The sequence below is a fragment of the Actibacterium sp. D185-2 genome (assembly GCF_054954595.1).
This window is the reverse complement of record NZ_JBPWNX010000003.1, coordinates 1-115343: the sequence shown is the minus strand read 5'-3', so window position 1 is coordinate 115343 and position 115343 is coordinate 1. Positions and strand designations below refer to the sequence as shown.

Sequence of the window (115343 nt, the reverse complement as noted above, 5' to 3'; positions counted from 1 at the left end):
CCCGGACGAATGGAGTACGTTCGTTTCCGCCCTTGATATCGAGGACAGCCTGCCCGGCATTGCCGCCATCGGCCTGATCGTTCCGGTTCAGCGCGATCAATTGCCGGACTTCACCGCCGAAATGATAGAACTGGCGGGGCCCGATTTCGCGATCCACCCCGAGACCAGTGGCAGCGAGTTGTTCATCATCAAGTTTGCCGGCCCCCCGAGCCCGCAGAACAAGGCGGCAATCGGTCTGGACCTCACGTTCGAGCCGATCCGGTATTCCGCCGCCGTCAAAGCGCGCGACACCGGGCGGCCGGTGATTTCATCCCCCATCCCCTTTGTGCATGACGAAGGGCAGCGCATGGGGTTTGTGTTGCTGAGGCCCGTCTTCGCCGAAGGGTCCATCCCCGCGACGGTCGAAGCGCGGCGCCAGGCCCTGTTGGGCTGGGTCTTCGCGCCTTTCGTGTCCGAAGTGTTCTTTGACGGGCTGACCGAAGGCCAGAACGACCGGTTCCATTTCTCGATCAGCACCGGCGGCGCCACGCCCGGAACCCTGATTTATTCCAACGCCCCCGCCGACGGCTCTGTGGCCGCGTCGGACTATCACATCACCAAAACCCTGTCGGTCTTCGGCCAGAACTGGACTGCCACCTGGGCCAGCACCCCGGCCTTCGATACGAATACCGGCCGGAACGAGCCGTTTCTGGTGCTGCTGGTCGGTCTTTCCCTAACCCTGCTGATCGGGATTTTGCTGACCGCGCTGGTGCGGCGCACCGAAATCGTGCACGGGCTTGTCGCCCAGAAAACCCGCCAGCTGCGCACCAACGAGGAACAGACCCGCTCGATCATCGACACCGCCGTGGTCGGCATCATGCTGCTGGACAAAGAAGGCCGGATCCTCTCTCTCAACCGGGCGGCGGCGCCGATCTTCGGCTATAGCTCGTCCCAACTTGTAGGGATGCCGCTTCAGGAATTGCTTCCGACCCTGCCCGCCGACAGCCTGTACTCCGAAAAGCAGCCGGACAAGGCAAGCGTCGCCAGCCTGCGACTGGAAACGAAGAACAGCAGCGGCAAGAAGCTGTTCGTCGAGATTCAGTTGAACCCCTGGGAAACCGAAGAGGGCGAGCGCCGCCTGACCGCCATCATCCGCGATGTCACCAAGCACCAGGAAAACGAACTGCGCCTGCGCGATACCGAGCAACGCTGGAACCTGGCGCTGACCGCCGCCAAGATCGCCGTGTTCGATGTCGACCTGAAGGCGCAAACCATGCTCGTCTCCGGCACCTGGATGGATCAGATGGGCTTTGCCCGCGATGCGGATATCGACACGCGGGCGGAATGGCTGGCCCGGGTGCATCCCGGCGACAAGCCCATGGTCGATCTTGCCGACAAGGCGTGTATCGACGGGCACAGCGAACGGTCTATTTCCGAATACCGGGTGCGGGTGGCCGACGGGTCCTGGCGCTGGATCCGGTCCGAAGCGATCGTGCCCGAGCGCACGCCCGACGGAAAGGCGCTGCGGCTGTTGGGGGCGCAAACCGATATCACCGAACTGCGCAACGCGCTTGAGGCGCTGCGGATCAGCGAACGGCAGTTCCGCTCGTTGATCGAACACGCGCCGGTCGGCATGGCCCTGGTGAACAAGGATGAAGAGCTAATCAGCGTCAACAAGGCGCTGTGCAATTTCGTGGGGTATTCCGAAGCGTACCTGCGCGGGAAAAAACAGTACGAAATCACGGGCAAGGACAACGGCGCAGCGAACCACGCGCAGCTACGCCGTCTGCAGAAGGGCGAAGTCCCGTCCTGCCAGTACGAGCAACCCTTCATTCGCAAGGATGGCAAGCAGGTCTGGGGGCTGATCAACCTGTCACTGGCAGAGCAGCAATATGGCGAAGATGTGCGTTACATCGTTCAGGTTCAGGACATCACCGATCGCAAGGAAGTCGATCAGATCAAGACCAACTTCGTGGCCACCGTCAGCCACGAATTGCGCACGCCGCTGACCTCGATCAAGGGGGCGATGGGGCTGGTTCTTGGCTCGATGTCTACCGACATACCCGACGCCGCGCATCGGCTGTTGAAGATCGCGCAGAACAACACCGACCGGCTGATCCTTCTGGTCAACGACATTCTGGACATGGAGAAAATCTCGGCGGGCAAATCCCGGTTCACGATGGTGGATCACGACATCATCGCCCTGCTTGAGCAAAGCGCGCGCACAAACCAACCCTACGCCGCCGAACATGGCGTCAGATTGGTGACCAGGTTCGCTTCGCGCGAGGCCCACGCGGTGATCGACGCGGACAGGTTCCAGCAGGTCATGTCCAATCTGCTGTCGAACGCGGCCAAATTTTCGCCCAAGGGGGCGGATGTCCGCATCGGGTGCGATGTCACCGGCAAGCATCTGCGCATCACTGTCACCGACAATGGCAGCGGCATCCCCGAGCATTTTCGCGACCGGATTTTCAAGCCGTTCTCGCAGGCGGACTCTTCGTCCACCCGCGAAAAGGGCGGAACCGGCCTTGGCCTCAACATCTCCAAACAAATCGTCGAGCGGATGGGCGGCACGCTCGGCTTCGACAGCATTCCCGGCGTTGAAACGACATTCTGGATCAAGCTGCCGCTCAGCCGCAGCGACGCCCAGGCCGGGCCGGGGCCGAACGGCAAGCCCCAGCCGGGCGCGCGCGCGAACAAGGCCCCGGAAATCCTGCATGTCGAAGACGACCTGGACTTTGCCGAGGTGCTGAAAACCGCATTCGGCGATCAGGCCAACGTCACCATCGCCACCAGCATCAAAGAGGCGCAAGACTGTCTGGAAAGTCAGGCTTTCGATCTGGTCATCATCGATTGGGAACTGCCGGACGGCCACGGCGCAAACCTGCTTCAGACAACGACAAACCGGCAGCCCGGCGTACCGATCATCGGCCTGACCGCGCAGGATACCTCTGTCTCGGATCCGCGGGTGCAGGAAAACATCATCAAGTCCCGCTCGCAAATGGAAACAATCGTAAGGAACTGCCTGGAACTGATCCCCAGCACCTGACCGCCGTACAACCGGCGAAACAGAGTGAACATAATCTTTACGGAAACCGGCCCCAATTTTGCCCGACCGGCCTGCGAATGTACAGCCGGGGCAGGAGAGCTTTGGCGCGATAGATGTATTAGCACCCACGCCAGGAAATTGTTCATGCGGTTACGTACGAGGAATCAAGATGTTTCGAGGGGATGAGACCGCCATATTTTTTGGCGGCGCGCTACAGGTGAATATTGCATTACTGGTGACATTTTTCAGCGCGGCACTGCTAATGGTTTTTGTCGGTCATGTCGGCCGGTCTTTGGTATTCAACAAGCGCCTGAATAAACTATATAGTGAACTTGTGTTGTACAAACGCGCACTTGACGACCATTGCATTGTCACGCTCAGCGACGAACGGGCGCGGATCCTGTCGGTGAATGACAAATTCCTGGAAACAAGCCGATTTGAACCTGAGCAGGTCATCGGCCGCACCATTTTCCAGCTGTATCCCGATACCCAGCTGCAGGACCGCGCCAGCGCCATCCATGCCGTGTTGCATCGCGGCGAGTCCTGGTCCGGCGAAACCGAATGGAAACGCTCGGACGGCAGCAGCTATTGGACGCATTCTACGATCGTGCCGTTCTTCAACAAAAAGGGCGCTTTCACCCACAGCATCGCGGTGGGAACCGATATCACCGAAAGCAAGATCGCCCAGGCAGAGTCGCAACTGCGCGAGGCCCTCGATCTGCTGCAGGACCAAGTCTATATGTTCTCGCCCGACGATATGCGGTTCATCTATCTGAACCAGCGCGCGCTGGAGCAGTTGGGCTGGGATCCCGAGGATTACACCAACAAGTCGATCCACGACATCGAAGAGTTGATCGACGTGCAACAGATTCAGCGTAAAACCCGCAGATTGCTGCGCGGCGCTGAAACCTCGATCACCTTCGAGGCCGTTTCGGACGCCAGCACGCGCGAAATCAATCTTCAGCTCATGGACCCCACCGGCAGCGAGCCCCGCTTTGTCGCCGTCATCCGTGACACCACGGAACGGACCGCCGCGGCCCGGGCCAAGTCGGAATTCATCGCGACCGTCAGCCACGAACTGCGCACGCCGCTGACCTCGATCAAGGGGGCTTTGGGTCTGATCTCGATGTCCAGCGACACCGAACTGCCCGAGCGCGTCCAATCCATCGTCAACATCGCACAACGCAATACCGATCGCCTGATCTTTCTCATCAACGACATTCTCGATCTGGAAAAGCTGGATGCCGGAAAGATGGATTTCCGCATGGAAGCGATGGACCTGTCAGAACTGATCCACGAAGCAATTGAGGTGAACAGGGGCTATGCGGTGCAGTTCAACGTCAGCTTTGTCGGCGTCGGCATCGACCAGCCCTATCTGGTCGATGGCAACCGTGACCGGCTGATGCAGGTGATGGCGAACCTGATGTCCAATGCCGCCAAGTTTTCCAACCCCGGCGACGAGATCGAAGTGTCGCTTAACGATCTCGGGACGTTTGTGCGCGTTTCGGTCAAGGATCACGGCTCGGGCATTCCGCTGGCGGCCCAGGCCCATATTCTGGAACGGTTCGCACAGGCGGATTCGTCCGATCGGCGCAAGGTCGGGGGCTCTGGACTGGGTCTGAGCATCGTCAAAGCCATCGTCGAAAAGCACGGGGCCCAGATCCAGTTCGACAGCGAACCGGGCAAGGGCAGCGTGTTTTATTTCGATCTGCAAAAATATGCGCCACACCAGGTGGCGTAACTGGGGCGCTGGCAACAGTTTCATGAATTAGAGCGTTGCGCAGAGCTACAAATCATCCGAGCATGATACAGAGTAAATGTGCTATAATTTCCGCATGCCGCGAACGAAGGTGAGAAGATGAAGGAACTACGCAAAATCCTGCATGTCGAGGATGATCTCGACATTCAGGAAATCGCCAAAATCGCGCTTGAGGTGATCGGTGGGTTCGAGGTGACGCAGTTCGCCTCCGGGGCGGATGCGATCGAGAATGCCAAACAGATCGACCCCGATCTCTTTCTTCTGGATGTGATGATGCCAGGCCTGAGCGGCGAGCAGACGCTCGAAGCGCTGCGCAAGATCGAAGGGCTGGAATCGAAGCCGGCGATCTTCATGACTGCGAAAGCCCAGGAGGCCGACGTGACCGCCCTGCGCGATTTCGGCGCGGTGGAGGTCATCACCAAACCCTTCGACCCGATGGAACTGGCCAATCAGATTCAGATGGTCTGGCAAAAGGCGCAGTAACGCTGGCGCGGGCGGTCTTGGCTATGTTCCGGGCCGCGCCGTTTCGGCGACAAGCGCCATTTCCCCGAGCATATCGTCGGTCGCGTCCAGAATGTCCTGATAGGATTGGGCGTCGGGGGCACCGGCCAGATAATCGGCAATCATGACCTCGGCCCGCTGGCTCAGGTCACCCAGATCGGCAAAGCCGAGAGTGGCCGCCACGCCGACCGTCTTGTGCGCGCCAAACTGGATGGCTTCAAGCGCGGTTTTCTTCGGCCCGCTGTCCAGGCCATCTCGGATCGCCTCCATGTCGTCCAGCCGCTCTGAAAGCGCGCTCAGGAACCGCAGGCGTATCGCATCGAGGTTAGCGTTGAAACTTGGGTCACTATTCATCTGCGCCCTCCCTAGGACGCCACCAACTTAGCCCGAGCCTTGTGTCCGTTCAAGCAGAGCGCGTCTTGCCCCCCCAATGGGGCCGCCACTGTTCGCGCACCTGGGAATGGGCGGCGGCGTGCTCTGCATTCTCTGCGGCCACCGCCAGCGCCTGAACCGCACCGCGACCGGCCCGCAGCAGACCGACGCGAACCGGCTTGCCAACCTGCACGACCACGTTCAGCGCGACACCGTTGCTGTCGGTCAGTTCCATTTCCTCGATATTGAGATTGACCGCCCTTTCGACGGTATCAAGCTCGGGGATGCCCTTGCCATGGGCGACGCACAGATAGATCCCGTTGCCCGCATAGGTCAGGAAAATGTCATTGGACCGCAGCGCGTTCGATATCGCCTCGGCGACATCGGTCAACAGATAGCGGAAATCGGTCGGCGGGGTGGAGGCAAAGATTCGCTCGACCCCGACCACCTTGAACGCGAAGATCGTCGTGGCGAACAACCCGCCGCGCGACAACTGCAACAGATAGTTCTCAAGCGCGGTCAGTGAAATGAACCCGTCGATATCGGAAATTGTGATCACTTCGTTCAGATCGATGAAGCGGTCGCGCTCCAGCTCCGAACGCAGCGATTCCACCGCGGACACGTTTTCCTCGACCTTGCGGGAGGATTGGACCAGACGCTCGGCCATGCGGATCCGCGCGCCAAGTTCGGTCGGGTCGAACGGCTTAGTCACATAATCGGTGGCACCGGCGGCAAAGGCCCGATCGATATAGGATTTCTGCGACATCGCGGTGATCATCAGGATCGGCGTCGACTGATATTCGCGCGTGTTGCGGATGGCACTGCACAGCTCGATCCCGTCGATATCCGGCATCTGGATATCCAGCAGAAAACAGTCGAACGGAACGTCGGCATCCCGGATGATCCGGGCCGCCTGCTGTGCCGATGTGGCAAGCGTCAGGTCAGTATACCCTGTCGCACTCAGCGTCGCTGAAAGAAGCTCCAGGATGATTTCATCATCATCGACTGCGAGAATACGCATCTATTTCTTCCTTCTACCGCCAGCCCCCGCGGTCAATTTCGGGCCTCATAAGATTTCGCAAACCCTAAGATTGCGCAAAATTACCTACTCGTTCCCTCGAAGGTTGCACTTAATTCGGGCAAAAATATGTCTGGGAAACAATCTGTAGACCTACGGGAACCAACCCGGAGCACACCGTTGCCCAACAGGCGCAACCCTGTGGCCGGTCACCCTGATGCTACAAATAGTCGCAGGTCTAGTCCAGTGCGCTATGCACCGTGCGGGCGATGACCCGCTCTTCGTCGGTGGGAATCACCAGAACGCGCACCGCGCCGCTGCCGATCTCGACCGTGCCGCCGGCATTGGCCTTTGCATCCAGCGACAGGCCCAGCCAACCCATCCCGTCGCAGACCCGCGCGCGGATTTCGGCTGCGTTCTCGCCCACGCCGCCGGTAAAGACCAGCGCATCCAGACCGCCCAGATCGGCGGCCATTCCGCCGATCTCGTGCCGGATGCGGCTGACATAATAGCTGACCGCCTGCGCCGCCTCGGGCGCGTCAGAGGCCAGCAGCGTGCGCATGTCGTGGCTGATGCCCGACAGGCCCTTCAGCCCGCTTTCCTTGTACAAAAGCGTGGTCAGATCGGCCGCCCCCATGCCTTCGGTCTCGATCAGGTACAGCAACACGCCGGGGTCGATCTGCCCGGTACGGGTGCCCATCGGCAACCCTTCGAGCGCTGAAAAGCCCATGGTCGATGTCAGGCTGCGCCCTTCTTTCAGCGCGCACATCGAGGCCCCGTTGCCCAGATGCGCGACAATCACCCGCGCCTGCGCCAGTTCGGGAAAAAGCCGCGCCACCCGCCCGGAAACATAATCATAGGACAGCCCGTGAAACCCGTAGCGCCGCACCCCCTGATCATAATAGGTACGCGGCAGGGCAAATGTGTCGTATTCCCACGGATGACCGCGGTGAAAGGCGGTATCAAAACAGCCCACCTGCACCGCATCGGGGAACGCCGCCTGCGCCGCCCGCACGGCGGCCAGGTTATAGGGCTGATGCAGCGGCGCCAGTTTCGCGAACGCGGCCAGCCGGTCCAGCACGGTATCGTCCAGTACCTGTGGCGCTGCGTAATCGGGTCCGCCATGCACGATGCGATGGCCCACGCCCACCACAGTGCGACCGTGCAGGATCGGCCCCAGATGGTTCAGAATCTCGCGCAGCGCCGTGGCGTGATCGGCCGCACCGATCGCCTCGCGCTCGGCCGAGGCCCCCTCGGCGTGAACCTCAAGCTGCGCCGCCGGGCCCAGCTTTTCGACTTGCCCCCGGCCCAGCTCGTGCGGCTCGTCGCCGCGTTCATAGATCGAGAACTTGATCGAGGAGGAGCCCGCGTTAATCGTTAGTATCGCCTGATCGCTCATCGGCCGCGCGCCCATTCCCGCACCATCACCGCCACCGCGCACGAAGCCAGCCGTGCCCGTTCGTCATCGGCCCGGCTGGTCAGAATGATCGGGCAGGTCGCGCCCAGAACGATGCCGCCGGCCTGGGCATGGGCGATGAAGGTCAGCTCCTTGGCCAGCATGTTCGCGGCCTCCAGGTTCGGGGCCACCAGAATTTGGGCATGGCCCGCCACCGCCGAGAAAATGCCCTTGGTCCGCGCGGCCTCCAGGTCGATGGCGTTGTCCATTGCCAGCGGCCCGTCCACCAGCCCGCCCTTGATCTGGCCGCGCTCGGCCATTTTCGACAGCACGGCGGCGTCGATCGTCGAGGGGATGCGCGGGTTCACCGTTTCCACCGCCGACAGGATGCCGACCTTGGGCTGCTCGATGCCCAGCGCATGGGCCAGATAGATCGCGTTCTGGACGATATCGACCTTTTCATCCAGCGTCGGCGCGATGTTAATCGCCGCATCGGTGACCATCAGCAAATGGTCCAGTCCCGGCACATCCATCACGAAGACATGGCTCAGGCGGCGGTTGGTGCGCAGCCCGCCCTCTTTCTTGACCACCTGCCGCAGCAGATCGTCGGTATGCAGGTTGCCCTTCATCAGCGCCTTGGCATGACCTTCATGCACCATCTGAACCGCCCGCGCGGCAGCGGCGCTGTGGCTGGGGATATCGACGATTTCGATCCCGGTCAGATTGGCGCCGATCTGTTCCGCCGCCGCGGCGATCTTTTTCGCGTCGCCGATCAGGATCGGCTTCAGCAGCGTATGTTCATAGCCCAGCAGCGCGCCCCCAAGCGAGGCGTCATCCTCGGGCGCGACCACCGCCGTCGGCATCGGTTCAAACGGTTCGGCCAGAAGAAGCATCCGGTCGAAATGCTCATGCGTCTGCACGGTCAGGCCGGGCACGTCGCGCAGATCGACGGTGATCTGCTTTTCGGGGGCGACCACGACCGCCTCGCCCTCGGTGATCCGGGTGCCGTCGGCCAGTTCGACCCAGGTATCGAAGATCGCCAGATTGCCCGCCTCTTTCGATTTCAGCTGCACCTTGACGGTGATCTCTTCGCCCGCATGGACGCGGCCCAGGAATCGCAGCGTCTGACTTTTGTAAAGCGTGCCCGGGCCGGGCAGAAAATTGCCCAGAACGCCCGAAATCAGCGCGCCCATCCACATCGACGGCGCGATCGCCTCTGGTTTACCGTCGCCGTCGCCATCCTCTTTGGGCAGATGCATCGGGTTCATGTTGCCCGACGAATTGGCGAAGACATAGAAATCCTCGGCCCGGCACATGTGGGTGGTCTTTGCCTCCATGCCGATCTTGAGCTGGGTCCAGGGAATGTTGGTATGTAACGTCATCGCTGCGGCCTCCTTGGCGGGTCCTGCCCAACCTGTAAGGCGACCGTAACCCTATCATGACAGAGACAAAAGAACGGATTGGCCGCATCCTTAAACCTGCGGGCAGCGCCCGGCCACGCGCCTGCTGTGCCACCCGATTGTGCACAGCCCGTCTTCCGGTTTCCGCGCGAACCCCGTATCAAGGCGCCATGCCCATCACCCTGACCTCCCTTGCCGCGCTGGCCGATCTGCCCTTCGACGAGGTGATCGACGTCCGCTCGCCCGCCGAATTCGCCGAGGATCACCTGCCCGGCGCGGTCAACCTGCCGGTGCTCGACAATGCCGAACGCGCCCGCATCGGCACGATTTACACCCAGGAAAGCCCGTTTCTGGCCCGCAGGCTGGGTGCCGCACTGGTCGCACGCAACGCGGCGATGCATCTGGAAACCGCGCTGGCAGACAAGCCCCGGGGCTATCGCCCGCTGGTCTATTGCTGGCGCGGCGGCCAGCGGTCGGGCGCGTTCACCCTGATCCTGCGTCAGGTGGGCTGGCAGGCCGAAACGATCGAGGGCGGCTATCGCAGCTTCCGCCGCCTTGTGCAGAACGCGCTATATGCCGCACCCTGGCCCGCGCCGGTGATCGTGCTGGATGGCAATACCGGCACCGCCAAGACCGAGCTGTTGCCGCTGCTGGCCGCACAGGGCCTTCAGGTCATCGATCTGGAAGGGCTGGCCAACCATCGCGGCTCGTTGTTCGGGGCGATGGCCGGCGGGCAGCCCGCGCAAAAGGGGTTCGAGACACAGCTGGCCCTGGCCGCCGCCGGGCTGGATCCCGCCCGCCCCGTGTTGGTCGAGGGGGAGTCGAGCAAGATTGGCCGGATCAACCTGCCGCCGGGCCTGTGGGAGGCGATGAAAACCGCGCCCCGGTTGGTGCTGCGGGCGCCGCTGACGGCCCGCGCCACCTATCTGGCGCGCGCGTATGGCGATGTCACCGAGAACGGCGCGCGGCTGCGCGACACGCTGCAATTGCTGACCCCGCTGCATCCACGCGACCGGATCGAGGCCTGGCTGGCAATGGCCGACGCGGGCGACTTCGCGCCGCTGGCCGCCGCGCTGATGCGTGAACATTACGACGCGCGCTATGAAAAACAGCGCGCGCGGTTCGATGAATTGCCCACCCGCGTGGTCGATCTGCCGTCGCTTGATCCGGCGGCGCTGGCCGCGGCGGCCCCCGATCTGGCCCGCGCCGCTCTGGCGCTTAACGCAGCACGATAAGCGGCGCGCCCTCGGTAATCGTACCGATCCGCGCGGCCCCGGTCCCGACGGCGCGCAAATCGGCCAGCACCGCCGCTGCCCGGTCGCCCGGCACCGCCGCCAGCAACCCGCCCGCCGTCTGCGGATCAAGCAGCAGCGCGGTGCGCGCGCCCTGCGCATCGGCGCCCAACATCTCGGCCAGCATCGCCGCGTTTTCGGGATAGAGGGTCGAGCGCACACCGTCCTCGGCCAGCGCCAGCGCGCCGGGCATCAGCGGCACATCGGCCAGCGTCAGTTCGGCCGATACGCCCGAGGCGCGCAGGATCGTCAGCAAATGCCCCGCCAGACCATAGCCCGTCACATCGGTCATCGCGTGGGCCACCGGGGCCAGAACGCCCGCCGCCGCCCCCTGCGGCGTAGCCATCTGCGCCAGCGCGGCGGCCACGTCCGCACCCCGCGCGCGGCCCTGCATCTCGGCCGCAAAAATCGTGCCGCTGCCGGTCGGCTTGGTCAGGATCAGCGCGTCGCCCGGCCGCGCCCCCGCCAGCCCCACCGGCGCGCCATCATGCAATCCGGTCACGGTGAACCCCACCGTCAGCTCGGCCCCGACCGAGCTGTGCCCGCCCACCAGATCGGCCCCCGCCGCCGCGAAGACCTGAACCGCGCCGGCCATGATCTCGCGCAGCATGTGTTCCTGCATCCGGTCGCGCATCCGGGGCAGGATCAGCGTGGCCAGCGCCGCCTGCGGCTGCGCACCCATCGCCCAGATATCGCCCAGCGCATGCACCGCCGCGATCCGCGCCAGCATATAGGGATCGTCGATAAAGCCCCGGAAATGATCCGAGGTGATGACCTGCATCCCCGCCCCGTGGCGCAGCACCGCGGCGTCGTCGCCCGCCCCCTGCATCACGTCGCCGCGCACGGGCGCGGGCAGCCCGGCCAACCCGGCCTTCAGCACATCCGCCCCCGGTTTCGCGGCACAGCCGCCGCAGGGCGGCTTGGCCCCGGCCAGTACCTCGCGCACCCCAAGGGCGGCCGCGGCGGGGATATCTGGAACAGCGTTCATTTCCGGCAGGTCATGAAACTTACGCATGAATTTCACATCGATCCGGTCTTTCCAGCGCCACAGCCAGTCGCCCTCCAGCCGCAGGCCCAGCTTGTCGGCCACCGCATGTTTGCGCCCTGTCGAAATCAGCTTGAGGTAATCCTTTTGCGGGTGATAATCGCGCCGCCGCCCGCCGATCAGATCGGCGCGCAGGTTGTGGCCCAGCACCGGCGCCTGACGCACCGCAAAGACCCCGGCCTTGGGGCGCGGTGCATGGGTCATGTGGGCGCAATCGCCCACCGCATAGATCAGCGGGTCGTTCAGCGACCGCAGGTCGGGGCCGACGTCGATGAAGCCATCGCTCAGTTGCAACCCTGTCCCCGCCAGCCAGCCCTGTGGCCGTGCCCCCGCCGCACCGATGACGATGCCGCCGGGCAATTGCGCACCGCCGTCCAGCACCACGCCCCCGGCAGTCACCCGCGCGATCCGCGCCCCGGTGCGCAACGCGACCCCCTGTGCCTGCATCTGCGCCAGCAGCGCCCGGCGCGCACCTGCGCCGAGGTCGCGCAGGGCGCTCTCGCCCGCCTCCAGCAAGGTCACCTGCCCCGCGACCCCCGTCAGGCGCAACCGATGCGCGCAGGCCAGCGACAGCTCGACCCCCGCCACCCCGGCGCCGATCACCAGAACCTGCGGCACGGCCTGCCCCGCCGCCGCGCGGGCGACATACCCTTCCCACGCTTCGGCGAAGGGGCCCAGCGGCTTGGCCGGTACCGCGTGTTCCGCAAACCCCGCCAGCGCGGGCAGGTCCGAGCTGATCCCGATATCGACCGAGGCCAGATCGTAGAACACCGGCGCGCGCCCCTCGACCTCGATCAGCCGGGCGTCGCGGTCGATCCCCACCGCGCGCCCCAGCACCAGCCGCGCCCCGGCGAAACGGGCCAGCCGCACCAGGTCAATCTCCAGATCGGCAGATGTGTAGTGGCCCGCCACCAGCCCCGGCAGCATCCCCGAATAGGGCGCGGTGGGGCCGGGGTTGATCAACGTCAGCCGCGCGCCGGGCAAGGGGGCCATCCCCCATTTGCGCAGCACCAGCGCATGGGAATGCCCGCCGCCGATCAGCACAAGGTCGCGGGTCAGGGGAAGGGGCGCGTGCATCTGTCATCCTCCGTGGGGCAGCCCCCCAGACCTATCGCCAGACGCCGCGCCGGGAAAGGGGCGGCCGCGTCCCTGCGGTCAATAGCCCGTCATCTCCAGATAGCCGCGGCCGGTATGGCTGCCGGTCAGGCGCACCGGCCCTTCCCAATAGGGAAACAGCGTCGTCATCCAGGCGTCGGGGTTCAGCGCCTGCGCGGTGACGTCCAGCCCGCGCGCGGGCAGTTCCAGCCGCCAGCGGGTGGGCGCGCCGCGCCCCCGCCCCAGCGGTGTCATCCGCAACACCCCGTCGCCGAACGGCGCCACCACCCCATCGGCCCCGATCCAGGTGCCCGAGGTATAGCTGCCGCCCCCCGCCTGACGAAGCTGAAACCCCATCAGTTTGGACCCATCGTCGAAATGCAAAGACACCCAGTCCCACCCCGATTGATCCGCGTCCAGCGGTTGCGACGACCATTCGCGGTCCAGCCAGGCCTGCCCGGTCACGGCAACCGGGCCATCGGGCAAGTTCAAAACGCCGCTCGCGGTATAGAAGGGCTGCGAGTAGTAATAGCTTGCCTGCCCGCTTTGCGATTTGACCGAATAGCCGGCATCGCCCTGCAACACCAAGGGCCCCTGCGCGTGCAGCGACAGATCATAGCCGAAATCGGCACCCGTGGCGCGCAGGGTCAGCGCCGACAGGTCCGCCGCCCCGGCCATCTGCCAATCGTCGATCCAGGCGGCAAAGGGTTGCGCGGTCACCCCCGCCTGCCCGATCCCGCCACGCGCCAGCCGCTCGGCCACGAAATGGCGCGCGGGCGTGGTCAGGGCGGCATGACCCATCCAAAGTTGCGGGCTGGCCCACCCTTCGGCCATGGTCGGGGCCAGCGCGGTTCTGAACAGTGTCCATTGCACGCCATAGTCGCGCCCGTCCGCGCCGGTCAGATTGGCGGTCAGATACCACCATTCGATGCGGTAGCCGGGATGCGCGCCGTGATCGCCCGGAAATTCAAGTGCCACGCCGGGTTCGGGGTGGGCAAAGCCCTCGGCCCCGCCGCCCAATCCGGCAAAGCCCTGACCGAAGGCCGGGGCGGCAAGGCAGAGCAACAGCACCAGCAGGATCCTAACGCTCATGGGCGAATACCTTCAGCAGATCGGACGGTGCGGTGCGGGCCAGCCGCCACGCGGGCCAGGCGGCGGCCAGCCCGCCGGCCAGCAGGGCCAGCACCGCCAGCCGCAGCCAATCCAGCGGGAACAGATGCATCGGCAGCCGCCAGCCGAAGGCCGCCACATTGACCACCGCCAGCAGCGCCCAGGCCAGCAGCAGCCCCACCGGCAGCGCCAGCGCCATGGTCAGCGCCGCCAGAAGCACCGCGCGCAGCAGTTCCAGCCGCGCCAGCCGCGCCCGTGTCAGCCCCAGCGCCCAGACCGGCGCAAGCTGCGGCAACCGCATCGCGGCCAGGGTCAGCAGGCTCATCAACATGGCGAACCCCGCCACCCCCATGGTCAGCACGTTCAGCGCGGCGGTGACAGTAAAGGTGCGCTCGAACACACCCATCGAATAGGCCTTGATCGCGGCCTGGTCGGTCACATTGTCAGGCGGCAGGCCGAACTCGGCGATCAGCGCGCGGGCCAGATCGGGCGCGCGGTCGGGTGCCACCCGTACCGCATGGCGCAGGCGCGGCACATCCGGGTAAAGCGCGGTCAGCCGGTCCACCGAAATCATCACCTGCCCGCGCGGATTACCATAATCGGAATAGACCCCGGCCACGGTCATGTCCGCCCCGCCCGGCAGCGGCAGCGCATCGCCGGGGGCCAGCCCTTCGCGCCGGGCGAGCTGTTCATTGACCATCGCGCCCGTGCCCGCCGCCACGCGGTCCCACGCGCCCGGCCGCGCCGCCAGAACCGGCCAGTGCGCGCGATAGGTCGCATGATCGGCCACCCCATAGATCAGCGCGGGCGCGCCCAGCACCGTGTCTTCGACCGACCAGATCGGCAGCACCGCATCGGCCCGTCCCGCCAGCCAGACCCGCAGGCGCGCGGCCTCGTCCGCATCGCGCGCGGTGACATACAGCTCGGACGCCAGCCGCTGGTCCAGCCAGCCGGTAAAGGTCAGCCGGAAACTGGCGACCATCGTGCCCACGCCCACATTCGCCGCCAACGCCAGCAGCAGCGCCATCAGCGCCAGCGACAGACCCGGAAGCTGCTGGCGCGTATCGGCCCAGAACCACTGCGCCAGCGGGCCCTTGGCCAGCGCCCCGGCCAGCGCCAGCACCCCCGCCAGAACCACCGGCAGCAACAGCGCCGCCCCCAGCAGCAGCGCGCCCAGCAAGATGAATCCGGCCAGCACCCCGTCCCCAAAGACCGCAAACACCACCGCGATCAGCCCCAGCACCGCCGCCGCCGCGAACTGCCCGCCCAGCGACCGGGCCGAGGCGCGCGCCCAGGCCCGTGGCTGCGCCGGGGCCAGCAACGGCAGCCGCGCCAGCCGCCACAGGCTTTGCCCCGCCGCGATGCCCGCCCCCAGCACCGCAATCGCCATGCCGCCCAGCCACCATCCGGGGTTCAGCGTCAGCGTGCCCGGCACCGCGGCCCCGTAAAGCCCGCGCAACGTGGCCGCCACATCCGGCAACAGCGCCGCCGCGATCCCGTAGCCCAGCACCACGCCCAGCCCCCCGGCCAGCAGCGCGAAGATCAGCACCTCTGTCACCAGCAGCGCGATCAGGCTGCGCAGCGGCAGGCCCAGCGCGCGCAGGGTGCGAAACAGGGTGCGGCGCTGCTCGAACGCAAGGCCGATGGCGGCATGGACGATGAACATCCCCACCGCGAAGGACAACAGGCCAAAGGCGGTCAGGTTCAGATGAAAACTGTCGGTCAGCCGGGCGATATCGGCCTGCCCGCGCGGGGCGCGCGCGACAAGGCCGGGCGCGACGTCGCCCAGCGCCGCGCGGCCCAGGGGCTGATCGGGCAACATCAGCAGGCGCGACAGCCGATCCCCGGCCCCCAGCAGGCGCTGTGCGATACCGATATCCATCACCAGCACGCCCGGCACCAGCCCCCCGGCGGCCCGCAGTGGCGGCAGCCCCGCGACCCCCGCCAGCCGCGCCACCGTTTCCGGCGCGCCGAAGGCCAGCCCGGGCGGCGTGATGAACGGGGCCAGCGCGCCGGGCTCCTCTGCCTCTTGCGGGGACAGGCCGCGCGGGGCGGTCACCGGATCGATGCCCAGCACCCGCACCTGCACCGCGCCGCGCCGCCAGTGGTCCTCAACCACCGGCGACACCTGCCATCCCGCGCGCCGCAGGGCGACATAGACCTCTTGCGAAAACTGCTGACCGTCGCGCGGCACAAGCTGTTCGAACCGGTCCTGCCCCAGCAGCGCCGCCGCCCGGTCATAGCTTTCGCGCGCCTGCATGTTGATCGCCTGCACCCCCGACCACAGCGCCGTGGCCAGCGCCAGCCCCAGCAGCAGCGCAATCAGTTGCACCGGATGGCGCAGCCAATGCGACAGCAACGCCGACAGGGCCGTGCGGCGCATCAGGCCAGCCCCCCGCCGGCCAGATGCAGCCGCCGCGCCAGCCGCCCGGCCAGACGTTCCGAATGGGTGACCATCAGCAGCCCGGCACCGGTTTCGGCCACCAGATCCAGCAGCAGGTCCATCACCGCGTCGCCGGTGGCCTGATCCAGATTGCCGGTGGGTTCATCCGCCAGGATCAGCGCCGGGCGCCCGGCCAGCGCCCGACCGATCGCCACGCGCTGCTGCTGACCGCCCGACAATTGCTCGGGATAGCGCTGCTGCAGATCGGACAGGCCCAACCGCGCCGCCAGCATTTCCACCCGAGCCGGATCGTGGCACCCGGCCAGCCGGGCCTGAAACGCCAGATTGGACGCGACGTTCAGCGACGGGATCAGATTGAACTGCTGGAACACCAGCCCGATCGCGCCCCGGCGCAGGGCCGCCCGGCGCCGATCGCCGAGCGCGGTCAGATCCTGACCCTGCACCAGAACCGCGCCACTGTCGGGCGCATCAAGCCCCGCACACAGATGCAAAAGCGTACTCTTGCCGCTGCCGGACTCGCCGGTCAGCGCCACCGCCTCGCCTGCGGCAAGCTGAAACGACACATCGCCGAACACCCGTATCCGGGTGCCGCCGCTGTCGAAGGATTTCTGCACCTGCCGGACATCCAACAGCATCCGTCCCCCTTTCCGGGTCCGCCCGACCGCCGGCCCGTTTTGCCCAGACTGACACCCCGGCGCACGCGCCGCCAGCCCTGTTGCGCCGGTCGGCGGCGCGGCCCGCCGGCTGGCAGTCATATTTCCGCAACAAAAGGTTCGGCTTCCTGTCACGTCCGCTGTGTAAGGCCCCAGACGTCTGCGCATTCCTGCGCCAACGAAACCCAGGGGACATCACCATGACCTTTACCCGCCGTTCCGCACTGAAACTGACCGGGGCCGCCGTTGCCGCGCCCGCGCTGCTGAAAGCCACCGACGCGCTTGCCTCTTCCGGCGCTGTCAAGGTTCTGGCCTGGCAGGACTATATTCAGCCCAACATCGCCGAGAAATTCGAGGCCGACACCGGCATCAAGCTGGAACTGACCACTTTCGGATCGAACGACGAAGCCGAATCGACCATCCGCGCCAATGGCGGCAAGGGTTTTGACGTGGTGTTCCCGTCGATCACCAACTCGGCCAGCTATGTGGACGACAACGGCGACAGCTTCTTCGCGGCCGTGCCCGCCGACGTGAATGTCGACGCGGTGATCCCCTCGTTCGTGCGCGACAGCGCCACCCTGGGCGGCGTGCATGCCGGTCAGCAGATCCTGCTGCCCTTCGACTGGGGCACCGAGGGCATCACCCTGAACCGCGGCAAGCTGCCGATCGCCGATGCCGACATCTCGTTCGGCGACCTGTTCCTGCAGGAAGCCGCCAAGGGCGCCGCCGCCTTCCGCCAGAAATCGGCGATCATGGGTGTCGGTCTGTATCTGGACGCCGTCGGCGAAGTGCCGTCGAACCGGATGCTGGACGTCTACAAATCCGAAGACGACGCCCGCCGCGTCTGGGGTGCCGTAACCAAGTGGATCCTGGAGCACAAGGAAAACATCGGTGCCTTCTGGAACAACGCCACCGAAGCCACCGCCGCCTTCAAGGAAGCCGGCTGTGTCATCGGCCAGACCTGGGACACCACCGGCCTGCTGCTGAACCGCGAAGACAGCAACTATGTCTACCGCGCGCCGAAAGAGGGCATCATCACCTGGCTCGACAGCTTCGGCATGCTGAAGCAGGCCGAGAACCCCGAACAGGCGGTGGCCTTCATGAACTTCATGCTGCAGCCCGAAGTGGGCGGCATGTTCGCCAACAACACCGGCTACAACTCGGCCGTGGCCGGCGCCGCCGACTTTGCCAGCGCAGAGTTCAAGTCCCAGTTCAACGAGGTTTATACCGCGGACGTTCTGGGCAACATGTGGTGGTGGCAGGCGGATACCGCGTTCTTCGCGCCGATCCGCAACGAATTCGTCGAGATCATCACCAACGCCTGATCCGCGATTTTCAGCGAAAACCGGGGCCCCTGCTGGATGGGGGCCCCGGTATTGCGCCGGGCCGCCCGCCACAGGCGGGTGCCTTCCGGCAGGACTATTTGGGGAAAGATGAAAAACATGCACGGCAAGGACGTCACGCTGGACGGGGTTTCCATCACCTATCCGAACGGGTTTACCGCCGTGCACCCGACCGATCTGACCGTCGGCGCGGGCGAGTTCTTTTCCATTCTCGGGCCGTCGGGCTGCGGCAAGACGACGATCCTGCGTGCCGTGTCGGGCTTTGTCGAACCCAGCAAGGGCCGCATCCTGATCGGGGATGCGGACCAGCGCGGCCTTGCGCCCAACGCGCGCCCCACCGCCCTGATCTTTCAGAACCTTGCGCTGTTTCCGCTGATGACCGTGCGTGACAACGTGGCCTTCGGGCTGGAGGCGCGGGGCATGTCGCGCCGGGCGCGCCGGGCCAAGGCCGAGGAATTGCTGGATCTGGTCGCGCTGCACGATCAGGCCGACAAGAAGCCGACCGAACTGTCCGGCGGTCAGCGCCAGCGCGTCGCCATCGCCCGCGCCCTGGCGGTGGAGCCGTCGGTGCTGTTGCTGGACGAGCCGCTGTCGGCGCTGGACCTGAAGCTGCGCCAGCATATGCGCGCCGAGCTGCGGGCGATCCAGAAACAGACCGGCGTGACCTTCATCTATATCACCCATGACCAGGGCGAGGCGCTGACCATGTCGGACCGCATCGCCGTGATGAACGAGGGCCGGATCGAGCAGGTCGGCACCGGCGACGAGATTTATTCGCATCCCGCCACCGCCTTCGCCGCGTCCTTTGTGGGCGAGGTCAACCAGTTTCCCGGCCGCGTCGCGGCACTGGACGGCGAGATGGCCTATATTGACACGCCCGCCGGGCGGATGCTGGGCCGCAACCCGCGCGGCCTGCGCCCCGGCGACGCGGCGATCCTGTTCGTGCGGCCCGAAAATGTGGGCTTCGCACTGCCGGACCGGGAGATTCCGTATGGCAATCTTCTGAACGCGCGGCTGGAACGGCGCGATCTGGAAGGCGCGTTCATCAACCTGCAAATGCGGTCCGACGATAGCGCCCAGCCGGTGGCGATGCATCTGACCAACACCGGCGCGGTGCCGATGATTGCGCCCGACACGGAAACCCGCATCGGGTTCACCTGCGACAGTGCCCTGGTTCTGCCCGAGGGGCCGCTGGCCCGCACCGGGCGCGAAATGGCCGCGCAATGAAGGATCTGCTGCGCGGATATGGTCGGGGCCTGGTCGGGGTTTTCGTGGCGGCGATCCTGATCTGGGGGCTGTTGCTGATCATCCTGCCGCAGCTCACGATGCTGGAACGCGCGGTGACCGCGCCCAAGCGGCAGCTCGACAGTTCGATCGCCGGGGCGCTGACACGCGACGCCGAGACCTGCATCAGCGTGCTGAAGAATTACGACACCCCCGCCGCGGCACCGCAAACCGGGGGCGGCATGGCTATTCCGTCGGCCTCTGGCATGGCGGTGCCGTCCTCCGGCGGAATGAGCGTGCCGTCGATGGGCCGTGTGACGGGTGCCGCCACCCGGCCCTATATCCTGCAATGCGACCGCGCCAGCACCCATGTATCAATGGTGCGCGGCAGTGGCGACAGCGTCTGGCTGGACGAACTGTTCGGCCTGCCGCTGCTCAGCGTCCGCGACACCGACCCGATCAGCACCCAGATGGCAGACGCGCGCGAAATCGCCGGTCTGGCCGATGTCCTTTACAAACGGTTGCTGGCGGAAGAGGCACGCGGATCGAACCTGACGTTGTCGAATTTCCGGATCCTGCTGGGCGCGACGATGATCCCGCTGTCGCCCGAACAACGCGCGATCGAGGATGCGGAACTGTCCAACAAGTTTTATGCGCTGCTGGGCCTGCGGTTCGAGAAGGACGGCGAGGTGTATAAGCGGCTGGGCCTGATCACCCTGACGCGCACCCTGTCCTTTGCGGTCATGGCCACGGCGCTGGCGCTGGTGATGTGCTACCCGGTGGCCTACAAGGTGGCGCTGGCCACCGCGCCCGAACGCGCGACATGGCTGTTTCTGGGCCTTGTCATCCCCTATGCCATTGTCGAACTGATGCGGATCTATGCCTGGACCGCGATCATCGACAATCAGGGCCTGCTGAACGGTCTGCTGACATGGGCCGGCGCGATTTCCGAGCCGGTTCAGTTCAAGCGGCTGCCTGGCACGATCTTCGTGGTGATCGTCTATACCTATGTGCTGTTCATGGTGTTCCCGATCTTCAACGTGATGTCGACGCTGGACCGCAACCAGATCGAGGCGGCCAAGGATCTGGGCGCGCGCGCCTGGCGGGTGCATTGGCGGGTGATCATGCCGCATTCGAAACCCGGCATCGCGGTGGGCTGCATCGCCACCTTCATGCTGGCCGCGGGCGCGTTTTCGGTGCCGCGGATCATCAGCCGGGGCCTGCAGGCGGAATGGTTCAGCCAGACGATCTATAACAAGTTCTTCGAGAGCGAGAATTCCAACGTCGGCGCGGCCTATTCCTTTGCCTATACGCTGGTCTGTTTCGCGCTGGTGGGGCTGTTCATGTGGGCGATGCGCACGCGGCTCAAAGATTTCGCGAGGGTGCAATGACCTCCAACCGGCTGCTCAACCTGTATATGGGCGCGTTCCTGATCTTCATGTTCGCGCCGCTGCTGCTGATGATCATCACCTCGTTCAACGATATCTCGCCGCCTTCGGTCACCGACTGGCAGGGGCTGACGGGTAAGTGGTATGCGTTCTTCTGGATGGACGACACAACGATGCGCGCCGACCCGGTGCTGCGGGCGCTGGATCGCGGCCGGTTCGTGGGGTGCTTCGGCAATTCGCTGCGGGTGGCGGGGGCGGTGGTGCCGCTGGCGCTGATCCTGGGGCTGGCGGGGGCGGTGTTCCTGACCCGCTGGCGCAGCCGCGCGAACGGGTTGCTGTGGTGGGTGCTGCTGTCGCCGATGCTGGCGCCGGGGATCGTGCTGGGCCTGTCGGCGCTGGTGTTCTGGAACCGGCTGGGCGTCAATGCGGGGCTGTTCACCATCGTCATGGCGCAGGTGACCTTCATCGCGGGCTTTCCGATGCTGCTGCTGATGGCGCGACTTCAGCGACAGCCGGTCGAGTTGGAGGAAGCCGCGCTTGATCTGGGCGCCACGCCCTGGCGCGTGTTCACCCGGATCACCCTGCCGTTTCTGGTGCCGGCGCTGGCGTCGTCTGCCGTCATCGCCTTTCTGTCGTCGATGGAAAACTACAACACCACGATGTTCGCCAAGGGCGGGTCGTGCACCTTCGCGACCGAGATCGGGGCGATGGCGCGCAACCCCAACGGCCACCCGCCGATGATCAACGCGGTTGGCACGGTGATCATCCTGCTGACGGTTTCGGCCACGCTGGCGCATACTTTCCTTCTCCGCAAGGAAGAGCGCGACTAAGCTGCCGCCATGAAAATCACCGCCCGCTGTCACCCCCTGCTGGAACCGCTGCTGCCGAAACCGGTGCCTGCGGCCAAGGCCCTGCCCGACTGGCTGCGCGACATGCCGTCCGAGGTGGCCGCCGAAACCCTGGGCGGCGCGCCGGTGCGCACGCTGAAACACTGCCCGCCCTTCATCGACGCGCTGTCGCTGGGGCTGATGATTCCGCTGGCGACCGACCTGCATATCGCCGGGGGAGAGATTTCGTGGGACTGGGATCCGCCGATCATCCCCGATGCGCCGATCACCCGCGCGCCGGTCGGGCTTCATGCCCCCGAACAGGCCACGGGGATGCCGATTGCCCTGAATGGGCAGATGGTGCTCAAGTTCACCAACTTCTGGACGCTGGAGGCGCCCGAGGGCACATCGCTGCTATTCACCCATCCGTTCAACCGTGCCGATCTGCCGTTTCAGACCCTGTCGGGCGTGGTGGATTGCGATCTGTTCCGGCTGGGCTATGTGCATTTTCCTGCACTGTGGACCGATCCGGGGTTCACCGGCACGCTGCCCAGGGGCACGCCGGTGGCGCAGATCGTCCCAATCCCGCGCGCGCCCGTCACGCTTGAAACCTCTGCCCTGAAAACAGGCGAAATCGCTGAAAGCCGCGCGATTCAAGAGGCATTGCACAGCGAGACCGGCGTCTATCGCCGCAAGTTCCGGCACTAGGGCTTTACAGACGTGCCCTCTTTGTAACACTTTTGTGTCAAAGGGGGTCGCATGATCCGGGCCGTCATCATCAGCATATTTGCCATCGCCGCAGGTCAGGCATCGGCCGGTGCGGCCGATCCGCTGGCCCAGCGCCGCGCGCAATGTGTCGGCTGGATGATGAGCGCCTATCCGTCCGGGCTGGAGGAAATCGCCTGCACCGCTGAATTCGGCCTGCCCTCGCCCTTCATGTTCAAATGCGCCAGCGCCCGGCATAACGGGTTCGAGAACGAGACCCAGCAGCGCGCCTGTCAGGTGTTCTTTACCCGTGCATCGCAAGCGGCGGGCGAAGGCTATGTGCTGAACTAGAGCTTTGGAAACCGCAGCGGCACGCGGCCCCGCGCCACCCGCGTCAACGCCTTCATCGCCTCTGGCCGCAGGGCCGGATCGGCCAGCAGACCGCGCTGAAGGTCCTGCACATCCTCGCCCAGTTCGGCCGCGATGCGGTACAGTGCCGACCGCGCCTCGCCATCCGCGAAACGGGCCCAGGCGATGCGGGCCGCCGCCCATTGGCCCAGCCGCAACCGGACCCGGCCCAGATTGCGCCAGGCATCGGCGTCTTCGGGGGCCAGATCGACCGCTTTCGCAAACGCCTTTTCGGCCAGCGCCAGATCATCCGCCGCCACCGCCCAGCGCCCCAACTCGAACCACGCCAGCGCATAGGCGGGATCGCCCGCCACCGCCTTGCGATACCACGGCCCCGATTGCTGCGGCTTGCCGGCGGCCTCCAGCACCTTGCCCAGATTATAGAACACCTGCGCCGGCGCGCGCCGGTCCTGCGCGGCACGGCGCAGCAGACGCTCGGCCCCGGCCCAGTCCTGCGCGGCCAGTTTCGCCTGAAGGGTGCTCAGATCAACCATGGCGGTTTTATTGGCGATTGCGGCGGGGTGGCGCAAGACTGTCACGAACTCTTCACGATCCGCCGCCAAAAGCGGGGAAACGCAAATAAGGACCGCTTTATGCCCACCAGTTTCTTCACCGCCCCCGGCGCGTTCTATCGCGGCAACCTGCACACCCATTCCGACCGTTCCGACGGGGTGCTGCCCGCCGAGGAGGTGTGCAAACGCTATCGCGACGAAGGCTATGACTTCATCGCGCTGACCGATCATTTCATCGGCATGTATGACTATCCGATCACCGACACGACCGCGTTCCGCGACGACGACTTCACCACCATTCTGGGGGCCGAGGTTCATTCCGGCGCGATGCAGAACGGCGAGCTGTGGCATATCGTGGCCGTGGGTCTGCCCGCGGATTTCGCCCCCGGCCACGCGCCGCATTTCCTGCCCGTCGCAGGCCAGGAGAGCGGCCCCGAGATCGCGCGCCGATGTGCCGAGGCCGGCGCCTATGTCGCCATCGCCCATCCGCAGTGGTCCGGCCTGACGCTGGACGACGCACGCAGCATCGATGCGGCCCACGCGGTCGAGGTTTATAACCACGGCTGCGCCATCGGCTGTGATCGGCCCGACGGATTTCACACGCTGGACCTGCTGCTGTCCGAGGGCCGGCCGCTGAACCTGATCGCCACCGACGACGCGCATTTTTCAGAGCCCGACCATTTCGGCGGCTGGGTCATGGTCAAGGCCGCGGCGAACGCGCCCGACGCGCTGGTCGAGGCGCTGAAAGCCGGGCATTTCTATTCCAGCCAGGGCCCAGAGCTGCGCGATATCCGCCTGTCGGGCCGCAATATCGAGGTGGAGTGTTCCGCCGCCGCCGCCGTGATCGTGCAGGGCCAGGGATCGGCGGCGCAGGCGCTGCATGGTAATTCGATGACCAAGGCGCGCATCCCGCTGGACCGCTTCGCCAATTCGCCCTGGGTCCGGGTCACCGTGACCGACCGCGCCGGGCGGCGGGCCTGGTCGAACCCGATCTGGCGCGATTGACGGGCGCCCGAACTTTCGCAAAAATGCGCAGCCACGGGCGGCATTGACTTTTCTGCGCTGCGGCGGATGCTGGGCAGGTTCCACGGGCAAAAGGCGCGTTCGCGCATGTTGATCACCCTGCGCACCCTTGCAATCGGCGCGGCCGGAGCGGCACTGGCCGTCTGGCTGGGCATTCCGGCCCCGTTCCTGACCGGGCCGGCCTTTTGCGTCACCCTCAGCGCGCTGCTGGGGTTTCAGGCCCCCATCCCCGACCGGCTGCGCGATGGAGTTTTCCTGCTGATCGGCCTGAACATGGGCACCGCCGTCACCCCCGAGGCCGTGGCCACCGCCGCGAAATGGCCGGGCAGCCTGACGATGCTGGCGCTGTCGGTTCTGGTGATCTTTCTGGGCGGGGCCGCGCTGTTGCGCGCACTGTTCGGGATGGACAGAATGTCGGCGCTGCTGGCCGCCACACCGGGCCATCTGAGCTTTGTCATGAGCCTGTCGGCCGAGGTGAAGGCCGATCTGGCCAGCGTGTCGATGATTCAGACCATGCGGGTGCTGGCCCTGACCCTGCTGGTGCCGTTCATCGCGCCGCTTCTGTCCGATCACCCGATGCCCGCGATGCGCCCGATCACGCATGTCATGCCCCTGTCCGCACTCGGCGCGCTGGCGGTGCTGGCGGTGCTGCTGGGGCTGGCCTTTCAGCGCCTGAAGGTGCCTGCCGCACTGTTGCTGGCGGGCATGACCGTTTCCGCGATCGCGCATGGTGCGTCGATCACCGACGGGGCCATGCCGCGGGTGCTGTCGATACCGGCCTTCGTGATCATGGGGGCGCTGATCGGAACACGGTTCACCGGGATCAGTTTCCGCATGGTGCTGCGCTCGCTCGGGGCGACATCGGTTCTGACGGGGTTTTCCGCCCTGATCGCGCTGGCCGCCGCGATGCTGGTCGCGCGCGTGTTCGGTCTGCCGATCGTCACCGCACTGATCGCTTTCGCGCCGGGCGGGCTGGAAACGATGATGGCGATGTCGGCGCTGCTGGATGCCAACCCGGCCTATGTGGCCGCGCATCATGTATTCCGCCTGCTGTTCCTGAGCCTGATCCTGCCCCTGATCGTGGCCCGCACCCGCGCCCGGGGCTGAACTGTCATTCCCGTGCGCGCAGCACCCGCGCCGGGCGCGACGACAGAGGCCGCCAGGCAAAGCCCAGCCCGGCCAGTAACGTCGCCAGCACTCCGCCAAGGACGATCAGCGCCGCCGAGACCGGCTCGAACACATAGTCGCCCTCCATCACGAAGCGCATCACCGCCCAGCCCGCCACGCCGCCCGCGAACACCGCCACCACCCCCGCCGCCGCCCCCAGCATGGCCGAGCGCAGCGCGAAATAGGCCAGCACCTGCCCGCGCACCGCGCCGACGGTTTTCAGCACCGCCGCCTCGAACACCCGCGCGCGTTCCCCTGCCGCCGCCGCGCCGATCAGCACGAACAGGCCGGTGACCAGCGTCGCCATCGCGCCGTATGTGATCGCGGCGGCCAGCCCGCCCAACACCGCGGCCACCCGGTCGATCGCATCGCGCACCCGGATTGCGGTGATATTGGGATAGGCCGCCGCCAGATCGCGCAGCAGCGGCGCCTCGGCCGCCTCGTCGGCATAGATCGTGGCGATCGAGGTATAAGGCGCGCCTTGCAGCGCGGCGGGATCCATCGACATCACAAAGCCGATCCCGGCGGTGGAAAAATCCACCACCCGGAAACTGGTGATGGTGGCCGCAATGTCGCGGCCCAGGATATTCACGGTGATCTCGTCGCCCAGCACCAGCCCCATCTCGCGCGCCTCTTCATCGGCAAAGCTGACCTGCGGCGGACCTGCGTAATCCTCGGGCCACCACTGGCCTTCGGTGATCACCGTATCGGCGGGCGGTGTGGCCGAGGCGGTCACGCCCCGGTCGCTGCTCAGTACCCAGTGATCGCCCGCCACCTCGCGCGCGGGGCGGCCATTGATCCGGGTGATGATGCCGCGCAGCATCGGTGCGGTCTGCACCCGGCTGACGCCCGGATCGTTTTGCACCCGGTCCAGAAAACCCGACAACTGGTCGGGCTGGATATCGACCACGAAATACGACGGCGCGACCTGCGGCAGCTCATCCGCAATCGCGTTTTTCAGATTGGCGTCGATCTGACCGACCGCCGCCAGCACCGACAGGCCCAGCCCCAGCGACAGCACGACCGACCGCGCCTCGCCCCCCGGCCCGCCGACCGCGCCCAGCGACAGCCGCAGCGCGGTGTGCCCGCGCACCCAGCGCGCCCGCGCGCCGCGCCGCGCCAGCCAGCGCACCGCCTGCGCCGCCAACGCCAGAACCAGCAGCGCCGCGATGATGCCTGCCGCCGCCCACAGCGCCAGCTTCGGCACCCCCGACAACAGCGCCGCCGCCCCGATCAGCGCCGCCGCCAGCCCCCCGGTGGCCAGCACCACGCGCCAGCCCGGCCAGACCCGTTGCGCCCCGGCGACATCGCGAAACAGCGCGGCTGCGCGCACATGGCCGGTGCGCGCCAGCGGCCAGAGCGTGAACAAAAGCGCGGTCAACGCGCCATAAAGCGCGGCCTCGGCCAGCGGACCCGCGCGCAGGCCCAGTTCGGCCGGAAGCGGCAGTTTCGCCTGGATCAGCGGTGCCAGAACCAGCGGCGCCAGCGCGCCCAGCACCAGCCCGATCGCGATGCCCAGCGCGGCCAGCGCCCCGATCTGGATCAGATAGGCGGCAAAGATGGTCCGCCCCTCGGCACCCAATGTCTTCAGCGTGGCGATGACCCCGGTCTTGCCGTCCAGATAGGCCCGCACCGCCGATGACACGCCGATGCCGCCCACCGCCAGCCCGGCCAGCCCGACCAGCACCAGAAACGCCCCGATCCGGTCCACGAACCGGGTCATGCCGGGGGCCGCATTGCGGCTGTCCAGCCAGCGCATCCCGCTGTCGCGGAACATCTGTTCGGCCTCGCGCTCCAGCGCGGCCAGATCGGCACCGGCGGGCAGGGCCATGCGGTATTGGGTGTCGAACAGTGTGCCCGGCGCCAGCAGCCCCGCCCCCGCCAGCGCGGCGGTGCGCACGATGCTGGGCGGGCCAAGGCCAAAGCCCCCCGCCGCATCGTCGGGCGCGCGGATCAGCAGGGCCGACAAGATGAAATCCTTGGTGCCCAGCCGCACCGCATCGCCGGGCGCAAGGCCCAGCCGGTCGGCCAGCACCCGCGCCATCACGATGCCGTCCCCGGCCAGCGCCCGGTCCAGCGGCATCGCCGGGTCCAGCTCGACCCTGCCGTAAAGCGGGTAAAGGTCATCCACCCCCTTGACCTGGGTCAGCGCGCGCTCGACCCCGCCGTCGCGGGGCACCACCGCCATCGAGCGGAAATCGACCAGTTCGGACACCTGTGTGGCCCGCTGCGCCATCCACGCCTTTTCACCGGCGCTGGCATAGCGATAGGTAAAGGACATCTGCGCATCGCCGCCCAGCAGCACCGCGCCATTGGCGCGCAGCCCCTCTTCGATTCCGACGCGCACCGACCCCACCGCCGCAATCGCCGCCACGCCCAGCGCCAGACAGGCCAGAAAGACGCGGAACCCGCGCAGGCCGCCGCGCAACTCGCGCCGGGCGATGCGGGCGGCAATGGGCAGGCTCATTCCGCCGCCCATTGCGCGCGGTCCACACGTCCGTCGCGCAGCCGCACCACCCGGTCGCAGCGCGCCGCCAGATCGGCGGCATGGGTGACCAGAACCAGCGTCGCGCCATGGCGGTCGCGCAGCCCGAACAGCAGATCCATGATCGCCGCGCCATTGGCTCCGTCCAGATTGCCTGTGGGTTCGTCGGCCAGCAGGATATCCGGGCGCGGCGCGGCGGCGCGGGCCAGGGCCACACGCTGCTGCTCGCCGCCCGACATCTGGCTGGGATAGTGATCCATCCGCGCGCCCAGCCCGACCGCCCGCAATTCATCGGCGGCGCGGTCGAACGCATCGCGCGCCCCGGCCAGTTCCAGCGGCGTGGCGACATTTTCCAGCGCGGTCATGGTCGGGATCAGGTGGAAAGACTGAAACACCACACCCATATGATTTCTGCGGAACCTTGCCAGCGCATCTTCGTTCATATCAGTAAGGTCATGGCCCAGCGCCAGCACCTTGCCGGAACTTGCGCGCTCCAGCCCGCCCATGAGCATGAGGAGAGAAGACTTGCCCGACCCGGACGGCCCGATCAGCCCCAGCGTTTCCCCCCGCGCCACATTCAGCGTGACCCCGTGCAGGATTTCAACCGCACCGGCATTGCCGCGCAAGGTCAGGCTCACGTCACTCAGGGAAAGGATCGGCGCATCCATGGCGGGCTTTCTGTCTGTGGGCACGTCCTTTGGATATGGGGCACGGGCCGGGCTGTGCAAGCTTGCACAGGCCTTTGCCGCAGTGATTTTGCTGTCTTCCCCGGCCCTTGCCGATCCGGTGACCATCGCCGCGCTGGGCGACAGCCTGACCCAGGGCTATGGCCTGCCGCAGGAGGACGGCTTCGTCCCGCAGCTGGAGACCTGGCTGACCGACCACGGCGCCGATGCGGTGCTGGTCAACGCGGGCGTGTCGGGTGACACCACGGCGGGCGGGCTGTCGCGCATCGGCTGGACCCTGACCGACGATGTGGACGCGCTGATCGTGGCGCTGGGCGGCAATGACGTGCTGCGCGGCATCGACCCCGCGGTCAGCCGCGCCAACCTGGAAGGGATCCTGCGCGCGGCACAGGACAAGGGCGTGCCGATATTGCTGGTCGGTATCGCCGCGCCGGGCAATTACGGGCCGGATTATCAGCAGGCATTCGACGCGATCTTCCCGGAACTGGCACAGGAATATGGCACACTGCATTATATCAGCTTCCTGTCGGCAATCACTGACAAGGCCGAACGTGAGGGCACGATGCAGACCTATATGCAGCCCGACGGCATCCACCCCAGCGCCCGCGGCGTTTCGCTGATTGTCGCGGATATGGGCCCCTTCGTGCTGGACCTGATCGACCGCGCCGACTGACGCCCCGGACGCGCTACCAGCGCATTCCGAACCGCAGCGCGTCATAAATCCCCGCATGGATATTGCGCGAGGCCACCGCGTCACCGATCCGGTACAGGGTGAACGCCCCGGCCGGATTGACCTGCGGAAACAGGGGCCCGTCGCCGACCAGTGCCCCGTAAGACACCGCACCAAGATTGCGGCTGTGCGGCTTGAGCGCGTGATACAGCTCGTCCAGCGCAAGGGTGCCATGTTCGACCACCAGCTGGTCCACCCGCCGCTCGTCCGACCAGCCCGGTGCGAAATCCGATCCAAGGGTCACCACCAGCGCGTTGCCCGCGCGCCGCACGGCGGTGACCCGGGTGTTGATGGTGATCCGCGCGCCCGCCTCCTGAAGCGCTTTCATATAGGGCGCATGGTTCATGCCGCCCATTTCGGGGGCCAGAAAACGTTCCGGGCTGATCAGTTCCAGCCCGGCCCCGGCGCGGGCGATCACCTCGGCCGCACTCATCCCGGGATGGCCGCCATTGTCGTCATAGACCAGAACCCGCCCCGCCGGTTTCACCGCGCCCGACAGGATGTCCCAACTTGATACGGTCAGGTCATGCCCGGCCATCTCGGGCGGCTGCGGCAGCCCGCCTGTGGCGATCACCACCATATCGGGATTTTCGGCCAGTACGTCCCCCTCTTCGGCATAAAGGTTATAACGGACCCCGACGCCCAGCCGCGCCAGTTCGGCCAGGCGCCAGTCGACGATGCCGATCATCTCGCGCCGCCGGGTGTTGGCGGCCAGCAGCGTCACCTGCCCGCCGGCGCGGTCGGCCGCTTCCATCACCAGCACCTCATGCCCGCGCTCGGCGGCGACGCGCGCCGCCTCCAGCCCCGCCGGCCCGGCCCCCACCACAACCACCTTTTTCGATGCGTCGCTGCGCGGGATCTCATGGGGCAACCGGGCCTCGCGCCCGGTGGCGGCGTTGTGGATGCACAGCGCCTCGCCGCCCTCATAGATGCGGTCCAGACAATAGGTGGCACCGACACAGGGGCGAATGCGGTCCTCGTGACCCGCCGCAACCTTTCGCACGATATGCGGATCGGCGATATGGGCCCGGGTCATGCCGACCATGTCCAGCTTGCCCGCGGCCACCGCATGGCGTGCCGTCGCCACATCCGGGATTTTGGCCGCATGGAACATCGGCAGCCCCGTGGCCGCCCGCACCTGCCCCGCGAAATCCAGATGCGGCGCGCTGGCCATGCCCTGTACCGGGATCACGCCGGTCAGTTCGGCATCCGTGGCAATGCGCCCCCGGATCAGGTTGATGAAATCGACCTTGCCGCTGTCCGCGATGCGCCTGGCGATCTCGACGCCCTCGTCCCGGCTGATCCCCTTGTCGAACTGCTCGTCCGCAACCATCCGCAAGCCGACGATGAAATCGGGACCCACCGCCGCGCGCACCGCATCGATCACCGCCCAGGTAAAGCGCAGCCGGTTGTCCAGCGATCCGCCCCAGACATCGTCGCGCCGGTTCTGATAGGGCGACCAGAACGCATCCAGCAGATGGCCGTAGGCCTCCAACTCGATCCCGTCCAGCCCGGCGGCCTGCATCCGCTGCGCGGCGGCGGCGAAATCGGCGACGATGCGGGTGAAATCCCACGCCTCCATCTCCTTGGCAAAGGCGCGGTGGGCGGGCTCGCGCATCGCCGAGGGCGCCAGAACCGGCAGCCAGTCGCCCTTGTTCCAGTTTGTGCGCCATCCCAGATGGGTCAGCTGAATCATCACCGCCGTGTCGTATTCGTGGCACTCGTCGCTCAGCGCGCGCAGCCAGGGCACGATTTCGTCCTTATAGGCCAGAAGATTGCCGAAGGCCTCGGGGCTGTCGGGCGACACCACCGCAGAGCCCGCCGTCATGGTCAGCGCAATGCCGCCCCTGGCCTTTTCGACATGATAGCGGCGATACCGGTCCGTCGGCATCCCGTTTTCGGAATAGGCGGGCTCATGCGCCGTCGACATGACCCGGTTCTTCAGGGTCAGGTGCTTCAACTGATACGGCTGCAACAGCGGGTCGTTCGACATCGGCCATACTCCTGTTTCCGGTGTTTCCGGCCAGCTTAGGGCAGACCTGCGCCCGCTCTGGCCCAAAAGCGGCATTTGCCCGATGGTGCGCCGACAAACCGGTGATTTCAATCGCTCCGACACGATCGATCGAACAGGCGTCCGCTCATCCCGGAACGCTGCGGCCCCGCTGAGGTCGCGCAATTTTGAGTATTTGGACCGAGAAGAAGATCAGGGCTTCTTTTTCGCGAAAATATCCCCGCCGGAGGCCGCGCCCGTCAGGGCGCCAACCAAAGGAATGGCCCGGAACGGGCCGCTATTTGGAAACGGTTACCAGTCGAAAAAACCGGCACCCGCCCGCGCCTTCAGCGCCTCGGCCAAGGCGCGACCCATCTCGGCGCCGTCCGCGATTGCGCCGGTCGCACTATCGGCCAGCCGCTCGCTGCCATCCGGGCGCAGGATTTCGCCGCGCAGGCGCAAGCTGCCGCCGTCCAGTTCGGCCAGCCCGCCGATGGGCGTCTCGCACGATCCGTCCAGTGCCGCCAGGAACGCCCGCTCGGCGGCCAGCCGCTGTCCGGTGGCGGTGTCGTGGATTGCCTCCAGCATCGCCGCGGCGCGGTTGTCATCCGCCCGGCGCTCGATCCCGATGGCGCCCTGGGCCACTGCGGGCAGCATCTCTTCGGGCTCGATCGCCGATTGCGCCACATCCGCCCGGCCCAACCGGTTCAGCCCGGCCATCGCCAGAAAGGTGGCCACGGCAACGCCGTCGGCCAGCTTTTTCAGCCTTGTCTGCACATTGCCGCGAAACTCGACCACCTGCAGATCGGGGCGATAGGTCAGCAGCTGCGCACGGCGGCGCAGGCTGGAGGTGCCGACCACCGCGCCCGGTGCCAGATCGGCCAGCTTCGCCACCGAGGGCGACACGAACGCATCGCGCACATCCTCGCGCGGCAGGTAGCAGTCCAGCAGCAGCCCGGCCGGCTGGTCGACCGGCATGTCCTTCATCGAATGCACCGCGATGTCGATGGCGCCCGACAGCATGTCCTCCTCGATCTCTTTCGTGAACAGGCCCTTGCCGCCGATCTCTTTCAGCGCGCGGTCCTGCACCTTGTCGCCGGTGGTCTTGATCACCACGATCTCGAACGCAGCCTCCGGCAGATCAAACGCGGCGGCCAGCCGGTCGCGCGTCTCGTGGGCCTGGGCCAGCGCCAGCGGCGAGCCGCGGGTGCCGATCTTCAGCGGCGAAGCGGGGGAAGGGAGTTGAACTGCCATGGGCCTACCTTTAATCGCGTCACGTCGTCCTGACAACGTGCGCCGCCCTTGACATGAGCGCGCAGGCGGGGGACGACCGCGGGCACCAATAAACGGGGAAGACGATGGCGGAAACCAAAAAACTGATGCGCGCGCTGGCTGGGGAAACGCAGGCGGTGCCGCCGGTCTGGATGATGCGGCAGGCGGGGCGCTATCTGCCCGAGTATCGCGCCACCCGGGCGCAGGCCGGGGATTTCCTGTCGCTGTGCTACAATCCCGAGCTGGCGGCCGAGGTCACGCTGCAGCCGATCCGCCGCTACGGCTTCGACGCCGCGATCCTGTTTGCTGATATCCTGCTGGTGCCGCAGGCCCTTGGCGCCGATCTGTGGTTCGTCACCGGCGAGGGGCCGCGCCTGTCCACCATCACCAGCGCCGCCGATCTGGCCGCGCTGAAGCCGGTCGAGGGCATCCACGAAACCCTGTCGCCGATCTATGAAACCCTGCGCATCCTGACCGGCGCGCTGCCGCCCGAGACCGCGCTGATCGGCTTTGCCGGCGCGCCCTGGACCGTGGCCACCTATATGATCGCCGGGCGCGGCACCCCCGATCAGGGCCCCGCGCATAAACTGATGCAAGAGGACCGCGCCACGTTCGAGGGGCTGCTGGCGCGGATCACGGCGGCGACCATCGAGTATCTGTCCGCCCAGATCACAGCCGGGGCCGAGGTGGTCAAGCTGTTCGACAGCTGGGCCGGGTCGCTGAAAGGCGATGCCTTTCACCGCTATGCGCTGGAACCGGCAAAGGAAATCATCGCCGCGCTGAAGGCCCGCCACCCCGGCATTCCGGTCATCGCCTTCCCGCGCGAGGCGGGCGAGAATTACATCGGGTTCGCCCGCGCGACCGGGGCTGATTGCGTGGCGCTGGACAATTCAGTTTCGGCGGACTGGGCGGCCGAGCATGTGCAGGTGGATGGCTGCGTACAGGGCAATCTGGCGCCCGGCCACATGGTGACCGGCGGCCCGGCGCTGGTCGCCGAAACCAAGCGGATCGTGCGGGCGTTTTCCGGGGAGCCGCATATCTTCAACCTCGGTCACGGGATCACGCCGGATGCGGATCCCGACAATGTGCATGTGATGCTGGAGGCGATCCGGGGCTGACCCCGGTCTGCAAATTCGAAAAACGGCTTGCAGAACACTGGCACACCTCTAGCATCGGGGCGGCGGCAGCGGGCCGGAATATCAACCCTTCGGAGGTCATCATGGGTGTCGAGAGCATGGGTATCGAAAGCGTCATAGCAATGCTGTTCGTCGGCGCGATTGCCGGCTGGCTGGCCGGGCTGATCGTCAAGGGCTATGGCTTTGGCCTGCTGGGCAACATCGCCATCGGCATCGTCGGCGCGGTCGTCGCAGGGTTCCTGTTCCCCCGGATCGGACTGAAACTGGAGGGCGGGATTTTCGACGCGATCGTGCATTCCACAATCGGGGCGGTGATCCTGCTGGTGCTGATCAAGCTGGTGAAGAAGGTCTGAGAAGGGCGTCAGCCCCCCGGGCGCGCGCGTGACCACGGGCGGATGAATTCCGCAATGCTGCGGTGCGTACCGCCCTGACCAGCGGGCTGAAAGGCCGAGTTGATTTCGCACAGATCGTGGGAAACACGCAGACAGGCTGAGATAGCGATCTTCGAATACATACACGGAAGATCGGGCGCTCTCGACCGGTGCCGTGATATCCTGGCCGGTGCCGGGATCAAGGCGGTCCTCCGACCCAAAGGCAACCGCCGCTTCCCGGCTGAATTCGATCATGCCATTTGCAAATGGCGACAGTGGCCAAATGGACCGTGCCGGTACAGGCGTTTTCCTGTCGTGGCGCCGCGTCGAATACCAAATAGTTCCCAAACAGACAGTTTTTCGTGCATTCGCACAACCTCAGGGGTAAGCTGATCTTCAACGTAACGCGGAGACGATCCGCAAAGGCGCTGTCGTTTTTACCAGTTACCCTGAAACAACCACGGTATATCTTCACTTTGGGACATACGTCTGAGCATAGCACAGCAGCCAGACCGCCTCGGAAGGGTCTGCAATATCTGCTGTTCCTGATCCTTGCGATTGTGGTGTGTTTCACTGCCGCTATCATCTTTCGCCTGAACACCAATCAGTTTGTCGCCCAGTCGCGCGTTTCACTGACCGAAAAAACCAACACCCTGCGCGCCAAGATCGAAGGCGAGGTGGTCAACAAATCCCTTCTGGCCCGCGGATTGGCCGCATCGATCGCCGCAGATCCGCAAATTTCCGAAAAACGCTTTGCCGCTCTTGCGGAACGGCTGGCCGGGGACGATCCGACAATCCTGAACGTTGCGGCGGCACCCGACCTCGTTGTGCAGTTCGTCTACCCGTATGAAGCGAACATAGGCGTTCTGGGCCTGGACTACCGCAGCAATCCGGGCCAGCTTCGTGGGGTGCAGAACGCGGTTCTGGCCGGGACGACGATCCTGACGGGCCCTATCGACCTAGTGCAGGGCGGCAAGGGGTTCATCAGCAGAACACCGATCTACGCGTCGGTCGATGGGTCCGATCAGGACGAATTCTGGGGGATCGTCTCCATCGTGTTCGGGCTGGAAGAATTCCTGAAAAATACCGGCGTATATGACGCACAGCAAATCATGGATGTCGCGATCCGGCGCATTGACCAGTGGGGTATTCCGCGCAACACGATCTTCGGCGATCCGCAAATCTTCGAAAGCAACCCGGTATTGGCCGAGATTCAGTTGCCCTATGGCGCGTGGGAGCTGGCAACCGGGCCGAAGGGCGGGGTGCCCGAAAAACCCGACAACATCATAGAGTTGGGCATTCTGCTTTTGGTGTCCGGCGGTTTCATCATGTTTCTTGCCGTTTACGGCGCCCACGTTCTGGAAGAGCGGCGCCGCGCCGAAGAACGGCTGACCAGCGCGATCGAGGCGATCGACGACGGTTTCGCAATCTACGACGCCGACGATAACTTCGTAACCAGCAACAAGACCTACAGAGAACTTTACAGTCTTTCGACCGATCTCTTCGAACCGAACAACAGCTTCGAATACATTATCCGCGAAGGCGTCCGGCGCGGGCAGTATCCCGATGCCGTCGGCCACGAACAGGAATGGATCGAGAATCGCCTCGCCACGCATCGTGCAGGCGATTCGGTCAATATCCAGAAACTGGCCGATGGCACATGGCTGAAAGTATCCGAGCGCAAGATGCGCGACGGCAGCACCGTCGGATTCCGCGTCGATATCACCGAGTTGAAGCAGGCCCAGGAAGCCGCCGAAGAGGCCAGCAGGGCCAAGTCCGAATTCGTGAATGTCCTGAGCCACGAACTCCGGACCCCGCTGACGATCATTCTGGGCTATGCCCGTTTGCTGGCTGGGATGGAGGCCTTGCCCTCGGCCAAGGCACTGCGGGCCGAACTGTCTGCGCACCACCTTGAAGACAGCGAAATCACCACCCGTGTGAACGAGTTGATCACGGATCTGACCGGCCTGTCGCGGAAAATGACCATGTCAGGCGATCATCTTCTGACGCTCATCAACGACATGCTGGATTTTTCCAAGATCGAAGCCCAGAAAATGGATCTGGATCTGGAACCGGTCGAGGTAGAGGGGTTCGTGTCCGCGACGCTTGAACAGTTCGCCGAAGCCGCCGCGGACAAGGGTCTCGAACTGCAGCTTGGGCCATGCGACGGCACCGCGCTGGCCGATCCCACCCGGCTGCGCCAGATTCTGACTAATATCATCGGCAATGCGATCAAGTTCACCGATAGCGGCCATATCCGCGTCTGGGCAGAGGAGAGGGGCGGCTTCATCCATATGCATGTCGCGGATACCGGCTGCGGGATTCCGAGCGAAAAGCACGGCACGGTGTTCGAGGATTTCCGTCAGGTCGACAGTAGTTCGACCCGCAAGGCCGGGGGAACCGGGCTGGGCCTGGCAATCACCAAGCGGCTTGTGGAACTGCATGGCGGTAAGGTGTCGCTGAACAGCGAGATGGGCAAGGGCACGCAGTTCACGTTCACGATCCCCGCCGCCGTCGCGGCAGAGCAGGCCATGGTCAGCCACGCCTGATCCCGGTGCCTGTGATCCGGGCATTGCGCCCTTGGCGGGCCCGACCCGGTTGCGTACCATGCAGGCGACTCGGCCACACGGGGGATCGGTATGCTGAAATTTCTTGTTCTGTCCGATCTGCATCTCGTGCCCGAAGGCAGGCTGAGCCATGGCATGGATACCGCCGCCCGGCTGGATCAGGCGATCACGCATATCGCGGCCCGCCATAGCGATGCGGCGTTCTGCATCTTCGCCGGCGATCTGGCCGACCATGGCGAACGCGGCGCCTATGACCGGCTGGCGGCGATGCTGACCGGATTCCCCCTGCCCTGTTACATGACACTTGGCAATCACGATGACCGCACCGCGTTTCTGGATGTATTCGGCACGGATCTGGCCACGCCCACCGGATTTCTGGACTGCGTGGTGGACGCCGGGGACTACCGCATCCTCATCCTCGACACCTTGCTGGACGGCGCGACCGAGGGCGCACTGGCCGACAGCCAGCATGACTGGCTGGCCGCGCAACTGGCCGATGCGGCGGAACGCCCGGTGATCGTGGTGCTGCACCACGCCATCGCCGATCTGGGTGTGCCCACCGATTTCATCAACCTGACCGACAAGCCACGCCTTGCCGCGGCCCTGACCGCGCATGGCGACGTGCGGATGGTGATTTCGGGCCATGTGCACATGTCCACGGCGGGCAGCTATCGCGGCATCCCCTTCACCACGATCGCCGGCAGCCACTACAACATCTTCCCACAGTTGCACGGGCCCCTCGACAGTATTCCGCGGCTCGAAGGGCCGGGGCAGATGGGCGTGGTGCTGGCCGGCCCGGACGGGGTGGTGGTGCATCACGAAAACTTCTTCGACCGCCACCCGCAGCAACCGCCCGAACGCTTTGCCTGGAACCGCGCGGCGGACTGACGTTCAGGTCTTGAACAGCCGATAGATCGCCGGAATCACCAGCACCGTCAGCGCGGTCGAAGACGCCAGCCCGAACAGCAGCGAAATCGCCAGCCCCTGAAAGATCGGGTCGGTCAGGATCACCCCTGCCCCGATCATCGCCGCGATCGCGGTCAGCAGGATCGGCTTGAACCGCGTGGCGCCGGCCTCGATCAGGATGTCCACGGTCACCTTGCCCTCGGGGTCCGCGTGGCGAATGAAATCCACCAGCAGGATCGAATTGCGCACGATGATCCCCGCCAACGCGATGAAGCCGATCATCGACGTGGCCGAGAACGGCGCGTGAAACAGCCAGTGGCCCAGCATGATTCCGAGAAAGGTCAGCGGCACCGGCGTCAGGATCACCAGCGGCAGGCGGAACGACCCGAACTGCGCCACCACCAGAATATAAATCCCGATCAGCGCCACGCCGAAGGCCGCGCCCATGTCGCGGAAGGTGACCCAGGTCACCTCCCATTCGCCATCCCACAGCAGCGTTACCTGCGCCTCGCTCATGGGTTGGCCATGCAGGCTGATTTCGGGCTTGGGCAGATCGCCCCAATCCATCGCGTCCAACCGTTCCTGCACCGCGATCATGCCGTAAAGCGGGGCCTCGAATTCCCCGGCCAGCTCGGCCGTGACCATTTCGGCATAGCGGCCGTTATGGCGAAAGATCGGGAACGAGGCGCGCTCTGCGCGCAAGGTGACCACATCGCCCAATTCGACCACGCCGTGCCCGCCCGGCAGGGCATTGGCCGGCACCGGCGTGGCCAGCGCGCGTTCGTCCATCACCCGGTCGGCGCGATCGCGCGCCACCACGATCGGGATCGGCGCGCGCCCCATCGCCGCGATGCGAATAGCCCACCGTGGTTTCGCCGTTCAGCAATTGCAGCGTTTGCAGCGCGTCGGCCTCCTGCACCAGATAGAAGTCCAGATCGCCGGGGCTGAGCTGTGCGCGCAGGCGCCGGGGCTGGGTGCCGAAACTGTCATCGACATCGACGATGAAGGGCACCTCTTCGAACACCTGCCGCACCCGTGTCGCCACCGCGCGCCGCGTGTCCGGGTCGGGGCCATAGATTTCGGCCAGAAGGGTGGAAATGACCGGCGGGCCGGGGGGCGGTTCGATCACTTTCACCCGCGTGCCCGGCGGCAAATCCAGATCGGCCAGCATCCCGCGCAGCACCAGCGCGATCTGGTGGCTGGCACGCTCGCGATCGCCCTTGGGGGTCAGGTTCAGCTGCACTTCGCCCAGTTCGGGCGTCTGGCGCTGAAAGTAATGCCGCACCAGCCCGTTGAAGTTGAACGCCGCCGCCGTGCCGGCATGGGTCTGGGCCGATACGACCTCGGGCAGTTGCAGGGCGATGCGGGCGGCGTCCTGCGCCACGGCATCGGTCGCCTCGACCGACGCGCCTTCGGGCAGGTCGATCATGATCGCCAGTTCCGACTTGTTGTCGAAGGGCAGCAGCTTGACCGTCACATGCTTGGTATAAAGCGCGCCAAGCGACCCGAACGAGGCCACGACCACCGCCAGCAGGAACAGCCCGCTGATGGATTTGCGCCGCAAAACCGGGCGCGCGACGGCGGCATAGAACCGGCCCAGCCGGCCGCCGGGCATCGCGGAGTCGTCGTGGTGCGCCGGGGCGCGGCCCGCGACCTTCAGCATCAGCCAGGGTGTGATGATCACCGCCACGAAGAAGGAAAAGATCATCGCGGCCGAGGCATTGGCCGGAATCGGACTCATGTAGGGGCCCATCATGCCCGACACGAACAGCATCGGCAGCAGTGCCACCACCACGGTCAGCGTGGCGACGATGGTCGGGTTCCCGACCTCGGCCACGGCCTCGACCGCGGCGGTCAGGCGTGGTTTGGCCGCGTCCATGGCCCAGTGGCGCGCGATATTCTCGATCACCACGATGGCGTCGTCCACCAGAATGCCGATGGAGAAGATCAGCGCGAACAGCGACACCCGGTTCAGCGTATAGCCCATGACATAGGCCGCAAACAGCGTCAGCAGGATCGTCACCGGGATCACCACCGCCACCACGACCGCCTCGCGCCAGCCGATGGTCAGCAGCACCAGCGCCACGATGGAAACGGTCGCCAAACCCAGATGGAACAGCAGCTCGTTGGCCTTTTCATTGGCGGTTTCGCCGTAATCGCGGGTCACCTCGACATGGATGCTGTCGGGGATCAGACCGCCCTCCAGCGCGTGCACCCGGTGCAGGATCTGCTCGGCCACCAGAACGGCGTTCGACCCGGCCCGCTTGGCCAGGGCCAGGGTCACAGCGGGGGCGCGGTGAATATGGCCCTGATCGTCGCGGTGCAGGCTGGCCACGTGCCGCTCGTCCAGATCGGACACGAACGCCACCTCGGCCAGATCGCGGACATAGACGGTGCGCCCGTCGCGGGTGGTGATTTCCAGATTGCCGATCTCTTCGGGGGTTTTCAGCGTGCCGCCCAGCACCAGCCCGATCTGCTGGCCCGCATCGCGCACCATTCCGGCGGGGGCGGCGAAATTCGCGCCTTCGACCTTGCCGGCCAGCGCCTGCAGCGTCACCCCGTACAGCGCCAGCTTTTCGGGGTCGGGGGCGATGCGCAGCGCCTGTTCGGTCCCGCCTACCAGATAGGTCAGGCCGACATCGTCAATCTTGACCAGCTCGACCTCGACCTCGCGCGCGATGCGGGTCAGATCGGCCGCCGACACGCCCACCTGCCCCGGCGCGGGCGAAAACGTCAGCGCGACGATGGCCACGTCGTTGATCCCGCGCCCGACCACCAAAGGTTCGGGAATGCCGGTGGGGATCCGGTCCAGGTTCGACAGGATCTTGTCACGCACCCGCAGGATGGCGGTGTCCGAGGACAGGCCGACCGTAAATCGCGCGGTCACCATCACCCGGTCATCGGCGGTCGAGGAATAGACATGCTCCACATCGTCGATGCCACGCACGATGGTTTCCAGCGGCTCGGTGATCAGCTTGACCGCATCCTCGGCCCGCAGCCCGGCGGCCTCGACATGGATATCCACCAGCGGGACAGAGATTTGCGGCTCTTCCTCGCGCGGCAGCGCCATCAGTGCGATCAGCCCTACCGCAAGTGCGGCCAACAGAAACAGTGGCGTCAGCGGCGACGCGATGAAGCCCCGCGTCAACCGCCCGGCGATGCCCAACGGGCCAGCGTTCGGTGCGTCACGCATCGGGCGTCACCACCATGTCGCCCGCGCGCAGACCGCTGAGGATTTCGACCCAAAGCTGGCCGTCGCGCATCACGTCGCGGCCCGGCACGACGGTGCGCCGCACCGCGCCCGCATCGGTCTGCACCGTAACGAAATCCAGCCCGTCCAGCCGGGCCACGGCACCGCTGGGCACCAGCAGCGCGTCATGCGCGCCCACCGGCAGGCGCACCGGCACCCGGCGCCCGATAAAGCGGTCGTCCAGGCCCGCCACCTCGACATCGGCCAGCACGCGGCCGCCCTCGATCAGCGGATAAACCTTGACCAAGGTGCCGGTCCCGCCATCGCCGTCGGTGCCGATGGCGATCGCATCCCCCACCACCAGCCGTTCGGCATGCCGCTCCGGCAGCGCCAGCCGCAGGAACACGCCGCCGCCGCCGATCTGCGCCACCTGATCGCCCGGCGTGATCACCGACCCGCGCGCCACCGGCACGTTCAGCACGACACCGCTGACCGGCGACAGCACAGCACCCTCGGCCACCTGCTGTTGCACCCCCAGGCGGTCCGCCTGCGCGCTTTTGATCTGGTTTTGCAGGACATCCACCGCGGTGCGCAGCTGATCGAGGTTCTGAACGGTGATCACGCCACGCTCGCGCAGCGATTCCCCCCGGGTCAGATCGGTCTGCGCCGTGGCAAGCTGGGTTTGCAGCGCGCCCAGCTGCGCGTCGATCGCATCCAGCCGGAAGGCCAGCTTGTCATCCTCGGCCAACGCGATACGCGCGCCCGCTTCGATCCTGTCGCCCTCGGCCACGTCCAGCACCATCAGGGTGCCGCCGATCCGGGCGCGGGCGGGGACCAGATCGCGCGGCTCCACCTCGCCGTAGACCGCTTTCCAGTCGGTCACGGGGGTCGGCTGCAACTCGATCACCTCGGCATGGGCGGCGATGCCGGCCAGAAAGGCGGCGATGGGAAGAACGGTTTTCAGCATCTGTGACCTCCTCCGGGTCCGGGACTTGCCCTTGGGTCAGATCATGCGGCGGGATCCCTGTGTCAGACAAGCCAAACCCGCACGCACGCATCGCGCGCTTATATATTCAATAGTGGGAATGTGTCTAGCCGGCTGAAACCGCTCAGGGCGCCGCGCGCATGAAGCGGCGCAGAACCTCGGCCTGTTGCTGCGTCATCAGCGATTGGGCGGTGTCCATATGCGCGGTCATGATCGCCCGCGCCGCCGCCGCATCCCCCCGGCCCAGTGCTGCCAGCAGATCCTTCTGAAAACCGATCCCCTTGGCCCAAAGTTCGTGATTGGGGGGATCGTACAGGCGGCGATAGACCGTCAGATCGCTAAGGGTCGTGGCAATGAAGCCGATCAAAAATCCCAGCAGGGGATTTTCCGACATCTCGGCCAGCAATGCGTGAAACCCAAGCGACGCGATATGCTGTTCGCGCTCTTCCTCGGGCGAGGTGGCCGGTTCGGCATAGGCCGTCATCGTCGCTTCTAGCCGCGCCAGATCATCGGCGGACAGCTTGCCGGCCAGCGACGCCGCCATTTCAGGCTCCAGCACCCGGCGCAACTGATAAATGTCGGCGATGGTCAGATTGCGAAAGTAGAAATAATTCGACAACAGCGCCTGTGCCCGCTCGACCGACATCTCATGCAGGAATGTGCCGCCGCCGGGGCCGGTGCGGGTGCGCACCAACCCCTGCGCCTCCAGGATGCGGGTGGCTTCGCGGATCGTGCCCTTGGACATGCCGAAGCGTTCGATCAGTTCGGCCTCGCCGGGCAGGCGGTCGCCGCTTTGCAGCCCCTCCTCCATCACCCAGGCCTTGATTGCCTCGGCCACCTGAACGGGGCGGCTTTGGCGTGGGCCGGGCTCAGACGTCAAGCGGGTGATGACAGGCGGCAAACTGGTCTTCTCCCTGTTGGGTCAGCGCGGGCGTTTCGCGCCGGCACAGATCGGTGACACGCGGGCACCGCGCGGCAAAGGCGCAACCCGGCGGCGGGTTCAGCGGGTCGGGCAATTCGGTTTCCCGGCCCTCGGGTGCGCTCAGCGGGCGGCCCACCACCGGGGCCGACCCCGCCAGCAGTTGGGTATAGGGATGTTTGGGCGCGTTGAAAATACGCTCGGCCCGGCCAAGTTCGACCACCGATCCGAAATACAGCACCGCGATCCGGTCGCTGACCGCCTCGACCACGGCCAGATCGTGGCTGATGAACAGATAGGTCAGACCAAGCTGCGCCTTCAGATCAGCCAGCAGGTTCAGCACCTGTGCCTGCACCGACACATCCAACGCCGACACCGGTTCGTCCAAAATCAGGATACGCGCATTCGCGGCCAGGGCGCGGGCAATGCCGATACGCTGTGCCTGCCCGCCGGAAAACTCATGCGGATAGCGGGTCAGAAACTCTTCACGCAGGTTCACGGCGGCGAAGATTTCACTGATACGTGCCGCCCGCGCGGCCCGGTCCATGCCGTGCAGCCGCCTCAGCGGCACTTCGACGATCTGGCGGATGGTCTTGCGCGGGTTCAGCGACGAAATCGGATCCTGAAACACATACTGGATGCGCCTGCCAAAGGCCGCCGGGTCGGTCGTATCCAGCGCGGCCCCCTCGATCTCGATCGACCCGGTCGAGGGCGGAATCAGCCCCACCAGCATCCGCGCCAGGGTGGACTTGCCGCAGCCGGATTCGCCGACAATGCCCAGCGTCTCGCCGGTTTGCACCACCAGATCGACCGGCCGCACCGCGCGCACCAGCGCCTTTGGCTTGCCAAACAGCGGCTTGCCCGCCGGAAACGACTTGGACAGGTTGGTCAGTTTCAGCGCGATGCTCATGACAGCGCCTCCTCGGGAAACAGGCAGCGCACGGCGCGGGGACCGGTGCCGTGCAACGCGATCTCGCCCAGGCGGCAGGCATCCTGCGCCTTGTCGCAGCGCGGCGCAAAGGCGCAGCCCGTCGGCAGCATGTCCATCGCCGGCGGCAGGCCGGGGATCGACGCCAGCCGGCGGCGGCCCTGCCCCAGCTCGGGCACACAGGCGATCAGGCGTCGGGTATAGGGATGCGCGGGCGCGGCCAGCACCGCCGCTGTTGGCCCCTGTTCGACGATCCGGCCCGCATACATCACCGCCACCCGGTCGCACAGCTGTCCCACCACCCCGAAGTCATGGGTGATGAAGATGATCGCCAGCCCCCGTTCACGCCGCAGATCGTCCAGCAGCGACAGGATTTGCGCCTGCACGGTCACGTCCAGCGCGGTGGTGGGCTCGTCCGCGATGATCACGTCGGGGTCATTGGCCAGCGCCATGGCGATGCCGACCCGTTGCCGCATCCCGCCGGACATCTCATGCGGATAGGATTTCGCGCGGCTTTCGGCGTTGGGGATCCGGACGGCGGCCAACAGCGCCACCGCCCGTGCCCAGGCCTCTCGCTTCGGGACCGGGTGATGCACCCGGATCGCCTCGGCCAGTTGATCGCCGACGCGGTACAGGGGGTGCAGCGTGGCCAGCGGATCCTGAAAGATATAAGCGATGCGGTCGCCGCGCAGATGCCGCAGGCGTTCATAAGGCGCGCCGATCAGATCCGCACCCCGGTAATCCGCCACACCGCCGGTGATCACGCCGGGGGGTGACGCGACCAGCCCCATGATCGACAACGCGGTGACGGATTTACCCGACCCGCTTTCGCCGATCACGCCCAGACATTCGCCCGGCGCCACGCTCAGGCTGACCTTGTTCACCGCGCGGTAAATGCGCTGCCCGATATGAAACTGCGTCTCCAGCCCGGTCAGGTTCAGAATGCCGTCGCCTTCGGCCTGCGGAACCTGTGCGCGCCGCACCGTGGTGGCGGGCATCGGCCGGGTCAACGCGCCCGAGCGCAGCCGCGGATCCAGCGCATCGCGCACCCCGTCGCCCAGCAGGTTGATCCCCATGACGATCAGCAGGATCATCGCCCCCGGCACGACCGAGGTATGCGGCGACGCGATCAGCGCCGACCGCGCCTCGCCCAGCATCGACCCCAGATCGGCCTGCGGCGGCTGGCTGCCCAGACCAAGAAAGGACAGACCGGCAGTTTCCAGAATCATCCAGCCAATGGTGGTGGACATGGCAATCACGATCACCGGCAGGACATTGGGCAGGATTTCAGACCAGATGATGCGCCAGTGCCCCATCCCCGCCAGCCGTGCCGCATCGACGAATTCCTTGTTGGCGATGCCCACGGTGATGCCGCGGATGTTGCGCGCAAAAAACGGTACATTCACCGCCGCCACCGCGATCAGCGCATTCATCAACCCGGGGCCCAGTGCCGCAACAATCGCCAGCGCCAGCAGGATATACGGAAACGCCATCAGCACATCGACGCCGCGCATGATGATATTGTCGGTGCGCCCGCCGAAATAGCCGGCAATCACCCCGATCGCAGCCCCGATCGTCGCCGCGATGATCGCCGCCGACACCCCCACCGCCAGCGACAGCCGCGTGCCCCACAGCAGCCGCGACAGCAGATCGCGGCCCAGATGGTCGGTGCCCAGCAGATGCCCCTCGGACAGGGGCGCAAGAAAGCGGTGGCCAAGATCGGTCACATTGGGCGGCTGCATCGGCAATACCGGCGCCAGCAATGCCAGCATCCCGACGATCAGCAGCAGCACACCGCCCAAAGCGGCCAGCCGATTGCGCAGCAGCAGGACGAAAAACGCCTTCATGTCCTGATCCTCGGGTCCAGCAGGCTCTGCGCCACATCGACCGCGATATTGAACAACACATAACAGGTGGCAACGAAAACCACGCCGCCCTGCACCAGCAGGATATCGCGTTTCAGGATCGCGTCGACCAGCATCCGCCCCACGCCCGGCCACTGGAAGACCATCTCGATATAAACCGCACCCGACAGCACGAACCCGGCCTGAATACCCAGAACCGGGATGATGCCGACCATCGCCGCGCGCAGCGCATGCCCCCAGATCACGCGACGTTCCGGCACGCCCTTGGCCCGCGCGGTGCGGATGAAATCCTGGCGCAACACCTCCAGCATGGCCGACCGCGACAGCCGCGCGATCACGCCGGTGGCCACCACCGCCAGCGCGCTGGCCGGCATGATCAGATGGCGGATCAGGTCCGGCAGGTCGCCGCCGCCATAGATCGCATACATGCCCGACACCGGCAGCCATTTCAGCCGCACCGCGAAGATCAGGATCATCATCATGCCCAAAAAGAAGGACGGCACCGAAATACCCAGCAGCACCGCCAGTGTGATCGCCTTGTCGGCCCAGCCATATTGCCGCGCCGCCGACACCACCCCGGCCAGAATGCCCAGAAACGCACATAGAACAAAGGCCGTTCCGGCCAGAACCAGCGTGGCGCTGAACCTGTCCAGCACCTCGTCGATCACCGGGCGGTTCAACGCAAAGGAGCGTCCGAAATCGCCCTGCATCATATTGCCCAGCCAGATGAAATAGCGCAGCACCGCCGGCTTATCGAGGCCCAGATCGCGGTTCAGCTTTTCCACATTCTCGGGCGTGGCATAGCTGCCCAGAATGGCGGTGGCCGGATCACCCGGGATCAGCGCCATGATCGCGAACACGATCACCGTGATCCCCAGCAAAACCGGAATCGCGGAAATCAGCCGTTTCAGGATATAGCCGCCCATGCCGCCCCTTCTTCTCGGTGAAAATACTCCCGCCGGAGGCACTCAAAGTGCCGCGCAGCGGCGGATCGGGCCGGGCATCGCCCGGCCCGAAACCCGGGATCAGTTCTTGACCACGTCTTTCAGCAGCAAGAAGAACGAGGGCTCCAGCGCGAACCCGTCCACCTTGTCGCTGGTCACCGCGTTCTGCTTCCAGTTGGCGACGAACACCCAAGGCGCATCCTCCTGCACGATCTGCTGCATTTCCTTATACAGCTTCGCACGCTCGTGCTGATCGGTGGACACCCGCGCCGCGTCCAGCAAGGTGTCCACCTTCGGGTTGGAATAATAGCCCGAATTGAACCCGCCCTTGTCGGGCCAGGCCTCGGTCCGCAGCGCCAGATAGGGCAGCGTATCGGGGTCGTTGGTCATCCAGGCCATTTCGGCCATGTCGGCCTTGCCTTCCAGACCGGGGTTCACCTGTCCCAGGAACGTGTTCCACTCATAGGTTTCGATCTTCACCTTCAGCCCCACGGCCTCCAGATCGGCCTGAATCGCGGTGCCCATGGCAATCGGGTCCAGCATGCCCGAGCCACCCTCGGTCACATAGAACGTCAGCTCGGCCCCTTCGGCGCCCGCCTCGGCCAGCAGCGCCTTGGCTTTTTCGGGATCATACGGATAGGGTGCCAGCGCCTCGTTATAGGCCCAGGCAAAGGCTGGCGGCGTCGGCCCGGCGGCGACGGCGGCGGTGCCCTCCAGAACATCGTTCACCAACGCGGTCTTGTTGATCGCGTAATTGGCGGCCTGGCGCACGCGCTTGTCGGCAAAGGGGCCTTCCTTGGCATTCAGGATCAGGAACCAGACATGCGGACCGGCCTGTTCGACCACGCTGAACACATCGCCCTGAAACTGCGACAGTGCCACCGGGGGCACCTCGACCATCAGGTCGATGCCACCGGCCAGCATTTCGGCGGTGCGGGTGTTGGCGTCGGTAATCGGGCGAAAGACCACGGCCTGAAGCGACGGCGCGCCGTCCCAGTACCCGGCGTTCGCCTCGACGACCACCGCCTCGTTGCTGCGCCATTCGGCAAATTTGAACGGGCCGGTGCCCGACGGGTTACGCCCGAAATCCGCGCCATGTTGCGCCACGGCGGTGGGCGAGACGATCAGCCCGGTCGGATAGGCCAGGTTCGACAGGAACGGCGCATAGGGTGCGCCAAGCTTGAACCTGACGGTCAGCGGGTCCAGCACCGTGACCTCCTCGACCGCCGAAAAGAAGAAAGCCAGCGGGAACGGCCCGGTGCTGTGATAGGGGTGATCCTCTTTCAGCATCCGGTCGAAATTGAACTTCACCGCCTCGGCGTCGAAGGCGGACCCGTCATGGAAGGTCACGCCGTCGCGCAGGGCAAAGGTGTATTCGGTGCCGTCCGCGCTGATCGTCCAGCTTGTGGCCAGCGCCGGTTCCACCTCTAGCGTACCGGATTTGTAGCGCACCAGCCCGTCATAGACATTCATCAGAATGCGGAAATCGTTGACGGCCGTGACGGCGGCGGGGTCCAGCGCCTTGGGTTCGGCGATCTGGCCCACGACCAGCACGCCGGGCGGGGTCTGCGCGGCGGCGGGGTGGGCCATACTCAGCGCCAGTGCGGCCCCGGCGGCGGCCCCCAGCACAGACCGGCGGGTCCATTGCATCAGTTTCATGGTCAAACCTCTCTGTTGGACGGATTATGTTTTTGTGAGTCCCGGAAAAATTATCATGATAAATTGGCTCGGTCGAATTTTTCATGATAAATGGGATGCAAACCCCGACCCGGAAGGTGAAATGACCTACTCAATCCTCGCAATTGATCAAGAAACAGGCAGATTGGGCGGCGCGGCCGCCACCGGCAGCCTGTGTGTGGGCGGCTGGGTGCTGCGCGGCGACGCGCGCGCGGGTATGTCCGCCTCGCAGGGCACGTCGCCCTCGACCCTGTGGGGCGAGGCGGTGCTGGAGCGGATGCAGCGCGGGCACAGCGCGCCGGAGGCGGTCGCGGCCACGGTGCGTCCCGATACCGGCCGCGACTTCCGCCAACTTGCCGCCCTGGACCCGGCCGGGGGCACCGCCGCCTTTACCGGCGCGCAAAGCCTGCCCGCCTGCGGCGAACACCGGGCGCCAGGGGTAATCGTGACCGGCAATATGCTGACATCAGCGTCGGTGCTGGATGCGGTACTGGCGGGCTATCTGTCGGCCAGCGGCGATTTCGCCGAACGCCTGTTATGCGCGCTTGACGCAGGCGAGGCCGCCGGCTCGGACAGCCGCGGCCTGCTGTCGGCGGCGCTGCTGATCGTCGGCACCGACATCGCGCCGCTGACCCTGCGCATTGATCACAGCGAAACCCCGCTGACACAACTGCGCGCCCTTCTTGGGCAGGTCCGCAAAGATCCCTATTGCGGCTGGCTGGACTGGGTTCCCACACTCGACGCGCCGCACCGCAGCGGTGTATAGCTGCCGGGTAAGCCAGCCTTTTCGCTGGACGTTGCCAAAGTGCCTTGTTGTTTATGCCCGATTCCATTTCCGACCAGCTGACCAGATTCGCGCTTGAAACCATGCTGGCCTCTTCGGATGGCTGGCGCCGGGTGGTACGCGACATGACCTGCGAATCCCCGCAGGCCAGCCCACTGGAACTGATCTTCGCGCTGGTGTCCGCGGCCTCGACGATCGAGGGGTTCTTTACCCCCGGCAGCCCCTCGCGCCCCGCCGCGGATCGCGCCATGCGGCTGGCCGCCCTGATCGGCACCGATCTTTACGCAATGGAGGCGCTGGCCCTGCCCCGCACCACCGCCGCCGATCTGCGGGCCTATTGGTACACGCATGACGATTACTTCCTGATGCTCTGACGCGGCGGCCCCGCTTGCCAATCCCGCCCCCCCGTGCCAGTTTCACACCGCAACGGAGGGGAGGCCCGATACCCGTGCAGACCGATCAGACAACATCCCAGGACATCCCGGCAGATTCCGGTGCCGCGTCGCTGCCACAGGTCAGCCATGGACGTAATCCCGGTATGGCCCTGGACATGGACTGGGTCAAAAGCGTTCAGGCCAATACCTCGGCGATCGAACGCCGCACCGCCAGCCTGCCCGGCCGCCGATCGGTCAAGAAGGACTATCAGGCCGCCTGGCTGCTGAAGGCGGTCACGCTGATCGACCTCACCACCCTAGCCGGCGACGACACCCCCGGCCGCGTGCGGCGTCTGTGCGCCAAGGCGCGTCAGCCGGTGCGCGCCGACATTCTGGACGCGCTTGGCATGGACGGGATCCATACCGGCGCGGTCTGCGTCTATCACGACATGGTCGAAACCGCCGTCGCAGCACTTCGGGGCACCGACATACCGGTCGCCGCGGTTTCCACCGGCTTTCCCGCCGGCCTGTCGCCGTTCCACCTGCGGGTGCAGGAAATCCACGAAAGCGTGAAGGCCGGCGCCGCCGAGATCGACATCGTGATTTCACGCCGCCACGTCCTGACCGGCAACTGGCAGGCGCTGTATGACGAAATGCGTATTTTCCGCGAAGCCTGCGGCGCGGCCCATATCAAGGCCATTCTGGCCACAGGCGAGTTGGGCACCCTGCGCAACGTCGCCCGCGCCAGCCTGGTCTGCATGATGGCGGGCGCCGATTTCATCAAGACCTCGACCGGGAAAGAGGCCGTCAACGCCACCCTGCCGGTCAGCCTGGTGATGATGCGCGCGATCCGCGACTATCACAGCCGCACCGGCCACCGGGTGGGCTATAAACCCGCCGGGGGAATTTCCAGGGCCAAGGACGCGCTGGTCTATCTGGCGCTGCTGAAAGACGAGTTGGGCACCCGCTGGCTTCAGCCCGATCTGTTCCGCTTTGGCGCCTCGTCCCTGCTGGGCGATATCGAGCGCCAGTTGGAGCATCATGTGACTGGCCGATACTCGGCCGCCTACCGCCATCCGATGGGATAACGCCATGACCGTTTCCGAAATCTTCGACAGCATGGACTACGGCCCCGCCCCCGAAAGTGCCGCCGAGGCGCTGGCCTGGCTGGTGGATGGCGGCGATCGCTTCGGCCATTTCATCGACGGTAAATTCACCGCACCCGGCGACGGATTCGAAAGCAAAAACCCCGCAACCGGCGAGGTGCTGGCCACCCTGACACAAGCCACCCGGGCCGATATAGACGCCGCCGTTGACGCGGCCCGCCGCGCGCAGGCCAAATGGGGCAAGCTGCCCGGCCATGCCCGTGCCAAATATCTCTATGCCCTTGCCCGTCTGATCCAGAAACACGCGCGCCTGTTTGCCGTGCTGGAAACCCTGGACAACGGCAAACCGATCCGCGAAAGCCGCGATATCGACGTGCCGCTGGTGCACCGTCACTTCTATTACCACGCGGGACTGGCCCAGTTGATGGACAGTGAACTGCCCGATCAGGCCCCGCTGGGTGTCTGCGGTCAGATCATCCCGTGGAACTTTCCGCTGCTGATGCTGGCGTGGAAGGTGGCCCCGGCGCTGGCCGCGGGCAATACGGTGGTGCTGAAACCGGCCGAATACACCTCGCTCACCGCGCTTCTGTTCGCCGATATCTGCCGCGAGGCTGGCCTGCCCAAGGGCGTGGTCAATATCGTTACCGGCGACGGCGCCGTGGGCGAGATGATCGTGGCCCATCCCGGCATCGACAAGATCGCCTTCACCGGCTCGACCGAGGTCGGCCGCAAAATCCGCGAAGCCACGGCAGGCAGCGGCAAGGCCCTGACGCTGGAGCTGGGCGGCAAGTCGCCCTATATCGTGTTCGAGGATGCCGATCTCGACAGCGCGGTCGAAGGGCTGGTCGATGCGATCTGGTTCAATCAGGGTCAGGTCTGCTGCGCGGGTTCGCGCCTTTTGGTGCAGGAAGGCATCGCCGAGCGGTTCTATGACAAGCTCAAGGCCCGGATGGACGGGCTTCGCATCGGTGATCCGCTGGACAAATGCATCGACGTGGGCGCGCTGGTCGATCCGGTGCAGTTGGACACGGTCACCCGTCTGGTCAACGAAGGCGGGGCCGAGGGCGAGGTCTATCAGGCCAGATGCGCCCTGCCCGAACAGGGCTGTTTCTATCCGCCGACGCTGATCACCGGCCTGTCGCCCGCCGCCCGGCTGATGCAGGAGGAAATCTTCGGCCCCGTCCTTGTCGGCTGCACCTTCCGCACCCCGGCCGAAGCGGTGGAGTTGGCCAACAACACCCGCTACGGGCTGGCCGCGTCAGTCTGGACCGAAAACGTGAACCTCGCCCTCGATATCGCACCGAAACTGGTGGCGGGCGTGATCTGGGTGAATGCCACCAACCTGTTCGACGCCGCCGCCGGCTTTGGCGGGATGCGTGAAAGCGGGTTCGGCCGCGAAGGCGGCTGGGAAGGCATCCACGCCTATCTCAAACCCGCCCATGCCACCAGGCCCCTGAAACAGATCGCCCCCGAAGCCCGCCCCGAGGAGCCAGAGGTCGCCGATCCGCTCGACCGTACTGCCAAGCTTTATGTCGGCGGCAAACAGAGCCGCCCCGACAGCGGCTATTCGCGCGTCGTCCACAGCCCGCGCGGCCGGCTTCTGGGCCATATCGGCCTGGGCAGCGGCAAGGATATCCGCAACGCGGTCGAGGCCGCCCACAGCGCCAAAAGCTGGGCCAGGACCACCGGCCATCTGCGTGCGCAGATCCTTTATTACATCGCCGAAAACCTGTCGGCCCGCGACGGTGAATTCACCGAACGGCTACGCGGCCTGACCGGCCAGCACGAAAAAACTGCACGGGCCGAGGTGGACGCGGCCATCGCGCGCCTGTTCACCTACGCCGCCTGGGCCGACAAATACGACGGCGCGGTACATTCGGTGCCGATCCGCGGCGTGGCGCTGGCGATGAACAGCCCCGTGGGCGTGATCGGCGCGCTGTGCCCCGACGAGGCGCCGCTGCTCGGGCTCATATCCCTCATGGCGCCCGCCATCGCCATGGGCAATACCTGCGTGCTGGTCCCGTCCGAGCCCTACCCGCTGGCCGCCACCGATTTCTATCAGGTCCTCGATACCTCCGATCTGCCCGGCGGCGTGGTCAATATCGTCACCGGCAGCCACGCCACCCTGGCCCCCGCGCTGGCGGGCCACATGGATGTGGATGCGGTCTGGTGCTTTTCATCGTCGGACCTGTCCGGCGCGGTCGAACGCGCCGCCGCCGGCAACCTGAAACGCACCTGGGTCAACAATGCCCGCGCCCGCGACTGGCTGGCGCCCGAAGGCGAAGGCCGCGACTTCCTGCGCGCCGCCACCGAGGTGAAAAACATCTGGGTCCCCTATGGCGAATAGAACCGCAGACTTCTTTTTCGTGCAAATATCCCCGCCGGAGGCATGAAATCTCCGACGCGCCCGCCGCTTTTCAGCCCTCTCAGGCTTCATCGCCCCCCGCGAAGAGGACCGTCAGGCCGGATGAACAGCCCCTAACGCAGCAATAATTCCGCCAGGGTCAGCGCCATCACCTTGGCGCTGTCCGCCATGTCGTCGATGCCGACCCATTCATCGGGCTGATGCGCCAAATCCAGTATGCCGGGGCCGTAAGCGATGCAATTCTTCAGCCGGCCGATCCGGTCGATATGTTTCTGGTCATAGGTGCCGGGCGACACCACGAAATCGGGCGCCTTCGCCAGCACCTTTTCGATCGCCTGCGCCACGGTCTTGACCACCGGCGCGTCCCGATCGGTCATCGTGGGCTGCACTTCGAACAAATCGCGGATCTCATACTCAAAGCTCGGGCGCCGCGCCTTCACACGCTCCATCATCGCGCGCACCTCGCGCTTGACCTCGGCCAGATCCTCTTCGATCAGAAAGCGGCGGTCCAGCACGATGCGGCAGCGGTCAGGCACACAGGGCGCTGGCAGACCGGTATAATCGGGCTCCTGCTCCGCCTCGCCGCCATGGATGGAATTGATGTTCAGCGTCGATTGCTTCGCGCCCTCGGGCACCACCGGCATGGCCGTGCGCTTGGTGGCCAGCAGCGGGAACAGCGTGGCCTCCATCTCGTCCAGAACCGCCCCCATGTGCCGCACCGCGCAATCGCCCAGAAACGGCATCGAACCATGGGCGATGCGGCCCTGGGTCTCGATTTCGGCCCACCAGACGCCGCGATGGCCCAGACAGATGCGATCCTTGTTCAACGGTTCGGGGATGATGACATGCTGCACGCGCTCGGGGCTGAAATACCCTTTTTCGGCCAGATAGGCGACACCGCCATAGCCACCCGATTCCTCATCCGCCGTGGCCGAGATTTCGATTGCGCCGGCGTAACCGGGGCAGGTTGCAATGAACGCCTCGGCCGCGACGATGCTTGCCGCCAGCCCACCTTTCATGTCGCAGGCCCCGCGTCCGTAAACGCGCCCGTCCCGCACCACACCACCGAAGGGATCGACGGTCCAGCCATGGCCGACCTCGACCACGTCGTGATGGCTGTTGAAATGCACACAGTCGCCCGGTTTCGCGCCTTCGTGCCGGGCAACGATATTCCAGCGCGGATGCTTGACGCTGTCTGCGGGCGCCCCCTCGGCGCGCACCAGTTCCACCGCAAAGCCCGATTTCGCCAGCCGCTCGGCCAGATAGCCGCAAATCTCGCGATAATTCAGGCCGGGCGGGTTCAGCGTGGGGATCCGGATCAGATCCTGACACAGCGCGATCAGGTCGTCGCGGCGGCTGTCGACCTGCTGGCACAATCGGGTTTCGGTGGCATCTTTCATCCCCTGACCCTAGCCCCCGCCCTTGGCCCGGGCAATCCGTCAATCGACCCGAAAATCGGATGACGCGGTGATGCAAATCGCGTTAACATTGCCCATATAAGTCTCAATTCAATCTCAGACGAGGGACACAGATGGCCGATTTCGACGCGCAAATCCGCGAATCCCAAGAGCAGGTGGCGCAGGCGCAGGCCAAGATCTCCGATCTGACCGGCCGCATTGAAACCGCCCGCTCCAAGCTGGCCGCCGGCGACGATATCGGCATCGACATCGAAAACGCCACGCTGGACGATGTGCATGCCCATACGGACGCGATGAACGCCAATATCGCCGAGCTGATCATGGGGCTTGATGACGTCACCGCCGCATTTTCGAAAGATTTCGACGCGATGCGAACCAAATCGGGCTGGGAAAGCTTTGTCGGCGTGTTTGCCCGCGGCAAATCCGAAGCGATGCGTCAGGAACGGCTGCGCAGCGCCTCGATCGACGACAAGCTGCAGGATCTGATCGGCAAGTCGGACGTGATCGTGCAATTGCTGCAAGGCCAGCTCGATATGCTCAACCAGCAAAAGGACAGGGTCGAGGTCAACCTGACCGAAACCCTGGACGAGCGCGAGGCGACAGTGGGCACACTGGAGCAGGTCCGCGCCGAGATTTCCGGCATGGATCCGCAGATCATCACGTTGGAGAACAAGATCAGCGTCGAACAGGACGCCGCCGCCCGCACACGGCTGGAAACCGAACTGGCCGGGCTGAACAGCCGCTATAACGAATTGGTGCAGGACGAGCAGGTCAAGCTGGCCAAGTCCCAGACGCTGGAGCGGTACATCGAAAAGGGCAAGACCTGGGTCGACAGCCTGCAAAATCAGGCCGCCACGCAGATGGTGCTGATCAACAAGCTGCAGACGGACACCAAGCAGCGTGTGGTGCTGTATGACGCGCTGACCAAATCGCTGAAAACCGCACAGCAGCAGGACGTGGCCCACCGGATCAACGAGATCGGCGTGCAGACCGACAAGGAAGCCCAGACCGCCATGGCCGCGATCGGCAGCGCCACCAACAGCCGCATGGCCGAGATGATGGAAGCGCACGAAGACCACATGGTCTTTGCCCGCAAGGTGCTGGAACAGAAGGCCAAGTCGGACGAACGCTTCGCCCGCCGGTTTCAGGCCATTGTCGAGAAGCACGACAAGAACCTTTATGGGGCCTGAGCCCCGCGAAAGGCGGATTGTGTGAGCGATATCAACCTGACCCGCGACCACGCCGCGTTGAAAGACACCTTCGCCGCGCGGCGCTATTTCGCCAAGTTCGATGGCATTATCCGGCATCTGGCCCGCGTCGCGCTGGAAATGGAGGCCGACGGCGCGCTGGACCGCACCGACATGGCGGTGCTGGGCCGCTATATCACCGGCATCGCCGGCACGTTCCGTGCGCTGTCGCTGAAATATCTGATGACCGGGCGCGATACCGGGCAATTCTTCGGCTCCTTGTCCTTCGACAGCCACGAAAGCGGCTTTCCGGTGTTTCGCGAGTTGCTGACCATGGCCAATGACGCAGCTCAGGCGCGGCGGCATCTGAACGAGTTGCCCACGCCGGGCGAGCTGAAGGACCAAATGATCCGCCAGATCATGGGCGAGCAGACGATCCCGACCCGGCTGCAATTCGCCCTGTCGCAGCGGCTGTATTATGAGGCACTTCAGGGCGGCGCGCTGTTCTGGGCGCAAAACGACCCCGAGGCGCTGTTCCTGTCGGACCTCGAAAACGGCAAGCGGCGCCGGTTCCTGCTGCATTGGGCGATCTATGACAGCCAGATCAACCTGCCCACGATCTATCTGATGGAACTCGAAGATACCGGCCGCCGCGCCCTGCCGCAGGATGAACGCCGCTGGCCCGAGGTGCAGACCCATCTGATGGCGCAATCGCTGGGCGCGCTGAAGCTGGTGACCATCGCCAAGGGGTTCGACACCGATTTCGGCGATCTGCACCCCAAACGGCTGCGCCGCATCCATGTCGGGCCGATGTATTCGTCGGCCTATACCCGCCAGTCCGGCCCGCTGCACGATGTGCTGGATCAGGCGAATGCGCCGCAGGGCGAAGACTGGGCGCTGGCCTGGACCCTGGAAGAACTGCAAAGCGCGCGCGTGACTTCGGAGCGCCAGGGCTGGTTCGGCACGGTAGAGCGCGAGGTTTTCGCGCTGGACCCGTTCACGGGGCGCGGGGTGGATACTGGCGCCACCCGGACCGAACGCAGCATCATCCTGCCCCAGCGTCCGTTTCAGGTACTGGCCGAGCGCAACCCGCCGGGCTTTCACGATGTGCGCAAATTCGTGGTCAGCCCGGGCGGGCGCGTGTTGAGCTACAGGTAGGGGGATGTCGATGTCTCTTCCCTCCGCGCGCCGCTTATCGGGCCTGTCAGCCCACTTCGCTGATCGGGGCGACACATGTTTCCATGCCTTCGGCGGGGATATTTTGGGAAAGAGGAAAGGGACACTGGCATGAGCCTTCCCACCGACGCGATGGAGCTGCGCGAAGACGAGATCGTCAAGCACTATCCCGCCGCCGTGGCGATGCTGGAAGGTGTCGATCACACACCGCGCATCGCCCGTGGCAAGGAGGCCGCGCCGGTGGAACGTTCGCCGGGCGTGGCGCGGACACGGCGGTTCCGGTCCACCACGCCCGGCCTTGTCACCCGCCCGACCGCGCGGCCCGAAGGGGTGCGGCTGATCGAACGGGTCGAGGCCGCCGATGGCGATGATCCGCTGGTATCGCCGATGCAGGCCACGGTGCTGCATGCGCTGCGCCGGGCGCTGGCGATCGCGCTGGCCATGGGCGACACCTATGCCGGGCAGACCGGTCTGACCGAGCTGAAGAAACAGAACCTGGCCGGCAGTCTGCCCGCCGCCCGCCGCACCGGGTTTTCCGAGCTTCTGAGCGCCGAGGCGCTGGTGACGCTGGGCACCTTTGCCAATGCCGCCGCATTCCTTCTGGCGCCACATCTGAGCGAAGCGACGGTCGAGATCGGCAGCGTCGAGGAGGTGCTGACCGACAACGCGCAACTGGCCCTGCACGGCGCGCTGTGGGAACTGGATCAGAACCTTGCCGCCTTCGCCAGCGACGAGGCCCGGCTGGTGGCCACCGTCGCCGCCTTTGCCGAGCAGTTGATGGAACAGGTCGGCCTGCGCGCCCAGACCGCACCGCATCTGGGGCCGTTCACCGGGGCCTCCTACCGGGTCGAGGCGGATGATTTCACCATCCGCGGCTTTACCCCGGCGCGCGCGGCCGGGGGCGCCCCCGTGACCATGGCGTTCAAGACGCCGCATCAGGTGGTCGGCAACCACATCGCCAAGTATCAGGCGCTGCGGCTGGCCAAGATGCTGATGGCCTATGATTTCGGGCGCAAGCTGAACCCGTTTGCCGAACTGGGCGGCTTCATCTTCACCTTCATGGGCGACGGCGCGCCGGGCACCGGCAAGACCACGCTGATCCAGATGATGGCCGGGCTGATCCACGACTATTGCCGGAACGCGGGCTATCCGTTCCGCTATCAGAATTTCGGCATCGACCAGATCGACAGTTATCAGGGCAAGTCGGGGCAAAATGCCAAGGCGTTTGTGAACAACGTTCTTGATCCCAATGTGATCGGCTTCGGCACCATCGACGATATAGACCAGATCGCGGGCAAGCGCGGCGACCGGCAGTCCAGCGCAGGTCAGCAGGAGGTCACCGCCGTGTTCATGGCGGCGTTTGCCGGCGCGAATACCGTGGTGCGCGGCAACTGCACCTTCGGGATGTTCTCGAACTTCCCCGAAAACGTCGACGACGCCCTGCGCCAGCGTGCGGGCGCACGGTTTCTGGTGGACGGCCCGCAAACGCGCGAGGATTACATCGACATCCTGCATCTGCTGATGGGAAAGAACCATTCCATCCCGCTGGGCGATCACGACCTTTATGCCGCGCAGGAAATCAAGCGGGCGGTGGCGGCCAGCTTCGAATCCCACGGCCGCCCGCAGGAAGAAGGCTTGCTGCGGGTGTGGGAAGGAATGGCACGCGACCTTGGCCCGCTGGATACGATCGCCAAGCTGGGCAGCTATCTGAAGGCGATCCAGCAGGCCGACCCGCGCTTCACCGGACGGGCGATCAAGAACATTACCGACGCGGTGAAGGTGCGTGCGATGGATTTCGAGTTGCCCGACGAATGGATGGAAGAGCCCGAACTGTTCCTGTTCAAACCCTATGACGAAAAGCTGGGCATGATCGGCGAAATGACCACGCCGATCACGGTGGAGATGGTGGTGCAGGAGATCAACCGCTACGCGGATAGCGAGTTCCGTTATGCCGATAAGTCCGACGAGGTGGCCATCGAGACCGCGGTGCGCGAGATGGGCCGGATGGAAGAGGCGCGCAGAAGGTATGCCGCGAAGGGGGCAAAGCCATGAAGCGCCTCATCCAAAAGGGTCTGATGTTCGGCAACCTGATCGAGGTGTCCAGCCCGGCCCTTGTCGCCCGCTACAACCGCGCGCTGCAGCATCTGACGGGTAAAACCACCGCCCTGCCCGATTTCCATATCGACATCTCGGGCTATTCCCCCGAGGTGGGCGACGAGTTGGGCGATCATCTGTACCTGAACCCCAACGGGGTGAACCGGCAGTTCATCCTGCTGACCACCGAACAGAAGACCGCGCCGCTGCTGGGGGCGAAATTTTCCACCTCGCGCGCGCTGCTACGCCGGTTCATCACGGAAAACGAGCCCCAGCTTTTCGCCCTCACCGCGCAGGATGCGGTGGCCGGCGAATTGGCGAATTCGGTTTATGAACTTGGCTCACCCGCGCGTCTGTTCGACATCCGCAAGATCACGGTCGAGGCCGACACCACCCGCAGCCATGTCGCGAATGCGGGCAAGCTGGCCGGGCTGATCACCCGCTTTCGCGAGGAAGAGGATGCCTGGTGGGATGACGTTCTGATCGCGGACATGATCGGGCTGGCCCGTGAAACCGGTGATGTGACCCGCAACCCGATCTCGCTGCGCGAGGTCAGCGTTGAACAGGGCAATTTCTGGACCGATCATTTCGGCGGGCTGTATGTGTTTCGCGATCTGAACCACCCGGCGGCGATCGCGGCGGGCGACAAGGCCACGCTGGGCCCTCTGCCGATCGAGCGGCTGTTCGATCTGACCGAACGCAACAAGATCGCCCGGTTTCTGGAGCTCAACGCGCTGGCCGAACCAATCGTGAAGGCGCGCAACGTGGATGCCGCCGCGATCCTGCGTCAGAAAATGGATTTCATCCTGGTCGAGGCCGCAGCGACCCTGGGCTATGACCTGGGCGGGGCGTCGCGCCACGATCTGCGCAAGCTGGCCCAACGGCTGGGCGCGGCACTGCCCGAGGCGTTTCAGGGGTTGGCCGATCTGTTGCGCTGGGTCGAAGGCGGCGGCGACTGGCCGCGCATCACATCCGAACACCCGGCCTATTTCTATACGCTGCGCGCCGCCCCCGGCCCCGACCGCGATCTGGTGAATCAGCTTTTGTCGGAACTGACGCCGCTGGACGTGCGGCAGGTGTTCATCTGTCACAAACAACTGTTCTACCGGCTTTATGCCACCTGGCCCGAGGACAAGAAGGAATTCGTCGCCAATTTTCTGGAACGGGAATATCAGGTGGACAAGGCCGGGGCGCGGACGGCACTGTTCGGCACAGAGCCGGGCATGGCAGAGCCCCAGCCGACCCCGGTGCGCGATCGGATCGTCGATCGCGTCGGCCCCTGGGGCGCTGTCAGGAGGGCGCGATAGATGTTGGGACTGATCCGATTGGGGGTTTTCGGGCTGATCGGCCTGATGATCCTGTATCTTCTGGTCTCGGTCTATTCGCGCTCGGTCCGCCGTGAAAAACTGGAGAACCGCGCCGACGAACTGATCGCCGGGGGCGACCTCGATGCCGCCGGGCGCGATGCCTATATCGAGGACGGGATGCGCGCCTATGAAACGTCGCTGCGCCGCAAGCTGATCGCCGGGGTCATCGTGGTGCCGGTGGTCGGGGTTGTGATACTCGTCTATGTCATGAATTTCATGTGAGGAACCGATGCGTTACGTTAAATGGACCCTTCTTTCGCTGATCGCGCTGCTGCTGTTCGGTTTCCTGCATTACACGCTGCCGCAGCGCGATATCGTGCGGATCGTGAATACCGATGTGCGGCGAATCGATTTCGGCGAAAACTCGATCTTCTGGGCCTCGCCCGATGTCGGCACGAACAGCACGGCGACGAACCGCGACGTGCGCTTCATCGAAGCGATCCGCCCCAACGGCAAGCCGATGGTCTATCGCAACGAGGATACCGGCTGGGGCTGGCCGCCCTATTTCAAGCTCGACAGCTCGAACCTTCAGGCCGAAGCGCGCGATCTGGTCTCGACCTCGGACACTCCGAAATGGGTGGCATTGCGGCATTACGGCTGGCGCAACGAGTTTCTGACGATCTATCCCAACGCGGTCGGGGTAAAGCGGGTGGATGGACCGGACATGCGGCTGATCCCGTGGACGAATATCATCATCCTGACGCTGCTGGCGTTGCTGGTGATCTTTCTGTGGCGGGTCTGGGCGCAGTTCCGTGAACGCACGATCGACCCGCTGCTGGAAGATGTCGAGGATACGCTGATCGACATCGACGAACATGCCGATGCCACCCGCAAGAAGGCGCGCAGCACCTGGGGCCGGTTCACCGCCTGGCTGGGCACGTTCGGGGGCAAGCCGCGCAAATAACCGGCGCTTACGCTGCAGGCACAACCGGGGTGTTGTCGATCAGGCGCACCCCGTCCAGCCACGCCGCTGCCAGCAACCGCGCCGGGGCGTTCAGCGCCGCCATCGGGGCCAGCCCGTCCTCGGCCCGCAGTTCCAGATACTCGACCTCGGTATAGCCGGCGGCAAGGATCGCCGCGCGCGCCTGGGCTAGGCTTTCCCCCACATGCGCCCCGGCCACGATCCGGCCCGCCGCCGCCTGCATCGCGGCATAAAGCGCGGGGGCCGCGGCCCGTACCTGCGGCGACAGGCGCACGTTGCGCGACGACAGCGCCAGCCCGTCCGCCTCGCGCACGGTGGGGCAGCCGGTGATTTCAACCGGAATGTTGAGATCGGTCACCAGGCGTTTCACCACCTGCAACTGCTGAAAATCCTTCTGGCCGAAATAGGCCCGATCGGCGCCGGTTTGCAGGAACAGCTTGGCCACAACCGTGGCCACCCCATCGAAATGGCCGGGCCGGTTTGCGCCGCACAACCCCGCGCTGACCGCCGAAACCGATATGTTGGTGGCAAAGCCGTCGGGATAAATCTGATCGACATCGGGCACATACAGCGCATCCACCGCGAACGGCGTCAGCTTTGCCGCGTCGTCCTGTTCGGTGCGCGGATATTTCGCCAGATCGTCGGCATTGTTGAACTGTCTGGGATTGACGAAGATCGTCACGATCACCCGGTCGGCGCCCGCCTTGGCGGCCTTCACAAGACTCAGATGTCCCGCGTGCAACGCGCCCATCGTGGGCACCACGGCCACGGTTTCGCCCGCCTTGTGCCAGACGCCGGTGGCCGCCCGCAGCTCGGGCAGGGTGCGAATCAGCCTCATGGTTTGGGGGCCGGCGCGGTGTCGCCGAACACATGCTCGGGCGCGGGAAAGGCGCGCGCGCGAACCTCGGCCGCATAGGCCGCGATCGCCGCATCGGCATCGGTGCCCAGCGTGGCATAGCGCTTGGCGAATTTCGGCTTGAACGCGGTGAACAGGCCCAGCATATCGTCGACCACCAGGATCTGCCCGTCACAGGCCGCCGAGGCGCCAATGCCGATCGTCGGGATTGCCACCTGCGCGGTAATCCGGTCGGCCAGAACCTCGGGCACCTTTTCCAGCACTACGGCAAAGGCCCCGGCCGCGGCCACTGCATCGGCATCGGCCACGATCCGTGCCGCATCCGCGCCCCGGCCCTGCACCTTGTAGCCGCCCAGCGTGTTGATCGCCTGCGGGGTCAGCCCGATATGCGCCATCACCGGAATGCCGCGCGCCACCAGAAAGCGGATCGTCGGGGCCATCTCGACCCCGCCTTCCAGCTTGACCGCCGCAGCGCCGGTTTCGCCCATGATCCGGGCGGCGTTGCGGAACGCCTGTTGCGGGTTTTCCTCATACGACCCGAACGGCATGTCGACGACCATCATCGCCTGCGACATCCCACGCGCCACCGCCTGCCCGTGCAGGATCATCATCTCCATCGTCACGCCCAGGGTCGAGGGCAGCCCGTGCAGCACCATGCCGACGCTGTCGCCGACCAGAACGATATCGCAATGCGGATCGGTCAGTTGCGCCACGGGCGTGGTATAGGCGGTCAGACACACCAGCGGTGTGCCGCCCTTGCGGGCCAGAATATCCTGCGGGCTCGGGGCCCGCTGCTGTGCCGATGCGCTCAAGACTTTCCTCCCTGGGCAACAAAGATGTGGGGCGCCTTATAGCGTTACAGCGCCGGAAGGCCAGCCTTTCGCGCAAAAGCGCCGGGCAATTGGCCGCGCATCGGCCTTGCCTTGCGGCCCGTCGCGGCGTTTGATGTCCCCGACGCCGCCCCGAACCGAACAGGGAGAACGATCCATGCGCCTTTTCCGGCTGACCGCCGCCGCCCTTGCCCTTTGCACCGGGGCCGCCTTCGCCGCGCCCGACAGCATCACCATCGGCATGGTGCTGGAGCCCCCCAACCTCGACCCCACCGCCGGCGCCGCCGCCGCGATCGACGAGGTGGTCTATTCCAATATTTTCGAGGGGCTGACCCGCTTCGCGGCCGACGGTTCGGTCATCCCCGGTCTGGCCCGAAGCTGGGACATCAGCGAAGACGGGCTGACCTATACCTTTCATCTGGCCCCCGGCGTCACCTTCCATGACGGCACGACGATGGACGGCGAAGATGTGAAATTCAGCCTGGATCGCGCCCGGGCCGAGGACAGCACCAATGCGCAAAAGGCACTGTTCGCCGGCATCGGCCGCGTCGATGTGGTGGATCCCGCCACCGTCACCGTCACCCTGACCGCCCCCGATGGCAGCTTTCCGTTCAAGATGGCCTGGGGCGACGCGGTGATCTTGGCGCCCGAATCCGCCGACACCGCCGCCACCGCGCCGGTCGGCACCGGGCCATTCAAGCTGACCCGCTGGGTGCAGGGCGACCGGGTGGAAATCGCCCGCAACCCCGAATATTGGGGCCCGGCCCCGGCGCTGGCCACGGCGACGTTCAAGTTCATCTCGGACCCCAACGCCGCCTTTGCCGCGATGATGGCGGGCGATGTCGATGCCTTCCCGAACTTCCCCGCGCCCGAGACACTGGAACAGTTCAAATCCGACCCGCGCTTTGCCGTCATCGTCGGCTCGACCGAGGGCGAGACGATTCTGGCGATGAACAACAAACAGCCCCCGCTGAATGACGTGCGGGTCCGCGCCGCCGTGGCCCATGCGATCAACAAGCAGGATATCATCGACGGCGCGATGTTCGGCTACGGCACGCCCATCGGCACCCATTTCGCACCGCACAACCCCGATTATGTCGATTTGACCGGAATCTCGGCCTATGACCCCGAGGCGTCCAAGGCCCTGCTGGCCGCTGCGGGCGCGACCGGGCTGAAACTGCGGCTGGCCCTGCCGCCGCCCAGCTATGCCCGCCGCGGGGGCGAAATCATCGCGGCCCAGCTGCGCGATGTGGGCATCGAGACCGAGATCACCAATATGGAATGGGCCCAGTGGCTGGAACAGGTGTTCAAGGGCAAGGATTTCGACCTGACCATCGTCAGCCATACCGAACCCGCCGATATCAACATCTATGCCCGGCCCGCTTACTATTTCCAGTATGACGATCCGGGCTTTCAGGCGCTGATGGGGCTGCTTGACAAAACCACCGCCCCGGCGGCGCGGTCCGACCTGCTGAAGGCGGCGCAGGGCAAGATCGCGATGGATTACGTCAACGGCTATCTGTTTCAGCTGGCCAAGACCGGCGTGGCCAACGCAAAGATCAAGGGCCTGTGGAAAAACGCGCCGACCCAGGCCAATGACCTGACCGGGGTCAGCTGGGCCGAATGAACGGATTGCGCATGAACAGGAGGGCGCCGAAAACCGGCACTCTCTTATTCATGTTCAGGAAGAAAATTCACGAATTTTCTTCTGGGAAAAATCTTCGTGAAGATTTTTCACCCTGCCCTATCCCACCACGTTGAAATCCGGCCCGTAGGGATAGCCGGTGATGTCCTCGGCCCCGTTTTCGGTAATGATCAGGATGTCATGCTCGCGATAGCCACCGGCGCCGGGCCGGCCCTGCGGGATGGTCAGCATCGGTTCCATCGAGATGACCATGCCGGGTTCCAGCACGGTGTCGATATCCTCGCGCAGTTCCAGCCCCGCCTCGCGGCCATAGTAGTGCGACAGTACCCCAAAGGAATGGCCATAGCCGAAGCTGCGGTATTGCAGCAAATCGCGCTCGGCCAGGAAATCGTTGACCCCGTGGGTCACCTCGGCACAGCTGACGCCGGGCTTCAGCAGCGACATGCCGTATTCATGCGCGGCCACATTGGCCTGCCAGATTGCCAGCGAGGCCGGATCGACCTGCGCCACGAACATCGTGCGTTCCAGCGCGGTGTAATAGCCCGAAATCATCGGAAAGGTGTTGAGCGACAGAATATCGCCCCGCGCCAGCACCCGGCCCGTCACCGGATTATGCGCGCCGTCGGTGTTGAGCCCGGACTGAAACCAGACCCAGGTGTCGCGATATTCGGCATTAGGGAAACGGCGGGCGATCTCTGCCTCCATCGCGTCGCGCCCGGCCATGGCCACATCGATCTCGCGCAGGCCCGCCTTTACCGCGTCGCGGATCGCATAGCCGCCCAGATCGGCCACCGCCGCGCCCGCGCGGATCAGGGCGATCTCGGCCTCGGATTTGCGCATCCGCTGCCGCATCGTGGCCGAGGCGATATCCATCCGCCGGGCGGGTTCCAGGAACGCATCAAGCTGATCCGACTGCACCAGCGTCAGATGATCGCCCTCGTACCCCACGATGCGCCCGGTGCCGGTGACCGACGCCACCGCGCGCCAGAAATTGTCGCGCCTCCAGTCGGTATAGGTGATGTTGTCCCCGTGACAGCGCCGCCAAGGCTGGCCCGCGTCGATCCCGGCACTGATCGTCACCGCCTCGGACGCGGTCACGACAAGCCCATAAGGCCGCCCGAAGCTGCAATAGAGAAACCCGGAATAATACGCGATATTCTGCATCGAGGTCAGCACCACCACCTCGACCCCTGCGGCATCCATCGCCGTGCGCAGCCCCATCAGGCGGGTGTCGTATTCCATTGCCGAAAACGGCGGCACGCCCTTTTCCCCATTGTGAAACCGAAAGAAATCCGGGCGTTCGGTATCGGCCATTGCCTGCTCCAGCAAACAGGCCCGAAGCTTGCGCCGGGCCTTCGAGAAGGTCCCGGCGTTCAGGACGACAGGCGGGGATACCGCCAAGCGCGGGGCGCGCGGCCCCTGTGACGACGCCATCGCCACGGCTCGACGTCAGATTTCCGCATCGCGGCATCTTTGGCAAGCCCCTGTAATCGCAAAGCCTCTGGCGCGGGGGGCAAAGCGGCCTTAACCTTCGTTCATGCTTCATTATGCCGCCACGCGCCTTGCCTCTCTGACGCTCAGCCTGATCGCCGCAAGCCTTGTGATCTTCGCGGTGATCGAGGTGATTCCCGGCGACCCGGCGGCCTATATGCTGGGGCTGAACGCGCAGCCCGAAACCGTGGCCGCGCTGCGCGACGAACTGGGGCTGAACGGCACGGTCTGGGCACGCTATCTGGCCTGGGTCGGCGGGATGCTGCATGGCGATTTCGGGCACTCCTATACCTACCGCGTGCCGGTGGCCGAACTGGTGGCACAGCGGTTGTGGGTGTCGCTGCCGCTGGCGGTGTTCGCGCTGGCGCTGTCCACACTGATCGCCTTTCCCGTCGGGTTGATCGCAGCAGCGCGGCGCGGCACGCCGGTGGATTACGGCATCATGGGCGCCACGCAACTGGGCATCGCGGTGCCGAATTTCTGGTTCGCAATGCTGCTGGTGCTGGTTTTTGCGGTAAACCTGCGCTGGTTTTCCGCAGGCGGCTTTCCGGGGTGGCAGGCCGGGCCATTGCCCGCGCTCAAGGCGCTGACCCTTCCCGCCGTGGCGCTGGCGCTGCCGCAGGCGTCGATCCTGGCGCGGGTCATGCGCTCGGCCCTGATCGACACGCTGGGGCAGGATTATATCCGCACCGCGCGGGCCAAGGGGCTCAGCCAACGTCAGGCACTGACCCGCCACGCGCTGCGCAACGCGCTGATCCCGGTGCTGACGATCATCGGGCTGCAATTCTCGTTCCTGCTGGCCGGTGCGATCATCATCGAGAACGTGTACTTCCTGCCCGGTCTGGGGCGGCTGATCTTTCAGGGCATCACCCAGCGTGACCTGATCGTGGTGGAATCGGTGGTGATGCTGCTGGTCTTCGCGGTGATCCTAGTGACCTTCCTTGTCGACATGGCCTATGCGCTGGCCGACCCCCGGCTGAGGCACCGGCGATGAGGATCCCGGTGCAGCTGATCCTGGGGACAGTGCTGACGGCGGTGATCGTGCTGGCGGCGGTGCTGTCCTTTATCTGGGTGCCGCATGACGTGACCACGCTGACCATCGCGAACCGGCTAAAGCCACCCTCGGCCGCCTATCCGCTGGGCACCGATCATTTCGGGCGCGATCTGTTGTCGATGCTGATGGTCGGTGCGCGCACCTCGATTGCGGTGGCGCTGGTGGCGGTGGGCATCGGCGTGACGCTGGGGGTGCCGCTGGGCCTGATGGCGGCGGCACGCAGGGGCAGCCTGCTGGACGAGGTCATCATGCGCGGCAATGACCTGATCTTTGCCTTTCCGTCGCTGGTGATCGCGATCCTGATCACCGCCGTGTTCGGCCCCTCGGCGCTGAACGCGATCCTGGCGATCGGCATTTTCAACATCCCCGTCTTTGCCCGCGTCACCCGCGGCGGGGCGCTGTCGATCTGGACGCTGGATTACATCCTGGCGGCGCGGGTGGCAGGCAAAAAGGCGCTGCGTATCAGTGCCGAGCATATCCTGCCCAATATCGCGAACCTGTTGATCGTGCAGGGCACGATTCAGTTCAGCCTGGGTATTCTGGCCGAGGCGGGCCTGTCCTATGTCGGCCTTGGCGCACAGCCGCCGACACCCAGTTGGGGCCGGATGCTGGCCGATGCGCAAACGATGATCTACACCGCGCCGCGCCTTGCGATCCTGCCCGGGCTGGCGATCGTGCTGATGGTGCTGGGACTGAACCTGATGGGCGACGGGCTGCGCGATCTGCTGGATCCGCGACTGCGACGGGTGCGGTCATGATCGGGGTCGAAGGGCTGTCGCTGTCGATCCACGGCACACCGATCCTGCGCGATCTGTCCTTTGCCGTGCGCCGGGGCGAGGTCTTCGGCCTGGTCGGCGAAAGCGGCTCGGGCAAATCGCTGACCGCGCTGGCGCTGATGGGGCTGCTGCCGCAGGGCAGTGTGACGGCAGGCCACGCGCGGTTGGACGGCACCGATCTGCTGACCCAGCCGGAACCGGCCCTGTGCGCCATTCGCGGCAACCGTATCGGCATGATCTTTCAGGAACCGATGACCGCCCTGAACCCGGTTCAGACCATCGGCGATCAGGTCGCCGAAACCCTGCTGATCCATGGCCGCGCCAACCGGGGCGAGGCACGGCGCCTGGCGCGGCAAAAGCTGGATCGCGTCGGTCTGCCCGAGGCCCGCTTTCCGCTGTCGCGCTATCCGCATCAACTGTCGGGCGGACAGCGTCAGCGGGTCTGCATCGCCATGGCCGTCGCCCTGCGCCCCGAGCTGCTGATCGCGGATGAACCCACAACCGCGCTGGATGTCACTACCCAGACGCAAATCCTCGATCTGCTGAAAGGGCTGGTCGAGGAAGAGGAGATGGGCCTGCTGCTGATTACCCATGATCTGGCTGTGGTCGCCGGTATGGCGGACCGTCTGGCCGTGATGCGCAAGGGCGAGATCGTCGAACAGGGTGCCACCGGTGACGTGTTCCGCCACATGCGCCACCCCTATACGCGCCAGTTGTTCGAAGCCTCGACCCATCATCCCGCGCAGGCCGGCCAACCGGTGCCCGACCCGGTGCTGGCGGTCACGGACGCCGTGCGCGACTATCCCGCGCCGCGCCGCGGGGTGTTTCGCCGCCCGTCCCCCTACCGCGCCGTGAACGGGGTCAGCTTTCAGGTCGCGAAGGGCGAAAGCGTCGGGCTGGTGGGTGAATCCGGCTGCGGCAAATCCACCCTCGCCCGCGCCATTCTGGGGCTGGAACCGTTGCAGGGCGGTGAAATCCGGCTGTTCGGCCAGCCGGTCGGCCCCGACATGCCCAATGCCCTGCGCGCGGACGTTCAGGTGGTGTTTCAGGATCCCTACGGCAGTTTCAACCCGCGCTGGAAAGTGGCCCGGCTGGTGGCGGAACCGTTCCACCTGATGCCCGGGCCCCCGGCGGACCGGCGCGAACGGGTGGCGCAGGCGCTGCAAAGCGTCGGGCTGGAACCGGCGGATATGGACAAGTATATCCACGAGTTTTCCGGCGGTCAGCGCCAGCGCATCGCCATCGCCCGCGCGCTGATCACCCATCCCGACCTGATCGTGCTGGACGAGGCCGTGTCTGCCCTCGACGTTCGGGTGCGCGCCCAGATCCTTGATCTGTTGGCCGATTTACGGGCGCGGCTGGGCCTGTCCTATTTGTTCATCAGTCATGATCTGAACGTTGTTCGCAGCATCACGGACCGGGTTCTGGTGATGCGTAGGGGCGAGATCGTCGAGCAGGGCGAAACCGAGCAGGTCTTCACCCGCCCGGCGCATCCCTATACCCAAGAACTGATTGCCGCAGCCCCCGCCCTTCCGGCAGACTGGCCGGCAACGGCAGACGAAACGAGGACGCCATGAAACCCGGCCCCCGCAACCTGATCACCGACGTCCCCGGCCTGCGCGTCGGCAATGCCGAGGATCACACCATCAAGACCGGCAGCACCGTGTTGTTGGGCGACGCGCCCTTTACCGCCGCCGTACATGTGATGGGCGGCGCGCCCGGCACGCGCGAAACCGATCTTCTGCATCCCGACAGGCTGGTGCAGCAGGTGGACGCGCTGGTGCTGTCGGGTGGATCGGCCTTCGGGTTGGATGCGGCCTCGGGGGTGGCGGATGGGCTGCGCGCGCAGGGGCGCGGTTTTGTCGTGGGCGATCAGCGTGTGCCGATCGTACCCGGCGCGATCCTGTTCGATCTGATGAACGGCGGGACCAAGGACTGGGCCGAGAACCCCTATAAGGCCCTGGGGGCCGAGGCATTGGCCCAGGCCAGCGAGGTTTTCGCGCTTGGCACCAAGGGCGCTGGCACCGGGGCCACGGTGGCCGGGCTAAAGGGCGGGCTTGGATCGGCCTCGCTGATGCTGACGGGCGGGATCACCGTGGGTGCGCTGGTGGCGGTCAATGCGCTGGGATCGGTCACCATGGGCGACGGGCCCGAATTCTGGGCCGCGCCGTTCGAGATGGGCCGCGAATTCGGCGGGCGCGGCACCGGGCGGCATGACCCGCACGCCCTGCCCCGCCTCAAGGGTCATGGCGGCAACACGACCATCGCCATTATCGCCACCGATGCCGCACTGACCCAGGCCCAGGCCGCGCGGCTGGCGGTGGCCGGGCATGACGGCATGGCCCGCGCCATTCTGCCCAGCCATACGCTGCTGGATGGCGATCTGGTCTTCGCCGCCGCGACCGGGGCGAAACCGCTGGCCGATCCCGTGGCCGACGCGCTGTATCTGGGCCATGCGGCGGCTGTTTGTCTGGCCCGCGCCATCGCCCGCGGCGTCTATCACGCAAGCCCCGCACCCGGCGACACCTTGCCCTGCTGGGCCGGGAAATTCGGCTGATCCGGCTTAGTGCGCGGTGCGGGGTCCAGGCCCACTATTCCGACAGCGACCGGCACATCACGATTCCCCGCCCGCCAGCACGGCGGCGGTCAGCGGACTGTCGGCCTGTTCCAACCCGTCGATCACGTTGAAATGGTGCAGGCCGGGCGCGATGTGCAGCGCGGCCTGCGGCCAGGCGTCGGCCAGCCAGCGGGACTGATCCAGAAAGGCGGGCAATTCGGCACCGCCGACCCAGGCTGTCACCGGCACCGGCAGCACCCGGTGGCGGAAGATCGGGCTTTCCGCCTCGGCCGCGATCAGATCCATGCGAAAATTGGCGTTCATCGCGGTGTGCAGCAGCGGCCGCAGATCCGACAGCGCCGAAATCGGCACCACGCGCGCCAGCCGGGCCGCGACCGCGTCGCGCAGCCCCACATCGGCACACAGCATCCGCGCCACCAGATGTCCGCCCGCCGAATGCCCGGTCAGGCGGATCGGCCCGGCGACCAGCCCGGCCGCAGCCTCCAGCGCCGCGCGAATGTCGCAGGTGATCTGCGCGACCCGCACCTCGGGCGCCAGCCGGTAGGACGGCATCGCCACCGCCCAGCCCGCCGCCAGCGGCCCGGCGGCCAGATGCGACCAGAAGGATTTGTCGAACCGCAGCCAGTATCCGCCGTGGACGAACATCACCAACCCGCGCGGCGCGCCCCCGGGCGCGAACAGATCGAAGCGCTGGCGCGGGTGCGCGCCATACGGGATATCCAGCCGCGCCGTGGCAACGGTATCTCGGAACGCCTGCGCGCGGACCGCCCAGCGCGGCGGATAGGCGCCGGCCCCGTCGATATGGCGGCCATTGGCATAGGCGTCGTCGTAATCCATCCTACATCTCCCCAAGGCAAGGCGCCCATGGCTGGACATGGGCCGCATCCCATGATCTGCCATGGAAAACCGAACGGAGAAAGACCAATGCCCGCGACCGATCTGCGCACACTTCTGAACGACCCCGATCTGCTGGCCACGCAGGCCTATCTTGCCGGTGACTGGGTGGCGGCCGATAATGGCGCCACATTCGAAGTGACCAACCCGGCGCGCGGCGATGTGATCTGCACCGTCCCCGATCTGGGCCGCGCCGAGACCGCCCGCGCAATCGCAGCCGCGCAGGTAGCGCAAAAAGACTGGGCCGCCCGCACCGCCAAGGAGCGCGCCAATATCCTGCGCCGCTGGTATGACCTGATGATGCGGCATCAGGACGATCTGGCCACGATCCTGACCGCCGAAATGGGCAAACCGCTGGCCGAGGCGAAGGGCGAGATCGCCTATGGCGCCTCGTTCATCGAGTGGTTCGCCGAAGAGGCCAAGCGCATCTATGGCGAGACCATCCCCGGCCATCAGCCCGACAAGCGCCTGATGGTGATCAAACAGCCGATCGGCGTGGTCGGCTCGATCACGCCGTGGAACTTTCCCAACGCGATGATCACCCGAAAGGCCGCCCCGGCGCTGGCCGCGGGCTGTGCCTTCGTCGCCAGACCCGCCGCCGAAACGCCGCTGTCGGCGCTGGCGCTGGGGGTGCTGGCCGGCCGCGCGGGCCTGCCCAAGGGGCTGCTGTCGATCATCCCCTCGACCGACGCTTCGGGCATCGGTCAGGAATTCTGCGAAAACCCCACAGTGCGCAAGCTGACCTTCACCGGCTCGACCAATGTCGGGCGGATCCTGCTGCAGCAGGCCGCGCCGCAGGTGATGAAATGCAGCATGGAGCTGGGCGGCAACGCGCCCTTCATCGTATTCGACGACGCCGACCTGGACGAGGCGGTGATCGGCGCGATTGCCTGCAAGTTCCGCAATAACGGCCAGACCTGCGTCTGTGCCAACCGCATCTATGTACAGGCCGGCGTCTACGATGCCTTCGCCGCGAAACTGTCGCGCGCCGTGGCCGCCCTGAAGGTGGGCGACGGGCTGGAGGACGGCACCGATCTGGGGCCGCTGATCACGCCCAAGGCGGTCGAGAAGGTCGAGGAACACATCGCCGACGCCACCGCCCGCGGGGCCACTGTGCTGCAGGGCGGCAAGCGGCTGGGCAATGACGGCACGTTCTTTGAACCCACCATCGTCACCGGCGCCACCCCGGACATGGTGTTCGCACAGGAAGAAACCTTCGGCCCGCTGGCGCCCTTGTTCAAGTTCGAGGACGAGGACGAGGTGATCACCATGGCCAATGACACGATCTTCGGCCTCGCCTCCTATTTCTACGCAAAGGATCTGAGCCGCGTCTACAAGGTGGCCGAGGCACTGGAATACGGAATCGTGGGCGTGAACACCGGCATCATCTCGACCGAGGTGGCACCGTTCGGCGGGGTCAAACAGTCGGGCCTGGGCCGCGAAGGGTCGCGCCACGGGATCGAAGACTACCTGGAGATGAAATACATCTGCATGTCGGTCTGACGCCGGTCGTTTTTACAAAACAGACACAGGGTCGTTACCGGACGGTCATGGAAAATCGTCACTCCGAGCAGGCAAAATCCTGCATTTGGGGGACATATTCCATGACCGCACGCCTTCTGGGCCTCACCTCGGTTCTGGCGCTAACTGCTGGCGCCGCTACTGCCGAGATGAATTTCAACCGCATCGCCTCTTTCCCGACCATCGCCAACATGGCCGCGGGCGAGGACACGGGCCGCGAAACCTCGGCCGAGATCATCGCCGCCACCGATGACGGCATGATGCTGGCCTATACCGACAGCCCGCTGGGCGTTCTGGGCCTGGTCGACATCACCGACCCCAAGGCGCCGAAGCCGCTGGGCAATATCGATCTGGGCGGCGAGCCGACCTCGGTCGCGATCATCGGCAAGGTGGCTTTCGTCGGCGTGAACACCTCGGAAAGCTATGTGGCCCCGTCGGGCGTGCTGAAAGCCATCGACCTGACCACCAAGACCGAACTGGGTGCCTGCGATCTGGGCGGCCAGCCGGATTCGGTGGCCAAGGCCAAGGACGGCAGCTTTATTACCGTTGCGATTGAAAACGAGCGTGACGAAGACCTGAACGATGGCGTCATTCCGCAGATGCCTGCCGGCACGCTGGTGATGGTCGGTGTCAAGGACGGCGCGCTGGACTGCGGCACGCTGAAAGTCGCCGACATGACCGGCCTGGCCGAGATCGCCCCATCGGACCCCGAGCCCGAATTCGTGGACGTCAACAGCCTGGGCGAAACCGTCGTCACGATGCAGGAAAACAACCATCTGGCGGTTGTCGCGAAAGACGGCACCGTCATCGCGCATTTCCCGGCCGGCACGGTCGATCTGGAAGGCATCGACGCCACCGACGAGCGCGGCGCGCTGATCTTCACCGAAAGCCAGCCGGGCCGCAAACGCGAACCCGACGCGGTAAAGTGGATCGACGATAACCATTTCGCCATCGCGAACGAAGGCGATTACGAAGGCGGCTCGCGCGGCTGGACGATCTTCGCCAAGGACGGCACCGTGGTTTACGAATCCGGCACCTCGTTCGAGCAGGCCGTGATCCAGATCGGCCACTACCCCGACAAGCGGTCGGACGCGAAAGGCATCGAGCCTGAATCGATCGAGGTGGGTACATTCGGCGGCACCCCGCTGGTCTTTGTGGGGGCCGAGCGCGCCTCGGTCGTCGGTGTCTATGACGTGACCGATCCCGCCGCCCCGGTTCTGAAGCAACTCCTGCCCTCGGGCATTGCGCCCGAAGGCTATGTGGCGATCCCGTCGCGCAACCTGATGGTGTCCGCCAACGAGGCCGACCTGATCGAAGACGGCGGCGTACGCAGCCACGTCATGCTTTATGAATATCAGAATGCACCGGCGGCCTATCCGCAGCTGACCTCGGCCGGCGCCGACAGGCTGATCGGCTGGGGCGCGATTTCGAGCATGGTCGCCGATGGCGACAGCACGGTCTGGGCGGTGAACGACAGCTTCTATGGCTATCAGCCGACGATCTTCAAGATCGACGTCAGCGCCACCCCGGCCCGCATCACCGACGCCATCTATGTTACCCGCGCCGGCATGCCCGCGCAGAAGCTGGACATGGAAGGCATCACGCTGGACGGCAACGGCGGCTTCTGGGTCGCCTCGGAAGGGCGCACCGACCGGGTTGTGCCGCACGCCCTTTATAACGTGAACGCCAAGGGCGAGATCAAGAAAGAGATCGGCCTGCCGGCCGAGTTGATGGCGGTCGAGAAACGCTTTGGCTTCGAAGGTGTCACCATGGTCGGCGACACACTGTGGATGGCGGTTCAGCGCGAATGGAAAGACGACCCGGCGAACCACGTGAAGCTGGTCGCCTACAACACCGACACCAAGGAATGGGGCGCTGTCCTTTACCCCAAGGCCGAGCCCGCCAAGGGCTGGACCGGCCTGTCGGAAATCGTGGCACATGGCGACTGGTTCTATGTCATCGAGCGTGACAACCAGATCGGCGAGGCTGCGGTGACCAAGAAGGTGTACCGCATCCCCGCCGCAGATATGGTGCCCGCCGCGCTGGGTGGCGAACTTCCGGTGGTCAGCAAGGAAGAGGTTCACGACCTGATCCCCGATCTGGCGTCGTATGGCGGCTATGTGGTGGACAAGGTCGAAGGCATGGCAATCATGCCCGATGGCACGATCTGGATGTCCACCGACAATGACGGCGTCGACGACAGCTCGGGCGAGACCTTCTTCTGGTCGATCGGAAAAGCCGAGTAACACCGGATCCCACGCGAAACGGAAAGGGAGGGGCCGGGCCCCTCCCTTTGCAATGAATGAAGCAGTCCCACGTCTGCTTCGCTGGCGGCGGTCAAGAACCGCTTCGAGCCCTTTGCAGACCCGTCCACCCCCGCCGAGTGCGGCGCGAAACCGGCCATTCGGGGCGTTTGCAGCGTAGCACAGTGGCGCAACAGCGAGTTGCCCGAAAAGCCGCACTTCGTTCGGGTCAAAAAGACACGCCTTGCTACAAGCGGCCGATAGCCAACATTCCACATTTGACCTGAGACCCGTTTCTTCCTCCATTTTGAGGTAGAGTCCGCTCCAACCAGGAGACGGACAATGAAGCGATCAAGGTTCACGGAAGAGCAGATCATCGGGATGCTGAAGGAGCAGGAGGCCGGAATGACGACGGCCAATGTCTGCCGCAAGCATGGGGTCAGCACGGCGACGTTCTACAAATACAAGGCTCGGTTCGGCGGGCTTGAGGTGTCTGATGCCCGACGTCTTAAGGCGCTCGAGGACGAGAATGCCAAGCTGAAGAAGCTGCTTGCCGAAGCCATGCTGGACAACGCGATCCTGAAGGATGTCGCGTCGCGAAAGTGGTAGCGCCCGGCGTAAGGCGGGAAGCGGTGGCACATGTCGTGGCGATCCACGGCGTGAGCCAGCGACGGGCGTGCAAGGCACTGGCGGTGGATCGGTCCAGCGTGCGCTATCGCAGCGTGCGACCGGACGATGCCGACGCGAGGGCCGCGATGAAGGCTGTCGCGGCCGAGAGGCGGCGGTTCGGTTATCGCCGGATCCACGTGATGCTGGAACGGCAAGGGATCATGATGAACATGAAGAAGCTCAGGCGGCTCTATCGCGAGGAGAAGCTCCAGCAGCGCCGCCGGGGCGGCCGGAAGCGGGCTCTGGGGGCACGGAGACCGATGCTGGTGCCGGATGCCACCAACCAGCGCCGGAGCCTGGACTTCGTGAGCGACGCTCTGACGGATGGCCGCCGTTTCCGGGTTCTGGCCGTGGTCGATGACTACAGCCGGGAATGCCTGGCGCTGGTGGCAGACACGTCACTCTCCGGCCTGCGTGTCGTGCGCGAGCTTGATGCTCTGCTCGCTCGACGCGGCCGGCCTGCGATGGTGGTCTCGGACAACGGGACGGAACTGACCTCAATGGCTGCCTTGAGCTGGTGCCAGCGCACCGGCATCGAGTGGCACTACATAGCCCCCGGCAAGCCGATGCAGAACGGCTTCGTCGAAAGCTTCAACGGACGCTTCCGGGACGAGCTTCTAAACGAGACGCTGTTCTCGTCTCTGGCCGATGCCCGCGAGCAAATCCGGGCATGGCAGCACGACTACAATCACCACCGGCCTCACTCAGGTCTGGGGAACATCCCGCCCGTCGAGGTCGTGGCAAAGAAAGGCCTGGCAATGCGCGCAGCGTAGCCTCAGAAATCAAACTGCGGACTCTCCCAAAATCTGGAGGAGAGTCGGGTCTCAGGTCACCCCCTCTTCCGAATTGTGCTGAAACCCTCGTATTCCAACACCGCCACCTCGACGTGACTTTGCGGCAGCGCCGCATGCTTGGCGGCCTGTGGCGCGCATGAAAAAGGCGCGCGACCATACAGGCCGCGCGCCGTATTCGTCTGACGGTTTCCCGGCTCAGACCTCGGCGGTTTCCACCGCTTTCGCCTCGACCTGATCGCCACGGGCGATCTCGATCCGGCGGGGCTTCAGCGCCTCGGGCATTTCGCGCACAAGATCGATGTGCAGCATCCCGTCGGCATGGGTGGCGCCCGTCACCTTGACATGGTCGGCCAGCTGGAACCGGCGCTCGAAGGCGCGGGTGGCGATGCCACGATGCAGATAGGTGCGCTCGGTCTCATCCGCGGCCTTGCGGGCCGAAATCACCAGCGCGTTTTCCTTCACATCGACCGACAGCTCGTCGGCGGTGAACCCGGCCACGGCCACCGAGATACGATAGCCGTTCTCCGAGGTCTTCTCGATATTATAAGGCGGATAGGTGGGTTGGGCGACCTCACTGGTCAAAGCCCGATCCATCAGATCGGCCACGCGGTCGAAACCCACGGTGGCCCGGTAAAGCGGCGAAAGATCAAAGTTTCGCATGTCATCCTCCATTGAGCGATGTCTGTGTTCAGCCCTCCCGAAGGACGGGCATCTGTTGACCGCAGGCCCGTCGTGGCGCCCGCGTTCGTTGGATGTGGGGTGGAAAAATGCGGGTTTCAAGCCTTTTACGGCCGGAGGAACTTTGCCCCGCCGCTGCCTCTCGCGCCTTCCAGGCCGAACCGCCGCACAGCCGGCTGTGTATTGCTGAAAACCGTCTCTCCGGCATCCAGACGCCCCTGAAGCAGTTCCAGCGAGTGCCCCAGCGACACGCCCAGCGAGACCGGCTTGCCCTCGACATCCGCTTTCGACGACACGACCGATACAATTTCCGGCACGCCATCGCGAAAGGTGAAGACAGGCGCGCCGGACGATCCGAAATCGACACTGCACGACAACATCAGGATGCCCGGCCGCCCGGCCAGCACATGACATACCTCTTGCAGCGACGGCGCCTCGGACCGGTCCTGCGCATAGGACACCACGCCCACCTCTTCGCCCTTGCGCGGGCGCGTGGCGGTGGCGAAGGGCTGCACCCCCGGCAGGCGGATCGAGCGGTCCAGTTTCAGCAGCGCCAGATCATAGGCCACGCGGCTGACCCGGTCGGAATCGACATAGTTATAGCGCGGGTGCACCACGCCGCGGCGGATGCCGCGATAGGCCTCGGCGCGGCCATTGCGCCAACCTGCCAGAAACTCGATCTCGCCCATGTCATAGGGGCGCCCGGTGTCCTTGTCATACATGCAATGGGCGGCGGTCAGAACCATATCGGGGGCAATCAGCGCCCCGGTACAAAACCCGTGGATGCCCAGGTTCAGCCGCCCCACCCCCTGCCAGCCCTTGCCGTCATCGGTGGAGGACAGGGCGCGCAGCGGCGATTCGGCGCGCACGGCGGCCAAAGGGCCGCACAGCAGCGCAACTGCCATACAAAGTGTCTGAAACCGCCGCATCCCGTCTCCTGCATCGCTAAGGTCTGATAGCAGCGGGATAGGGCAGGATTATGACCGCAACCCTTTAATCGTACGAGGTTGCGGCCCGCCGGTGGCCCAATCGATCAGCTCGACCGTATGCACAATCGGCACCTCGGTGCCCGACCCGATCTGGATCATGCAGCCGATATTCCCGGCCGCGATCACATCGGGCTGCCTGGCCTCCAGCGCGCCGATCTTGCGCTGTTTCAACTGCGCCGAAATCTCGGGCTGCATCAGGCTGTAGGTCCCGGCCGAGCCACAGCACAGATGGCTGTCAGCGGGTTCGACCACCGTGAAACCGGCCCGTTTAAGAAGTTCCTTCGGATAGGTCTTGATCTGCTGGCCATGCTGCAACGAGCATGCGGCGTGATAGGCGACCTTCAGCCCTTTGTCGGCCCCCGGCGCCAGGTCCAGCTTCATCAGCAGTTCCGATATATCCATCGCAAGCCCCGACACCGCCGCCGCCTTCTGCGCCAGGGGACCGTTACGGAACATATGACCGTAATCCTTGACCGTGGTGCCGCAGCCAGAGGTGTTGATCACGATCGCGTCCAGCCCCCCGGCGGCCATTTCCGCCCCCCAGGCACGGATATTGCGCGCCGCCGATGCATGGCTTTCGCCAGTCTTGCCCATGTGATGGGTCAGCGCCCCGCAACAGCCCATGCCGCGCGCGATCACAACCTCGCAGCCCAGCCGCCGCAACAGGCGGATCGTGGCATCGTTGATATCGGTGTTCAGCGCCCGCTGCGCACAGCCCGTCATCAGCGCCACCCGCATCTTGCGCGCACCGATGGCCGCAAACACCTGCGGGGCGTCATTGCGGCTGACCGGCGGGATCCGCTTCGGCGCCATCGCCAGCATCGCCTTCAGCCGTGCGTCAGGCATCAGAAACGCAAAGGGCCGCCCGATCTTCGCCCCCAGCAGCGCCAGCCGGAACCGTCCCGGATAGGGCAGAACCCGCGCCAGCAACCAGCGCAGGGCGCGGTCGCGGAACGGCCGGCGATAGGTCTTTTCGATATGGTCGCGGGCGTGATCGACCAGATGCATGTAATGCACCCCCGACGGACAGGTTGTCATGCAGGCCAGACAGCTCAGGCAGCGGTCGATGTGCTTGACGGTCTTTTCGTCGGCGGGGCGGCCGCTTTCCAGCATTTCCTTGATCAGATAGATCCGGCCGCGCGGGCTGTCCAACTCGTCGCCCAGCACCTGATAGGTGGGGCAGGTCGCGGTGCAGAACCCGCAATGCACACAGGCGCGCAAAATCTCGTTGGACCGCGCGGTGGCCGGGTCGGCCAGTTGTTCGGGGGTAAAGGTGGTTTGCATGGCTCAGCCCATCAATCCGGGGTTCAGAATGCCACGCGGATCGAACTGCGCGCGCAGCCCGGCACTGATCGCGGCCAGCGGCGCGGGGTCTGGATGAAACACCGGGATCGCGGTGCGGGTCGCCGCGCTGGCACGCACCAGCGTGGCATGGCCCGGGGTTCCAGCCAAAGCCGGACGAATATCCCGCCCCGCCGCCACCCGCGCCCAGATCTGCCCGCCGCCCCAATCATAGATCAGCGCCTCGGCGGCCAGTCGCGCCCCCAGCGCAGGCCCGTCGCCGGGCTTGACCGAGATGCGCCACACATCGCCGGGCTGATCCGCAAACGCCGCCACATCGCGCACCGCGCGCCACTGATCCGCCACCTGCGCCGGATCGCGGTCCACCGCGACCGCGCCAAACCCGGCCAGCAACTTGCAGAGCGCGCCTGCGCGATAGTCCACCGATGCGCCGAACCCCTCGATCCGGATCCGCGTCGCCTCGCCCGGCAGATGCGCAGCACCCGACACCTCATAGGGCGACCCCAGCGCCATCGACAACGCCCGCACCGCGTCGGCGTCGCTCAGGCCCGCGATCCGCAGGCTGGCCGCGGTTTCGGGCACCGGAAGCACCTTGAACGCCACCTCGGTCAGCACCCCCAACGTACCGTGGCTGCCCGCCAGCAGCTTCACCAGATCATAGCCGGTGACGTTCTTCATGACCCGCCCGCCATTCTTGATCACCGCGCCGCGCCCGTCGACGAACCGCACCCCGATCAGGCTGTCGCGACAGGCCCCGGCCTGAATCCGGCGCGGTCCCGACACATTGGCCGCCACCGTCCCGCCGATCGTCGGCTCGCCCGCGGTGCCCAGCAACGCGCGGTGGTCCATCGGCTCGAACGGCAGGCGCTGGCCCTCTCCCGCCAGCGCGGCCTCGACCTCGGCCAGCGGCGTGCCCGCCCGTACCACGATGGTCAGCGCGCCGGGCTCATACAGCTCGATACCGCTCAACCCCGCCACCGACAGATCCTCACCCGCCACCGGCGCGCCCGCCGGCCGTGTTCCGCCGCCAATGATGCGCAAGGGCCCATCAGCCCCCGCCACGGCCTCGGCCAGTTCGGTCTCTGTCATAGGATGCATCATTCTTCTCGGTCCAACTACTCTCGGGGGTGAATTGCCGCAGGCAAGAGGGGGCAGACAGCCCCCTTACGCCGCCCGCCGCCCTTCGGTCACATGCAGGGGGAACACCTTGGCCGGGTTCAACAGCCAGGCCGGATCGAACACGTCCTTCACCCGCAGCTGCGCCTCCAGATCGGTATCGCTGAACTGCACCCCCATCAGGTCGCGCTTTTCGACCCCCACGCCATGCTCGCCGGTCAGGCAGCCGCCCACCTCGACGCAAAGCTTCAGGATATCGGCGCCGAATGCCTCGCACCGTTCCAGATCGCCCGGCCTGTTGGCATCGAACAGGATCAGCGGGTGCATGTTGCCGTCGCCCGCATGAAACACATTGCCCACGCCCAGCCCGTATTCGGCGGACATCTCGCCGATCCGCTTCAGCACATGGGGCAGCGACGACACCGGGATCGTGCCGTCCAGACACATGTAATCGTTGATCTGGCCCATGGCGCCAAAGGCCGACTTGCGGCCCAGCCAGATCCGCGCGCTTTCCTCGGCCGATTTGCTTTCGCGCAGCTCCACCGGGTTGTGGCCCCGCGCGATTGCGGTGATCAGCCCAAGCTGGGCGTCGATCTCGGCGTCGGACCCCTCAACCTCGACGATCAACAATGCCTCGCAATCGGGATAGCCCGCCTTGGCAAACGCCTCGGTCGCGCGGATGCAGGGGCGGTCCATGAACTCGATCGCCACGGGCAACACACCGGCCTTGATGATGTCGGACACGCATTCGCCCGCCACCTCGGAACTGTCGAAGCCGATCAGCACCGGGCGCGCGCCTTCGGGCTTGCGCAGGATGCGCAGGGTCGCCTCTGTCACCACGCCCAGCTGGCCCTCGGATCCGCAGATGACGCCCAACAGGTCCAGCCCGCCCGCATCCAGATGCGCGCCGCCGATCTCGACCACGGTGCCATCCATCAATACCATCGTGACCCCCAGCAGGTTGTTGGTGGTCACCCCGTATTTCAGGCAATGCGCACCGCCCGAATTCATCGCGATATTGCCGGCGATGGCGCAGGCCAGTTGCGACGACGGGTCAGGGGCATAAAAGAAATCCGCCGCCTCCACCGCACCCGAGACCGACAGGTTGGTGCGGCCCGATTGCACCCGGATGACGCGGTTGTCGTAATCGGTTTCCAGCACATCGTTCAGACGCGCCACCCCCAGGATCACACTATCGGCGGTCGGCAGCGCGCCCCCGGCCAGCGAGGTGCCCGAGCCGCGCGGAACGACCGGCACGCCCTCTTCGTGGCAGATGCGCAAAACGGCGGCGACCTGTTCGGTCGAGCCGGGCAACACCGCGCACAGCGGCGGGCACCGATAGGCGGTCAGCGCATCGCATTCATAGGCGCGCGTCTCAGCCGGGTCATGAATCACCGCGTCCCGGGGCAGGACCGCCGACAGCCGCGCCACGATCCGCGCCTTTCTCGACAGAATCCCGGGATCGGGAACTGGCATGTCCATCGCGTCCTCCCATGCAGTATTGGTAACTTTTTATAACCAATTTTTATGGCTGGCAAGACGGTTTCCCCGCTGTAGTCTTTGCCACATGGAAATACTCAACCGGATCACCCTGTTCGGGCCGCTGGACGCGGTCGCGCTGACGCTGTGGATCGTGGCCTGGGTCAGCATCGACATCGCGATCGAGCGGGCACCGGGCAAGCGCCCCTCGGTTTCGGCGCTGATGATCCAGTACCGGCGCGACTGGATGCACGAAATGCTTACCCGCCAGCCACGCCTGTTCGATTCAAGCATCCTGTCGACGCTGCGCCAGGGCACGACCTTCTTCGCCTCGGCGGCAATGCTGTCGATCGGCGGCGGTCTGGCGCTGATCGGCAATACCGAACGCCTGCTGGGCGTTGCCCACGACCTGACGCTGGACATCGCCCCGGCGGTGGTGTGGGAGTTGAAAATCCTTGTCGTGCTGCTGTTCGTGACCAATGCATTTCTGAAATTCGTATGGGCGCACCGCCTGTTCGGATATTGCGCCGTGGTGATGGCCGCCGTGCCGAACGACCCCGAACACCCGAACGCCGCGAAACGGGCCGCCCAGGCGGCCGAGATCAACATCAGCGCCGCGCGCAGCTTCAACCGCGGGATGCGGTCGCTTTACTTCGCCCTTGGCGGGCTGAGTTGGCTGTTGGGGGCGGTGCCGCTGATGGTCGCCAGCCTGATCACCCTGCTGGTGCTGGCCCGGCGCGAATTCGGATCAAAAGCCCGCGCAGCGCTGCGCGACCTCCCGCCATCGTGACCCTGCGCCCCCCCGACACCGGCTGGGACCATTCCGCCGATGGCTGACCGGATCAGGGTTTTGCCCTGCCCTTGCCGGATTAACGTCGGCCTTCGCGCAGCCAGGCGCCAATGCTCAAACCCGCCGCGATCAGCAGGAACAGCCAGGCCGGGGCCAGCGGCGTGATCGTGACATCGGCGGTCAGATAGGCCGCGCGCGGGATGATCCCGATCCAGCCGCGCCCGGCGGCGGCGCGACCCGGCCGGATCTGGCGGATATCGGGCATCCCGCGTTCCAGCGCCAGAATGCCGCCGCGGGTGGCCCCTACCACCGGGGCCAGCTTGTCGCCGCTGGCGATGGTTTCCTCGAACTCGCGCGGGGCGGCGGGGCCAAGGGCGACGACCGCGTCCAGTTCGCCGTCGCTCAGCCGGTAAAGCCCGATCTCGGGGCCCTCGAAACTGCCGGTAAAGCGGCCCGGCGCGGTTTCCGCCAGCGGCAGCACGGTCACGGTGCCATCGGGGCCGGTGATTTCGACCTCGCGCGCGGTTTGGGACAGCGAGCGGCGGGTGATGGTGACGGTCTGGCCGTCGGCGGTGGCGGTCAGGGCCTCCTCCTCCAGCTCGGGTTCGCGCATCATCCAGTGGGCCAGTCGGCGCAGCAGTTCCAGCTGCGGGCCACCCCCCTCAAAGCCGCGGTTCCAAAGCCAGGCGTGATCCGAGGCCAGCAGCGCCACCCGCCCCTCGCCCACCCGGTCGAGGACCAGAAGCGGGCGGTCGCCCACCCCGGTCATGACCACCTGCCCGCCGGTGGCGTTCAACTCGACCAGACGGAACCAACGGCCCCAGTCCGCGCCGCCGTTCCAGCCCTGCTGCAATCCTTCGGTCACCGGATGGCGCTGGCCCATCTCGCTGACCTGCGGGCGGAACCCTTCCTCCAGCACCCGGGCGGTGGGCTCGGCGGGCAGGATTTCGGACAGGGGCGAGCGATAGATGCTGTCGGCGCTGGCGAAATCCGGCCCCGCCGCGATCAGCACCGCGCCGCCCTTTTTCACATAATCGCGGACGTTTTCCAGATAGACCGTGGGCAGGATGCCGCGCCGCTTGTAGCGGTCAAAAATGATCAGGTCAAACTCATCGACCTTTTCCAGGAACAACTCGCGCGTCGGGAAGGCGATCAGCGACAGTTCGGTCACCGGCACGCCATCCTGCTTTTCGGGCGGGCGCAGGATGGTGAAATGCACCAGATCGACCGAGCTGTCGGATTTCAGCAAATTGCGCCAGGTGCGCTCGCCCGGGTGCGGCTCGCCCGAGACCAGCAGCACCCGCAGCCGGTCGCGCACCCCGTTGATCTGCACCACGGCGGCATTGTTGCGGTCGGTCAGTTCGTCCCCGGCCAGCGGTGTGCTGAACTGGATCACGTTCATGCCGCCATGCGACAGCGTCACCGGCAGTTCCAGATCGCGGCCCACGGGCACGGTGAAAACCTCCGGCGCTTCGCCGTCGACGGCGATCGACAGTTCGGCCTCTCCGCTGTCGCCACCGGGCACCGCGCCCTGATCGTCGATCCGCAGGGTCAGCGTCACCTCTTCGTCCAGAATGGCGAAGGCCGGGGCGTTCTTGACGATCAGGCGGCGATCCCAGTCGGTGTCACGCCCGGTCAGCAGCGTGTGCAGCGGCGCAGGCAGATCGGGGGCGTGTTCGATATCGTGCAACTGCCCGTCGGTCAGCAGAATGGCCCCGGCCAGCCGGGCGCGCGGCACTTCGGCCAAAGCTTCGGACAGGGCGGTCATCAGCAGCGTGCCGCCGTCGCCTTCGGCATCGCCCAGCGGGACCACGCGCAATTCGGTATCGGCCATGGCCGCGACCTCGGCCCGGATCCGCGCGATTGCCGCCGCGGTCTGATCGGCACGGTCCGACAGCCGCTGGCTGGCGCTTTCGTCGACGATCAGCACCACGATATCGGACAGCGGCGCGCGCTCTTCGCGCTGCAGCGACGGGTTGGCGATGGCGATCAGCAGCACCAGCGCCGCCAGCGCGCGCAGCCACCAGCCCGACAGGCGCCGCCAAGTCGCCAATACAACGAACGCCGCCGCCAGCGCCACCGCGCCCCAGATCACCGGCCAGGGCAGCAGCGGATCGAAGATCACCGCCCCGTTCATTGGCCCAGCCTGTCCAGCAACGCCGGCACATGCACCTGATCGGACTTATAGTTGCCGGTCAGCACATGCATGATCAGGTTGATGCCGAAGCGATAGGAAATCTCGCGCTGACGCTCGCCGGCATAGCCGCGCCCGACCGGAAACATCTGCCCGCCGCGCGTCTCCACCGCCCAGGCCGCGGCCCAGTCATTGCCGCCGATCACCACCGGAGTCACGCCATCGTTGAGGTTGCGAAACGGCATACCCTCGGCCAGTTCGGCGTCGGGGGGGGCGGCCTCGACCCAGACATCGCGGCTGTCGAAGCGGCCCGGAAACGCCTGCAGCAGATAGAAGGTGCGGGTCAGCACATGATCCTGCGGGATCGGCTCCAGCGGCGGAATGTCCAGCGGCCGGGCCAGCGCCTGCAACTTGCGGCCGGTGGGCGAGCCGCCGCCGAACCGGGCCACATCGGCATCGCGCGTGTCGAACAGGATCATGCCGCCGGTGCGCAGATAGCGGTTCAGCTTGGCATAGGCCGCATCCGACGGCTGCGGCTGGTCCACCGTGACCGGCCAATAGAGGAACGGAAAGAACGACAGCGCGTCGGTTTCCAGATTGACCGAGATTGGCGCGGCGGGTTCCACCGATGTGCGCTGGAACAGCTTGTTCGACAGGCCCTGCATCCCCGCCAGCGCGATCCGGTCCACCTGCGCATCGCCGGTCACCACATGGGCCAGCACCACCTCGGAGGTCGCGGCCAGCGCCAGCGCGTCGTCGGCGCCCTGCGCACGGGCCTGCGGCACCGGAAGCCCCAGCAGCGCCAGCGCCAGCGCCGCCGCCAGCCCGGCACGCGGGCCGCGCAAACGGCCCGACAACCAGAGCGAGGCCAGAATATCCAGCCCCAGCAGCGCCAGCGCCGCCGCCAGAAACGCACCTTTCAGCAGGGTTTCACGGAGCACGGTCATACCTTCCAGCGGGATGCGCGCGGGCCACAGCGTGGCCGCAAGCGGCGTGTCATCGCTGAACACATTCAGCGCGATGCGCCGATCCGCGCCCGCATACAGCCCCGGCGGCTGTGTGGCCGAAGGCCGACCGCGCGCCAGCGCCGCGCCCGGAACGCCCGGCATGGTGCCGGCGCTTCGCACCTCGCCAAAGGCGTCCAGCACGTCCTCGGGCACCCAGGTCGTGCCGGTCAGATCCTCGGCCGAGGGCTGCGCCGGGCGGGTCGAGATCGCCAGCCGTTCCAGCATCTGCACAAAAAGGCCCGACAGCGGCAGGGTGGACCATTCGGCATTGGCGGTGACGTGAAACAGCACCACCTGCCCCTGCCCGATCCGCTTGCGCGTGACCAGCGGCGTGCCATCGGCCAGCGCCGCGATGGTGCGTTCGGCAAGGTCGGGATCGGGCTGCGCCATCACCTGGGCGCTGACCCGCACATCGGCGGGGATCGGCAGCCCGAAAAACGGCGAACCGTCGGGGAAGGGGTGCAGCGCCTTGGGTTCGCCCCAGCTCATGGCACCGCCGACCGTGCGCCCACCAGCGCGCAGCCGCACCGGCATCAGCGGATCCTCGGCGTCGCGGCTGACATCGCTGGCCGCCAGGCGCGGCCCGGAAAAGCGCACCAGCAGCCCGCCCTCGATCAACCAGTCCAGCAGCGCGTCTTCTTCCAGTTCGGTCACGCGGGCGACATCGGCCAGAACGATCGCATCGGGATTGGCCAGCAGCACGTCCTGCACGGTGCCGCCGATCAGATCGGCGGTGGGTTCCAGCGCCTGATGCAGGTAATGCAACGGCGACAGCAGCTCCAGCCCTTCGCGGTCTTCACGGCCCGCCAGAAGCGCCACCTCGCGGCGTTTCAGGCTGTCATCGGTCAGGCTGACCGCACCGGCAGACCGCACACCCGCCACCGAAAACCGGGTGATCCGGTTGCGCAGCTCGGGCGGCAGGGTCAGATCGGCCCCGGCCTCGGTCGCGCCGGGCTCGAATTCCAGCGTGGCGCGGGCCAGATCGCGCTCTACCCCGACCGGGTCCAGACCGCGCGCGGTGACGGTAATCTCGTCAACCTGGCCGGTGTGGGCGCGCAGGGCGGTCAAGGCGATCCTGCCATCCTCGAACCGGGCGGGGCGCAGGGCATAGACCGGGCGCGGGCTTTCGAACACGGTGACGGCGCCGTGGCGCTCCAGCCCATCCAGCAGCGGCGCGCGCGCGTCCCGGGCCACCCCATCGGACAGCCAGAATGTATCGAACCCACCCGACAGCCCCCCGACCCAGCGCGCCAGCGCATCGGCGTCGGGCTCCCACGCCTGCGGGGTCAGACCGGGCAGCCGCGCCTGCCACAGATCGGCAGCCTGAAACGGCATCCCCGCCTCGGGCAGATCGGTGGTCAGCACCACGGCCACCGGGCGGGCGGCACGGGCGGCTTCGTCCAACAGCGCGTCAACCCGGTCAATCCGGCGCGGCCAGTCGCGGGCATCGGCCCATGTTCCGTCGATCAGCACCAGAAGCGGGCCTGACCCGGCGCGTTCCACCTGCGGGTTCAGAACCGGACCGGCAAAGCCGGTGATCACGGCGGCCACCGCCAGCATCCGCAGCAACAGCAGCCACCACGGGGTCTTGTCCGTCTGGCTTTCGTCATCGGCCAGCCCCAGCAGCAACGCCACACCGGGAAACCGCCTGCGGATCGGCGCGGGCGGCACCGCGCGCAACAGCAGCCACAGCACCGGCAGGGCGATCAGGCCCAGCAGCAGCGCGGGGGCGGTAAAGCCGATGGGTCCCAGAATGAACATCAGCGCACCCGTTCCAGCGCGCGAAACAGCCACAGCAGCGCGGCTTGCGCGCTTTCGCCGGTGTGGTGACAGGTGTAATGCCAGCCGCTGAGCCGGGCCAGATAGGCCAGCCGGTCCTTGCGTGCGGCCAGCCGGGCCAGATAGCGGTCGCGCAGATCGCCGGCCTTCAGCGTCTCGTGGCGCAGGCTGCCTGACATGCTTTCGAAAATCGTGCGCCCGTCGAAGGGAAACGCCTCTTCCTGCGGGTCGAGCACCTGCAGCAGCGCACCTTTCACGCCGCGATCGGCGGCCTTGGCAAGTGCCGCCTCGACCGGGGCCATGTCGCCCAGAAAATCGGAGATGAACAGCGCGCGCGAATAGGGCAGCATCCCGCGCGCTTCGGGCACACCGTAATCGGGTGCTGCACCTTCGGCGGCAAACGCCTCGGCCAGACGCAGCAATTGCAACTCGCCCCGGCGCGGCGGCAGGGCAAAGCCCGACAGGCCCACCCGCTCGCCGCCGCGGATCAGCAGCACCGACACCGCCAGCGCCAAAAGCCGCGCGCGCGCCGCCTTGGCGCCATGACTGCCATCGCCGGCAAAGCGCATCGATTGCGCATCATCGACCCAAAGCAACACCGACTGCGCCGCCTGCCATTCCTTTTCGCGCACAAAATGCACATCCGACCGACCCGAGCGGCGCCAATCGATGCTGCGCGCCTCGTCCCCCGGCGTCGCGGGGCGGTATTGCCAGAACTCCTCGCCCATGCCCGCCCGCCGGCGCCCGTGTTCGCCCAGCAGCACCGTGGCGGCCAAATGCTCGGCCTCGGCCAGCAGCGGCGGCAATGGCGCGGCAAGGCTTTCGGCATGGGCGCGGAGGGCGGCGGGTCGGGTCACGCGGCGGCCTCGGCCCGGGTCACGCTTTCGGACACGGCGGCGATGATATCGTCCAGATCCTCGCCGCGCGCACGGGCCGCAAAGGACAGCGCCATGCGGTGTTTCAAAACCGGCCCGGCCATTGCCAGCACATCCTCGGCCGAGGGCACAAGCCGCCCGTCCAGCAGCGCCTGCGCCCGCACCGTCAGCATCAGCGCCTGCGCCGCGCGCGGGCCGGGCCCCCAGGCCACATTGTCGCGCACCATCTGCGGCGCCCCCGCATCGCCGGGGCGGCAGGCACGAACCAGATCGAGGATCAGCTCGACCACGGCCTCGCCCACCGGCATCCGGCGCACGGTGGCCTGCGCGTCGATCAACTGCTGCGCGGTGAACACCGCATGGGCGGTTTCCTCGGCCATGCCGGTGGTGGCCATCAGAATCTCGTGCTCGGTCTTGCGGTCCGGATAGGGCACGTCGATCTGCACCAGAAAGCGGTCAAGCTGCGCCTCGGGCAGCGGATAAGTGCCTTCCTGCTCAATCGGATTCTGGGTCGCCAGGACATGGAAGGGCGGCGCAAGCGCATGTTCCCGGCCCGCGATGGTCACCGATTTTTCCTGCATCGCCTGCAACAGTGCCGACTGGGTGCGCGGGCTGGCGCGGTTGATCTCGTCCGCCATCAGAAGCTGGCAAAAGATCGGCCCTTCGATGAAGCGGAACGCGCGGCTGCCATCGGCGGCGGTTTCCAGCACCTCCGACCCCAGAATATCCGCCGGCATCAGATCGGGGGTGAACTGAATGCGCGCCCCGTGCAGCCCCATCACCGTCGACAGCGTATCCACAAGCCGGGTCTTGCCCAGCCCCGGCAAACCGATCAGCAACCCGTGACCGCCGCATAAAAGCGCGCTCAGGGTCAGTTCGACCACCCGGGGCTGACCGATGAACCGGCGCGAGATGCTGGTCTTCGCCTCGGCCAGCCGGACGCCCAGCGCCTCGATCTGCGCCAGCAGTTGCGCGTCATCGGTCATGACATTTCTCCTGTCGGTCATATATGCTCCCATTAAAGGGAACTATTCCGCCCGGCACAAATGGCAAAAAGCAGCATGGCACAAATGATCGTGAAACCAGACGTTGAAAACCTCGCCTCCGCCGCACGCGCGGCCAGCAAGAAGGGCCCGCCGCCGGTGCATCTGTGGAACCCGCCGTTTTGCGGCGATCTGGACATGCGCATCGCGCGCGACGGTACCTGGTTCTATCTGGGCACGCCGATCGGCCGGCCCGGCCTGGTGCGGCTGTTTTCGTCGATCCTGCGCCGCGACGGCGACGACTACTTTCTGGTCACCCCGGTCGAAAAGGTCGGCATCACGGTGGATGACGCCCCCTTCGTGGCGCAGGATTTCGAGGTAGAAGGCGCTGGAAAGCAACAGATTATCACCTTTTTCACCCATGTGGGCGACAGCGCCGCCGCAGGGCCCGATCACCCGATCCGTGTGACGCGCGACCCGCAAACCGGCGAACCCGCGCCCTATGTCAACATCCGCGCCAACCTGGAGGCGCTGATCGACCGCAAAAGCTTTTACCGGCTGGTCGATCTGGGCAGCCATGCCGATCACGATGGCCAAAGCTGGTTCGGCCTGTGGTCCGGCGGACAGTTCTTTCCGCTGATCCCGTCGGCGGAACTGCGCTGAAAAATGTCCCGCTCCACCGTCTTCCTTGCCCGGGCCGGACCGGACCGCCAAGATATTGGGCAAATGCGCCTGCCCGCATGATCAGCGCCGTTGCGGGCCGACTCTCTTTGCGCTGATATGCCGCCCGGCCGCTGGCCTCATGGGCGGGTATTTCCACCGTGCCACTCGTGGCGCCACAGTCCCCGCAAACCGATCCGCCCGACTGCTAGGCCCGGGCCCGGTCGGCACAGCCCGAGCGCGTGGTCTCCAGCTCCAGCGTGACGTGGTACAGGCCGAACCGCTCGGCCAGCATTTCCTTGACCCGATCCGTCACCCCCGCGAAATCCGCATCCTCGCCAATAACAAGATGCGCTTCGAACGCGGTGCGGTGCTCATCGATCTGCCACAGATGAATGTGATGCAGGCCGTCGACCCCATCTTCGGCCCGGATGCTGTCGCTCAGCGCGTCCAGATCCGGGGCGCCGGGGCTGCCCAGCATCAGGATGCGGATCACCGGCATCACCTCGCGGCCCGCGTGCCACAGGATATAGACGGCGATCCCCAGCGTCACCAGCGGATCGACCAGCCGCCAGTCGTAAAGCAGGATCAGCGTACCGGCAAAGATCACCGCGACCGATCCCAGCGCATCGGCCACGTTATGCAAAAACGCCGCGCGAATATTCATGCTGTCCTTCGCCATCGCATAGGTCAAAATCGCCGTCACCACATCGACCAACAAGGCAACCCCGGCCACAGCGACCACGATCCAGCCCTCGACACCGGGCGGGTCCAACAGCCGGGCGATGGCCTCGGCGATCAGATAGAAGGCAATCACAAACAATGTGGTGTAATTGATCAACGCCGCCACCACCTCGGCCCGGCCATAGCCGAAGGTCATGTTCCGGTCGCGGGGACGGCGCGAAATCCGGCGCGCCACCAGCGCGACGATCAGCGATACCGCGTCCGAAAAATTGTGGATCGCATCGGCGATCAGCGCCAAAGATCCCGACAGCACCCCGCCCACGATCTGCGCTAGCGTCAGCAGCATGTTCACCGCAACCGCCCAGGCCACCCGCCGGTCGCCCGCCCCGGGATCTATGTGATGGTGGTGATGATCATGCGGCATCAGCGACACCCCGGTTCCGGTCTGCCCTCACACTAACGCCCTCCCAGCGGGGTTGCACAAGCCCCCACAGCCGCCCTCACTTCTTCTCGGCACAAATACTCCCGCCGGAGGCAAACCTGAGGCCCCACAGGGGCCGAGGCAAAAGCAATGGCCCGGAACGGGCCGCATTTTCGAACAGTTCCGCCGCTCAATGCGCCTCGGCCCAGTTGGCGCCCTGCCCCGCATCCACCGTCAGCGGCACGTCCAGCTTCACCGCAGGCATCGCCGCGCCCTCCATCACCTTGCGTACAACGGCGATGGTATCGTCCACCGCGCCCTCCGCGACCTCGAACAGCAATTCGTCATGCACCTGCAGCAACATCTTGGCGGGCAGACCGCGGGTTGCATCGGGCATCCGGATCATCGCCCGGCGGATCACATCCGCCGCCGTACCCTGGATCGGTGCGTTGATCGCCGCGCGCTTGGCAAAGCCCGCGCCGGGGCCCTTGGCGTTGATCTCGGGCGTGTGGATTTTACGTCCGAACAGGGTCTCGACATAGCCATGCTCCTTGGCGAAGGCCACGGTCTGATCCATATATTCCTTGATCCCGGGAAAGCGCTCGAAATATCGATCGATAAAGCCTTGCGCCTCGCTGCGCGGGATACGCAGATTGCGCGCCAGGCCGAAGCCCGAAATGCCGTAGATCACCCCGAAGTTGATCGCCTTGGCCTGGCGGCGGATGTCCGGCGTCATCTGATCCAGCGGCACGTCGAACATCTCGGACGCGGTCAGGGCATGAATGTCCTGCCCCTCGCGGAACGCCTGTTTCAGCGCCTCGATCCCGGCGACATGGGCCAGAATGCGCAGCTCGATCTGGCTGTAGTCGAGCGACACGATCACCTTGTCCGGCTCGGCCACAAACGCCTCGCGGATGCGGCGGCCTTCCTCCGACCGCACAGGGATGTTCTGCAGGTTCGGATCGGTCGAGGCCAGCCGCCCGGTATTCGCCCCCGACTGAATGTAGGAGGTATGCACCCGCCCCGTCTCGGGGTTGATATGATCCTGCAACGCATCGGTATAGGTCGATTTCAGCTTCGACAGCTGACGCCAGTCCAGCACCCGCGCGGGCAGGTCGTGCCCCTCGGCCGCCAGATCCTCCAGCACATCGGCGCCGGTGGCATAGGCGCCGGTCTTGCCCTTCTTGCCCCCCGGCAGACCCATCTTGTCGAACAGGATCTCGCCCAGTTGCTTGGGCGACCCCACGTTGAAGCTTTGCCCGGCCAGGTCGTGGATCTCGGCCTCCAGCCCGGCCATCTTCTGGGCAAAGGCGTTGGACATCCGGCTCAGCGTGTCACGGTCCACCTTGATGCCGGCCATTTCCATGTCGGCCAGCACCGGCACCAGCGGGCGTTCCAGCGTCTCGTAAACCGTGGTCACCCGCCGCTGATGCAACTGCGGCTTGAACAGTTGCGACAGGCGCAGGGTGATGTCTGCATCCTCGGCCGCGTATTTCACCGCATCATCAATCGGCACCCGGTCGAAGGTGATCGCCGATTTGCCGCTGCCCAGCAGCGATTTGATCGGGATCGGCACATGATCCAGATAGCGTTCCGACAGCGCATCCATGCCATGCCCGTGCAGCCCGGAATTCAGCGCATAGGACATCAGCATCGTGTCGTCGACCGGCGCGACCTGAACCCCGTAGCGCGCAAACATCTTGGCATCGTATTTCATGTTCTGGCCAATCTTCATCACCGCCGGGTCTTCCAACAGCGGTTTCAGCAGATCCAGCGCAGCGTTCAGCGGCATCTGCCCTTCGGCCAGATTGTCAGAGCCGAACAGATCGTCCGAGCCATCCTTGTGGCCCAGGGGAATGTAACACGCCTGCCCCGGCTCGACCGACAGCGAGATCCCCACCAGATCGGCGCGCATTTCGTCCAGGCTGGTGGTTTCGGTATCGACCGCCACCCAGCCGCGCGCATTGGCGCGCTCAATCCACACGTCCAGCGCCGCCGCATCGCGGACGCATTCATAGCCTTCGGGCATGAAAGGCAGGTTTTCCGGCGCGTCGGGCTCATCGCTCGGATTGGCGCCCGCCGGATTGGTGTCGGGGATCGCGGGCGGGGCGACACCCAGATTGTCGGCCACCCGTTTGCTGAGCGTGCGAAATTCCATCTGCCCCAGAAACCCCAGCAGCGTGTCGGGGTCCGGTTCCTGCACCTCAAGCGTGTCCAGCGTGAAATCAAGCGGCGTCTGCGCATCGAGCTGCACAAGCTGCCGCGACAGGCGGATCTGATCGGCCTTGTCGATCAGGGTCTGGCGCCGCTTGGGCTGTTTGACCTCTTCGGCCCGGGCCAGCAGGCTGTCCAGATCGCCATATTCGTTGATCAGCAGCGCCGCGGTCTTGATCCCGATGCCGGGCGCGCCGGGGATGTTGTCGACACTGTCGCCGGCCAGCGCCTGCACATCCACCACACGGTCGGGGCCGACGCCGAACTTCTCCTCTACCTCCTCGACGCCGATGCGCTTGTTCTTCATCGCGTCCAGCATCTCGACCCCGCCGCCGACAAGCTGCATCAGGTCCTTGTCGGAGCTGATGATCGTCACCCGCCCACCCGCATCGCGCGCCTGCACGGACAGGGTGGCGATGATATCGTCGGCCTCGTACCCTTCCTTTTCGATACAGGCGATGTTGAAGGCGCGCGTGGCTTCGCGCGTCAGTGGCATCTGCGGGCGCAGGTCCGCGGGCATGTCTTCGCGGTTGGCTTTGTAAAGATCATAAAGATCGTTGCGGAAGGTGTGGCTGCCCTTGTCGAAGATCACCGCCACATGGGTGGGCGCATCGGGGCCTTTGTTGTCCTCGACATATTTGAAGATCATGTTGCAAAATCCGGCCACGGCGCCAATCGGCAGCCCGTCGGATTTGCGCGTCAGCGGCGGCAGCGCGTGGAAGGCGCGGAAGATGAAGGCCGAACCGTCGATCAGATGCAGATGGCAGCCTTTGCCGAATGCCATTGGGGGTGCTCCCTTCCCAGGGGGCGGCTCTTCGCTCTGCTCATCGCCCGGGTCGAAGAGCGCCCGGAAGGGAGCGATGAGGCGCCCGCCTCACTTCACCGTGTCGGCGAAACTTTCATGGATGAATTTCTTGTCGCAATAACCGCATTCGACGAAGCCTTCGTCCTGCGGGATTTGCAGCCAGACCCGCGGATGGCCCAGCGCACCCTCGCCACCGTCGCAGGCCACGCGCCATTTGCTGACAATCTCGGTTTCGGGGGCTTCGATGGTCATCGGCGGGGCTCCGTTCCTTGCGGGGGCGACAGGATCGCCTTAAGTCAGCAGGCATGATAGCGATTGCCCGCGTACGGGCAAGACCGGAAGGACGGGCAACATGGGCGAAAATGCGATCGAGATCGAAGGGCTGAAAAAGACCTATGCCGCCAGCGCGGGCCAGCCGCCGAAACAGGCGCTGAAAGGGATCGATCTGGCGATCCCGGCCGGGGCGATCTTCGGCCTGCTGGGACCGAACGGCGCCGGCAAGTCCACGCTGATCAACATTCTGGCCGGGCTGGTGCTGAAAACCGAGGGCCGGGTGAATATCTGGGGCTTCGATCAGGATGTGAACCCGCGCCAGTCGCGCGCCTCGATCGGGGTGATGCCGCAGGAGCTGAACCTCGATCCGTTCTTTACCCCGCGCGGCGCGCTGGAGGTGCAGGCCGGCCTTTACGGTGTGCCCAAGGCCCAGCGCCGCACCGACGAAATTCTGCGCCTGATCGGGCTGGAAGACAAGGCCGAAGCCTATGCCCGCAGCCTGTCGGGCGGAATGCGGCGGCGATTGCTGCTGGGCAAGGCGCTGGTCCATCAGCCGCAGATCCTGGTGCTGGACGAACCCACCGCCGGTGTGGATATCGAACTGCGCCAGATGCTGTGGCAGAACGTGCGCCGCCTGAACGAGGAAGACGGGATGACCATCATCCTGACCACCCACTATCTGGAAGAGGCCCAGCAGATGTGCGACGAGATCGCCATCATCAACCACGGCGCGGTGATTGCCCGCGACAGCACCGCCAATCTGCTGGACCGGATGGATGCGAAAACGCTGGTCGTGGTGCCCGAGGGCGACGCCCCCGCCACCATCGCCGTTCCGCCGGGCGTCGAGATGCAGCGCCACAAGGATGGCACGCTGGAGTTCCGGTATCGCCGCGGGCAGACCTCTGCCGGCGCGGTACTGGAGGCAGTGCGCGATGCCGGGATCATCCTGCGCGACGTGGCCACCCGGGAACCCGACCTGGAGGATGTGTTCGTCTCGCTGACCTCCTCAAAAAACGCGGCGGCCTAACCCGCCCGTTCCACCCGCGCCTGATAACAGTTGTTGCGGGCCGAACGCACATGGATATAGGCCACGCGCGGGTCCTGAAACACCGCCGCGCAGGCGGGATCAAGCGCACCTGCGGGGACGATCTGCCCGGTGCCATAGACGATCCGGTCGGCCCCGCAATACCCCTTGATCAGATAGTCCGGCGATGTCTGCAGGATCTGCGGCCGCCCGCTGGCCGGATCATGGGCGGCGCAGGCATCCGCACACAGAAAGATCGGCCCGTTCTCGGCATAGGGCTGCAACGCCGGAAACGGGCGATAGGCCAGGATCAGCATGTCCCGGCCCGCGGGCACATCGCACAGACAGTGGCGGCACGGGGTCCCCGCGCCATCCGACACGCCCCGTTCGGGCGGCAGGCCATAGGCATCGCGCGCACCCCGTTGCAGCGCGCGCACGGATTCGGTGGGAAGGGGATGATAGCTTACAGACATGGCAGGCTCCTTTCGCGGTTCAGGCTACGGCCTTTGCCGCGCCGGACCGACCCGGAAGCTGTGCAATGCGGTGCGGCGCCGATCAGGCCGGCAACAGCATCCGGCCCAGGCCGCGCCCGGCCACGATATGCACATGCAGATGCGGGACCTCCTGCACCCCGTCGCGGCCGGCATTGGACAGCAACCTGTACCCCGCCCCGCCCTCGCCCGGCTGCACGTTCAGCATCTTGCACACCGCGCCGATGGTGCGGGTGAAATCGACAATCTCGGCCTCGGAGGCGTCCAGCGCGAAGTGGTCATAGCTGACATAGGGCCCCTTGGGGATCACCAGCACATGCTGCGGCGCCTGCGGGGCGATGTCCCGAAAGGCCAGGCAATGCTCGGTTTCCAGCACGGTGTCATTGGGGATCTCGCCGCGCAGGATTTTGGCGAAGATGTTCTGAGGGTCGTATGTGTAGGCCATGGGGTCCTCAATCAACGTAAAGATACTCGGTCGCCGCGATCTCGCGCGCCTTGTCGGGAGGGATGTTCAGGAATTCCGACAGCGGAATGGCGTTTTCATCCACGCTCGCCTGTTCCTGGATGTGATAGAAATGCGGAAAATCGGCATCCCGGATGCGGTCGCTTTCGAACACCACGTCATAGCGGATGGTCGGCAGCAGCCGGTCCAGCGTTTCCTGCGGCGTGCGCTCGCCCGCCAGCCCGACCCGCCGGGCGTGACCGATCAGGTATTCGTCGGAAAAGCTGGTCTGAATCTCCAGCAGTTTGGTGGTGCAGCGGTCCGAATAGAAATCCTGCATCAGCTCGATATTGCTGGGGTCCAGACAGATCATCAGCCGGTTAGTGTCGTAATAGTCGAACAGCATCCGCATCAGCGCGCGCCGGTGGCGGGTGCGCTTTTCCAGCGTCGACTGAATGCCGCCCAGATCGGGCAACACGGTGTCTTCCTCGTTGAACAGATATTCGATCGCGGGCACGTTGGTGACCTGGCGGGCACGTTCCAGCAGGCGCTTGGCGACATGCCATTTCTTGCAGGTCACGATCATCAGTTCACGCTCGCGCCCCAGGCTTGATTCGGCTTCCCAGAACCGCTGTGCGAACCGCCGTCCGATCCGCCCCCGCCCGGTAAGAAACTTGAACAGGCTGCGCCCCTCGTTGGAGATTTTGAATTCCACCCCCTCGCTGGCATAAAGCACGCCAAGGCGGCGCTTGAGCTCCTGCGCCTCGGGCGAGATTTTGCGCGCGAACAGGAAATCCTGACTCAGCAACAGATCGTAGTGATCGTTGTAAAAACTCGTCGGCATCCCGTAATCGGAAAAGATCAGGAAGGTCAGGGTGCGGGTGCGGATTTCATCCTCGGGCACCAGGTGGCGCACCAACGTCTGAAAGAAGGTTTCATCCGGGATCCATGTAGTGCGAAAGAACCGCAGCACATCGGGGCGTTCGCGGCAAAACGCCAGAACCGCCTCGATGGTGCGGCGGCGCAGGCACCACCACTGACTGCCGATCATGACCTGCAGATCGGCCGGGATTTTCCGTGTCAGGCCCAGCCGTTTCTGCCATTCGTAGGACGTATAAAACAGCGTCTTCTGCGTGCGTTCATTGAAGAAATGCCGGTACCGCAGGCGATCACGCTTCAACCCGGTCTTGATCCAGTCCGACGCGAAGAAATCGAAACTCTCGATATAATCCACATCGGCGGAATCGAGAAAATCATGGGCATATTCGGCCGATTTGATCGGCATGCAGTCGCCCGACAGCATATAGAAATGCGTGGCCCGCGGAAACGCGGCTTCGGCCGCTTCGACCGCATAAAGGGTGGCCTGAACCAGCGACCATGCCCCCCAGCCGCATTTGATTCGCTTCCGGGCGAATGCCACGTTGGGGTTGTCGGTCAGGGCGGTGCGAATCTTGTCGAAATGCTCCTTGGGGGCGCGTGCGTCGAAATGGATCGCCATGAAATCGCCGACCGCGGTCAGACGCTCCGCCTGCTGAATGATCGCATCGGGGTCCTTGTGACACAGCAAAATGTAGGCAATCTTCGCCATAAACCAGCCTTGCGTTCATGCATTGGCAATTCTGGGTATGTAGATACCGTGAAGACCCGTTGAATAAACAGCGTTTCTTTGCTTTTTTATCCCGGCAACAGCCGAATACACAGAACAATCGGCAACGGAGGCACGCGCAGATGGGATTTCCCGGCACCTGGATGACGGAAAGCGAAAGCATGGTTTACCGCGTGGTGCCGAAATGCGCCTGCTCGACCATCGGGCAGATCATGTATTACTCGGATCACGGGAAATTCTTCGAGGGTGACATTCACGACGCCACCGGCGGGATGCACAAATGGGCGCTGGAAGACAGCCAGAAGCTGATCGAGCGGAATGTGAAGGCGCACAAATCCTATGCCTTCACCTGCGTGCGCAACCCTTATACGCGGCTGCTGTCCTCGTTCTTCGACAAAATCTGCGGCATTCAGCGCAACGGAAAGCGCTATCGCGGCAACATGGTGCCCCTTCTGATCCAGCGCTACGGGGTCGAGGTGGGCGATCCCGAAACCGGTTTCGAATTCGACCAGATCAAAAGCTTCCGCCGTTTCCTGCTGTTCGCGCGCGACACGATCCGCTGGCGCCGCCCGATGGAGCCCGACATCCACTGGTCGGCAATGGCGGGGCATGTGTCGACCTACATCGTCAATGGCGGGCGCTACGACAACATCATCTTCACCGAGACATTCAACGAAGGGATGCAATCGGTTCTGGACGCGATCGAAACCCCGCATGCGGTAAAGTTGGCCGACATCCCCCGTTTCAACGAATCCGAAGGCCACGGACCGAAACGCGCCCACCCGGTCGAGGATTACTTCGACGATCTGTCGATGCATCTGGTCTATGAAATCTACAAGCGCGATTTCAACCTGTTCAAATACGACTTCGAAAACCCCGGCAACAAGATGCCCATCGGCGAGATCGACCTGGACGAGGTGCACGCCAAGCTTGGCGACTGAGTTTTATGAACTTTTCATGAAGTTTGGCGGAACTTGATCTGTGTCGCAGGGGCGACCCTGATTCCATATGATACACTAAGGCGATTTCCGCGATGGAGACTGCCATGCTCGATCACCTGACCCTTCCGCCAAGCGTCTATCACCCCACGCAGCGCAATTCCGATCCGCTGATACAGGTCAACAATCTGAACCTGTGGTACGGGCGCGATCAGGCGTTGTTCGATGTCAATTTCGATCTGTTCCGTTCCGAAATCCTTGCGTTCATCGGCCCATCTGGTTGCGGCAAATCCACCACGCTGAAATGCCTCAACCGGATGCATGACGACACCGAAGGCGTCCGGATCGAGGGGAAAATCCTGATGGAGGGGCATGACATCAACGCCCCCGATATCGACCCCCCGCTGCACCGCAAGCGTTTTGGCTGGGTCGCGCAGAAACCCAACCCGTTCACCACATCTATCTACGACAACGTGGCCTACGGCGCGCGGATTCATGGCCTGACCCAACACCGGGCCGAGTTGGACGCCCATGTGGAAAGCTGCCTGCGCCGTGCCCATCTGTGGGACGAGGTGAAGGATGACCTGCACGACTTGGCCGGCACCGATCTGTCGGGCGGTCAGCAGCAGCGGCTGTGCATCGCCCGCGCCCTGGCGACGGAACCCGACGTGCTGTTGATGGACGAGCCCACAGGCTCGATCGATCCGATTGCCACCGCCCGGATCGAAGAGTTGATGCTGGATCTGCGGCGCGACCATTCCATCGTGGTCGTCACCCATTCGATGAACGAAGCGCGGCGGGTGTCTGACCGGGTGGCCTATTTCCACCTCGGACGCTTGCTGGAAGTGGGACCGACCGCGACCGTGTTCGAAAACGCCACGACCGAACAGGCCCGCGCCTTCGTTCAGGGCAAGTTCGGCTGAGAGCGGCGAAGGGGGCTGTCTGCCCCCTCTTGCCCTGACGGGCAATTCACCCCCGAGGATATTTTAACGAAAAAGAAATCAGAATCACGGCCCCCTGACCCTGCGGAACAGGCGGGGACGCCGATGACCGCCGGAGAAGAAGTCGCCCCGGTCCCTTCCACAGGCCGGGGCGCATTCGCCTTATTCTTCTTTTCCGTCCAAATATCCTCGCCGAAGGCAAGAAAGTACCGCGCCCGGCACGGGCGCGCCGGGCCCAACGCCGGACAAGCACCGCAGGCGCGTAGGCCGGGGGCGGGAGGGACACCGGTTCAGATCAGCCCTTCGCGCGCGAACAGCGCCTTCAGATCGGTTTCGGGCCGGGCGCCGAAATGGCTGATCACCTCCCGCGCAGCGACATTGCCCATGCGCCCGCACCGTTCCAGCGCCTGCCCGCTGGCCAGCCCGTACAGGAACCCGGCCGCAAACTGATCGCCCGCGCCGGTGGCATCCACCGGCACCACCCGTTTGACGGGCACCACAGCCTCTTCATCGCCGCGCACCAGCACCACATCATGGCCAGAGCGGGTACAGACCACCAGCCCGCTTTCAGCTGCGGCCTGCTCCAGCGCCGCCGACAGATCGGTCTGATAAAGCGATTCCCATTCGTGCTCGTTGCCGATAACGTAATCGAGCTCTTTCACCAGGCGGCGGAAACTGTCCCGGTGGCGGTCCACACAGAACGGATCCGACAGGGTGATCCCGGCCCTGCCCCCGCGATCGCGGCAGATCCTGGCGGCGCGGTCGAAGGCCGCCTTGCCTGCGGGCTTGTCATAAAGATACCCTTCGAGGAACAGGATTTCAGCCTGGCCGGCCACGTCATCGGCCACGTCATCGGGGCTCAGCTCGGCAGAGATACCCAGATAGGTATTCATCGAGCGTTCGCCATCGGGCGATACGAAGATCATCGAACGCGAGGTCGGCAGCACCCCGCCCTCTACCGGCGGGTTCACGAAATCGGTGCCGCCCGCAGCCATTTCAGCGGCATAGAACCGGCCCAGTGCATCGTCCTGCACCCGGCCGATGAACCCGGTTGACAGCCCCAGATTGCCCAGCCCCGCCAGCGTGTTGGCCACCGACCCGCCCGGTGCCTGGGTGCGGTTCTTCATCGCGCCATACAGCATCTCGCCGCGCTCGCGCTCGACCAGTTGCATGATGCCTTTCTGGATCCCCATGAGGTCCAGAAAACTGTCGTCGCATTGGGTCAGCACATCGACGATGGCGTTGCCGATGCCGACAACCTGATAGGTCTTGGTCACAGGGTTTTCTCCTCGAAGGGGCAGAGGTCGCGGATGATGCAGTTGGCGCAAACCGGCTTGCGCGCCTTGCAGGTATAACGGCCATGCAGGATCAGCCAGTGATGGGCGTGCTGCTGAAACTCGACCGGGATATTATCCTCGATCGCGCGTTCCACCGCATCCACGTCCTTGCCCGGCGCGATGCCGGTGCGGTTGCCGACGCGGAAGATATGGGTATCGACCGCCTGCGCGGGATAGTGGAACCACATGTTCAGCACCACATTGGCGGTCTTACGCCCGACACCGGGCAGCGATTGCAGTGCCGCACGTGACGATGGCACCTGACCGCCGTAGTCATCGGCCAGGATGCGGCTCATTTTCATGACATTCTTGGCCTTGTTGCGGTACAGGCCGATCGTCTTGATATGCTCGATCAGCCCCTCTTCGCCCAGGTCCAGCATCTTTTGCGGCGTATCGGCGATCTTGAACAGCGCGCGTGTGGCCTTGTTCACGCCCGCATCGGTGGCCTGGGCCGACAGGGCGACGGCAACCACCAGCGTATAGGCGTTCACATGCTCCAGCTCGCCCTTGGGTTCGGGCTCGTGGTCGTGAAACCGGGTAAAGATCGCGTGGATCGTGTGATAATCAAGCTGCTTTGCCATGATCGGGGTATGCCCCGCCCGGACGATCTGAGCAAGGCTTGGCGCAAAAAGCGCAAAATTCGGGTCGCTGCGGGGCGTGTTACATCCTATCTTGCAAGCCAGAGCAGGAGGCCGCCATGGACAGCCAGGAACAGGGCTATCATTACCAGATCATGCGCCGCGCCATCGACCGCATCGATGCGGCGGGGGGCGAGGTTCTGACGCTGGATCAGCTTGCCGCCGAGATGAACATGAGCCCTGCGCATTTCCAGCGCCTGTTCAGCAAATGGGCCGGGGTATCGCCCAAACGTTTTCAGCAATATCTGGCGCTGGGTCATGCCAAGACCCTGCTGCGCGAGCGGTTCACCACGCTGGAGGCCGCGGCAGAGGTCGGGCTTTCAGGATCGGGCCGCCTGCATGATCTGTTCGTGCGCTGGGAAGCGATGAGCCCCGGCGATTATGCCAGAGGCGGCGAAGGGCTGAGGATTTTCTGGGGCTGGTTCGAAAGCCCCTTTGGTCCCGCGCTTGTCATCGGCACCGAAAAGGGCATCTGCGGGATCGGGTTCGCCGGCGAGACGGGTGCAGAAGCGACGATGGCCGATCTGCTGTCGCGCTGGCCCAAGGCGAGTTTTGTCGAGGATCCGATCAAGCTTCGCCCCTGGGCGCTTGCCGCCTTCGGCGCGACCGGCGACCGGCTTGATCCGCCGCCGCTGCACCTGATCGGAGCGCCGTTCCAGATCAAGGTGTGGGAGGCGCTGCTGTCGATTCCGTCGGGCGAGGTCACCACCTATTCCGAAATCGCGCAGGCCATCGGCCACCCCAAGGCGATGCGCGCCGTGGGCACGGCGGTCGGGCGCAACCCGATCAGTTTTCTGATCCCCTGCCACCGGGCCTTGCGCAAATCGGGCGGCCTGGGCGGCTATCACTGGGGGCTGCCGGTCAAACGTGCGATGCTGGCTTGGGAAGCGGCGCGCGCGGATGCGAACGCCCCGTAACCCTGCCCCGCCATTGGCGGATTACCGCCCGGCCTGCCTCTAAATGCACGGGACCCTTAGCCCCGCGCCATTCGATGCTTATATTGCGCGGCGATGCCCCAAGGCGGGGCCAAAAAACCGATGAGGCGATAATGATCCGCGCGACCCTTCCCCTGAGCCTGGCCACGGCCGGGGTTCTGGCCCTGACGGCCTGCACCGACACCTATACCCAGACCAACGACCCCTATCAGCGCACCAAGGAAGGCGCCGCCATCGGCGCCGTTACCGGCGCTGTGGCCGGCGCGCTGACCGGCGATAATTCGGATGACCGCAACAAGGGCGCGCTGATCGGCGCCATCGCCGGTGCCGCCGTCGGCGGGCTGGTCGGCCAGAATCTGGACAAACAGGCGCAGGAACTGGAGGCCAGCTTTGACAACAACGCCATCCGCGTGGTCAACACCGGCTCGCAGTTGATCGTGACCATGCCGCAGGACATCCTGTTCGCCACCGACAGCGCCACGGTCGCCCCCGCGCTGCAAAGCGATCTGCGGGTGCTGGCGAGCAGCCTGAACCACTATTCCAATACCACGGTGCAGGTCATCGGCCACACCGACAACACCGGCTCGGCCAGCTATAATCAGTCGCTGTCGGAACGGCGCGCAAACGCGGTCGCGGCGGAACTGCGCGTGGCGGGCGTGGCGTCCAGCCGGATCGTGGCCGTCGGCCGCGGTGAGGATCAGCCGGTTGCCTCGAACCTGACCCCGGAAGGCCGGGCCCAGAACCGGCGGGTGCAATTCGTCATCACGCCGACAAGCTGACCCTGATGGCCGGGCGCGTGCCCGCCCGGCCATTGCCTGTTGCTGCCCCGGCGAGGCGGTCATATGATCTGACCAATTGCCGGAGGGACCATGCCGTTTCAGAAAGTGCAGTCCGAAAAGCTGTCGCATGCGGTGCAGCGCCAGATCGAGCTTTTGATCCTGCGCGGGATTCTGCGGCCGGGTGACCGCCTGCCTTCCGAGCGCGAATTGTCGGAGCAGCTTGGGGTATCGCGCCCCTCGCTGCGCGAGGCGGTGGCCGAGCTTCAGGCGCGCGGGTTGCTGATCAGCCGCGCCGGGGCGGGAATATTCGTGGCGGATGTGCTGGGCTCGGCCTTTTCCGAGGCGCTGATCAGGCTGTTTGCCGAGCATGACGAGGCGGTGTTCGACTATATCGCCTTTCGCCGCGATCTGGAGGGGCTGGCGGCCGAACGGGCCGCCCGGCGGGCCTCGGACACCGATCTGCAGGTGATCGATACCATCTTTCGCAAGATGGAAGCCGCCCATTCCAAGCGCAACCCCGAGGATGAGGCGCGGCTGGACGCGGAATTCCACATGTCGATCATCGAGGCGTCGCATAACGTCGTGATGCTGCACATGATGCGCTCGATGTTCGATCTGTTGCGCGAGGGCGTGTTCTATAATCGTCAGGTGATGTTCAAGCAGCGTACCACGCGCGGCGCCCTGCTGGATCAGCACCGCGCCATCAACGACGCGCTTCAGGCCCGCGACGGGCCAGGCGCCCGCGCCGCGGTCGAGGCGCATCTGAATTATGTGCAAGGCGCGCTGAGCGATCAGCAGTCCGCCGACCGCCACGAGGCAATCGCCCGCCAGCGGTTAGAGCACGAACAGGCGCGCGGCTGATCTTTGCCAAAATGCGGCCCGTGCCGGGCCATTCCTTTCCATGCGCCCTTGCGGGCGCGGCCTCCGGCGGGAGTATTTGCACCGAGAAGAAGCCGGCAAAAGAAAAAAACCCGGCACGAGGCCGGGTTTTTGATCTTGTCGGTTATGGCGCAGCTTAGTGCAGTTTGGCCTGAACCTGTGCGATCGCGTCGTCGATCAGCGCGCTGCCGTTTGCCGCATTCATCTGCGTACCAATGACATCGGCGGCTGCGGCAATCGCCACGGAAACGGCCCGATCACGCACGTTGCGCACGGCCGCAGCTTCGGCCGAGGCGATCTGATCTTCGGCAGCCTTGAGCCGGCGCGCGATCGAGGCGGCCAGTTCGTCCCTGGCCTGGGCCGCGGCGATCTCGGCCTCTTCGCGGGCATGGGCCACGATCCGCGCGGACTGTTCCTGCACTTCCTTTTGCTTGCGCTCGTAGGAGGCAAGGATCGTCTGCGCCTCTTCGCGCAGGGCGCGGGCCTTGTTCAGATCGTCGCGGATGCCTTCGGCCCGTTTGTCCAGAAGGGTGCCGATCATGCCCGGAACCTTGAAATAGATCAGGGCCGCGATGAACAGCAGGAAGGCCAGCAGCACCACGAAGTTGGTGTTGTGCAGCGAGAAGAACGGGCCAGAGGCGGCCAGCGTGGGGCTGGCGGCAAGAGTGAAAAGAACCGTGAGCTTTTTCATCTGCTTACCCTTTCAGCCGGGCGGCAACCGCCGCGGTTACCGCAGGCATGTCCGCCGCCTGACCCAGTTTGGCCACGATCTCCAGTGCGGTATCGTTGGCAACCTCGGTCACGCTGTCCAGCGCGCCGGCGCGGATTTCGCCGATGCGCTTTTCGGATTCTGCCGTTTTCACGGCGATCTGTGCGTCGGCGTCGGCAATGGCCACGTCCAGATCGCCCTGGATGTCGGCCTTGGCCTCGGCAATGATCTTTTGCGCCTCGACGCGGGCATCGGCCAGCGCCTGATTATAGGCGACCTCGGCCTCCTGCGCCTTCAGCTTCAGCTCTTCGGCGGCGGCGATATCATTGGTGATCGTGCCCTGACGTTCAGCCAGAACCGATCCGATCCGGGGCAGCGCGACGCGCGACAGGATCAGATAGATAACCAACAAGGTAACGACGAGCCAGAAGATCTGGTTCGGGAATGTCGAAAAATCGAGTTGCGGCATCCCGACGGATTCAGCGCCATGCGCAGCTTCGGCTGCGCCATGGGCGGCTCCGTGTGCCACTTCGTTCGCGTCTGTTGCCATGTCGTCCTCCAGGAACCTGTATTACACCGGGCGGGCCGTCAGCCCACCCGGCCGTAAGGATCGGTTCGTTGGATCAGACGGCAAACATCAGCAGAAGCGCGACGAGGAACGAGAAGATCCCCAGAGCTTCGGCAAACGCGATACCGATGAACAGCGTGGCCGTCTGCGAAGCGGCAGCCGACGGGTTGCGCAGCGCGCCCGACAGGAAGTTGCCGGCAACATTGCCCACACCGAGGGCGGCAAGGCCCATGCCGAACGCCGAGATGCCGGCGCCGATGAACTTGCCCATTTCTGCGATATCGCCTTCCATTGAAGTCTCTCCTTAGGTTGGAATGGCTGAACTTGGACCCTGACCGGTCAGTGATGCGGGTGCAGCGCGTCTTTCAGGTAGACGCAGGTCAGGATGGTGAAAACATAGGCCTGGATGAAGGACACCAGGATTTCGAGCCCGTACATGGCCGCCACACCCAGGATCGCCAGCGGCGACAGGACGGCAGCACCCGCGAAGGCCGCGAAGACTTTGATCACCGCGTGACCGGCGGTCATGTTGCCGGCAAGACGGATGGAATGGCTGACGGGGCGCACGAAGTAGGAAATGATCTCGATCACGGCCAGAACCGGCCGGATCGCCAGCGGCGCCGACGACACCCAGAACAGGCCCAGGAAACTGGGGCCGTTCAGGACGAAGCCCAGAACGGTCACCGTCAGGAACACCGCCATCGCCAGAACCGCGGTCACCGCGACATGCGAGGTGGTGGTGAACGCCATCGGGATCAGGCCCAGGAAATTGGCGAAGACGATGAACATGAACAGCGTCATGATGTAGGGGAAGTATTTCAAGCCGTCCTTGCCGGCGACATCCTCGACCATCTTGTGGACGAAGCCATAGGCCAGTTCGCCGATCGACTGAACCCGGGTCGGGATCATCGCGCGGCCACGGGTGCCCAGGACGAGCAGAACGAAGATCGCCAGCACGGTGATCCCCATCCACAGGGTGACGTTCGTGGGAGTATACCAATGCACCACGTCGCCGCCGAACAGCGGCTTGACGATGAACTGATCCATCGGGTGGAACACCAGGCCTTCGCTTGCGTCTTCGGTTGCCACGTTTCAGTCCCTCTCGTCTTTGTCGGCCTCGGCCGACATCTTTTCCTGTATCTCGGTGGCGGATCGGAGCATCGTTTTCACCCCGGCCACAAAGCCCAGCAATATGAACAGCACCAGAAAGACGGGCAGAGTACCGAACAGCGTGTCCAGCCCGTATCCGATGCCAAAGCCGATCCCCAGACCGGCCACAAGCTCTATCACCATCCGCCAGGCAAGATGCGCCTGAGAATAATGTTCGTCCTGGTGGGCCTTGGCCGGCGCATGCGCCTTTTTCAGCTCGGCAATCCGCGCTTCGAGCTGCGCAAGCCGCTCTTTTTCCGCCGGATCAACCATCTGTGAAAGCCCCCTGGACAGTCGCGGCGACACTAGAAAGAGGGTGGGTCTGAGTCAAGCAGGATCGTGGCGCCGCAGAGCCGACATATGTATTTGATATAAAATGGTTTTTGTTCAGATCAAACGTGACGCACACATGCCTGACCGGCTATTTCCGCGCTAACAGGGCACGCGCGCATATTCAACCAAATGGTTGACGATTGACGGGCAAAGGGCATAGCTGCCGGCATGGAAGCCCAGCTTGATACCGTCTTTGCCGCCCTGGCCGACCGCACCCGCCGCGCGATCCTGGCGATGCTGCTGGAGGATGACATGGCCGTGACCGACGTGGCCGAACCGTTCGAGATGTCGCTTGCCGCGATCTCTAAGCATCTGATGATCCTCAGCCGTGCGGGGCTGATCAGTCAGGAAAAGCGCGGTCGGGTGAAATGGTGCAAACTGGAACCGGACGCGCTGCGCGATGCGTCGGTCTGGATGCAGAGCTTCGGCCAGTTCGAAGCAGTCAACCTGGATGCGTTCGAGAGGTTCCTGGCCGATGAGTTTCCCCACCCTGCCGAGGAATAGGCCCTGCGCCCCGCATATATGCGGTGACGCAAGGCCCGGCAGCACCCGCAGAGTACCGCCAGACGTCTGTTGCCCACCCCCCGAAAGGGTTGGGCAATCGGATCACTTGGGTGCGCAGGCGCGGATTTTTTCGATGTCCGGACCGTTCGGGGTGCGCCCCAGATTGAACGGCGCAGAGGCATCGCGCCAGCTGCTGTAGTCTTGCAGATATTCAAGCTGGCTCAGATACACCCGGGCCGAGGTGGGGTTGGCACAAGCGGTATCCTCGATCACCTTGTTGGCCATCAACTGGACCTTTTCAAGCGTGGCGTCGTCATAGCGCGTGATCTCAACGCCGGCATCCTCGAACTGGCCATATGCCTCGGTCGCGCGCTTTTCGGTAAAGGCCAGCGACCACAGCAGCGTCGCATCGGCGGCAATCTGAAGCTTTTCCTGCGTGTCAGGCGACAGGGCGTCCCAGGCCTGCTTGTTGATCATCACGCCGAAGATCGAGGCCGACTGGTGCCAACCCGGCGTGGCCCAGTATTTCGTCACCTGCTGGAACCCGCCCGAGAAATCGACGTTCGGGGTGGAAAATTCCGCGCCGTCGATCACGCCGCGCTCCAGCGCCTGGTAAATCTCGCCGCCTGCCATGGACACCTGGCTGCCGCCCAGTTGCTCCAGAAGCCGGCCCTGCTCCAGCCCGGAAAGGCGCAGACGCTTGCCCTGCAGATCCTCAAGGGTGCGGATCGGCTCGTTGGTGCGGAAACCGGATTCGTTGTTGGTCACGCCGTAGGGCAGGTAAACCATGCCGAAACGGCCGTAGACCTCGTTATAGATTTCCGCGCCGCCCCACTGCTGAATCCAGTTCACATAGTCGACCGCGTTGAACAGGCTTGCCGTGGTCGCCAGGGGCGAAAAGGCCGGATCGCGCCCCGCCCAATATCCGGGCCAGTCGGCACCGGCCTGAATCGTACCGGACTCGACCGCGCCGAAAACCTCGCCGGCCGGAACCAGCGAACCGCCTTCATAGAAATCGATCTTCACCGCATCGCCGGCCAGTTTGTTGGCCAGCTCGACGAAATGCTGATCGGTGGCGATCAGTTCGAGCGAAGACGGCCAGGTGGTCGTCATGGTCCAGCTTTCCTGGGCCGTTGCCTCGGTGGCCAAGGCCGCGAGCATGGCCGCACCTGCGACCAGTTTGATTTGTGTCAGCATTTCAAAACTCTCCTCCGTCAGTTTGAATATAGTGTCTGCGGCAGCCAGGTTACCAAAGCCGGGAACACGGCAACCAATATGCACATCATCACAATCAGGACGATGAAAGGCAAAACCCCCACGATGATGTCCGATGTCTTGACGGAACTCGGCGCGATGGCGCGCAGATAGAACAGCGCGTAGCCGAATGGCGGGGTCAGGAACGAGGTCTGCAGCACAACCGCCATCAGCACGACGAACCACAGCAGGTCGATCTGCATTTCCTGAATGATCGGCAGGAAGATCGGAAAGGACAGCAGAACGATGCCGGTCCAGTCAAGGAACGCCCCCAGGATGAAGACGATCCCCATCATCATGGTCAGCAAAAGCCAGGGCGCCATATCGAGGCCGCGTATGATCTCCTGCACTGCGCGCAACCCGCCGGTGATGTTAAACACCCCGGTAAAGGCCGTGGCGCCGATGACAATGAACAGGATCATCGCCGAGGTGCGCCCGGTTTCGATCAGTGCACTGTAAAATGTCGAAAGCTCGAAGCGGCCGCGCAGAATGACGATCGCCAGGGCAAGCGCCGCACCGATGGCAGATGCTTCGGTCGCCGTGGCGATCCCGGCCAGAAGCGTGCCGAGAATGCCCAGGATCAGAACAAGTGGCGGCACCGCCTCCAACGCCAGCAGGCGGAACAACTGGGCGCGTCCGATCTTTTCATCGGGCTCGACCGCCGGCGCCATGTCCGGCCGGAAGATTGCCACCAGCACGACCCACGCCGCGTAAAGCAGCCCGAGCAACATACCGGGCACCATCGACCCTGCGAAAAGCTCGCCCACGGACAGGGGCGAATAGCTTGCCATCAGAATCAGCATGATGGACGGCGGGATCAGGATGCCCAGACACCCCGAGGCCGCGATCAGACCTGTGGTCAGGCGGGCGCTGTAGCCATATTGCAGCATCGGGCGCAGCGCCATCACGCCCATGACGGTGATGGACGCCCCCACGATGCCGGTCGTCGCCGCCAGCAGGATGGAGATGAAAACAACCGACAGCGCCAGCCCGCCACGCACATTCGACAACAGCAGGCGCAGCGCCTCGAACATCCTGTCGGTCACGCCGGAATCGGACAAAAACCGCGCCATGAGTACGAAGAGCGGAATCGCGATCAGGGTGTAATTGTCGAGAACATCACCGAAAATCCGGTTGATGACGATGCCGAGCACCATAGGCTTTCCGGCGATCAAGGCGCCAAGAACCGCCGCCCCACCCAGGACGAATGCCAGCGGATGCCCCATGAACAGCCCCAGCAGAAGCAGCCCGAACATCGAAAGCGCAATAAGTTCAGGCGCCATTGCGAAGATCTTCCTTGTTGAGAACCAGTTTGAGAAACTCCGACACGCCCTGGATCAGCAGCAGCCCGGCAGCGACACACATCGCGGCCTTCAACGGATAAACCGGAAGCTGGATCGACCCATATGTCGTTTCCGCCTGTGCCCAGGATCGTTGTGCGAATTCCAGCGACCGTGTGAAGAACACCCAGGCAAAGGGAAAGAAAAAGATCGGATAGCCCGCCGCCTCGACCCACCGCCGGGGTGTCGGGCGCAGCGCGGCGGTCAGGATGTCGACCCGCACATGCGCCTGATGCCGCAGTGCATAACCGCCAAGCATCACGAAGTAGAACCCATACAGCTGCTTGGTGATATCAAAGGCCCAGCGCGTCGGCGCGTTCAGCGCATAGCGCATTATGACATCGTAAATGATAATTGCGGCAAACAGGAGCGCGACAGTGCAGACGATCCGCCCTACCCACTCGTTCACAGTGTCTATGAATCGGATCAATACGCCTCTCCCCCCGAAAAGCCTCGGTCAAGGCATGGCAAATTGGCGTAGAGTAGTCAACTCAAACAGATATTTATCGCAAGCGGGCCGGGTCAGATGCCCCCCACGCCACCGGCTTTGTGCGCCGCGCATGGCCAAGCCCTGCCCGATTTACCCCTTTGCCCCCTGCCCGCGGGCATAGACGTCTTCGTAGCGAATGATATCGTCCTCGCCCAGGTAACTGCCCGTCTGCACCTCAATGAGTGTCAGGAGCACCTTGCCGGGGTTTTCCATGCGGTGGACCGCCCCCAGCGGAATGAAGACCGACTGGTTCTCTGTCACCAGCGTCACTTTGTCATCGACGGTCACTTTTGCCGTGCCCTCGACGACGATCCAGTGTTCGGCGCGGTGGTGGTGGCTTTGCAGGCTCAGCGCCGCGCCAGGCTGTACCACGATGCGCTTCACCTGAAAGCGCGGACCGACCACAAGGCTTTCATACCACCCCCAGGGCCGGAAGTCGCGCGGCAGCGTCTCGGCCTGCGAGACGCCCCTGGACTTCAGGTCCTGCACCGCAAGTTTGACGTCCTGCGCCCGGTCCTTGTGGGCAACGAGCACGGCGTCAGGCATGGCAACGGCGATGATGTCCTTCAGGCCGATGCCGACAAGCTGCTGACTTTCGGCGGTTGCCCGCAAAAGCGTATCCTCGCAGTCGATCGCCGTGGCCGCGCCGTGCGCGACGACGCCCGCCGCATCGGGGTCGCTTTCACGCCACACCGCGTCCCAGCCGCCAAGGTCCGACCATGCCCCGCCATACGGCACGACGGACAGATTGTCCGCCTTTTCCATCACCGCGTAGTCGATCGAAATATCCGCAAGCTTTGACCACGGCGCCGGGGCGAGGCGCGTAAAGCCCAGATCTTGTGCCGCCTCATCGACGGCTTCCCGGACGTGCGTCAGCGTTTCGGGGGCATGGCGCTTGAATGCCTCAAGGATCACGGTCGTCGAGAACAGGAATATGCCTGCATTCCAGAGGTGCATACCGCCAGACAGCAGGCGTTCTGCCGTCAATTGATCGGGCTTCTCGACAAAGGCTTTCAGCGGCTGCGCCGTCGGGCTGAATTCCGCATCGGGCTGGGAAGAAAGCTCTAGCCATCCATATCCCGTTTCGGCGCGGTCGGGGCGAATGCCGAAGGTGACCATCCGCCCGGAAAGCGCCGCAGGCGCCGCGGCCTGGACGGTCGCGCGAAAGCGCTCGTCGTCGGGGATTACATGATCAGACGGCGCGACGAGCATCAACGCACCCGGGGTCTGAGCCTCAAGCGCCAAGGCCGCAGCGCAGATCGCCGCCGCCGTATTGCGCGCTTCCGGTTCGATCAGGATCGACGCCGGGGCGATCTCAAGGGCGGCCAATTGCTCGATCACAATGAAGCGGAAGTCGGATCCGGTAATCACAATCGGAGCGGCAAAGCCGTCACCGCCAAGCCGGCGCGCCGACGCCTGAAACAGGCTCTCCTCCCCCGTGAGGGGCACGAACTGCTTGGGATATGACTTGCGCGACAGGGGCCACAGGCGTGTGCCAGAGCCGCCGCAAAGAAGGGTAGCGTGGATCATATGCGTCACGTCAGAACTCTTTTCTCTTAAAGGCGGGCGTTGGAATCGTTGGCAAGATACCAGCGATAAGTCTCTTGAATACCCTCTTCCAGGTCGATGCGCGCGCGCCAGCCCATTTGGGCCAGCCGGCCAACGTTCATCAGTTTGCGCATCGTCCCGTCGGGTTTTGATGTATCGGTCTTTATGCTGCCCGTGAAGCCGGTGACCCTGGCCACCAGCCGCGCCAGTTCCAGAATGGAAATGTCGGCGCCCGTGCCCACGTTGATATGGCTCAGCATCGGCTGCGTGTTGGCCTCATAGGCGTCCTTGGGCAGGTCCAGCACGAAAAGGCTGGCCGCGGCCATGTCGTCCACATGCAGGAATTCGCGCCGCGGCGTGCCGGTGCCCCAGATGACGACCTCTTCGCGCCCCTGCTGCGCCGCTTCGTGAAAACGGCGGATCAGGGCGGGCAGGACGTGGCTGTTCTGCGGGTGGAAATTGTCCCCCGGCCCATACAGGTTCGTCGGCATGACCGAGCGATAGTCGGTGCCGTGTTGCCGGTTGTAACTTTCGCAAAGTTTGATGCCCGCGATCTTGGCAATGGCATAGGGCTCGTTCGTCGGCTCCAACGTCCCTGTCAGAAGCGCATCCTCGGCCATCGGCTGCGGTGCCTCCTTCGGGTAGATGCAGGAGGAGCCGAGTTGGAGGAGTTTCATGACACCGGCGCAAAACGCCTGATGGATCACGTTGCACTCGATCATCAGGTTTTCATAGATGAACTCGGCCGGATAGGTGTTGTTGGCATGGATGCCGCCAACCTTTGCCGCCGCGAGGATGACAATGTCGGGGCGTTCACGCGCCATGAAATCGCGCACGGCCGACTGGTCCGTCAGGTCCAGTTCGGCGTGGGTGCGGGTGACGAGCTCCAGCGCCTCGCCTGCCGCCGCACGCGCCGCCAGCTGGCGCAGGATCGCGCCCCCCACCATGCCACGGTGCCCTGCCACATAGATCTTGCTCATCACCTTCACCTCACCCGTTTTCAAGGCTGACAGGAAGGTCGAGGCCGTGCGACTTCAAAAGCGCATAGCGCTTGGCGGTCATGAGGTCCTCGGCCACCATTTCCGCGCACATCTCGCGCGCGGTGATTTCGGGCACCCAGCCAAGCTTTTCGCGCGCCTTGGCCGGATCGCCCAGAAGCGTCTCCACCTCCGTCGGCCGGAAATAGCGCGGATCGATCCGCATGATCACATCGCCCGCTTTCAGGGCCGGGGCCTTGTCGCCCTCAATCGCCGTGATGGTGGCGATCTCCTCCACGCCTTCGCCCGAGAATTCCAGCGTCAGGCCCAGATCGGCAGCGGCCCAGGTGATAAACTCACGCACACTGAACTGTTTGCCCGTGGCGATGACGAAATCATCCGCTTCGTCTTGCTGCAGCATCATCCACTGCATCCGCACATAGTCCTTTGCATGGCCCCAGTCGCGCAGCGCGTCGATATTGCCCATATAGAGACAGGGCTCGATCCCTTGCGCAATATTGGCAAGCCCGCGGGTGATCTTGCGCGTCACGAAGGTTTCGCCGCGGCGCGGGCTTTCGTGGTTGAACAGGATCCCGTTGCAAGCATAGAGCCCATAGGCCTCGCGGTAGTTCACCGTTATCCAGTAGGAATACAGCTTGGCCACGGCATAGGGCGAGCGCGGATAGAACGGCGTCGTTTCCTTTTGCGGGACCTCCTGTACAAGCCCGTACAGCTCGGAGGTCGAGGCCTGGTAGAAGCGGGTCTTCTTTTCGAGCCCCAGGAAGCGGATCGCCTCCAGCAGCCGCAGCGCCCCGATCGCGTCCACATCGGCGGTGTATTCCGGCGCCTCGAAGCTGACGGCGACATGAGACTGCGCGCCCAGGTTATAAACCTCGTCGGGCTGCACCTCGGAAAGGATACGGGTAAGGTTCGACGTATCCGTCAAATCGCCATAATGCAATTTCAGCTGTGCCTGGTCGGTGTGCGGGTCCTGATAGATGTGGTCGATCCGCTGGGTATTGAAAAGCGAAGCGCGACGCTTGATGCCATGCACCTCGTAGCCCTTCGATATCAGGAACTCGGCAAGATAGGAGCCGTCCTGGCCCGTGACGCCGGTGATCAGAGCGCGTTTTGTCATTTCGCTGGGTCCTTGTATCGAAGTCAGTTTTATCGGGGATTTGAGTCGGGTTCTGGGGTTGGATGGCACAACCGGAGGAGCGGTTTAAATAGAGAAATTCAGACGGTTTTGGAGCCGGAATTATAAGGCGCTTATTGAGAAGCGGCCGAATTTACACGCATAGGTTGAGTCGCGTGGATTTTGAAACGTGGTCCAATCTCTTCCGGAATCGATCCGCTTCAGACCGATCCGGGGCCCGAGTGGATGCGTATGCCGGGCGCATCATCTGGAGTTCCAATGAATTCGATACCGGCGGCTTCATATGCCGACCCCAGCGTTTCCAAGTGTCCTTTACGCGACTTAGGCACACCACTCGAAGCCTCATACCTCTTGATCGTCGCAATTCTGGAGTTGGAGTTGGAGTTCCCCCGGTTTGATGGACACTTTTCACTTGATGAAGGAGAGTGTTTTTCATGCCGAGAACGAGGAACCCGTACCCGACGGAATTCAGGGAGCAATTGGTTGCGCTGGCGCGGTCTGGTCGCAGTGTTGAAAGTCTGGCGCGAGAGGGTAATCCCCCCATTTTTAACGGGGTTCAGCCGTAGAATTCACGCGGCCATTTTCAGTTTCTGTGCGGGTGTGATGCCGCCGATGCCCATATTCGGGCGGTCGTTATTGTAAGTCCATAGC

96 protein-coding genes and 1 pseudogene (1 of these 97 running past the window's edge) are annotated in these 115343 nt (G+C 65.0%); 44 read left to right on the top strand and 53 right to left on the bottom strand.

From position 1 onward, the window contains the following. The 3 genes from ACSR1C_RS07200 to ACSR1C_RS07190 form a co-directional block, all read left to right on the top strand. Window positions 1-3028 carry the 3' portion of a PAS domain S-box protein gene (locus ACSR1C_RS07200; RefSeq protein ID WP_460258848.1) on the top strand. 839 nt of this gene lie to the left of the window's left edge, so only the last 3028 of its 3867 coding nucleotides appear in the window; the start codon falls outside the window, past its left edge; it ends in the stop codon at window positions 3026-3028. Between the two features lie 337 nt (window positions 3029-3365). Further along, a complete protein-coding gene (locus ACSR1C_RS07195; RefSeq protein WP_460258849.1) occupies window positions 3366-4769 on the top strand; it encodes an ATP-binding protein in 1404 nt (467 codons plus the stop codon). Window positions 4770-4886: 117 nt separating this feature from the next. Beyond that, on the top strand, window positions 4887-5270 hold the full coding sequence (locus tag ACSR1C_RS07190; RefSeq protein ID WP_460258850.1) for a response regulator: 384 nt from the start codon (window positions 4887-4889) through the stop codon (window positions 5268-5270). Between the two features lie 21 nt (window positions 5271-5291). Here ACSR1C_RS07190 and ACSR1C_RS07185 read toward each other — a convergent pair whose 3' ends face one another. From ACSR1C_RS07185 to ACSR1C_RS07170, 4 genes are all read right to left on the bottom strand, one after another. Continuing rightward, window positions 5292-5642, bottom strand: a complete 351-nt coding sequence (locus ACSR1C_RS07185) for an Hpt domain-containing protein (RefSeq protein WP_460258851.1) — start codon at window positions 5640-5642, stop codon at window positions 5292-5294. A 49-nt stretch (window positions 5643-5691) separates the two neighbouring features. After that, window positions 5692-6681: a response regulator gene (locus ACSR1C_RS07180; RefSeq protein WP_460258852.1), complete on the bottom strand. Its 990-nt coding sequence runs from the start codon at window positions 6679-6681 to the stop codon at window positions 5692-5694. Between the two features lie 235 nt (window positions 6682-6916). Next, window positions 6917-8077, bottom strand: a complete 1161-nt coding sequence (locus ACSR1C_RS07175; protein WP_460258853.1) for an acetate/propionate family kinase — start codon at window positions 8075-8077, stop codon at window positions 6917-6919. After that, window positions 8074-9456: a bifunctional enoyl-CoA hydratase/phosphate acetyltransferase gene (locus ACSR1C_RS07170; protein WP_460258854.1), complete on the bottom strand. Its 1383-nt coding sequence runs from the start codon at window positions 9454-9456 to the stop codon at window positions 8074-8076. The genes ACSR1C_RS07175 and ACSR1C_RS07170 overlap by 4 nt, the downstream gene beginning before the upstream one ends. Before the next feature lie 188 nt (window positions 9457-9644). On the opposite strand from ACSR1C_RS07170, the gene mnmH reads away from it, so the two are divergent. Further along, window positions 9645-10709 carry a tRNA 2-selenouridine(34) synthase MnmH gene (mnmH, locus tag ACSR1C_RS07165; protein ID WP_460258855.1) on the top strand — a complete coding sequence of 355 codons (1065 nt, stop codon included), beginning with the start codon at window positions 9645-9647 and terminating at the stop codon, window positions 10707-10709. Here mnmH and selD read toward each other — a convergent pair. From selD to ACSR1C_RS07145, 4 genes are all read right to left on the bottom strand, one after another. Next, window positions 10693-12888: a selenide, water dikinase SelD gene (gene selD, locus ACSR1C_RS07160; protein ID WP_460258856.1), complete on the bottom strand. Its 2196-nt coding sequence runs from the start codon at window positions 12886-12888 to the stop codon at window positions 10693-10695. The two genes, mnmH and selD, sit on opposite strands and share 17 nt — an antisense overlap. A 78-nt stretch (window positions 12889-12966) precedes the next feature. Further along, entirely contained in the window at window positions 12967-13998 is a 1032-nt protein-coding gene (locus tag ACSR1C_RS07155; RefSeq protein ID WP_460258857.1) for a lipocalin-like domain-containing protein, read from the bottom strand. Continuing rightward, window positions 13988-16399 carry an FtsX-like permease family protein gene (locus tag ACSR1C_RS07150; RefSeq protein WP_460258858.1) on the bottom strand — a complete coding sequence of 804 codons (2412 nt, stop codon included), beginning with the start codon at window positions 16397-16399 and terminating at the stop codon, window positions 13988-13990. The genes ACSR1C_RS07155 and ACSR1C_RS07150 overlap by 11 nt, the downstream gene beginning before the upstream one ends. Then, window positions 16399-17055, bottom strand: a complete 657-nt coding sequence (locus ACSR1C_RS07145) for an ABC transporter ATP-binding protein (protein WP_460258859.1) — start codon at window positions 17053-17055, stop codon at window positions 16399-16401. The genes ACSR1C_RS07150 and ACSR1C_RS07145 overlap by 1 nt, the downstream gene beginning before the upstream one ends. Window positions 17056-17273: 218 nt before the next feature. Between ACSR1C_RS07145 and ACSR1C_RS07140 the strand changes: the two genes are divergently transcribed. From ACSR1C_RS07140 to ACSR1C_RS07115, 6 genes are all read left to right on the top strand, one after another. Further along, a complete protein-coding gene (locus tag ACSR1C_RS07140) occupies window positions 17274-18398 on the top strand; it encodes an extracellular solute-binding protein (protein WP_460258860.1) in 1125 nt (374 codons plus the stop codon). A 117-nt stretch (window positions 18399-18515) separates the two neighbouring features. Then, window positions 18516-19643: an ABC transporter ATP-binding protein gene (locus tag ACSR1C_RS07135; protein ID WP_460258861.1), complete on the top strand. Its 1128-nt coding sequence runs from the start codon at window positions 18516-18518 to the stop codon at window positions 19641-19643. Next, window positions 19640-21031 (top strand): ABC transporter permease, encoded by a 1392-nt coding sequence (locus tag ACSR1C_RS07130; protein ID WP_460258862.1) that lies wholly within the window; start codon window positions 19640-19642, stop codon window positions 21029-21031. The genes ACSR1C_RS07135 and ACSR1C_RS07130 overlap by 4 nt, the downstream gene beginning before the upstream one ends. After that, window positions 21028-21858: an ABC transporter permease gene (locus ACSR1C_RS07125; protein ID WP_460258863.1), complete on the top strand. Its 831-nt coding sequence runs from the start codon at window positions 21028-21030 to the stop codon at window positions 21856-21858. Before ACSR1C_RS07130 ends, ACSR1C_RS07125 begins: the two co-directional genes overlap by 4 nt. Before the next feature lie 9 nt (window positions 21859-21867). Then, window positions 21868-22563, top strand: a complete 696-nt coding sequence (locus ACSR1C_RS07120; RefSeq protein ID WP_460258864.1) for a hypothetical protein — start codon at window positions 21868-21870, stop codon at window positions 22561-22563. A 51-nt stretch (window positions 22564-22614) separates the two neighbouring features. Then, window positions 22615-22911: a hypothetical protein gene (locus tag ACSR1C_RS07115; RefSeq protein ID WP_460258865.1), complete on the top strand. Its 297-nt coding sequence runs from the start codon at window positions 22615-22617 to the stop codon at window positions 22909-22911. Here the strand turns inward: ACSR1C_RS07115 and ACSR1C_RS07110 are convergent. Further along, the gene (locus ACSR1C_RS07110) at window positions 22908-23462 is read right to left on the bottom strand and encodes a tetratricopeptide repeat protein (protein WP_460258866.1); all 555 of its coding nucleotides are present in this window, start codon (window positions 23460-23462) and stop codon (window positions 22908-22910) included. The two genes, ACSR1C_RS07115 and ACSR1C_RS07110, sit on opposite strands and share 4 nt — an antisense overlap. Window positions 23463-23561: 99 nt before the next feature. Here ACSR1C_RS07110 and ACSR1C_RS07105 point away from each other — a divergent pair, with 99 nt between their 5' ends. Then, the gene (locus ACSR1C_RS07105) at window positions 23562-24485 is read left to right on the top strand and encodes a PHP domain-containing protein (RefSeq protein ID WP_460258867.1); all 924 of its coding nucleotides are present in this window, start codon (window positions 23562-23564) and stop codon (window positions 24483-24485) included. Between the two features lie 105 nt (window positions 24486-24590). Further along, window positions 24591-25610 (top strand): AbrB family transcriptional regulator, encoded by a 1020-nt coding sequence (locus ACSR1C_RS07100; protein ID WP_460258868.1) that lies wholly within the window; start codon window positions 24591-24593, stop codon window positions 25608-25610. A 4-nt stretch (window positions 25611-25614) separates the two neighbouring features. Here the strand turns inward: ACSR1C_RS07100 and ACSR1C_RS07095 are convergent, their stop codons facing one another. Together ACSR1C_RS07095 and ACSR1C_RS07090 are read right to left on the bottom strand one after the other, a co-directional pair. Continuing rightward, window positions 25615-28137 (bottom strand): ABC transporter permease, encoded by a 2523-nt coding sequence (locus ACSR1C_RS07095; RefSeq protein ID WP_460258869.1) that lies wholly within the window; start codon window positions 28135-28137, stop codon window positions 25615-25617. Further along, entirely contained in the window at window positions 28134-28823 is a 690-nt protein-coding gene (locus ACSR1C_RS07090; RefSeq protein ID WP_460258870.1) for an ABC transporter ATP-binding protein, read from the bottom strand. The genes ACSR1C_RS07095 and ACSR1C_RS07090 overlap by 4 nt, the downstream gene beginning before the upstream one ends. Here ACSR1C_RS07090 and ACSR1C_RS07085 point away from each other — a divergent pair. Next, window positions 28822-29514 carry an arylesterase gene (locus ACSR1C_RS07085; protein ID WP_460258871.1) on the top strand — a complete coding sequence of 231 codons (693 nt, stop codon included), beginning with the start codon at window positions 28822-28824 and terminating at the stop codon, window positions 29512-29514. The two genes, ACSR1C_RS07090 and ACSR1C_RS07085, sit on opposite strands and share 2 nt — an antisense overlap. Window positions 29515-29527: 13 nt before the next feature. On the opposite strand, the gene ACSR1C_RS07080 is transcribed toward ACSR1C_RS07085, so the two are convergent. Further along, window positions 29528-31564, bottom strand: coding sequence for an FAD-dependent oxidoreductase (locus ACSR1C_RS07080; protein ID WP_460258872.1), 2037 nt, complete (start codon window positions 31562-31564; stop codon window positions 29528-29530). A 309-nt stretch (window positions 31565-31873) separates the two neighbouring features. Next, window positions 31874-32815 carry a hydroxymethylbilane synthase gene (gene hemC, locus ACSR1C_RS07075; protein ID WP_460258873.1) on the bottom strand — a complete coding sequence of 314 codons (942 nt, stop codon included), beginning with the start codon at window positions 32813-32815 and terminating at the stop codon, window positions 31874-31876. Between the two features lie 104 nt (window positions 32816-32919). Between hemC and hemE the strand changes: the two genes are divergently transcribed. From hemE to ACSR1C_RS07055, 4 genes are all read left to right on the top strand, one after another. After that, the gene (hemE, locus tag ACSR1C_RS07070) at window positions 32920-33951 is read left to right on the top strand and encodes a uroporphyrinogen decarboxylase (protein WP_460258874.1); all 1032 of its coding nucleotides are present in this window, start codon (window positions 32920-32922) and stop codon (window positions 33949-33951) included. A 101-nt stretch (window positions 33952-34052) separates the two neighbouring features. Continuing rightward, complete coding sequence (locus ACSR1C_RS07065; RefSeq protein WP_460258875.1) at window positions 34053-34322, top strand: GlsB/YeaQ/YmgE family stress response membrane protein; 270 nt, start codon at window positions 34053-34055, stop codon at window positions 34320-34322. 581 nt (window positions 34323-34903) lie between these two features. Beyond that, complete coding sequence (locus ACSR1C_RS07060) at window positions 34904-36889, top strand: ATP-binding protein (protein WP_460258876.1); 1986 nt, start codon at window positions 34904-34906, stop codon at window positions 36887-36889. A gap of 90 nt (window positions 36890-36979) precedes the next feature. Beyond that, entirely contained in the window at window positions 36980-37795 is an 816-nt protein-coding gene (locus tag ACSR1C_RS07055) for a metallophosphoesterase (protein WP_460258877.1), read from the top strand. Window positions 37796-37798: 3 nt separating this feature from the next. Here ACSR1C_RS07055 and ACSR1C_RS07050 read toward each other — a convergent pair. From ACSR1C_RS07050 to ACSR1C_RS07020, 7 genes and pseudogenes are all read right to left on the bottom strand, one after another. Continuing rightward, a pseudogene (locus tag ACSR1C_RS07050) lies at window positions 37799-41006 on the bottom strand (efflux RND transporter permease subunit). Further along, the gene (locus tag ACSR1C_RS07045) at window positions 40999-41970 is read right to left on the bottom strand and encodes an efflux RND transporter periplasmic adaptor subunit (RefSeq protein WP_460258878.1); all 972 of its coding nucleotides are present in this window, start codon (window positions 41968-41970) and stop codon (window positions 40999-41001) included. The pseudogene ACSR1C_RS07050 and the gene ACSR1C_RS07045 overlap by 8 nt, the downstream one beginning before the upstream one ends. Window positions 41971-42112: 142 nt before the next feature. Further along, window positions 42113-42877, bottom strand: coding sequence for a FadR/GntR family transcriptional regulator (locus tag ACSR1C_RS07040; RefSeq protein WP_460258954.1), 765 nt, complete (start codon window positions 42875-42877; stop codon window positions 42113-42115). Then, window positions 42858-43817 carry an ABC transporter ATP-binding protein gene (locus ACSR1C_RS07035; RefSeq protein WP_460258879.1) on the bottom strand — a complete coding sequence of 320 codons (960 nt, stop codon included), beginning with the start codon at window positions 43815-43817 and terminating at the stop codon, window positions 42858-42860. Before ACSR1C_RS07035 ends, ACSR1C_RS07040 begins: the two co-directional genes overlap by 20 nt. After that, window positions 43814-45682 (bottom strand): dipeptide/oligopeptide/nickel ABC transporter permease/ATP-binding protein, encoded by a 1869-nt coding sequence (locus ACSR1C_RS07030; RefSeq protein WP_460258880.1) that lies wholly within the window; start codon window positions 45680-45682, stop codon window positions 43814-43816. Before ACSR1C_RS07030 ends, ACSR1C_RS07035 begins: the two co-directional genes overlap by 4 nt. Further along, window positions 45679-46626, bottom strand: coding sequence for an ABC transporter permease (locus ACSR1C_RS07025; protein WP_460258881.1), 948 nt, complete (start codon window positions 46624-46626; stop codon window positions 45679-45681). Before ACSR1C_RS07025 ends, ACSR1C_RS07030 begins: the two co-directional genes overlap by 4 nt. 99 nt (window positions 46627-46725) lie before the next feature. Beyond that, window positions 46726-48303 carry an ABC transporter substrate-binding protein gene (locus ACSR1C_RS07020; RefSeq protein ID WP_460258882.1) on the bottom strand — a complete coding sequence of 526 codons (1578 nt, stop codon included), beginning with the start codon at window positions 48301-48303 and terminating at the stop codon, window positions 46726-46728. 121 nt (window positions 48304-48424) lie between these two features. Here ACSR1C_RS07020 and ACSR1C_RS07015 point away from each other — a divergent pair, with 121 nt between their 5' ends. The 4 genes from ACSR1C_RS07015 to ACSR1C_RS07000 all read left to right on the top strand — a co-directional run bounded on the left by ACSR1C_RS07015 (window position 48425) and on the right by ACSR1C_RS07000 (window position 52932). Beyond that, window positions 48425-49087, top strand: coding sequence for a DUF1028 domain-containing protein (locus ACSR1C_RS07015; RefSeq protein WP_460258883.1), 663 nt, complete (start codon window positions 48425-48427; stop codon window positions 49085-49087). 53 nt (window positions 49088-49140) lie between these two features. Beyond that, a complete protein-coding gene (locus ACSR1C_RS07010) occupies window positions 49141-49479 on the top strand; it encodes a hypothetical protein (RefSeq protein WP_460258884.1) in 339 nt (112 codons plus the stop codon). 74 nt (window positions 49480-49553) lie between these two features. Next, a complete protein-coding gene (gene deoC, locus ACSR1C_RS07005) occupies window positions 49554-50567 on the top strand; it encodes a deoxyribose-phosphate aldolase (RefSeq protein ID WP_460258885.1) in 1014 nt (337 codons plus the stop codon). Between the two features lie 4 nt (window positions 50568-50571). After that, a complete protein-coding gene (locus ACSR1C_RS07000; RefSeq protein WP_460258886.1) occupies window positions 50572-52932 on the top strand; it encodes an aldehyde dehydrogenase family protein in 2361 nt (786 codons plus the stop codon). Between the two features lie 131 nt (window positions 52933-53063). On the opposite strand, the gene ACSR1C_RS06995 is transcribed toward ACSR1C_RS07000, so the two are convergent. Further along, window positions 53064-54350 carry an acetylornithine deacetylase/succinyl-diaminopimelate desuccinylase family protein gene (locus tag ACSR1C_RS06995; protein WP_460258887.1) on the bottom strand — a complete coding sequence of 429 codons (1287 nt, stop codon included), beginning with the start codon at window positions 54348-54350 and terminating at the stop codon, window positions 53064-53066. Between the two features lie 131 nt (window positions 54351-54481). Here ACSR1C_RS06995 and ACSR1C_RS06990 point away from each other — a divergent pair, with 131 nt between their 5' ends. From ACSR1C_RS06990 to ACSR1C_RS06965, 6 genes are all read left to right on the top strand, one after another. Continuing rightward, window positions 54482-55558: a hypothetical protein gene (locus ACSR1C_RS06990; protein ID WP_460258888.1), complete on the top strand. Its 1077-nt coding sequence runs from the start codon at window positions 54482-54484 to the stop codon at window positions 55556-55558. Window positions 55559-55579: 21 nt separating this feature from the next. Next, complete coding sequence (locus tag ACSR1C_RS06985; protein ID WP_460258889.1) at window positions 55580-56713, top strand: hypothetical protein; 1134 nt, start codon at window positions 55580-55582, stop codon at window positions 56711-56713. Between the two features lie 129 nt (window positions 56714-56842). Next, window positions 56843-58783, top strand: a complete 1941-nt coding sequence (locus tag ACSR1C_RS06980) for an AAA family ATPase (protein WP_460258890.1) — start codon at window positions 56843-56845, stop codon at window positions 58781-58783. After that, window positions 58780-60132, top strand: a complete 1353-nt coding sequence (locus tag ACSR1C_RS06975) for a DUF6638 family protein (RefSeq protein ID WP_460258891.1) — start codon at window positions 58780-58782, stop codon at window positions 60130-60132. Before ACSR1C_RS06980 ends, ACSR1C_RS06975 begins: the two co-directional genes overlap by 4 nt. Continuing rightward, entirely contained in the window at window positions 60133-60414 is a 282-nt protein-coding gene (locus ACSR1C_RS06970) for a hypothetical protein (protein WP_460258892.1), read from the top strand. A gap of 7 nt (window positions 60415-60421) precedes the next feature. After that, the gene (locus ACSR1C_RS06965; protein ID WP_460258893.1) at window positions 60422-61096 is read left to right on the top strand and encodes a DUF1523 family protein; all 675 of its coding nucleotides are present in this window, start codon (window positions 60422-60424) and stop codon (window positions 61094-61096) included. A gap of 7 nt (window positions 61097-61103) precedes the next feature. On the opposite strand, the gene panC is transcribed toward ACSR1C_RS06965, so the two are convergent. Both panC and panB read right to left on the bottom strand, forming a co-directional pair. After that, the gene (gene panC, locus ACSR1C_RS06960; protein ID WP_460258894.1) at window positions 61104-61952 is read right to left on the bottom strand and encodes a pantoate--beta-alanine ligase; all 849 of its coding nucleotides are present in this window, start codon (window positions 61950-61952) and stop codon (window positions 61104-61106) included. Then, window positions 61949-62782, bottom strand: a complete 834-nt coding sequence (gene panB / locus ACSR1C_RS06955; RefSeq protein WP_460258895.1) for a 3-methyl-2-oxobutanoate hydroxymethyltransferase — start codon at window positions 62780-62782, stop codon at window positions 61949-61951. The genes panC and panB overlap by 4 nt, the downstream gene beginning before the upstream one ends. Before the next feature lie 175 nt (window positions 62783-62957). Between panB and ACSR1C_RS06950 the strand changes: the two genes are divergently transcribed. Continuing rightward, complete coding sequence (locus ACSR1C_RS06950; protein ID WP_460258896.1) at window positions 62958-64427, top strand: ABC transporter substrate-binding protein; 1470 nt, start codon at window positions 62958-62960, stop codon at window positions 64425-64427. 117 nt (window positions 64428-64544) lie between these two features. Here ACSR1C_RS06950 and ACSR1C_RS06945 read toward each other — a convergent pair whose 3' ends face one another. After that, complete coding sequence (locus ACSR1C_RS06945; protein ID WP_460258897.1) at window positions 64545-65759, bottom strand: M24 family metallopeptidase; 1215 nt, start codon at window positions 65757-65759, stop codon at window positions 64545-64547. Between the two features lie 223 nt (window positions 65760-65982). On the opposite strand from ACSR1C_RS06945, the gene ACSR1C_RS06940 reads away from it, so the two are divergent. From ACSR1C_RS06940 to ACSR1C_RS06925, 4 genes are read left to right on the top strand one after another with little or no spacing between them, the layout of a single operon-like run. Then, the gene (locus ACSR1C_RS06940) at window positions 65983-66930 is read left to right on the top strand and encodes an ABC transporter permease (protein ID WP_460258898.1); all 948 of its coding nucleotides are present in this window, start codon (window positions 65983-65985) and stop codon (window positions 66928-66930) included. After that, entirely contained in the window at window positions 66927-67748 is an 822-nt protein-coding gene (locus tag ACSR1C_RS06935; protein WP_460258899.1) for an ABC transporter permease, read from the top strand. The genes ACSR1C_RS06940 and ACSR1C_RS06935 overlap by 4 nt, the downstream gene beginning before the upstream one ends. Then, entirely contained in the window at window positions 67745-69343 is a 1599-nt protein-coding gene (locus tag ACSR1C_RS06930; RefSeq protein ID WP_460258900.1) for an ABC transporter ATP-binding protein, read from the top strand. Before ACSR1C_RS06935 ends, ACSR1C_RS06930 begins: the two co-directional genes overlap by 4 nt. Next, entirely contained in the window at window positions 69340-70323 is a 984-nt protein-coding gene (locus tag ACSR1C_RS06925) for a P1 family peptidase (RefSeq protein ID WP_460258901.1), read from the top strand. Before ACSR1C_RS06930 ends, ACSR1C_RS06925 begins: the two co-directional genes overlap by 4 nt. Before the next feature lie 57 nt (window positions 70324-70380). Here the strand turns inward: ACSR1C_RS06925 and ACSR1C_RS06920 are convergent, their stop codons facing one another. Then, complete coding sequence (locus tag ACSR1C_RS06920; protein WP_460258902.1) at window positions 70381-71181, bottom strand: alpha/beta hydrolase; 801 nt, start codon at window positions 71179-71181, stop codon at window positions 70381-70383. An 87-nt stretch (window positions 71182-71268) separates the two neighbouring features. On the opposite strand from ACSR1C_RS06920, the gene ACSR1C_RS06915 reads away from it, so the two are divergent. The 3 genes from ACSR1C_RS06915 to ACSR1C_RS06905 all read left to right on the top strand — a co-directional run bounded on the left by ACSR1C_RS06915 (window position 71269) and on the right by ACSR1C_RS06905 (window position 76444). Beyond that, on the top strand, window positions 71269-72741 hold the full coding sequence (locus tag ACSR1C_RS06915; protein ID WP_460258903.1) for an NAD-dependent succinate-semialdehyde dehydrogenase: 1473 nt from the start codon (window positions 71269-71271) through the stop codon (window positions 72739-72741). A gap of 101 nt (window positions 72742-72842) precedes the next feature. Next, on the top strand, window positions 72843-75005 hold the full coding sequence (locus ACSR1C_RS06910) for an esterase-like activity of phytase family protein (protein ID WP_460258904.1): 2163 nt from the start codon (window positions 72843-72845) through the stop codon (window positions 75003-75005). Window positions 75006-75344: 339 nt separating this feature from the next. Continuing rightward, a protein-coding gene (locus ACSR1C_RS06905; RefSeq protein WP_460258905.1) for an IS3 family transposase occupies window positions 75345-76444 on the top strand; the annotation gives its coding sequence in 2 pieces (ribosomal slippage) (window positions 75345-75603 and window positions 75603-76444; 1101 coding nt in all). Between the two features lie 216 nt (window positions 76445-76660). On the opposite strand, the gene ACSR1C_RS06900 is transcribed toward ACSR1C_RS06905, so the two are convergent. The 5 genes from ACSR1C_RS06900 to ACSR1C_RS06880 form a co-directional block, all read right to left on the bottom strand. Continuing rightward, window positions 76661-77125: an Hsp20 family protein gene (locus ACSR1C_RS06900; RefSeq protein WP_460258906.1), complete on the bottom strand. Its 465-nt coding sequence runs from the start codon at window positions 77123-77125 to the stop codon at window positions 76661-76663. A gap of 125 nt (window positions 77126-77250) precedes the next feature. Next, window positions 77251-78048, bottom strand: a complete 798-nt coding sequence (locus ACSR1C_RS06895; protein WP_460258907.1) for a trypsin-like serine peptidase — start codon at window positions 78046-78048, stop codon at window positions 77251-77253. A gap of 72 nt (window positions 78049-78120) precedes the next feature. Then, window positions 78121-79416: a glycolate oxidase subunit GlcF gene (gene glcF / locus ACSR1C_RS06890; protein ID WP_460258908.1), complete on the bottom strand. Its 1296-nt coding sequence runs from the start codon at window positions 79414-79416 to the stop codon at window positions 78121-78123. Between the two features lie 3 nt (window positions 79417-79419). Next, on the bottom strand, window positions 79420-80532 hold the full coding sequence (locus tag ACSR1C_RS06885; RefSeq protein WP_460258955.1) for an FAD-binding protein: 1113 nt from the start codon (window positions 80530-80532) through the stop codon (window positions 79420-79422). A 66-nt stretch (window positions 80533-80598) separates the two neighbouring features. Then, window positions 80599-82032, bottom strand: coding sequence for an FAD-linked oxidase C-terminal domain-containing protein (locus ACSR1C_RS06880; RefSeq protein ID WP_460258909.1), 1434 nt, complete (start codon window positions 82030-82032; stop codon window positions 80599-80601). 85 nt (window positions 82033-82117) lie between these two features. Between ACSR1C_RS06880 and ACSR1C_RS06875 the strand changes: the two genes are divergently transcribed. Next, on the top strand, window positions 82118-82819 hold the full coding sequence (locus tag ACSR1C_RS06875) for a DUF599 domain-containing protein (protein ID WP_460258910.1): 702 nt from the start codon (window positions 82118-82120) through the stop codon (window positions 82817-82819). Window positions 82820-82898: 79 nt separating this feature from the next. Here the strand turns inward: ACSR1C_RS06875 and ACSR1C_RS06870 are convergent, their stop codons facing one another. Genes ACSR1C_RS06870 through ACSR1C_RS06855 form a run of 4 tightly spaced genes read right to left on the bottom strand, consistent with a single transcriptional unit; the run spans window position 82899 to window position 89600 of the window. Further along, window positions 82899-84956, bottom strand: coding sequence for a hypothetical protein (locus tag ACSR1C_RS06870; RefSeq protein ID WP_460258911.1), 2058 nt, complete (start codon window positions 84954-84956; stop codon window positions 82899-82901). Continuing rightward, window positions 84953-87721, bottom strand: a complete 2769-nt coding sequence (locus tag ACSR1C_RS06865) for a DUF4159 domain-containing protein (RefSeq protein WP_460258912.1) — start codon at window positions 87719-87721, stop codon at window positions 84953-84955. Before ACSR1C_RS06865 ends, ACSR1C_RS06870 begins: the two co-directional genes overlap by 4 nt. After that, window positions 87721-88596 (bottom strand): DUF58 domain-containing protein, encoded by an 876-nt coding sequence (locus ACSR1C_RS06860; protein ID WP_460258913.1) that lies wholly within the window; start codon window positions 88594-88596, stop codon window positions 87721-87723. The genes ACSR1C_RS06865 and ACSR1C_RS06860 overlap by 1 nt, the downstream gene beginning before the upstream one ends. Then, window positions 88593-89600 carry an AAA family ATPase gene (locus ACSR1C_RS06855; protein ID WP_460258914.1) on the bottom strand — a complete coding sequence of 336 codons (1008 nt, stop codon included), beginning with the start codon at window positions 89598-89600 and terminating at the stop codon, window positions 88593-88595. The genes ACSR1C_RS06860 and ACSR1C_RS06855 overlap by 4 nt, the downstream gene beginning before the upstream one ends. Before the next feature lie 84 nt (window positions 89601-89684). Between ACSR1C_RS06855 and ACSR1C_RS06850 the strand changes: the two genes are divergently transcribed. Further along, the gene (locus ACSR1C_RS06850; protein ID WP_460258956.1) at window positions 89685-90260 is read left to right on the top strand and encodes a DUF1285 domain-containing protein; all 576 of its coding nucleotides are present in this window, start codon (window positions 89685-89687) and stop codon (window positions 90258-90260) included. A 205-nt stretch (window positions 90261-90465) separates the two neighbouring features. On the opposite strand, the gene ACSR1C_RS06845 is transcribed toward ACSR1C_RS06850, so the two are convergent. From ACSR1C_RS06845 to ACSR1C_RS06835, 3 genes are all read right to left on the bottom strand, one after another. After that, a complete protein-coding gene (locus ACSR1C_RS06845) occupies window positions 90466-91365 on the bottom strand; it encodes a cation diffusion facilitator family transporter (RefSeq protein ID WP_460258915.1) in 900 nt (299 codons plus the stop codon). Window positions 91366-91552: 187 nt separating this feature from the next. Continuing rightward, window positions 91553-94360: a DNA polymerase I gene (gene polA, locus ACSR1C_RS06840; protein WP_460258916.1), complete on the bottom strand. Its 2808-nt coding sequence runs from the start codon at window positions 94358-94360 to the stop codon at window positions 91553-91555. 90 nt (window positions 94361-94450) lie between these two features. Continuing rightward, a complete protein-coding gene (locus tag ACSR1C_RS06835; protein WP_460258917.1) occupies window positions 94451-94633 on the bottom strand; it encodes a zinc-finger domain-containing protein in 183 nt (60 codons plus the stop codon). Window positions 94634-94733: 100 nt separating this feature from the next. Here ACSR1C_RS06835 and ACSR1C_RS06830 point away from each other — a divergent pair, with 100 nt between their 5' ends. Next, complete coding sequence (locus ACSR1C_RS06830; RefSeq protein ID WP_460258918.1) at window positions 94734-95681, top strand: ABC transporter ATP-binding protein; 948 nt, start codon at window positions 94734-94736, stop codon at window positions 95679-95681. On the opposite strand, the gene ACSR1C_RS06825 is transcribed toward ACSR1C_RS06830, so the two are convergent. From ACSR1C_RS06825 to ACSR1C_RS06815, 3 genes are all read right to left on the bottom strand, one after another. Continuing rightward, a complete protein-coding gene (locus tag ACSR1C_RS06825; protein ID WP_460258919.1) occupies window positions 95678-96151 on the bottom strand; it encodes a DUF1203 domain-containing protein in 474 nt (157 codons plus the stop codon). The genes ACSR1C_RS06830 and ACSR1C_RS06825 overlap by 4 nt on opposite strands. 82 nt (window positions 96152-96233) lie before the next feature. Beyond that, a complete protein-coding gene (locus tag ACSR1C_RS06820; protein WP_460258920.1) occupies window positions 96234-96614 on the bottom strand; it encodes an HIT domain-containing protein in 381 nt (126 codons plus the stop codon). Window positions 96615-96621: 7 nt separating this feature from the next. Continuing rightward, entirely contained in the window at window positions 96622-98199 is a 1578-nt protein-coding gene (locus ACSR1C_RS06815) for a DUF5928 domain-containing protein (RefSeq protein WP_460258921.1), read from the bottom strand. Between the two features lie 140 nt (window positions 98200-98339). On the opposite strand from ACSR1C_RS06815, the gene ACSR1C_RS06810 reads away from it, so the two are divergent. Then, window positions 98340-99158, top strand: coding sequence for a sulfotransferase family protein (locus ACSR1C_RS06810; RefSeq protein ID WP_460258922.1), 819 nt, complete (start codon window positions 98340-98342; stop codon window positions 99156-99158). Between the two features lie 104 nt (window positions 99159-99262). After that, complete coding sequence (locus ACSR1C_RS06805; protein WP_460258923.1) at window positions 99263-100078, top strand: phosphate ABC transporter ATP-binding protein; 816 nt, start codon at window positions 99263-99265, stop codon at window positions 100076-100078. A gap of 308 nt (window positions 100079-100386) precedes the next feature. Here the strand turns inward: ACSR1C_RS06805 and ACSR1C_RS06800 are convergent, their stop codons facing one another. Next, the gene (locus ACSR1C_RS06800) at window positions 100387-101373 is read right to left on the bottom strand and encodes an adenosine kinase (RefSeq protein ID WP_460258924.1); all 987 of its coding nucleotides are present in this window, start codon (window positions 101371-101373) and stop codon (window positions 100387-100389) included. Next, on the bottom strand, window positions 101370-102014 hold the full coding sequence (gene nth, locus ACSR1C_RS06795) for an endonuclease III (RefSeq protein ID WP_460258925.1): 645 nt from the start codon (window positions 102012-102014) through the stop codon (window positions 101370-101372). The genes ACSR1C_RS06800 and nth overlap by 4 nt, the downstream gene beginning before the upstream one ends. Window positions 102015-102130: 116 nt before the next feature. Here nth and ACSR1C_RS06790 point away from each other — a divergent pair, with 116 nt between their 5' ends. From ACSR1C_RS06790 to ACSR1C_RS06780, 3 genes are all read left to right on the top strand, one after another. After that, window positions 102131-102988, top strand: a complete 858-nt coding sequence (locus ACSR1C_RS06790) for a bifunctional helix-turn-helix domain-containing protein/methylated-DNA--[protein]-cysteine S-methyltransferase (RefSeq protein WP_460258926.1) — start codon at window positions 102131-102133, stop codon at window positions 102986-102988. A gap of 131 nt (window positions 102989-103119) precedes the next feature. Next, window positions 103120-103785: an OmpA family protein gene (locus ACSR1C_RS06785; RefSeq protein WP_460258927.1), complete on the top strand. Its 666-nt coding sequence runs from the start codon at window positions 103120-103122 to the stop codon at window positions 103783-103785. A gap of 90 nt (window positions 103786-103875) precedes the next feature. After that, window positions 103876-104646, top strand: coding sequence for a FadR/GntR family transcriptional regulator (locus ACSR1C_RS06780; RefSeq protein ID WP_460258928.1), 771 nt, complete (start codon window positions 103876-103878; stop codon window positions 104644-104646). A 154-nt stretch (window positions 104647-104800) separates the two neighbouring features. Here the strand turns inward: ACSR1C_RS06780 and ACSR1C_RS06775 are convergent, their stop codons facing one another. The 5 genes from ACSR1C_RS06775 to ACSR1C_RS06755 form a co-directional block, all read right to left on the bottom strand. Then, complete coding sequence (locus ACSR1C_RS06775; protein WP_460258929.1) at window positions 104801-105355, bottom strand: F0F1 ATP synthase subunit B; 555 nt, start codon at window positions 105353-105355, stop codon at window positions 104801-104803. Window positions 105356-105359: 4 nt separating this feature from the next. Further along, window positions 105360-105923 (bottom strand): F0F1 ATP synthase subunit B', encoded by a 564-nt coding sequence (locus tag ACSR1C_RS06770; protein ID WP_460258930.1) that lies wholly within the window; start codon window positions 105921-105923, stop codon window positions 105360-105362. 73 nt (window positions 105924-105996) lie between these two features. Continuing rightward, a complete protein-coding gene (locus tag ACSR1C_RS06765; protein ID WP_037207145.1) occupies window positions 105997-106233 on the bottom strand; it encodes a F0F1 ATP synthase subunit C in 237 nt (78 codons plus the stop codon). A 47-nt stretch (window positions 106234-106280) separates the two neighbouring features. Beyond that, window positions 106281-107030 (bottom strand): F0F1 ATP synthase subunit A, encoded by a 750-nt coding sequence (locus ACSR1C_RS06760; protein ID WP_460258931.1) that lies wholly within the window; start codon window positions 107028-107030, stop codon window positions 106281-106283. A 3-nt stretch (window positions 107031-107033) separates the two neighbouring features. Beyond that, window positions 107034-107363 (bottom strand): AtpZ/AtpI family protein, encoded by a 330-nt coding sequence (locus ACSR1C_RS06755; RefSeq protein WP_460258932.1) that lies wholly within the window; start codon window positions 107361-107363, stop codon window positions 107034-107036. A 228-nt stretch (window positions 107364-107591) separates the two neighbouring features. On the opposite strand from ACSR1C_RS06755, the gene ACSR1C_RS06750 reads away from it, so the two are divergent. Further along, window positions 107592-107927 carry an ArsR/SmtB family transcription factor gene (locus ACSR1C_RS06750; protein WP_460258933.1) on the top strand — a complete coding sequence of 112 codons (336 nt, stop codon included), beginning with the start codon at window positions 107592-107594 and terminating at the stop codon, window positions 107925-107927. A 102-nt stretch (window positions 107928-108029) separates the two neighbouring features. Here ACSR1C_RS06750 and dctP read toward each other — a convergent pair whose 3' ends face one another. The 6 genes from dctP to gmd form a co-directional block, all read right to left on the bottom strand. Further along, a complete protein-coding gene (gene dctP, locus ACSR1C_RS06745) occupies window positions 108030-109124 on the bottom strand; it encodes a TRAP transporter substrate-binding protein DctP (protein WP_460258934.1) in 1095 nt (364 codons plus the stop codon). A 17-nt stretch (window positions 109125-109141) separates the two neighbouring features. Then, window positions 109142-110464: a TRAP transporter large permease gene (locus ACSR1C_RS06740; protein WP_460258935.1), complete on the bottom strand. Its 1323-nt coding sequence runs from the start codon at window positions 110462-110464 to the stop codon at window positions 109142-109144. Further along, window positions 110454-110951 (bottom strand): TRAP transporter small permease subunit, encoded by a 498-nt coding sequence (locus ACSR1C_RS06735; protein ID WP_460258936.1) that lies wholly within the window; start codon window positions 110949-110951, stop codon window positions 110454-110456. Before ACSR1C_RS06735 ends, ACSR1C_RS06740 begins: the two co-directional genes overlap by 11 nt. A 150-nt stretch (window positions 110952-111101) precedes the next feature. After that, the gene (locus ACSR1C_RS06730; RefSeq protein WP_460258957.1) at window positions 111102-112541 is read right to left on the bottom strand and encodes a mannose-1-phosphate guanylyltransferase/mannose-6-phosphate isomerase; all 1440 of its coding nucleotides are present in this window, start codon (window positions 112539-112541) and stop codon (window positions 111102-111104) included. A 26-nt stretch (window positions 112542-112567) separates the two neighbouring features. Next, a complete protein-coding gene (gene fcl, locus ACSR1C_RS06725; protein WP_460258937.1) occupies window positions 112568-113539 on the bottom strand; it encodes a GDP-L-fucose synthase in 972 nt (323 codons plus the stop codon). 10 nt (window positions 113540-113549) lie between these two features. After that, window positions 113550-114674: a GDP-mannose 4,6-dehydratase gene (gene gmd / locus ACSR1C_RS06720; protein ID WP_460258938.1), complete on the bottom strand. Its 1125-nt coding sequence runs from the start codon at window positions 114672-114674 to the stop codon at window positions 113550-113552. Window positions 114675-115343: the final 669 nt, after the last annotated feature.

Excerpts from the sequence above, each read along its gene's own strand:
- ACSR1C_RS06885 (WP_460258955.1), bottom strand. The coding sequence starts at position 80,532 with ATGCATCCTATGACAGAGACCGAACTGGCCGAGGCCGTGGCGGGGGCT.
- ACSR1C_RS07090 (WP_460258870.1), bottom strand. The coding sequence starts at position 28,823 with ATGGATGCGCCGATCCTTTCCCTGAGTGACGTGAGCCTGACCTTGCGC.
- ACSR1C_RS06740 (WP_460258935.1), bottom strand. The coding sequence starts at position 110,464 with ATGGCGCCTGAACTTATTGCGCTTTCGATGTTCGGGCTGCTTCTGCTG.
- ACSR1C_RS06825 (WP_460258919.1), bottom strand. The coding sequence starts at position 96,151 with ATGTCTGTAAGCTATCATCCCCTTCCCACCGAATCCGTGCGCGCGCTG.
- polA (WP_460258916.1), bottom strand. The coding sequence starts at position 94,360 with ATGGCATTCGGCAAAGGCTGCCATCTGCATCTGATCGACGGTTCGGCC.
- ACSR1C_RS06805 (WP_460258923.1), top strand. The coding sequence starts at position 99,263 with ATGCTCGATCACCTGACCCTTCCGCCAAGCGTCTATCACCCCACGCAG.
- ACSR1C_RS07145 (WP_460258859.1), bottom strand. The coding sequence starts at position 17,055 with ATGCTGTTGGATGTCCGGCAGGTGCAGAAATCCTTCGACAGCGGCGGC.
- ACSR1C_RS07020 (WP_460258882.1), bottom strand. The coding sequence starts at position 48,303 with ATGAAACTGATGCAATGGACCCGCCGGTCTGTGCTGGGGGCCGCCGCC.
- ACSR1C_RS06925 (WP_460258901.1), top strand. The coding sequence starts at position 69,340 with ATGAAACCCGGCCCCCGCAACCTGATCACCGACGTCCCCGGCCTGCGC.
- ACSR1C_RS06780 (WP_460258928.1), top strand. The coding sequence starts at position 103,876 with ATGCCGTTTCAGAAAGTGCAGTCCGAAAAGCTGTCGCATGCGGTGCAG.
- ACSR1C_RS07105 (WP_460258867.1), top strand. The coding sequence starts at position 23,562 with ATGCCCACCAGTTTCTTCACCGCCCCCGGCGCGTTCTATCGCGGCAAC.
- ACSR1C_RS06815 (WP_460258921.1), bottom strand. The coding sequence starts at position 98,199 with ATGGCGAAGATTGCCTACATTTTGCTGTGTCACAAGGACCCCGATGCG.
- ACSR1C_RS06820 (WP_460258920.1), bottom strand. The coding sequence starts at position 96,614 with ATGGCCTACACATACGACCCTCAGAACATCTTCGCCAAAATCCTGCGC.
- ACSR1C_RS06830 (WP_460258918.1), top strand. The coding sequence starts at position 94,734 with ATGGGCGAAAATGCGATCGAGATCGAAGGGCTGAAAAAGACCTATGCC.
- ACSR1C_RS07035 (WP_460258879.1), bottom strand. The coding sequence starts at position 43,817 with ATGAGCATCGCGCTGAAACTGACCAACCTGTCCAAGTCGTTTCCGGCG.
- ACSR1C_RS06970 (WP_460258892.1), top strand. The coding sequence starts at position 60,133 with ATGTTGGGACTGATCCGATTGGGGGTTTTCGGGCTGATCGGCCTGATG.
- ACSR1C_RS07120 (WP_460258864.1), top strand. The coding sequence starts at position 21,868 with ATGAAAATCACCGCCCGCTGTCACCCCCTGCTGGAACCGCTGCTGCCG.
- ACSR1C_RS06785 (WP_460258927.1), top strand. The coding sequence starts at position 103,120 with ATGATCCGCGCGACCCTTCCCCTGAGCCTGGCCACGGCCGGGGTTCTG.
- ACSR1C_RS07045 (WP_460258878.1), bottom strand. The coding sequence starts at position 41,970 with ATGCTGAAAACCGTTCTTCCCATCGCCGCCTTTCTGGCCGGCATCGCC.
- ACSR1C_RS07110 (WP_460258866.1), bottom strand. The coding sequence starts at position 23,462 with ATGGTTGATCTGAGCACCCTTCAGGCGAAACTGGCCGCGCAGGACTGG.
- ACSR1C_RS06775 (WP_460258929.1), bottom strand. The coding sequence starts at position 105,355 with ATGAAAAAGCTCACGGTTCTTTTCACTCTTGCCGCCAGCCCCACGCTG.
- ACSR1C_RS06765 (WP_037207145.1), bottom strand. The coding sequence starts at position 106,233 with ATGGAAGGCGATATCGCAGAAATGGGCAAGTTCATCGGCGCCGGCATC.
- ACSR1C_RS07135 (WP_460258861.1), top strand. The coding sequence starts at position 18,516 with ATGCACGGCAAGGACGTCACGCTGGACGGGGTTTCCATCACCTATCCG.
- ACSR1C_RS06845 (WP_460258915.1), bottom strand. The coding sequence starts at position 91,365 with ATGCCGCATGATCATCACCACCATCACATAGATCCCGGGGCGGGCGAC.
- ACSR1C_RS07055 (WP_460258877.1), top strand. The coding sequence starts at position 36,980 with ATGCTGAAATTTCTTGTTCTGTCCGATCTGCATCTCGTGCCCGAAGGC.
- ACSR1C_RS06865 (WP_460258912.1), bottom strand. The coding sequence starts at position 87,721 with ATGTTCATTCTGGGACCCATCGGCTTTACCGCCCCCGCGCTGCTGCTG.
- dctP (WP_460258934.1), bottom strand. The coding sequence starts at position 109,124 with ATGCTGACACAAATCAAACTGGTCGCAGGTGCGGCCATGCTCGCGGCC.
- ACSR1C_RS06915 (WP_460258903.1), top strand. The coding sequence starts at position 71,269 with ATGCCCGCGACCGATCTGCGCACACTTCTGAACGACCCCGATCTGCTG.
- ACSR1C_RS06995 (WP_460258887.1), bottom strand. The coding sequence starts at position 54,350 with ATGAAAGATGCCACCGAAACCCGATTGTGCCAGCAGGTCGACAGCCGC.
- ACSR1C_RS06980 (WP_460258890.1), top strand. The coding sequence starts at position 56,843 with ATGAGCCTTCCCACCGACGCGATGGAGCTGCGCGAAGACGAGATCGTC.
- ACSR1C_RS06900 (WP_460258906.1), bottom strand. The coding sequence starts at position 77,125 with ATGCGAAACTTTGATCTTTCGCCGCTTTACCGGGCCACCGTGGGTTTC.
- ACSR1C_RS06920 (WP_460258902.1), bottom strand. The coding sequence starts at position 71,181 with ATGGATTACGACGACGCCTATGCCAATGGCCGCCATATCGACGGGGCC.
- ACSR1C_RS07010 (WP_460258884.1), top strand. The coding sequence starts at position 49,141 with ATGCCCGATTCCATTTCCGACCAGCTGACCAGATTCGCGCTTGAAACC.
- ACSR1C_RS07190 (WP_460258850.1), top strand. The coding sequence starts at position 4,887 with ATGAAGGAACTACGCAAAATCCTGCATGTCGAGGATGATCTCGACATT.
- ACSR1C_RS06770 (WP_460258930.1), bottom strand. The coding sequence starts at position 105,923 with ATGGCAACAGACGCGAACGAAGTGGCACACGGAGCCGCCCATGGCGCA.
- ACSR1C_RS06755 (WP_460258932.1), bottom strand. The coding sequence starts at position 107,363 with ATGGTTGATCCGGCGGAAAAAGAGCGGCTTGCGCAGCTCGAAGCGCGG.
- ACSR1C_RS07175 (WP_460258853.1), bottom strand. The coding sequence starts at position 8,077 with ATGAGCGATCAGGCGATACTAACGATTAACGCGGGCTCCTCCTCGATC.
- ACSR1C_RS06990 (WP_460258888.1), top strand. The coding sequence starts at position 54,482 with ATGGCCGATTTCGACGCGCAAATCCGCGAATCCCAAGAGCAGGTGGCG.
- hemE (WP_460258874.1), top strand. The coding sequence starts at position 32,920 with ATGGCGGAAACCAAAAAACTGATGCGCGCGCTGGCTGGGGAAACGCAG.
- ACSR1C_RS06870 (WP_460258911.1), bottom strand. The coding sequence starts at position 84,956 with ATGAACGGGGCGGTGATCTTCGATCCGCTGCTGCCCTGGCCGGTGATC.
- ACSR1C_RS07155 (WP_460258857.1), bottom strand. The coding sequence starts at position 13,998 with ATGAGCGTTAGGATCCTGCTGGTGCTGTTGCTCTGCCTTGCCGCCCCG.
- ACSR1C_RS06810 (WP_460258922.1), top strand. The coding sequence starts at position 98,340 with ATGGGATTTCCCGGCACCTGGATGACGGAAAGCGAAAGCATGGTTTAC.
- ACSR1C_RS07180 (WP_460258852.1), bottom strand. The coding sequence starts at position 6,681 with ATGCGTATTCTCGCAGTCGATGATGATGAAATCATCCTGGAGCTTCTT.
- ACSR1C_RS06855 (WP_460258914.1), bottom strand. The coding sequence starts at position 89,600 with ATGACCGATGACGCGCAACTGCTGGCGCAGATCGAGGCGCTGGGCGTC.
- ACSR1C_RS06930 (WP_460258900.1), top strand. The coding sequence starts at position 67,745 with ATGATCGGGGTCGAAGGGCTGTCGCTGTCGATCCACGGCACACCGATC.
- ACSR1C_RS06790 (WP_460258926.1), top strand. The coding sequence starts at position 102,131 with ATGGACAGCCAGGAACAGGGCTATCATTACCAGATCATGCGCCGCGCC.
- ACSR1C_RS06835 (WP_460258917.1), bottom strand. The coding sequence starts at position 94,633 with ATGACCATCGAAGCCCCCGAAACCGAGATTGTCAGCAAATGGCGCGTG.
- ACSR1C_RS07095 (WP_460258869.1), bottom strand. The coding sequence starts at position 28,137 with ATGAGCCTGCCCATTGCCGCCCGCATCGCCCGGCGCGAGTTGCGCGGC.
- ACSR1C_RS07065 (WP_460258875.1), top strand. The coding sequence starts at position 34,053 with ATGGGTGTCGAGAGCATGGGTATCGAAAGCGTCATAGCAATGCTGTTC.
- glcF (WP_460258908.1), bottom strand. The coding sequence starts at position 79,416 with ATGCAAACCACCTTTACCCCCGAACAACTGGCCGACCCGGCCACCGCG.
- ACSR1C_RS06965 (WP_460258893.1), top strand. The coding sequence starts at position 60,422 with ATGCGTTACGTTAAATGGACCCTTCTTTCGCTGATCGCGCTGCTGCTG.
- ACSR1C_RS07000 (WP_460258886.1), top strand. The coding sequence starts at position 50,572 with ATGACCGTTTCCGAAATCTTCGACAGCATGGACTACGGCCCCGCCCCC.
- panC (WP_460258894.1), bottom strand. The coding sequence starts at position 61,952 with ATGAGGCTGATTCGCACCCTGCCCGAGCTGCGGGCGGCCACCGGCGTC.
- ACSR1C_RS07100 (WP_460258868.1), top strand. The coding sequence starts at position 24,591 with ATGTTGATCACCCTGCGCACCCTTGCAATCGGCGCGGCCGGAGCGGCA.
- ACSR1C_RS07085 (WP_460258871.1), top strand. The coding sequence starts at position 28,822 with ATGGCGGGCTTTCTGTCTGTGGGCACGTCCTTTGGATATGGGGCACGG.
- ACSR1C_RS07080 (WP_460258872.1), bottom strand. The coding sequence starts at position 31,564 with ATGTCGAACGACCCGCTGTTGCAGCCGTATCAGTTGAAGCACCTGACC.
- ACSR1C_RS07025 (WP_460258881.1), bottom strand. The coding sequence starts at position 46,626 with ATGGGCGGCTATATCCTGAAACGGCTGATTTCCGCGATTCCGGTTTTG.
- hemC (WP_460258873.1), bottom strand. The coding sequence starts at position 32,815 with ATGGCAGTTCAACTCCCTTCCCCCGCTTCGCCGCTGAAGATCGGCACC.
- ACSR1C_RS07150 (WP_460258858.1), bottom strand. The coding sequence starts at position 16,399 with ATGCGCCGCACGGCCCTGTCGGCGTTGCTGTCGCATTGGCTGCGCCAT.
- nth (WP_460258925.1), bottom strand. The coding sequence starts at position 102,014 with ATGGCAAAGCAGCTTGATTATCACACGATCCACGCGATCTTTACCCGG.
- fcl (WP_460258937.1), bottom strand. The coding sequence starts at position 113,539 with ATGAGCAAGATCTATGTGGCAGGGCACCGTGGCATGGTGGGGGGCGCG.
- ACSR1C_RS07015 (WP_460258883.1), top strand. The coding sequence starts at position 48,425 with ATGACCTACTCAATCCTCGCAATTGATCAAGAAACAGGCAGATTGGGC.
- ACSR1C_RS06875 (WP_460258910.1), top strand. The coding sequence starts at position 82,118 with ATGGAAATACTCAACCGGATCACCCTGTTCGGGCCGCTGGACGCGGTC.
- ACSR1C_RS07125 (WP_460258863.1), top strand. The coding sequence starts at position 21,028 with ATGACCTCCAACCGGCTGCTCAACCTGTATATGGGCGCGTTCCTGATC.
- ACSR1C_RS07140 (WP_460258860.1), top strand. The coding sequence starts at position 17,274 with ATGACCTTTACCCGCCGTTCCGCACTGAAACTGACCGGGGCCGCCGTT.
- ACSR1C_RS06850 (WP_460258956.1), top strand. The coding sequence starts at position 89,685 with ATGATCGTGAAACCAGACGTTGAAAACCTCGCCTCCGCCGCACGCGCG.
- ACSR1C_RS07030 (WP_460258880.1), bottom strand. The coding sequence starts at position 45,682 with ATGAAGGCGTTTTTCGTCCTGCTGCTGCGCAATCGGCTGGCCGCTTTG.
- ACSR1C_RS06950 (WP_460258896.1), top strand. The coding sequence starts at position 62,958 with ATGCGCCTTTTCCGGCTGACCGCCGCCGCCCTTGCCCTTTGCACCGGG.
- mnmH (WP_460258855.1), top strand. The coding sequence starts at position 9,645 with ATGCCCATCACCCTGACCTCCCTTGCCGCGCTGGCCGATCTGCCCTTC.
- ACSR1C_RS07185 (WP_460258851.1), bottom strand. The coding sequence starts at position 5,642 with ATGAATAGTGACCCAAGTTTCAACGCTAACCTCGATGCGATACGCCTG.
- ACSR1C_RS06730 (WP_460258957.1), bottom strand. The coding sequence starts at position 112,541 with ATGATCCACGCTACCCTTCTTTGCGGCGGCTCTGGCACACGCCTGTGG.
- ACSR1C_RS06975 (WP_460258891.1), top strand. The coding sequence starts at position 58,780 with ATGAAGCGCCTCATCCAAAAGGGTCTGATGTTCGGCAACCTGATCGAG.
- ACSR1C_RS06945 (WP_460258897.1), bottom strand. The coding sequence starts at position 65,759 with ATGGCCGATACCGAACGCCCGGATTTCTTTCGGTTTCACAATGGGGAA.
- gmd (WP_460258938.1), bottom strand. The coding sequence starts at position 114,674 with ATGACAAAACGCGCTCTGATCACCGGCGTCACGGGCCAGGACGGCTCC.
- ACSR1C_RS07115 (WP_460258865.1), top strand. The coding sequence starts at position 22,615 with ATGATCCGGGCCGTCATCATCAGCATATTTGCCATCGCCGCAGGTCAG.
- ACSR1C_RS07170 (WP_460258854.1), bottom strand. The coding sequence starts at position 9,456 with ATGACGTTACATACCAACATTCCCTGGACCCAGCTCAAGATCGGCATG.
- selD (WP_460258856.1), bottom strand. The coding sequence starts at position 12,888 with ATGCACGCGCCCCTTCCCCTGACCCGCGACCTTGTGCTGATCGGCGGC.
- ACSR1C_RS06880 (WP_460258909.1), bottom strand. The coding sequence starts at position 82,032 with ATGGACATGCCAGTTCCCGATCCCGGGATTCTGTCGAGAAAGGCGCGG.
- ACSR1C_RS06940 (WP_460258898.1), top strand. The coding sequence starts at position 65,983 with ATGCTTCATTATGCCGCCACGCGCCTTGCCTCTCTGACGCTCAGCCTG.
- ACSR1C_RS06935 (WP_460258899.1), top strand. The coding sequence starts at position 66,927 with ATGAGGATCCCGGTGCAGCTGATCCTGGGGACAGTGCTGACGGCGGTG.
- ACSR1C_RS06910 (WP_460258904.1), top strand. The coding sequence starts at position 72,843 with ATGACCGCACGCCTTCTGGGCCTCACCTCGGTTCTGGCGCTAACTGCT.
- ACSR1C_RS06750 (WP_460258933.1), top strand. The coding sequence starts at position 107,592 with ATGGAAGCCCAGCTTGATACCGTCTTTGCCGCCCTGGCCGACCGCACC.
- ACSR1C_RS07130 (WP_460258862.1), top strand. The coding sequence starts at position 19,640 with ATGAAGGATCTGCTGCGCGGATATGGTCGGGGCCTGGTCGGGGTTTTC.
- ACSR1C_RS06895 (WP_460258907.1), bottom strand. The coding sequence starts at position 78,048 with ATGGCAGTTGCGCTGCTGTGCGGCCCTTTGGCCGCCGTGCGCGCCGAA.